The 112545-nt window shown below is 67.8% G+C and carries 107 protein-coding genes (1 of these 107 cut by a window edge); 65 read left to right on the top strand and 42 right to left on the bottom strand.

Features of this window, described 5'->3' with window-relative positions:
- A protein-coding gene (locus tag ACTJKH_RS06000; RefSeq protein ID WP_440736136.1) for a DegT/DnrJ/EryC1/StrS family aminotransferase crosses the window boundary here: on the top strand, positions 1-308 show its final stretch. Its footprint begins 826 nt before the window's first position; only the last 308 of its 1134 coding nucleotides appear in the window; the start codon falls outside the window, past its left edge; its stop codon occupies positions 306-308.
- A gap of 12 nt (positions 309-320) precedes the next feature.
- Positions 321-1349, top strand: a complete 1029-nt coding sequence (gene pseI, locus ACTJKH_RS05995; RefSeq protein WP_440736135.1) for a pseudaminic acid synthase — start codon at positions 321-323, stop codon at positions 1347-1349.
- Here pseI and ACTJKH_RS05990 read toward each other — a convergent pair.
- Positions 1327-1806 carry an N-acetyltransferase family protein gene (locus ACTJKH_RS05990; RefSeq protein WP_440736134.1) on the bottom strand — a complete coding sequence of 160 codons (480 nt, stop codon included), beginning with the start codon at positions 1804-1806 and terminating at the stop codon, positions 1327-1329. The two genes, pseI and ACTJKH_RS05990, sit on opposite strands and share 23 nt — an antisense overlap.
- Positions 1807-1846: 40 nt before the next feature.
- On the opposite strand from ACTJKH_RS05990, the gene ACTJKH_RS05985 reads away from it, so the two are divergent.
- The 4 genes from ACTJKH_RS05985 (at position 1847) to ACTJKH_RS05970 (ending at position 6200) form a co-directional block, all read left to right on the top strand.
- A complete protein-coding gene (locus tag ACTJKH_RS05985; RefSeq protein WP_440736133.1) occupies positions 1847-2557 on the top strand; it encodes a cytidylyltransferase domain-containing protein in 711 nt (236 codons plus the stop codon).
- Between the two features lie 87 nt (positions 2558-2644).
- On the top strand, positions 2645-3583 hold the full coding sequence (locus ACTJKH_RS05980; protein ID WP_440736132.1) for an ABC transporter permease: 939 nt from the start codon (positions 2645-2647) through the stop codon (positions 3581-3583).
- Positions 3580-4317 carry an ABC transporter ATP-binding protein gene (locus ACTJKH_RS05975; protein ID WP_440736131.1) on the top strand — a complete coding sequence of 246 codons (738 nt, stop codon included), beginning with the start codon at positions 3580-3582 and terminating at the stop codon, positions 4315-4317. The genes ACTJKH_RS05980 and ACTJKH_RS05975 overlap by 4 nt, the downstream gene beginning before the upstream one ends.
- Positions 4317-6200, top strand: a complete 1884-nt coding sequence (locus ACTJKH_RS05970; protein WP_440736130.1) for a DUF6541 family protein — start codon at positions 4317-4319, stop codon at positions 6198-6200. Before ACTJKH_RS05975 ends, ACTJKH_RS05970 begins: the two co-directional genes overlap by 1 nt.
- Here ACTJKH_RS05970 and ACTJKH_RS05965 read toward each other — a convergent pair.
- Positions 6184-6534 carry a DUF2304 domain-containing protein gene (locus ACTJKH_RS05965; RefSeq protein WP_440736129.1) on the bottom strand — a complete coding sequence of 117 codons (351 nt, stop codon included), beginning with the start codon at positions 6532-6534 and terminating at the stop codon, positions 6184-6186. The two genes, ACTJKH_RS05970 and ACTJKH_RS05965, sit on opposite strands and share 17 nt — an antisense overlap.
- The gene (locus ACTJKH_RS05960; RefSeq protein WP_440736128.1) at positions 6534-7229 is read right to left on the bottom strand and encodes a glycosyltransferase family 2 protein; all 696 of its coding nucleotides are present in this window, start codon (positions 7227-7229) and stop codon (positions 6534-6536) included. Before ACTJKH_RS05960 ends, ACTJKH_RS05965 begins: the two co-directional genes overlap by 1 nt.
- Positions 7230-7345: 116 nt before the next feature.
- Here ACTJKH_RS05960 and ACTJKH_RS05955 point away from each other — a divergent pair, with 116 nt between their 5' ends.
- The 10 genes from ACTJKH_RS05955 (at position 7346) to ACTJKH_RS05910 (ending at position 19833) form a co-directional block, all read left to right on the top strand.
- Entirely contained in the window at positions 7346-7957 is a 612-nt protein-coding gene (locus ACTJKH_RS05955) for a DapH/DapD/GlmU-related protein (RefSeq protein ID WP_440736127.1), read from the top strand.
- Positions 7954-9051 (top strand): DegT/DnrJ/EryC1/StrS family aminotransferase, encoded by a 1098-nt coding sequence (locus ACTJKH_RS05950; protein WP_440736126.1) that lies wholly within the window; start codon positions 7954-7956, stop codon positions 9049-9051. The genes ACTJKH_RS05955 and ACTJKH_RS05950 overlap by 4 nt, the downstream gene beginning before the upstream one ends.
- Positions 9048-10034, top strand: coding sequence for a Gfo/Idh/MocA family oxidoreductase (locus ACTJKH_RS05945; protein WP_440736152.1), 987 nt, complete (start codon positions 9048-9050; stop codon positions 10032-10034). The genes ACTJKH_RS05950 and ACTJKH_RS05945 overlap by 4 nt, the downstream gene beginning before the upstream one ends.
- 3 nt (positions 10035-10037) lie before the next feature.
- Positions 10038-11198 carry a glycosyltransferase gene (locus tag ACTJKH_RS05940; RefSeq protein WP_440736125.1) on the top strand — a complete coding sequence of 387 codons (1161 nt, stop codon included), beginning with the start codon at positions 10038-10040 and terminating at the stop codon, positions 11196-11198.
- Between the two features lie 46 nt (positions 11199-11244).
- The gene (locus tag ACTJKH_RS05935; RefSeq protein ID WP_440736124.1) at positions 11245-13026 is read left to right on the top strand and encodes an ABC transporter ATP-binding protein; all 1782 of its coding nucleotides are present in this window, start codon (positions 11245-11247) and stop codon (positions 13024-13026) included.
- Entirely contained in the window at positions 13023-14105 is a 1083-nt protein-coding gene (locus ACTJKH_RS05930; RefSeq protein ID WP_440736123.1) for a glycosyltransferase, read from the top strand. The genes ACTJKH_RS05935 and ACTJKH_RS05930 overlap by 4 nt, the downstream gene beginning before the upstream one ends.
- Positions 14102-15286, top strand: a complete 1185-nt coding sequence (locus ACTJKH_RS05925; protein WP_440736122.1) for a glycosyltransferase — start codon at positions 14102-14104, stop codon at positions 15284-15286. The genes ACTJKH_RS05930 and ACTJKH_RS05925 overlap by 4 nt, the downstream gene beginning before the upstream one ends.
- Positions 15286-16416 carry a glycosyltransferase family 1 protein gene (locus ACTJKH_RS05920; RefSeq protein WP_440736121.1) on the top strand — a complete coding sequence of 377 codons (1131 nt, stop codon included), beginning with the start codon at positions 15286-15288 and terminating at the stop codon, positions 16414-16416. The genes ACTJKH_RS05925 and ACTJKH_RS05920 overlap by 1 nt, the downstream gene beginning before the upstream one ends.
- A 344-nt stretch (positions 16417-16760) precedes the next feature.
- Positions 16761-17606 carry a glycosyltransferase gene (locus ACTJKH_RS05915; RefSeq protein WP_440736120.1) on the top strand — a complete coding sequence of 282 codons (846 nt, stop codon included), beginning with the start codon at positions 16761-16763 and terminating at the stop codon, positions 17604-17606.
- A gap of 31 nt (positions 17607-17637) precedes the next feature.
- Positions 17638-19833, top strand: a complete 2196-nt coding sequence (locus ACTJKH_RS05910; RefSeq protein ID WP_440736119.1) for a glycosyltransferase — start codon at positions 17638-17640, stop codon at positions 19831-19833.
- Positions 19834-19849: 16 nt separating this feature from the next.
- On the opposite strand, the gene ACTJKH_RS05905 is transcribed toward ACTJKH_RS05910, so the two are convergent.
- Positions 19850-21283, bottom strand: a complete 1434-nt coding sequence (locus ACTJKH_RS05905) for a hypothetical protein (protein WP_440736118.1) — start codon at positions 21281-21283, stop codon at positions 19850-19852.
- Positions 21284-21418: 135 nt separating this feature from the next.
- Here ACTJKH_RS05905 and ACTJKH_RS05900 point away from each other — a divergent pair, with 135 nt between their 5' ends.
- From ACTJKH_RS05900 to ACTJKH_RS05880, 5 genes are read left to right on the top strand one after another with little or no spacing between them, the layout of a single operon-like run.
- Positions 21419-22489, top strand: a complete 1071-nt coding sequence (locus ACTJKH_RS05900) for an acyltransferase (RefSeq protein ID WP_440736117.1) — start codon at positions 21419-21421, stop codon at positions 22487-22489.
- Between the two features lie 35 nt (positions 22490-22524).
- Positions 22525-23820 carry a nucleotide sugar dehydrogenase gene (locus tag ACTJKH_RS05895; RefSeq protein WP_440736116.1) on the top strand — a complete coding sequence of 432 codons (1296 nt, stop codon included), beginning with the start codon at positions 22525-22527 and terminating at the stop codon, positions 23818-23820.
- On the top strand, positions 23820-24956 hold the full coding sequence (gene glf, locus ACTJKH_RS05890; RefSeq protein ID WP_440736115.1) for a UDP-galactopyranose mutase: 1137 nt from the start codon (positions 23820-23822) through the stop codon (positions 24954-24956). The genes ACTJKH_RS05895 and glf overlap by 1 nt, the downstream gene beginning before the upstream one ends.
- A 10-nt stretch (positions 24957-24966) precedes the next feature.
- Positions 24967-25785 (top strand): ABC transporter permease, encoded by an 819-nt coding sequence (locus tag ACTJKH_RS05885; protein WP_440736114.1) that lies wholly within the window; start codon positions 24967-24969, stop codon positions 25783-25785.
- Entirely contained in the window at positions 25785-26519 is a 735-nt protein-coding gene (locus ACTJKH_RS05880; RefSeq protein ID WP_440736113.1) for an ABC transporter ATP-binding protein, read from the top strand. The genes ACTJKH_RS05885 and ACTJKH_RS05880 overlap by 1 nt, the downstream gene beginning before the upstream one ends.
- Before the next feature lie 83 nt (positions 26520-26602).
- Here ACTJKH_RS05880 and ACTJKH_RS05875 read toward each other — a convergent pair whose 3' ends face one another.
- Genes ACTJKH_RS05875 through ACTJKH_RS05865 form a run of 3 tightly spaced genes read right to left on the bottom strand, consistent with a single transcriptional unit; the run spans position 26603 to position 30076 of the window.
- Positions 26603-27202: a hypothetical protein gene (locus ACTJKH_RS05875; RefSeq protein ID WP_440736112.1), complete on the bottom strand. Its 600-nt coding sequence runs from the start codon at positions 27200-27202 to the stop codon at positions 26603-26605.
- Positions 27203-27206: 4 nt separating this feature from the next.
- Entirely contained in the window at positions 27207-28169 is a 963-nt protein-coding gene (locus tag ACTJKH_RS05870; protein ID WP_440736111.1) for a glycosyltransferase family 2 protein, read from the bottom strand.
- A complete protein-coding gene (locus ACTJKH_RS05865; protein WP_440736110.1) occupies positions 28166-30076 on the bottom strand; it encodes a glycosyltransferase in 1911 nt (636 codons plus the stop codon). The genes ACTJKH_RS05870 and ACTJKH_RS05865 overlap by 4 nt, the downstream gene beginning before the upstream one ends.
- A gap of 148 nt (positions 30077-30224) precedes the next feature.
- Here ACTJKH_RS05865 and galE point away from each other — a divergent pair, with 148 nt between their 5' ends.
- Positions 30225-31217 carry a UDP-glucose 4-epimerase GalE gene (galE, locus tag ACTJKH_RS05860; RefSeq protein WP_440736109.1) on the top strand — a complete coding sequence of 331 codons (993 nt, stop codon included), beginning with the start codon at positions 30225-30227 and terminating at the stop codon, positions 31215-31217.
- Here galE and ACTJKH_RS05855 read toward each other — a convergent pair.
- Complete coding sequence (locus ACTJKH_RS05855) at positions 31214-32512, bottom strand: O-antigen ligase family protein (RefSeq protein ID WP_440736108.1); 1299 nt, start codon at positions 32510-32512, stop codon at positions 31214-31216. The genes galE and ACTJKH_RS05855 overlap by 4 nt on opposite strands.
- On the bottom strand, positions 32509-33924 hold the full coding sequence (locus ACTJKH_RS05850) for an O-antigen ligase family protein (protein WP_440736107.1): 1416 nt from the start codon (positions 33922-33924) through the stop codon (positions 32509-32511). Before ACTJKH_RS05850 ends, ACTJKH_RS05855 begins: the two co-directional genes overlap by 4 nt.
- Before the next feature lie 88 nt (positions 33925-34012).
- Here ACTJKH_RS05850 and manA point away from each other — a divergent pair, with 88 nt between their 5' ends.
- The 4 genes from manA to ACTJKH_RS05830 all read left to right on the top strand — a co-directional run bounded on the left by manA (position 34013) and on the right by ACTJKH_RS05830 (position 40307).
- Complete coding sequence (gene manA, locus ACTJKH_RS05845; protein ID WP_440736106.1) at positions 34013-35155, top strand: mannose-6-phosphate isomerase, class I; 1143 nt, start codon at positions 34013-34015, stop codon at positions 35153-35155.
- Between the two features lie 157 nt (positions 35156-35312).
- The gene (locus ACTJKH_RS05840; protein ID WP_210097543.1) at positions 35313-35630 is read left to right on the top strand and encodes a WhiB family transcriptional regulator; all 318 of its coding nucleotides are present in this window, start codon (positions 35313-35315) and stop codon (positions 35628-35630) included.
- Between the two features lie 76 nt (positions 35631-35706).
- Positions 35707-38928, top strand: a complete 3222-nt coding sequence (locus tag ACTJKH_RS05835; RefSeq protein WP_440736105.1) for a glycosyltransferase — start codon at positions 35707-35709, stop codon at positions 38926-38928.
- Entirely contained in the window at positions 38925-40307 is a 1383-nt protein-coding gene (locus ACTJKH_RS05830) for a DUF5719 family protein (RefSeq protein WP_440736104.1), read from the top strand. Before ACTJKH_RS05835 ends, ACTJKH_RS05830 begins: the two co-directional genes overlap by 4 nt.
- A gap of 30 nt (positions 40308-40337) precedes the next feature.
- Here the strand turns inward: ACTJKH_RS05830 and ACTJKH_RS05825 are convergent, their stop codons facing one another.
- The gene (locus ACTJKH_RS05825; protein WP_245340764.1) at positions 40338-40763 is read right to left on the bottom strand and encodes a metallopeptidase family protein; all 426 of its coding nucleotides are present in this window, start codon (positions 40761-40763) and stop codon (positions 40338-40340) included.
- Positions 40764-40843: 80 nt separating this feature from the next.
- Here ACTJKH_RS05825 and ACTJKH_RS05820 point away from each other — a divergent pair, with 80 nt between their 5' ends.
- The 4 genes from ACTJKH_RS05820 to ACTJKH_RS05805 all read left to right on the top strand — a co-directional run bounded on the left by ACTJKH_RS05820 (position 40844) and on the right by ACTJKH_RS05805 (position 44097).
- A complete protein-coding gene (locus ACTJKH_RS05820; RefSeq protein WP_210097546.1) occupies positions 40844-41050 on the top strand; it encodes a DUF3499 family protein in 207 nt (68 codons plus the stop codon).
- Between the two features lie 76 nt (positions 41051-41126).
- Positions 41127-42086: an efflux RND transporter periplasmic adaptor subunit gene (locus tag ACTJKH_RS05815; RefSeq protein ID WP_440736103.1), complete on the top strand. Its 960-nt coding sequence runs from the start codon at positions 41127-41129 to the stop codon at positions 42084-42086.
- Positions 42083-42886 (top strand): ABC transporter ATP-binding protein, encoded by an 804-nt coding sequence (locus ACTJKH_RS05810; RefSeq protein WP_440736102.1) that lies wholly within the window; start codon positions 42083-42085, stop codon positions 42884-42886. The genes ACTJKH_RS05815 and ACTJKH_RS05810 overlap by 4 nt, the downstream gene beginning before the upstream one ends.
- Positions 42883-44097: an ABC transporter permease gene (locus ACTJKH_RS05805; RefSeq protein ID WP_440736101.1), complete on the top strand. Its 1215-nt coding sequence runs from the start codon at positions 42883-42885 to the stop codon at positions 44095-44097. Before ACTJKH_RS05810 ends, ACTJKH_RS05805 begins: the two co-directional genes overlap by 4 nt.
- 26 nt (positions 44098-44123) lie before the next feature.
- On the opposite strand, the gene ACTJKH_RS05800 is transcribed toward ACTJKH_RS05805, so the two are convergent.
- Positions 44124-44933 carry an RDD family protein gene (locus ACTJKH_RS05800; protein WP_440736100.1) on the bottom strand — a complete coding sequence of 270 codons (810 nt, stop codon included), beginning with the start codon at positions 44931-44933 and terminating at the stop codon, positions 44124-44126.
- Between the two features lie 16 nt (positions 44934-44949).
- Here ACTJKH_RS05800 and ACTJKH_RS05795 point away from each other — a divergent pair, with 16 nt between their 5' ends.
- The gene (locus ACTJKH_RS05795) at positions 44950-45942 is read left to right on the top strand and encodes a stage II sporulation protein M (RefSeq protein WP_440736151.1); all 993 of its coding nucleotides are present in this window, start codon (positions 44950-44952) and stop codon (positions 45940-45942) included.
- Between the two features lie 16 nt (positions 45943-45958).
- On the opposite strand, the gene ACTJKH_RS05790 is transcribed toward ACTJKH_RS05795, so the two are convergent.
- From ACTJKH_RS05790 to ACTJKH_RS05765, 6 genes are all read right to left on the bottom strand, one after another.
- The gene (locus tag ACTJKH_RS05790; RefSeq protein ID WP_440736099.1) at positions 45959-46735 is read right to left on the bottom strand and encodes an aquaporin; all 777 of its coding nucleotides are present in this window, start codon (positions 46733-46735) and stop codon (positions 45959-45961) included.
- Positions 46736-46755: 20 nt separating this feature from the next.
- Positions 46756-48063: a DUF58 domain-containing protein gene (locus tag ACTJKH_RS05785; RefSeq protein WP_440736098.1), complete on the bottom strand. Its 1308-nt coding sequence runs from the start codon at positions 48061-48063 to the stop codon at positions 46756-46758.
- On the bottom strand, positions 48064-48987 hold the full coding sequence (locus tag ACTJKH_RS05780; protein WP_440736150.1) for an AAA family ATPase: 924 nt from the start codon (positions 48985-48987) through the stop codon (positions 48064-48066).
- A 99-nt stretch (positions 48988-49086) separates the two neighbouring features.
- A complete protein-coding gene (locus tag ACTJKH_RS05775; RefSeq protein ID WP_440736097.1) occupies positions 49087-50280 on the bottom strand; it encodes a DUF4350 domain-containing protein in 1194 nt (397 codons plus the stop codon).
- Entirely contained in the window at positions 50277-50918 is a 642-nt protein-coding gene (locus ACTJKH_RS05770; RefSeq protein ID WP_440736096.1) for a DUF4129 domain-containing protein, read from the bottom strand. The genes ACTJKH_RS05775 and ACTJKH_RS05770 overlap by 4 nt, the downstream gene beginning before the upstream one ends.
- Positions 50915-52402, bottom strand: a complete 1488-nt coding sequence (locus tag ACTJKH_RS05765; protein ID WP_440736095.1) for a glycerophosphoryl diester phosphodiesterase membrane domain-containing protein — start codon at positions 52400-52402, stop codon at positions 50915-50917. Before ACTJKH_RS05765 ends, ACTJKH_RS05770 begins: the two co-directional genes overlap by 4 nt.
- A 95-nt stretch (positions 52403-52497) precedes the next feature.
- On the opposite strand from ACTJKH_RS05765, the gene mtrA reads away from it, so the two are divergent.
- The 5 genes from mtrA (at position 52498) to hpf (ending at position 58126) form a co-directional block, all read left to right on the top strand.
- On the top strand, positions 52498-53178 hold the full coding sequence (gene mtrA / locus ACTJKH_RS05760) for an MtrAB system response regulator MtrA (protein ID WP_210097555.1): 681 nt from the start codon (positions 52498-52500) through the stop codon (positions 53176-53178).
- A gap of 4 nt (positions 53179-53182) precedes the next feature.
- The gene (gene mtrB / locus ACTJKH_RS05755; RefSeq protein WP_440736094.1) at positions 53183-54862 is read left to right on the top strand and encodes an MtrAB system histidine kinase MtrB; all 1680 of its coding nucleotides are present in this window, start codon (positions 53183-53185) and stop codon (positions 54860-54862) included.
- A complete protein-coding gene (locus ACTJKH_RS05750; protein WP_440736093.1) occupies positions 54859-56577 on the top strand; it encodes an LpqB family beta-propeller domain-containing protein in 1719 nt (572 codons plus the stop codon). Before mtrB ends, ACTJKH_RS05750 begins: the two co-directional genes overlap by 4 nt.
- Before the next feature lie 111 nt (positions 56578-56688).
- Entirely contained in the window at positions 56689-57375 is a 687-nt protein-coding gene (locus tag ACTJKH_RS05745) for a ComF family protein (RefSeq protein ID WP_440736092.1), read from the top strand.
- 94 nt (positions 57376-57469) lie between these two features.
- A complete protein-coding gene (gene hpf, locus ACTJKH_RS05740) occupies positions 57470-58126 on the top strand; it encodes a ribosome hibernation-promoting factor, HPF/YfiA family (protein ID WP_210097559.1) in 657 nt (218 codons plus the stop codon).
- Between the two features lie 66 nt (positions 58127-58192).
- Here the strand turns inward: hpf and ACTJKH_RS05735 are convergent, their stop codons facing one another.
- Positions 58193-59533: a hypothetical protein gene (locus ACTJKH_RS05735; RefSeq protein WP_440736091.1), complete on the bottom strand. Its 1341-nt coding sequence runs from the start codon at positions 59531-59533 to the stop codon at positions 58193-58195.
- A gap of 63 nt (positions 59534-59596) precedes the next feature.
- Positions 59597-60199, bottom strand: a complete 603-nt coding sequence (locus tag ACTJKH_RS05730; protein WP_440736090.1) for a PadR family transcriptional regulator — start codon at positions 60197-60199, stop codon at positions 59597-59599.
- A gap of 163 nt (positions 60200-60362) precedes the next feature.
- Between ACTJKH_RS05730 and secA the strand changes: the two genes are divergently transcribed.
- Positions 60363-63170 (top strand): preprotein translocase subunit SecA, encoded by a 2808-nt coding sequence (gene secA / locus ACTJKH_RS05725; protein ID WP_440736089.1) that lies wholly within the window; start codon positions 60363-60365, stop codon positions 63168-63170.
- Positions 63171-63239: 69 nt separating this feature from the next.
- Positions 63240-64466, top strand: coding sequence for a pyridoxal phosphate-dependent aminotransferase (locus ACTJKH_RS05720; RefSeq protein ID WP_440736088.1), 1227 nt, complete (start codon positions 63240-63242; stop codon positions 64464-64466).
- Here the strand turns inward: ACTJKH_RS05720 and ACTJKH_RS05715 are convergent.
- Both ACTJKH_RS05715 and ACTJKH_RS05710 read right to left on the bottom strand, forming a co-directional pair.
- Positions 64390-65631 (bottom strand): AAA family ATPase, encoded by a 1242-nt coding sequence (locus ACTJKH_RS05715; RefSeq protein WP_440736087.1) that lies wholly within the window; start codon positions 65629-65631, stop codon positions 64390-64392. The genes ACTJKH_RS05720 and ACTJKH_RS05715 overlap by 77 nt on opposite strands.
- Complete coding sequence (locus ACTJKH_RS05710) at positions 65628-66251, bottom strand: hypothetical protein (RefSeq protein ID WP_440736086.1); 624 nt, start codon at positions 66249-66251, stop codon at positions 65628-65630. Before ACTJKH_RS05710 ends, ACTJKH_RS05715 begins: the two co-directional genes overlap by 4 nt.
- Before the next feature lie 97 nt (positions 66252-66348).
- On the opposite strand from ACTJKH_RS05710, the gene ACTJKH_RS05705 reads away from it, so the two are divergent.
- Positions 66349-66627 (top strand): helix-turn-helix domain-containing protein, encoded by a 279-nt coding sequence (locus ACTJKH_RS05705; RefSeq protein ID WP_210097566.1) that lies wholly within the window; start codon positions 66349-66351, stop codon positions 66625-66627.
- Here ACTJKH_RS05705 and ACTJKH_RS05700 read toward each other — a convergent pair.
- Positions 66615-67226: a hypothetical protein gene (locus ACTJKH_RS05700; RefSeq protein ID WP_440736085.1), complete on the bottom strand. Its 612-nt coding sequence runs from the start codon at positions 67224-67226 to the stop codon at positions 66615-66617. The two genes, ACTJKH_RS05705 and ACTJKH_RS05700, sit on opposite strands and share 13 nt — an antisense overlap.
- Positions 67227-67354: 128 nt before the next feature.
- Between ACTJKH_RS05700 and ACTJKH_RS05695 the strand changes: the two genes are divergently transcribed.
- Positions 67355-67741 carry an Rv3235 family protein gene (locus tag ACTJKH_RS05695; protein WP_210097568.1) on the top strand — a complete coding sequence of 129 codons (387 nt, stop codon included), beginning with the start codon at positions 67355-67357 and terminating at the stop codon, positions 67739-67741.
- A gap of 24 nt (positions 67742-67765) precedes the next feature.
- Complete coding sequence (locus ACTJKH_RS05690; protein WP_259159725.1) at positions 67766-69250, top strand: sensor histidine kinase; 1485 nt, start codon at positions 67766-67768, stop codon at positions 69248-69250.
- Positions 69251-69313: 63 nt separating this feature from the next.
- On the opposite strand, the gene ACTJKH_RS05685 is transcribed toward ACTJKH_RS05690, so the two are convergent.
- Positions 69314-69562 (bottom strand): WhiB family transcriptional regulator, encoded by a 249-nt coding sequence (locus tag ACTJKH_RS05685; RefSeq protein WP_028503730.1) that lies wholly within the window; start codon positions 69560-69562, stop codon positions 69314-69316.
- 236 nt (positions 69563-69798) lie between these two features.
- Here ACTJKH_RS05685 and ACTJKH_RS05680 point away from each other — a divergent pair, with 236 nt between their 5' ends.
- On the top strand, positions 69799-70182 hold the full coding sequence (locus ACTJKH_RS05680) for a hypothetical protein (RefSeq protein ID WP_440736084.1): 384 nt from the start codon (positions 69799-69801) through the stop codon (positions 70180-70182).
- A gap of 3 nt (positions 70183-70185) precedes the next feature.
- Here ACTJKH_RS05680 and bcp read toward each other — a convergent pair whose 3' ends face one another.
- The 3 genes from bcp to aroA are packed head-to-tail and all read right to left on the bottom strand — an operon-like array spanning position 70186 to position 73061.
- On the bottom strand, positions 70186-70659 hold the full coding sequence (gene bcp / locus ACTJKH_RS05675) for a thioredoxin-dependent thiol peroxidase (RefSeq protein ID WP_259159719.1): 474 nt from the start codon (positions 70657-70659) through the stop codon (positions 70186-70188).
- A gap of 9 nt (positions 70660-70668) precedes the next feature.
- Positions 70669-71739 (bottom strand): ribosome small subunit-dependent GTPase A, encoded by a 1071-nt coding sequence (gene rsgA, locus ACTJKH_RS05670; RefSeq protein WP_440736083.1) that lies wholly within the window; start codon positions 71737-71739, stop codon positions 70669-70671.
- Positions 71736-73061, bottom strand: coding sequence for a 3-phosphoshikimate 1-carboxyvinyltransferase (gene aroA / locus ACTJKH_RS05665; RefSeq protein ID WP_440736082.1), 1326 nt, complete (start codon positions 73059-73061; stop codon positions 71736-71738). Before aroA ends, rsgA begins: the two co-directional genes overlap by 4 nt.
- A 71-nt stretch (positions 73062-73132) precedes the next feature.
- Between aroA and ACTJKH_RS05660 the strand changes: the two genes are divergently transcribed.
- The 3 genes from ACTJKH_RS05660 to ACTJKH_RS05650 are packed head-to-tail and all read left to right on the top strand — an operon-like array spanning position 73133 to position 75381.
- A complete protein-coding gene (locus ACTJKH_RS05660; protein ID WP_440736081.1) occupies positions 73133-73795 on the top strand; it encodes a sigma-70 family RNA polymerase sigma factor in 663 nt (220 codons plus the stop codon).
- Complete coding sequence (locus ACTJKH_RS05655) at positions 73792-74037, top strand: zf-HC2 domain-containing protein (protein WP_042541911.1); 246 nt, start codon at positions 73792-73794, stop codon at positions 74035-74037. Before ACTJKH_RS05660 ends, ACTJKH_RS05655 begins: the two co-directional genes overlap by 4 nt.
- Positions 74038-74079: 42 nt before the next feature.
- The gene (locus ACTJKH_RS05650; protein WP_440736080.1) at positions 74080-75381 is read left to right on the top strand and encodes a GNAT family N-acetyltransferase; all 1302 of its coding nucleotides are present in this window, start codon (positions 74080-74082) and stop codon (positions 75379-75381) included.
- A gap of 85 nt (positions 75382-75466) precedes the next feature.
- Here ACTJKH_RS05650 and ACTJKH_RS05645 read toward each other — a convergent pair whose 3' ends face one another.
- The gene (locus ACTJKH_RS05645; RefSeq protein ID WP_440736079.1) at positions 75467-79150 is read right to left on the bottom strand and encodes a multifunctional oxoglutarate decarboxylase/oxoglutarate dehydrogenase thiamine pyrophosphate-binding subunit/dihydrolipoyllysine-residue succinyltransferase subunit; all 3684 of its coding nucleotides are present in this window, start codon (positions 79148-79150) and stop codon (positions 75467-75469) included.
- Positions 79151-79311: 161 nt separating this feature from the next.
- On the opposite strand from ACTJKH_RS05645, the gene ACTJKH_RS05640 reads away from it, so the two are divergent.
- The 3 genes from ACTJKH_RS05640 to ACTJKH_RS05630 all read left to right on the top strand — a co-directional run bounded on the left by ACTJKH_RS05640 (position 79312) and on the right by ACTJKH_RS05630 (position 83251).
- On the top strand, positions 79312-80766 hold the full coding sequence (locus tag ACTJKH_RS05640; RefSeq protein ID WP_440736078.1) for a GuaB1 family IMP dehydrogenase-related protein: 1455 nt from the start codon (positions 79312-79314) through the stop codon (positions 80764-80766).
- A gap of 110 nt (positions 80767-80876) precedes the next feature.
- The gene (locus tag ACTJKH_RS05635; RefSeq protein WP_440736077.1) at positions 80877-82193 is read left to right on the top strand and encodes a hemolysin family protein; all 1317 of its coding nucleotides are present in this window, start codon (positions 80877-80879) and stop codon (positions 82191-82193) included.
- Positions 82190-83251: a hemolysin family protein gene (locus ACTJKH_RS05630; protein WP_210097579.1), complete on the top strand. Its 1062-nt coding sequence runs from the start codon at positions 82190-82192 to the stop codon at positions 83249-83251. Before ACTJKH_RS05635 ends, ACTJKH_RS05630 begins: the two co-directional genes overlap by 4 nt.
- A gap of 69 nt (positions 83252-83320) precedes the next feature.
- Here the strand turns inward: ACTJKH_RS05630 and ACTJKH_RS05625 are convergent, their stop codons facing one another.
- The gene (locus ACTJKH_RS05625) at positions 83321-84388 is read right to left on the bottom strand and encodes an NADH:flavin oxidoreductase/NADH oxidase (protein WP_440736076.1); all 1068 of its coding nucleotides are present in this window, start codon (positions 84386-84388) and stop codon (positions 83321-83323) included.
- A 56-nt stretch (positions 84389-84444) separates the two neighbouring features.
- On the opposite strand from ACTJKH_RS05625, the gene ACTJKH_RS05620 reads away from it, so the two are divergent.
- The 5 genes from ACTJKH_RS05620 to ACTJKH_RS05600 are packed head-to-tail and all read left to right on the top strand — an operon-like array spanning position 84445 to position 88719.
- Positions 84445-85281, top strand: a complete 837-nt coding sequence (locus ACTJKH_RS05620) for an NAD(P)H-hydrate dehydratase (protein WP_440736075.1) — start codon at positions 84445-84447, stop codon at positions 85279-85281.
- On the top strand, positions 85278-86516 hold the full coding sequence (locus ACTJKH_RS05615; protein ID WP_440736074.1) for a hypothetical protein: 1239 nt from the start codon (positions 85278-85280) through the stop codon (positions 86514-86516). The genes ACTJKH_RS05620 and ACTJKH_RS05615 overlap by 4 nt, the downstream gene beginning before the upstream one ends.
- Positions 86517-86519: 3 nt before the next feature.
- A complete protein-coding gene (locus ACTJKH_RS05610; protein ID WP_440736073.1) occupies positions 86520-86852 on the top strand; it encodes a thiamine-binding protein in 333 nt (110 codons plus the stop codon).
- A 9-nt stretch (positions 86853-86861) separates the two neighbouring features.
- Positions 86862-88082 carry an MFS transporter gene (locus tag ACTJKH_RS05605; RefSeq protein WP_440736072.1) on the top strand — a complete coding sequence of 407 codons (1221 nt, stop codon included), beginning with the start codon at positions 86862-86864 and terminating at the stop codon, positions 88080-88082.
- Positions 88083-88110: 28 nt separating this feature from the next.
- Entirely contained in the window at positions 88111-88719 is a 609-nt protein-coding gene (locus ACTJKH_RS05600) for an NUDIX hydrolase (protein WP_440736071.1), read from the top strand.
- Here ACTJKH_RS05600 and metX read toward each other — a convergent pair.
- The 4 genes from metX to ACTJKH_RS05580 form a co-directional block, all read right to left on the bottom strand.
- Positions 88716-89924: a homoserine O-acetyltransferase MetX gene (metX, locus tag ACTJKH_RS05595; protein WP_440736070.1), complete on the bottom strand. Its 1209-nt coding sequence runs from the start codon at positions 89922-89924 to the stop codon at positions 88716-88718. The genes ACTJKH_RS05600 and metX overlap by 4 nt on opposite strands.
- A gap of 86 nt (positions 89925-90010) precedes the next feature.
- The gene (locus tag ACTJKH_RS05590; protein ID WP_440736069.1) at positions 90011-90949 is read right to left on the bottom strand and encodes an endonuclease/exonuclease/phosphatase family protein; all 939 of its coding nucleotides are present in this window, start codon (positions 90947-90949) and stop codon (positions 90011-90013) included.
- A 134-nt stretch (positions 90950-91083) separates the two neighbouring features.
- A complete protein-coding gene (locus tag ACTJKH_RS05585; RefSeq protein WP_440736068.1) occupies positions 91084-92406 on the bottom strand; it encodes a bifunctional o-acetylhomoserine/o-acetylserine sulfhydrylase in 1323 nt (440 codons plus the stop codon).
- A 143-nt stretch (positions 92407-92549) separates the two neighbouring features.
- On the bottom strand, positions 92550-93140 hold the full coding sequence (locus ACTJKH_RS05580; protein ID WP_440736067.1) for a TetR/AcrR family transcriptional regulator: 591 nt from the start codon (positions 93138-93140) through the stop codon (positions 92550-92552).
- 34 nt (positions 93141-93174) lie between these two features.
- Here ACTJKH_RS05580 and ACTJKH_RS05575 point away from each other — a divergent pair, with 34 nt between their 5' ends.
- Genes ACTJKH_RS05575 through ACTJKH_RS05560 form a run of 4 tightly spaced genes read left to right on the top strand, consistent with a single transcriptional unit; the run spans position 93175 to position 96261 of the window.
- On the top strand, positions 93175-94149 hold the full coding sequence (locus ACTJKH_RS05575) for a DMT family transporter (RefSeq protein WP_440736066.1): 975 nt from the start codon (positions 93175-93177) through the stop codon (positions 94147-94149).
- Positions 94143-94925: an SDR family oxidoreductase gene (locus ACTJKH_RS05570; protein ID WP_440736065.1), complete on the top strand. Its 783-nt coding sequence runs from the start codon at positions 94143-94145 to the stop codon at positions 94923-94925. Before ACTJKH_RS05575 ends, ACTJKH_RS05570 begins: the two co-directional genes overlap by 7 nt.
- A gap of 3 nt (positions 94926-94928) precedes the next feature.
- A complete protein-coding gene (locus ACTJKH_RS05565; RefSeq protein WP_440736064.1) occupies positions 94929-95639 on the top strand; it encodes a uracil-DNA glycosylase in 711 nt (236 codons plus the stop codon).
- A gap of 4 nt (positions 95640-95643) precedes the next feature.
- Positions 95644-96261: an N-acetyltransferase family protein gene (locus ACTJKH_RS05560; protein ID WP_440736063.1), complete on the top strand. Its 618-nt coding sequence runs from the start codon at positions 95644-95646 to the stop codon at positions 96259-96261.
- A 9-nt stretch (positions 96262-96270) separates the two neighbouring features.
- Here ACTJKH_RS05560 and ACTJKH_RS05555 read toward each other — a convergent pair whose 3' ends face one another.
- From ACTJKH_RS05555 to ACTJKH_RS05530, 6 genes are all read right to left on the bottom strand, one after another.
- Positions 96271-97065 (bottom strand): ABC transporter ATP-binding protein, encoded by a 795-nt coding sequence (locus ACTJKH_RS05555; RefSeq protein ID WP_440736062.1) that lies wholly within the window; start codon positions 97063-97065, stop codon positions 96271-96273.
- A complete protein-coding gene (locus tag ACTJKH_RS05550; RefSeq protein WP_440736061.1) occupies positions 97062-97853 on the bottom strand; it encodes an ATP-binding cassette domain-containing protein in 792 nt (263 codons plus the stop codon). Before ACTJKH_RS05550 ends, ACTJKH_RS05555 begins: the two co-directional genes overlap by 4 nt.
- Positions 97850-98719 (bottom strand): ABC transporter permease, encoded by an 870-nt coding sequence (locus ACTJKH_RS05545; RefSeq protein ID WP_440736060.1) that lies wholly within the window; start codon positions 98717-98719, stop codon positions 97850-97852. The genes ACTJKH_RS05550 and ACTJKH_RS05545 overlap by 4 nt, the downstream gene beginning before the upstream one ends.
- Positions 98716-99663: an ABC transporter permease gene (locus tag ACTJKH_RS05540; protein ID WP_440736059.1), complete on the bottom strand. Its 948-nt coding sequence runs from the start codon at positions 99661-99663 to the stop codon at positions 98716-98718. The genes ACTJKH_RS05545 and ACTJKH_RS05540 overlap by 4 nt, the downstream gene beginning before the upstream one ends.
- A gap of 13 nt (positions 99664-99676) precedes the next feature.
- A complete protein-coding gene (locus tag ACTJKH_RS05535) occupies positions 99677-101197 on the bottom strand; it encodes an ABC transporter substrate-binding protein (RefSeq protein ID WP_440736058.1) in 1521 nt (506 codons plus the stop codon).
- A 93-nt stretch (positions 101198-101290) separates the two neighbouring features.
- A complete protein-coding gene (locus tag ACTJKH_RS05530; protein WP_440736057.1) occupies positions 101291-102217 on the bottom strand; it encodes an alpha/beta fold hydrolase in 927 nt (308 codons plus the stop codon).
- A 171-nt stretch (positions 102218-102388) separates the two neighbouring features.
- Here ACTJKH_RS05530 and ACTJKH_RS05525 point away from each other — a divergent pair, with 171 nt between their 5' ends.
- Genes ACTJKH_RS05525 through ACTJKH_RS05515 form a run of 3 tightly spaced genes read left to right on the top strand, consistent with a single transcriptional unit; the run spans position 102389 to position 104088 of the window.
- On the top strand, positions 102389-102865 hold the full coding sequence (locus ACTJKH_RS05525; RefSeq protein WP_210097597.1) for a carboxymuconolactone decarboxylase family protein: 477 nt from the start codon (positions 102389-102391) through the stop codon (positions 102863-102865).
- Complete coding sequence (locus ACTJKH_RS05520) at positions 102862-103584, top strand: tyrosine-protein phosphatase (RefSeq protein WP_440736056.1); 723 nt, start codon at positions 102862-102864, stop codon at positions 103582-103584. The genes ACTJKH_RS05525 and ACTJKH_RS05520 overlap by 4 nt, the downstream gene beginning before the upstream one ends.
- A gap of 33 nt (positions 103585-103617) precedes the next feature.
- Positions 103618-104088 (top strand): SIP domain-containing protein, encoded by a 471-nt coding sequence (locus ACTJKH_RS05515; RefSeq protein WP_440736055.1) that lies wholly within the window; start codon positions 103618-103620, stop codon positions 104086-104088.
- On the opposite strand, the gene ACTJKH_RS05510 is transcribed toward ACTJKH_RS05515, so the two are convergent.
- From ACTJKH_RS05510 to ACTJKH_RS05495, 4 genes are all read right to left on the bottom strand, one after another.
- The gene (locus ACTJKH_RS05510; RefSeq protein ID WP_440736054.1) at positions 104046-104528 is read right to left on the bottom strand and encodes a Fe-S oxidoreductase; all 483 of its coding nucleotides are present in this window, start codon (positions 104526-104528) and stop codon (positions 104046-104048) included. The genes ACTJKH_RS05515 and ACTJKH_RS05510 overlap by 43 nt on opposite strands.
- Positions 104525-105328 carry an arginase family protein gene (locus tag ACTJKH_RS05505; protein ID WP_440736053.1) on the bottom strand — a complete coding sequence of 268 codons (804 nt, stop codon included), beginning with the start codon at positions 105326-105328 and terminating at the stop codon, positions 104525-104527. The genes ACTJKH_RS05510 and ACTJKH_RS05505 overlap by 4 nt, the downstream gene beginning before the upstream one ends.
- A 66-nt stretch (positions 105329-105394) precedes the next feature.
- Positions 105395-106138 carry a PspA/IM30 family protein gene (locus ACTJKH_RS05500; protein ID WP_053095704.1) on the bottom strand — a complete coding sequence of 248 codons (744 nt, stop codon included), beginning with the start codon at positions 106136-106138 and terminating at the stop codon, positions 105395-105397.
- 55 nt (positions 106139-106193) lie between these two features.
- A complete protein-coding gene (locus tag ACTJKH_RS05495; protein WP_440736052.1) occupies positions 106194-108239 on the bottom strand; it encodes a TPM domain-containing protein in 2046 nt (681 codons plus the stop codon).
- 122 nt (positions 108240-108361) lie between these two features.
- Between ACTJKH_RS05495 and ACTJKH_RS05490 the strand changes: the two genes are divergently transcribed.
- The 5 genes from ACTJKH_RS05490 (at position 108362) to ACTJKH_RS05470 (ending at position 112385) form a co-directional block, all read left to right on the top strand.
- The gene (locus tag ACTJKH_RS05490) at positions 108362-109201 is read left to right on the top strand and encodes a DUF3097 domain-containing protein (protein ID WP_440736051.1); all 840 of its coding nucleotides are present in this window, start codon (positions 108362-108364) and stop codon (positions 109199-109201) included.
- A gap of 43 nt (positions 109202-109244) precedes the next feature.
- On the top strand, positions 109245-109970 hold the full coding sequence (gene trmB, locus ACTJKH_RS05485) for a tRNA (guanosine(46)-N7)-methyltransferase TrmB (RefSeq protein ID WP_259159647.1): 726 nt from the start codon (positions 109245-109247) through the stop codon (positions 109968-109970).
- The gene (locus ACTJKH_RS05480; RefSeq protein WP_440736050.1) at positions 109967-110827 is read left to right on the top strand and encodes a CPBP family intramembrane glutamic endopeptidase; all 861 of its coding nucleotides are present in this window, start codon (positions 109967-109969) and stop codon (positions 110825-110827) included. Before trmB ends, ACTJKH_RS05480 begins: the two co-directional genes overlap by 4 nt.
- A gap of 26 nt (positions 110828-110853) precedes the next feature.
- The gene (locus ACTJKH_RS05475; protein WP_210097606.1) at positions 110854-111246 is read left to right on the top strand and encodes a DUF1304 domain-containing protein; all 393 of its coding nucleotides are present in this window, start codon (positions 110854-110856) and stop codon (positions 111244-111246) included.
- 62 nt (positions 111247-111308) lie between these two features.
- Positions 111309-112385 carry a DNA polymerase IV gene (locus tag ACTJKH_RS05470; protein WP_440736049.1) on the top strand — a complete coding sequence of 359 codons (1077 nt, stop codon included), beginning with the start codon at positions 111309-111311 and terminating at the stop codon, positions 112383-112385.
- Positions 112386-112545: the final 160 nt, after the last annotated feature.

Below are 112545 nucleotides of genomic sequence, written 5' to 3'. Positions count from 1 at the left end.
TCGGAGGGCTGCGGCTCCCTATCAAGCGAGACCACGTCGATCCGATGTGGCATCTCTTCCCGATCAGAGTGCAGGACGGACGCCGCCGGGAAGTCTTCGACCGGCTGCGTGCGCAGGGGATTCTCGTGCAGGTGAACTACATTCCTGTCTACTGGCACCCCTACTACGAGGACCTGGGCTACCGGCGCGGGCAGTGCCCCGTCGCCGAACGCTACTACAGCGAGGAGATCTCGCTCCCGATGTACGCGAATCTGGCTACGGACGACCAGGACCGCGTGATCGACGCTGTGCGATCGATTCTCGCCTGAGAGAGATACGAAATGACGAAGAAGAAGATCCAGGGCCCGATGATCATCGCCGAGATATCCGGCAATCACAACGGCTCCCTCGAGCGGGCGCTCGAGATCGTGCGTGCAGCGGCGGATGCGGGTGCGCATGCCGTGAAGATCCAGACGTACACGGCTGACACGATCACATTGGACGTGGATTCGCCTGCGTTCCGCGTCAGCGATGGGCACGCGCTCTGGGGATCCAGGACGTTGCATGAGCTCTACGAGGAGGCGCATACCCCGTGGGAATGGCACGAGCCGATCTTCGAGCTCGCGAAGCAGTTGGGCATGACGGCATTCAGCACTCCCTTCGATGAGACGGCGGTCGAGTTCCTCGAGGAACTCGATGTGCCGATGTATAAGATTGCCTCGCTCGAGATCGTCGACCTTCCGCTGATCGAACAGGTGAGCGCAACCGGAAAGCCCGTCGTACTGTCGGTGGGAACCGCGACGATCGGCGAGGTCGCCGCCGCCGTCGAGGCGGCACGCCGTGGGGGGTGCCAGGACCTGACACTGCTCGCCTGCACGAGTTCGTATCCGGCTGAGCCGGACGACGCGAATCTCCGGCGCATCCCGGTCATGGCCGAGATGTTCGGGGTGAAGGTGGGACTCTCGGATCACACGATGGGCGTCGGCGTCTCGATCGCCGCCACAGCGCTCGGTGCCTCCATGATCGAGAAGCACGTGACGCTGAGGCGCAGCGACGGAGGAGTGGACGCTGCGTTCTCGCTGGAGCCTGCCGAACTGCGCCTGCTGGTCGACGGATGCGATGCTGCGGCCCGCGCTCTCGGTTCGGCTCATGTGTGGGCGACCGGCGCGGAAGCGGAATCGCTACGACTTCGACCGTCTCTCTATGTGACCACAGACGTCACGGCAGGCGATCCGGTGACTGCAAGGAACGTGCGCAGCGTCCGTCCCGCGGGTGGACTGCCCCCGGTCGAACTGGCCCGAGTGATCGGACGCACATTCGCCGCGGATGCGAAACTGGGAACCGCGCTCAGCTGGGAGCTTCTGTCCTGATCGGGTGCGTGGGCCGCTTGTAGGTCAGCACACCGTCGGCGTGGTCGATCTCTGCGAATCCCGCTGATGTGAAAAGCGCTCTGCTTGCGGCGTTCTCCACGCGTACTCGAGCGATGATGTGATAATCCTGCGGGGTGGCCGTGCCGAATCTGCTGAGGCCTGCATCGAGCAGAGGGCCCGCAAGTCGCTTCCCGCGATGGCACGGAGCCACTGTCAGACTCACCTCCGCACCTGCTTCCGACTCGATGTCGAACCGTACGGTTCCGATTGCTGCGCCGTCGAGTTCGCCGATGTAGAGGACTCGGCGAGGATCGTCGATGACGCTGGTCAGCCAAGCGATATGGGCGGAGCGTGCAACCGACTCGGTACTGAGAGACGCTGCCCTCGTCGCGGGATCGTTGCGCCAATCGAGCAGCACGTCGGCGTCATCAAGGGAAACCGGACGGACAGTGATCACGGCTCCCAGCTTAGCCAGCTGCCCGGAATAGGATGGATGCATGGTGCTCGCGATCCTCCAGGCCCGGACGAGTTCACAACGCCTACCGGGCAAAGTTCTCTCGCCTGTTCTCGGCACGCCCCTCATTCTGCGCGCTCTCGAACGGATCTCGCGGTCCGCTCTGGTAGATCGGATCGTGCTCGCCACGTCCGATGACCCCTCGGACGACATGCTGGCGCTCGTGGTCTCCGAAGCGGGTTACGACGTGCATCGGGGTCCGCTCGACGACGTGCTCACGCGATTCGTGCAAGTGCTCGAGCGATTCGACGATGAGACGGTCGTCCGTCTGACCGGGGACAATGTGCTCTGTGATCCGCGGGTGATCGATGAGGTGATCGGTGCCCACCTCGAAGGGGGCGCGGACTACACGGCGAACACCCTCGAGCGGACGTTCCCGCGTGGATTGGACGTGGAGGTGTTCCGTGCCGACGTCTTGCGAGCCGTCGACCGGTCAGCGGTCGACGCCGCCGAACGGGAGCACGTCACGCTTGGCATCTATCGCAGGCCGGAGCAGTACCGCCTGCGATCCGTGACGCAGCCGATCGATCGTTCGGATCTGCGCTGGACAGTGGACCACCCGGCTGATCTCGAGTTCGCGCGAACGGTGTACTCGCACCTGCACGGCATCGACGAGACATTCGGCCAGCAGCAGGTGGTGAAACTCCTCGAGGCCCATCCTGGTCTCGCTCTGCGCGAGCAAGACCTGTCGTGACCGTGCCCGTCACCGGGGTTCAGGCGACTGCCATAGAATACAGAGGTTTGTGGCGACACCCGTCGCCGCCGACTAGTGAGTGGGCCTGTGACTGATACCCGAGATCTCTTCGCCGCCGTCCCGCGTTCCGACTTCGAAACCCCTGGCAAAAGCCGTGGGCTCATCGATGTGGTGCGCTGGCGATATCTGCTGAACCTCCTGGTGCGCACCGGCGTCACCACGAGGTATCGCAACTCCGTGCTCGGATGGACCTGGTCGTACGTGCGCCCGGCCGCGCAGTTCCTCGTGTTCTTCGTGGTCCTCGGTCTGTTCATGAACCTGGACCGCGGCATCCCGAACTATGCGGTGTACCTGTTCTCCGGGATCGTCGTGATCAACCTCTTCTCCGAGGGGTTCAAGAACGCGACGACGTCTATCGTCGGCAACGCGCCCCTTGTGCGCAAGGTGTTCCTACCTCGGCAGCTCTTCGCCGTGTCGGCTGTCATCGTCGCCTTCGTGCATTTCCTCCCGCAGGTCGGGCTGCTTCTCATCGTGTGTCTGATGCTGGGGTGGATCACGCACATCTCGATCCTCTCGATCCTCGCGATCCTGGCGGGGATGATCATCGTGATGATCTTCAGCCTGGGTCTCGGCCTCTTCTTCGGAGCGGTGAACGTGCGGTTCCGCGATGCGGAGAACATCGTCGAACTGATGCTGCTGCTCGCGACATGGGCCTCCCCGGTGCTCTATGCCTGGGTCCAGGTTCAGGACGCGGTCGTTAAGACGCTCGGCTGGCCGCAGTGGATCGTCGAGGTCTACATGCTCAACCCGATCACGCAGGGTGTCGAGCTGTTCCATTACGCGTTCTGGCGCCCGGCGACCGAAGGCATGGTGTCCGCAGCCAACTACACAGGCGGGCAGCTGATGGATCTTCCGCCGGGCCTTGCCTGGAACACCCTGTGGACATTCTTCGTCGCCGTCGCCACTCTGCTGTTCGGACAGTTCGTCTTCCGGCGCCTCGAAGGAAGGTTCGCGCAAGACCTATGAGCGACCAGACCGTGAACAAGCCGAGCATCATCATCAACGGAGTGCGCAAGCGCTTCACTCTCAACCATGCGTTCTCACTCAAGGACACGGTCGTCTCCTGGATCAAGAGACGCAAGCTCACCAGCGAGTTCGAAGCCTTGAAGGGCGTCGACGTCGTGATTGGTGAGGGCGAGTCCGTCGCTATCCTCGGTTTCAACGGATCGGGAAAGTCGACCCTGCTGAAGCTCGTCTCCGGGGTCATGGAGCCGGATGACGGCGAGGTCTTGACCCGGGGTCGAGTCGCCGGCCTGATCGAGGTCGGGGCGGGGTTCCATCCCGAGCTCTCGGGGCGTGAGAATGTGTTCCTCAACGCAGCCATCCTCGGCATGAAGAGGCACGAGATCGAAGCGCGTTACGACGAGATCGTGGCCTTCAGCGAGATCGAGCAGTTCATCGACCAGGAGGTCAAGCACTACTCCTCGGGGATGTTCATGCGTCTCGCGTTCTCGGTCGCGATCCACGTTGAGCTCGACGTGCTGCTCGTCGACGAGATCCTATCGGTCGGCGACGCGCCCTTCCGTGAGAAGTGCCGGCTCAAGTTCGAGGAGCTGATCGCCGACGGGAAGACGCTCGTCGTGGTCAGTCACGACATGGAGATGGTCCGCGAACTGTGCACGCGCGGCATCGTAATCAACAAGGGTGAAGTCGTGTACGACGGTGAGGTCGAGGGCGCCATCGCATTGGTGGACGCGTGATGTCCGGCTGGATCGAGGAAGTACCCGCGCTGATCGCGACAATGGCGATCCTCATTCTCCCGGGACTTCCCGCCGCCATGTGTCTGCGAACGAGCGCGTTGCTGCGTCTCGGCGCGTCGATCGCGCTGTCCCTGGCGATCGTCGCAACCGCGAGTGTGCTCGCCCCCTGGTTCGTGGGGTGGTCTCCAGCGCCCGTGGCGTGTGTCGCGGCAGTGGTGACGATCGTCGCGGTCGTGCTGCGCCGACTCGACAGCCGCGACGCGGCCGCCCCAGATCGGAGCCCACGAGCGATCTGGGTCGCTCTGGCAGCGGCGTTCCTGGCGTGGGCGGCAGTCGTGGCCGCGGGTATCGCCGACCCGGATCACCCGAGCCAACTGTATGACGGCTTGTTCCATCTGAACGCCGTCGAGTTCATCGTCCAGAATGCAGACGCCTCGCCTCTGCATATGACCATGGTGACGCCAGGGTCGACCTCTGGGATCTATCCCACCTTGTGGCACGCAGTCGTGGCGCTGGTCGTTCCTGTGTCCGGCAGCGTGGTCGCGGCGACGAATGTGGTGACCGTCGTGGTGATCGCGCTGGTCTGGCCTGTCGCTCTCGCGTGTCTTGCAACCGTGGTCTTCCCGACTCATCCCATGGCTGCTGTGTGGACGCCGCTCGTCGCGTTCGGTTTCAGCGTTTTCCCTCTCGGGTTCCTGACGTGGGGAGTCCTGTACCCGAACCTGCTGGGAAACGTACTGATCCCGGTGTTCCTCGCTTTCCTCGTGGGAGCGTTCCGGGCGGGAGAAGCGCCGTTCGGCAGAGCGCTCTGGATACTCGCCGCGGTCGCGGCGGGCGGCGCATCGGCCGCGGCGCATCCGTCTTCGCTGCTGGCCGGTATCGCGCTCGCCCTTCCCTTCGTGATCTGGATGATCGTTCGGCCCTGGCGGTCCGCGTCGCGGGGACGACGGGTCGTGATCGCAACGGTCATCGTCGTGTTGTGTGCGCTGATCGCATTCATCTGGATCCGTGCGAACGTGACGACCCATGAATGGCTGCCCAACGAAACCATGGGGCAAGCACTCGGTGAGATTGCGCTGCTCAGCCCCGTGGGTCGCACTGCCGGCCTGCTGCTCGGGCCGCTGGCTGCGATCGGGGCCTGGCGAGTCGTGAAAGACCGTCAGTGGTGGGTGTTGTACGCGAGCGGCGTTGCGGCCGCCTTCTATCTCGCGTCAGCGTGGTTCCCCATCCTGTCGCTGCGGAGCCTGGCCGTCGGCGTCTGGTACGACGACACCACTCGCGTCGGAGCATTGCTTGCGATCTGGGGGGTCCCCTTGGCAGGGCTCGGCGCTGCCGTCGTCGCCGGCTGGCTCCATCAGCGCTGGAGAAGCGGCGCTCACGCGAGGGCGATCACCGTCGGCGCGCTCCTCGCCGTCGCCGCCGTGAGCCACCTTCCCGCGCTCATCAACGATCTCTCCTACATGCGCAACTCCAGTTACCTCTTCACGGCACAGTCGCAGGGACTGTCCTCCGACGAGGCCGCGCTCTTCGAGGAGGTCGGTGACGATCTGGACGAGGACTCCGTTGTGCTCGGCGACCCGCTCACGGGTGCGGGACTGCTCTTCGCCTATACGGGCCACGATGTGGTCTTCCCGCATGTGACGGGGCGATACGGATCCGATGCCGAGCTGCTCGCACGTGACTTCGCCGCAGGCGGAGAGGCTGTGTGCGATGCGGTCGATCGGCTCGGCGTGACTCACGTGCTCGACTTCGGGGATCGCCAGCTTTTCGAGAACCACTGGACGACCTTCGACGGTCTGCACCACGTGGGCGATTCGCCTCTGGTGACCGAAGTCGACAATGTGGGCGATGCGACGCTCTACCGCATCACCGGTTGCGGGTAGCGCGCTCGCCGTTCTCGGCGTCGAGCAGAGCGATCTTCCTCGCCAGAAGCGTGAGCTGTCGCTGCATGGCCAGGTTCCTCCGGTACTGCGTGTACACGAACGTGAGGAACATCACGACCAAGGCGTAGAAGAGCAGGTCCGTTCCGCGGCCGACGCCGATCAGCGACGCCACCCAGGTGAGCCACTGTGGGAAGAGCACCGACAGGATCGCTGCGACGATGAACAGCATCATCAGGATGCGTCGGATCGCGAGGTGACTGTCGGCCCCTGTGCGGCGCATGACGACGAGACCCAGGGTGACGATTGCTGCGATCAGCAGCAGCTGGACCCACATCAGCGCACCACCAGGTCGACGAGGATGTTGATGGAGTTGAGCACGCTCTGCCCCTTGCCTTTGGAGTAGTCGGTGTACAGCAGCTCGACGGGATGCTCGCGCCAGGGCAGACCGGTGCGACCGAGTTCGAGAACGATCTCTGTCGCGTGCGCCATCCGATCCTGCTTGAGATCGATCTTCTCCGCTGCGTCTCGTCGGATCACGCGGAGGCCGTTATGGGCGTCCGTGAGCTTCATTCCGGTGGTGAGGTTGGTCACGCGGATCGCGGTCTTCAGTACGACCTTCTTCAGCCACCCCGGATTGGTGCGGTCGTCCAGGAAGCGGGAGCCGAAGATTATCGCCGCCCCGTGGGCCCGTGCGGTCTCGAGCATCTCCACGGCGTCTTCGACCCGGTGCTGGCCATCCGCGTCGAAGGTAACGATGTACTCGCAAGAGCCATGGGCGAGGGCATACTCGATCCCGGTCTGCAGGGCCGCTCCCTGTCCGAGATTGACGGGATGGTGGATCACGTGCGCGCCTGCGCGCTCCGCCGCTTCGGGGGAACCGTCGGTCGAGCCATCGTCGACGCAGACGATGTGCGCGAAGCGGGGCCTGAGCTTCATGATGACGTCGCCGATGACGCTCGCCTCGTTGTAGAGCGGTATGACGATCCAGGATGTGCTGTCCGGCACTGACCCGCTCGGTGTTTCACGCATGACTCCATTCTGACAGGGCGCATGGCCGCTCTCGGCCATTCATCAGGTGTGGTCGCCTCAGCCGATAGACTTTGCTGTGCGCCTGCCCCGTGGCGGCGGCGCAGGAAGCGTGTGAAGTGGCAGAGTTCTCTCGAGTTCGTATCGTCGATTCCGCGGACGTCTCGGCCGATGCGTCGATCGGCGACGGCTCCTCCATCTGGCATCTCGCTCAGGTACGCGAGAACGCGCAGCTCGGCGAGAACTGCATCGTCGGACGCGGAGCGTACATCGGCACCGGCGTCGTCATGGGCGACAACTGCAAGGTGCAGAACTATGCGCTTGTCTACGAGCCGGCGAAGCTGGGCGACGGTGTGTTCATCGGACCGGCCGTCGTTCTCACCAACGACACATACCCCCGGGCGATCAACGCCGACGGGACGATCAAGAGTGCCCATGATTGGGAGCCCGTCGGCGTGACCATCGAGCGCGGCGCGGCGATCGGAGCCCGCTCGACGTGCGTCGCCCCCGTGACCATCGGGGCCTGGGCAACTGTCGCGGCAGGTGCCGTGGTCGTCAAGGACGTCCCTGCGTACGCACTCGTCGCGGGTGTCCCCGCACGCCGCATCGGATGGGTGGGGGAGTCCGGAGTCCCGCTTGTGCGCGGAGCCGACGAGAACCTCTGGGTATGCCCGAGCACGGGCGATCGATTCTTCGAAACTGACGGAAAACTGACCAAGGAGACCGTGTGAGCGAGTTCATTCCCCCCGCGAAGCCCATCATCGGAGATGAAGAGCGCGCAGCCGTCGATCGCGTGATGCGCAGCGGCATGATCGCGCAGGGCCCCGAGGTCGCTGCCTTCGAGAAGGAGTTCTCTGAGCACTTCGTGCCCGGCCGCCCGTCGGTCGCAGTGAACTCCGGCACCGCCGGCCTTCACCTCGGGCTGCTCGCCGCGGGCATCGGCGCGGGTGACGAGGTCATCGTCCCCTCGTTCACCTTCGCCGCGACCGGAAACTCCGTCGCGCTGACAGGGGGAACCCCCGTGTTCGTCGACATCGAGCCGGAGACCTTCTCGCTCGACCCTGAGGCCGTCGCCGCAGCGATCACGCCGAAGACCAAGGGAATTCTTCCGGTGCACCTCTACGGTCACCCGGCGCGCATGCGTGAGCTCGAGGCCCTCGCCGCCGAGCGAGGGGTCGCGCTGTACGAGGACGCCGCTCAGGCGCACGGCGCAGCGCTCGACGGCCGTCCTGTCGGCTCGTTCGGCGAGTTCGCGATGTTCAGCCTCTACCCGACGAAGAACATGACCAGCGGCGAAGGCGGCATCGTCACCACGGCCACCGACGAGATCGCCCGGCGGGTGAAGCTCCTCCGCAACCAGGGCATGGAGCGCCAGTACGAGAACGAGGTCATCGGTTTCAACGCCCGCATGACCGACATCCACGCCGCGATCGGGCGAGTGCAGCTCACGAAGGTCGATGCGTGGACCAAGACCCGCCAGGCGAACGCGGAGTTCCTCGATGCGAACCTGCAGGGTGTCGTCGTCCCTCCCGTGGCTGACGGAGCCGTTCACGTGTACCACCAGTACACGATCCGAGTTCCGGAAGACCGCGACGGCTTCGTCGCGGCTCTCAAGAGCGAGTACAACGTGGGAGCGGGCGTCTACTACCCGATCCCCAACCACCGCCTGCCCTCGCTCACGCACTTCGCACCGGGACTCGATCTGCCTGAGACTGAGCGCGCAGCTCGCGAGGTCGCATCTCTTCCCGTGCACCCGTCGCTCAGCCGGAACGACCTCGAGCGCATCGTCGCGGCCGTCAACGCCGTCGCCAAGGCAGGTGCCTGATGACGCTGCGCGCAGGACTGCTCGGCGTCGGCATGATGGGGCGTCACCACGCCCGTGTGCTCCGTGAACTCGAAGGGGTCGATCTCGTCGCCATCGCGGATCCCGGCGGCGATCCCCACGGGGTTGCGGGCGAACTCCAGGTGCTGCCGAACATCGACGCGCTCATCGATGCAGGAATCGACACGGCGATCGTCGCCGTCCCGACGCAGTATCACGAAGATGCCGCACTCAAGCTCGCCAAGGCGGGCGTGCACACGCTGGTGGAGAAGCCGATCGCTCACAGCATCGAAGCCGGTCAGCGGATGGTGGACGCGTTCACCTCGGCGGGCCTGGTCGGTGCCGTGGGGCACATCGAGCGTTTCAACCCTGCTGTCCAAGAGCTGCGGCGGCGCATCGAAGCCGGAGATCTCGGTGCGGTGTATCAAGTCGTCACACGTCGCCAGGGACCGTTTCCTGCACGCATCGCGGACGTCGGAGTAGGCAAAGACCTGGCCTCGCACGACGTCGATCTGACGGCATGGGTCGTGCAGAGCGACTACGAGACGGTCTTCGCCCAGACCGCCTACAAGAGCGGTCGCGAGCATGAGGACATGATCACGATCACCGGACGCACCGGCTCAGGTGTGATCGTCAACAACATCGTCAACTGGCTCAGCCCGATGAAGGAGAGGCTGACCGTGGTGACGGGGGAGAAGGGCGCGTTCGTCGCCGATACCTCCACCGGTGACCTGACGTTCTATGCCAACGGCACTTTTCCTCTCGAATGGGAGTCAGTGTCGTCGTTCCGCGGGGTCTCCGAGGGAGACGTCACGCGCTACGCGTTCGCCAAGCGCGAGCCGCTGCGCGTCGAGCATGAGGCCTTCCGCGATGCTGTGCTCGGGCAAGAGACCGATGTCGTCACCATGGCCCAGGGACTTCGGACGCTCGCGGTTGTGGAAGCCGCGCTCGACTCCGCGCGCAATAGCGCCGTTGTCGCGCTCTAAGCGATGCATCTCACCGTCGTCAGCAGGATCTTCGCTCCCGAGCCGAGTGCCGCGTCCTTCCGGCTGCGGGCCGTCGCCAACAGCGCCTCGCACTCCGGACATGCGGTCACCGTCCTCACGAGCATGGTCCCCCGCCGGCTCCGGAAGGTCGACAGCGATCTCGGCCCGCGTGTCGAGGTACGTCGCGCACCTGTGTTGCGCGACAAGGCGGGGTATGTGCGCGGGTATCTGCAGTACATGAGCTTCGACATCCCGTTGATGTTCAGGTTGCTGGTGGGCCGGCGACCCGACGTTGTCTTGGTCGAGCCGCCACCCACCACCGGCGCCATCGTGAGACTTGCCTGTGCCATCCGTCGAGTCCCCTACGTGTATTACGCCGCGGATGTGTGGTCCGATGCCGCGAGCATGACCGGCGCCCCCTCATGGATCGTGGATGCGGTTCGTTCGATGGAGAAGTTCGCGATGAGGGGTGCACGTCGGCTCTTGTCTGTGAGTACGGGTGTGACAGAGCGTTTGGCCGAGTGGGGGCTCGGCGCGCAGTCGGTCACCGTCGGAAACGGCATCGACCTCGAGCAGTTCTGCTTCGACGGTGAAGCAGCCGACCTCGGCGAGCCCTACTTCGTCTATGCGGGGACTGCCTCGGAGGTGCACGGTGCAGTCATCTTCGTCCAGGCGTTTGAGCGCGTGCTCGCCACAAATCCTCAGGCTCGTCTGGTCTTCATCGGACAGGGCGCCGAGTGGGACGCAATCGCCGAGGTGGCGCACCGGCTGCCGACAGACAGCGTCGTGATGAAGCCGCGGATGGAGCCCGAGCAGGTCGCGATCTGGTTGCGTGGTGCTCGAGCGTCTCTGGCCTCCGTGCGCACCGGCGGTGGATATGACTTCGCCTTCCCGACCAAGATCTACGCATCTGCAGCCTGCGGCACTCCGGTGATCTACGCCGGAACAGGACCGGGCCATCGCTTCGTGCACGAATCGATCGCTGGCGATGCCGTTCCCTACGAACTCGAAGCGGTCGCCAGCGCGATGGCGAGGCACCTCGAGACCGACGTTGTCCTCGATCAGCGCCGCGCGATCGCGCGCTGGGCGGCAGAGAACGTCGACATCGACGCCGTTGCTGCCAGAGCAGTCGACGTGCTCACGTCCGAGTTGCGACCAGCGTGAAACCCGGAACAACACCAGTGATGATGCATCGGAAAGTGAGGAGCAGATGAAGCTCATATGGAGCACGCTGCGATCGATCGTGCCATTGCTGCCGCCGCGCGCACAAAGGTTCCTCTGGATGTACGTGATCGTCTCGTGCGCGCTCTCGCTGCTCGACGTGGTCGCGCTGATGATGCTCGCCGTCTCTGTCACATCGATGGTCCAGTCGTCGGACGTGACCTTGCCGGTGATCGGTACCATTACCAGCGACGGCTACGTCTGGATCATCCTCACCGTGTCGCTTCTGATCATCACGAAGTCCGCATTGGCCGTGACTCTGCAGTGGTTCGCGACCCGTCGATTCGCCACCTTCGAATTGGAGATCGGCGACCGACTCTTCGACGCCTACATCCGCGCCCCGTGGACGGAGCGCCTGAAGCGGAACACCTCGCAGTTAGTTCGCCTCGCCGATGTCGGCATCGCGAACGTCACCTCCGGCTTCCTTCTGCCGGTGCTGGGACTCCCACAGCTGTTGTGCACCTCGGCTGCGGTGATCGCCGTGCTGGTCGTGGCCGAGCCGCTGACCGCGTTGATCACGATGGTGTACCTCGGCCTGATCGCCATGATCCTGTACTTCTGGATGTCGCGAAAGTCCGTCGAAGCCGGGCGAGTGAACCGGGACTACTCGTTCAAGGTCGCGTCGCTCATGACAGACATGGTGGCGGCACTCAAAGAGATCACGCTTCGCAACATGGCTCCGGATGTGGCCAAGGTCGTACACGACAATCGCATCCACACCACGCGGGCGAGGGCCAACATCGGCTTCCTCGGCACGTTCCCTCGTTTCGTCCTCGACTCCGCGCTGATCGGCGGCTTTCTGCTCGTCGGAGGCTTCGCGATGGTCGTCGGCGGACCGGCACAGGCCATCTCGGCGGTTGCTCTCTTCGGCGTGGCTGGCTTCCGCCTCGTCCCCTCGCTGACGGGTTTCCAGGCCGTGCTCACCCAGGCGACGTCGAACGTCCCCCACGTCCGGGCGGTGATCAGCGACATCAACGCGGCGGAGGGCTACATCGCCAGGGCAGAACGGATCGGTCACGAACCTCTCGACGGCGAGCCGGAGCGACTCGTCCTCGAGAACGTCGCCTTCACCTATCCGGGCGGAGAGGTCCCCGCACTCAGCGGCGTGAACCTGAACCTGCCGATGGGGAGCACGCTCGCCCTGGTGGGGTCTTCCGGAGCCGGAAAGTCGACATTGGTCGATCTGATCCTCGGACTCCTTGAGCCGACAGAGGGATCCGTCCGTCTGGACGATCAGAATCTGCACGATGTGATGGCGGCGTGGCGATCGAAGGTGGGCTACGTCCCGCAGGACGTTGCGCTGTTCGACGGATCGATCGCGCAGAACGTGGCGCTGTCATGGACGTCGGAGCTGGATCGCGACCGCGTCGAGGATGCGCTGCGGCGCGCACAACTCTGGGAGGTCGTCGGTGCACGGCCCGGCGGCATGGATGCGAGAGTCGGCGATCGAGGCATGTCGTTGTCCGGGGGTCAGCGCCAGCGTCTCGGAATAGCGAGAGCTCTCTACAGCGACCCTCTCGTCCTCGTCCTCGATGAGGCGACGAGTGCACTGGACACGAAGACCGAGGCCGACGTCACCGATGCGATCCAGAAGCTCCGTGGCGACGTCACGCTCATCTCCGTCGCGCATCGTCTTGCGACCGTTCGCGACCACGACCAGATCTGCTTCATGCGCGACGGCGGCATCGCCGCTGTCGGCAAGTTCGACGAAGTCGTCGCGGCCGTGCCCGAGTTCGCCGTCCAAGCACGCCTTGCAGGTCTCGTGAGATGACACGGCTCCTGGATGTCGTGATCGCCGTCCATAACCCTCAGCGGCCGATCTCGCGGGCGGTTCGCTCGTTGTTGGATTCTGCGGGGTCGAACGATGTGCGTGTGACAGTGGTGTGTCACGGGGTGTCGATCGAGGCGATTCAGGACGCTGTGGGTGAGGCGGAGGGTGCTCGACTTCGATACCTCGCATTCGCTGACGGTGTTCCCAGCCCTGCGGGCCCCTTCAATTTCGGTATGCGTGCCGCCTCTGCCGAGTACGTCACCATCATGGGGTCCGATGACTATATCGAGGAGGGAGCACTCGAAGCCTGGACGAGGTATTTGCGCGCTGAGCTGCCTGACATCGCATTGGTGCCCTTGCGCCATCAGCGCGGTGAGAGACTGCTGAACCCGATGGCTCGACCGGGGCGGACTCGAGACCTCGACGCAGTGCGCGATCGACTGTTCTACCGAACCGCCCCGCTCGCGCTGATCCGACGCGAGGTGCTGGCCTCGACGGGGGCCGTCTTGGCTGAGGGACTGCGCACCGGCGATGACATCGAGATGACCGCGAGGTTGTGGACCAGCGACGTGCGCATCGATCTCATGCGCGATCTCCCCTGCTATGTGATCGGTTCCGATGCCGAAGATCGTGTCACTCTTGCCCCCATGCCGCCGTCCGAGCAGCTGGCTGCTGTCACCGACCTGCTCGGCTCCGAGTGGTGGGCGTCGCTACCGACCCGCGAGCTGATTTCGCTGGGGGTCAAGCTGCTGCGTATCCACGTGCTGGACGCTTTGCTCGCTCGCCCTGCTGTCACGGACTGGGACCCGGCTGGAATGCTCGTTGTGTCGAACGTGGTCAGACGGATTGCAGACACAGCCCCGCGCGCGTTCGCGCCGCTCTCGGTCGCGGATCGCCGGTTGCTCGACGCATCGATGACGTCGTCCTCTCCCGAAGAGCTCGTGCGCGCCATCTCTTCCCGTCGTGCGGCGTCCCGGTGGGAAGTCGTGCGCCCGACTAATCTTCTGAAGGCAGCCGACCGAGAAGCCGTTCCCGTTCGCTATCTTCATTACCTGCTGGAGAATTGGAGAAGACAATGACCGCGTCCCCACGACACGACGCCACGGTCGAGCCTGCGGGATCTGGACGGAAACCGACGCTGCTCATACTCTCGTTCTCACCGATTCGGCGCGACGCGCGAGTACTCAAGCAGGTCGAGCTGTTCGCGGAAATCTATGACGTGGTCACCTGCGGCTATGAGGAGTCGCCGTCGGAGCGCGTCGAACATGTGGAGCTACCGAGTGACGCGCGTGTCGATAACCCATACGGGCGATTCGTGTCATTGCGTCAGTACCGGCTCGCTTACTGGCGCCTGGCAGGTGTTCGCGCTGCGTGGCAAGCTCTACGCCACCGCCGTTTCGACGCGGTGATCGCGAACGACGTGCAGGCAGTACCCCTTGCGCTCCGGCTGCGGCCGAGCGGGGGAGTCCTCGCCGATCTGCACGAGTACTGGCCGCGGCTCCACGAAGAGAACCCTTCGTGGATGCGGTGGATCTCGCCGTACTACCGATGGATCTGCCGGAGGTACGTGACCAAGGCCGCGGCCGCCTCGACGGTCAGTAGCGGGCTGGCGCAAGAGTATGGCCGGGAGTTTGGCTTCCATCCTGCGCTGGTCACGAATGCCGCACCTTTCGCTTCCCTCGAGCCTTCTGATGTGTCTGAGCCGATACGCCTCGTCCACAGCGGTGCGGGGCTGCGCAACCGAGATCTCGGACTCATGATCGATGCAGTGGGAGCGAGTACGGCCAACGTGACCCTCGACCTCTACCTGACTCCCAACCACCCGGACTATCTCGACGAATTGAGGGCGAAGGCCGAGGTCACCGGCAAGGTGCAAGTCTGCGATCCTGTCCCGTACGCCGAACTCGTCGCCACCCTGAACAGCTACGACGTGGGCCTGTTCGTTCTTCCGCCCGCGAACTTCAGCTATCGGCATGCACTGCCGAACAAGTTCTTCGACTTCGTCCAAGCGCGGTTGGGAGTGATCGTCGGGCCCTCTCCCGAGCTGGAGCCCTATGTGCGCAAGCACGGCATCGGGCTGGTGACCGCGGAATCCGATGCTGCCTCCCTCGCCGCACGTATCGACTCGCTGACCGCTGAGAACGTTGCGCGGTTCAAGCGCAACGCATCATCGAGTGCTCGTCAGTTGTCGGCGGAGGAGTCGATGGGTCCGTGGAAGGAGGCCGTGGCGACCCTGGTCTCGAAGGCCGATCGTCCCTGATGCGTTCGCTCTTGATCCTCGCGTTCTCGGACATCTCGGCCGATGCTCGAGTGCGCAAGCAAGTGGAGGCCTTCGCCGGGCGATTCCACGTGACGACATGCGGCTATGGTCCGTCGCCGCAAGGTGCGGACAGGCATATCGCCCTCCCGGAGGGCACGGAGGTCTGGAGGTACTCTCGTCGGCTCCTCCTCACCCGACGGTACGCTCGTGCTTATCGTGAGAACCGGGCGATCGTCGCGGCTCGTGAGCTGCTGGAGCCCGAGAACTTCGATGTGATCATCGCGAACGATGTGGACACCGTCCCGTTGGCCTTGTCGCTCAAGCCGGCGCATGGGGTGCACGCTGATCTGCACGAGTTCGCACCATCGCAGAAGAGCGAGATGCTGCGGTGGCGACTTTTCGTCGCGCCGTTCTTCGCCTGGATCTGTCGGCGCCATGTCACGCGCGCGCGGAGCGTCACCACTGTGGCAGCGGGGATAGCGGCGGAGTATCGGCGTCGGTTCGGAATCACCGCCCAGGTGGTGACCAATGCGACGCCTCGCGCTGACCTCGTGCCGACGCCTCCGCATCAACCGCTCGCCCTCGTCCACAGTGGTGCGTGCTTCCGCAACCGACACCTCGATCTCATGCTCGACGCGGTGCAGCGGTCCACGGCCGCGCTGACCCTGGACCTCTATCTGACTCCCAACGATCCCGTCTACCTGGACGAGTTGCGGCAGCGGGCGAGTCGGACCTCGAACGTCCGGATCCATGACGCCGTCCCGTACGAGGAACTAGTCGCAACCCTGAACCAGTACGATGTGGGAGTGTTCGTGCTGCCGCCGGTGAACGCGAACTACCGGTGGGCGCTTCCGAACAAGCTGTTCGACTTCGTTCAGGCGCGACTGGGTGTGGTGATCGGTCCCAGTCCCGAGATGGCCGCGATCGTGCGCACGTACGGATTGGGAGTCGTATCCGACGACTTCTCGGCAGCATCCCTCACGCGTATCCTCGACACCATGACCGCGGCCGACGTCCACGCGTTCAAACATGCGGCCGACCACACCGCCCTGTCGCTCTCGGCAGAAGAGCAGCAGCGAATCTGGGTCGAGGCGATCGATCGGATGGTCGAGTCGGGGACTGCGTCGTGAGAAGGCTGGTTCTTCTGACGAATGAATACCCGTTCGATTACGGGGACACCGCGTTCGTGGAGCGGGAGATCGACGCGCTCGCGCAAGCCTTCGATGAGGTGCATGTCTTCAACTGCGCCCGTCGGACAACGTCCAGCGTGCGCATGCCCGCAGGCGTGACGTATCGGGGGAACCTCTATCCTTCGCGTCGACGCGAGATGCTCCTCGCTGTGCTGTCGCCGCGCCGACTGCGGATAGCGGCTCGCGCCTGGGCGCGAGAGCGTCGGTCAGGAGTCCGTTTCGCCATGTTCGGGGGGTTCGCGGCCGCATGCGCGCGGGGGATGCGCATGGCGGCGGGGCGACAGATGCGCAAATCATTTGACGATCCGGCCGAGATCACCCTGTACTCGTTCTGGGGACTCGGAGGCGGCTTGGCGGTGCCGTGGTTGGTAGATGACGCACGCCGCAGCTTCGTTCGAGTGCATCGCTACGACCTGTATGAGTTGCCCGGATACCTCCCCTTCAGGGCGCATCTCTACTCGAGCATCGACGGAGTCCTTGCGGTGTCAACTCACGCGCGTGACTACATAGCCGAGCGGCACCCGGATGCGCACATCATCGTCAGTCGGTTGGGCACCTCTGACCCGGGAAGCATCCCCGAGTCTCGGCGAGACGACCGCCCGCCCCTTGTCGTCAGCTGCTCGCACGTCATTCCTGTGAAGCGGGTGGAGCGGATCCTCGACGCGGTTTCAGCGGTCGGACAGGAGATGGATGTCCGATGGGTACACTTCGGCGGTGGGACAGACCTTCCCGAACTGACGAGCAAGGTGCGAGCCGTGGGTGTCGATGTAGATCTTCGCGGTCAGACCCCGCACGAGGAAGTCATCGAGTTCTACAGACGGGAGTACGTCGACGCGTTCATCAATCTCAGCGAGTCCGAGGGTGTTCCTGTGTCGATCATGGAAGCGATGTCGTTCAACATTCCGATCGTCGCCACCGACGTCGGCGGCACCGGGGAGATCGTCACTGCACAGGCGGGACGCTTGGTCGGTCCGAGCGCGACGACCGAGGAGGTGGCGACGACGGTGTCCGAGGTGCTGAGGCTCAGAGAGAGCTTCCGAAGCAGAGAGGTGTGGGCGCAGCGCTGTGATTCTGACCGCAACAGTCGCGCGACCGCCAGGGTGCTCCGAGGCCTCAGTGGTGCGGAGTAGGCGTTCCCGGCCCTCTGATAGCGTCGGGAGCATGCGCGTGCTCGTGGTGACGACCTGGTTTCCCAGTCCGCGCTCGCCGGGCGCAGGGTCATTCGTCGCAGATGACGTGCGACTGCTCGCCCAGTCGCATCTGGTGACAGTCCTCCATCTCATCCCTCCCGCGGATGCCGGATCAGCGCCCGAAAGCGAAGTCGTGGACGGGGTGCGAATCGTGCGGCTCAAGATGTCGCCATCGCGCCCGTGGCAGCTGGTGCAGGCATCTCGGCTGATCCGCAGAATGCTGAAGGACATGGATCTCCTGCACTCCATGGCGCTTTCCGCGGTTCTGCCGATTTCGCTGTTACGCGTGTCCGTGCCCTGGGTCCACACCGAACACTGGTCCGGTCTGCTGGCGCCCGAGTCGGTTCCGCCTCTGATGCGGGTGACACTGCCGATCACCGAACGCGGACTCGCGCGCCCGGACCGAGTCGTCGCGGTGAGCGGTGTACTCGCCGGTCGGATCGCTCAAGTGCGTTCCGACGCGGTCCAGGTCATACCCAACCACGTCTCGGTGCCGAAGCGTCTGTCGCCGGATCTGCACAGCGGACCGCACGTCCGGCTCGTCGCAGTCGGCAACCTGGTTCCCGGGAAGGGGCCGATTCTCGCCATTCAGACCCTCGCGGAACTGCGTCGACGCCGAATCGACGCCTCGCTGGACTGGGTAGGAGACGGTCCGCTCCGGGAATCGGTGCTGGTGGAAGCCGCAGGGGCGGGGGTTGGGGAGCATGTGACGTTCTCCGGGTCGGTGCCGAAGGCAAGCGTCTCCGAGCACCTGCAGCGCGCAGACGCATTCCTCCTGCCGACCGAGTCGGAGACATTCGGGATCGCGATCGCCGAAGCTCTCGTCGCGGGGACGCCCGTCGTCGTCGGCGCCCGCGGGGGCCACACCGAGTTCGTCGACGAACCGGACGGGATCCTCGTAGGGGAGCGGACGCCGCAGGCGTTCGCCGATGCGGTCGAACGTATCCTCGCACTCAACCGCGGCCGTTCGAGGAAAGAGATCGGTGCCCAGGCGCGTGAGACGTTCTCGGATGAGTCTCGCGCACGCGGATATGCATCAGCCTACGGGGCCGCCGCTGGAGTGGAGAGCGACTTCGACGGTCCCGTCGTCGATGTCATCATCGCCGTTCATCAGCTCTCGCGACCCATTCGGAGGGCGGTCGGTTCGGTTCTGCAGAACGAGGTGGCGCTTCGAGTGACCGTCGTGTGTCACAACATTGCGTCCACGGCCATCGCGGAGCGCCTCGGAGACCTCGCGGGTGACCCCAGAGTGCGTCTCCTGGAGCTGCACGATGGACTTCCCCGGCCTGCAGGCCCATTCAACGAGGGGCTCGACCATGCTGAGGGGCTCTTCACCTCGGTGATGGGCTCGGACGATGAACTCGAGCGAGGGGCCATCGACTCCTGGGTCGCGGTGGCTCGTCGCGATGGCGCTGACGTTGTGATCCCTCGGATGGCACGTGCGGGCGGCGGCGTGACACCGACGCCGCCCACCAGGCCTGCGCGATCGAGGCGGCTCGATCTGGTCAAAGATCGCCTGTCATACCGCAGTGCGCCGCTGGGACTCATCTCCCGCGAGGTTTTCGGCGAGCTCCGGTTGGACACCGCGGTGGCGACAGGCGAGGACGTCCAGTACGTGACCGCAGTCTGGGCACAGGCATCCAGGGTGTCCAGGAGCCGAGGGCCCGCCTATCTCGTCCATACGGATGCGGAGTCACGGACCTCGCTCACACCGAGGCCGGTGGAAGAGGATCTCCGCTTCGTGCACCGGCTCCTGGGTTCCACCGTATTTCGCTCGTTGACGCCGCGACAGCGTGACTCGGTGGTGACGAAGATCCTCCGAGTCAACGTCATCGGGGCGGTGCACAACCGCCGTGAATCGGAGTGGAGTCCGAAAGATCGGGCGCAGCTCGCCGCGACGATCGCTGCGCTTCGGTCTGCCTCGCCGCACGCGGAACGGCCGCTGCCGTTGGTGGACCGGCGGCTGCTCGATCTGGCGGCCCTCCCTGATTCGCCTTCCGCAGATCTCGCTCGCATGGCGCATCGGCGAACGAATCGCGCTCGGCCGGGCTCCCTTGTCGCGCGAGGAATCCGACCCACGCTGCATCGAGAAGGCGGTCTCCGGATGAGTGCCGCCTCGGTGCTCGCGGGATTCTCGCTGTCGAGACTCATGGGCCGATGGCGCTGAGATCGATTGCCGAAGCCTAGAAGCGAGCGAAGTCGAGGAACCTCGCCACGCCAGCAGGTTGCCAGACAGAATCGGCGAGCGAGCGGTCGACCCCAGTGGGTGGTCGGATGAACCCCTGTATGGCGGCAGCCACATGCGACAGCTCACGATCGATGCGGGTGGGGAAGATGTCGGTCGACGCATAGTGCTCTGCGAGGACTGAGTCCAGCACAGCCGTGTGGCATCCATACGCCAGGGCTTCGAAGAGCATCGTGCTCGAGAATCCGATGACGGCGCGGCTCTGAGACAGGGCCTCGCCCCCGTCCACCGAGAGATCGAGCGTGATACCTTCGCGCGACAGCACGGCGGCATGTCGGTGGGCAGCGGTCGCCCGTTCGACCGGATGTGGGCGCAATACGAGGTTCCAGTCGGCAGGCAGGGCTCCGCGAACCGCGAGGAGGGCACTGTCGACGAGGTCGTGCTCGAAGTTGCTCGAGACGAACATGACGTTCTGGGGGCGCTCATCCCAAGGGCGGACCTCTAGGGCAGTCCGATCGAGGGTGGGCTTGCCGATCGGCACGAACCGCCCCGGGAAGCGGATGTCTCGGCCCCAATACTCCCCGTACCCGAGGAGGGTGTCCGGCAGGCAGCGCACCATGTCGGGCTCTCGCATCGCCGCGCCGAAGTTATAGGCAGCATGACTGCTGCCGATCCATCCGTGCTGAAGTTCGGCGACCTCGACACCGCGCTCGTGAGCGAGGGCGATCTCGGTTGCTCGATTGCCGTACGCGGCCGTCTGCATGTAGACGCGTCTGGGGCATACGCGGTCGAGCAGACGACCGAACTCGTCTCGAGCGTGGCGCGCGCGGTCAGCACGGCCGAGGGCGTCCTGGATCGCCCGTTCTCTTCCGGCCGAGGTGACTCTGAAATCCACGAGGTCGAAGATCTCCCTGAGAACTCGTTCGAGGTGGTCACGGTCTTGCGGGCGAAGGGGGCGTCGTGCGGTCTTCCGGATGATCCGCTCGTTTGCGAGCGCATACGTGTATGTGGAGCGGTTGATGGGGCGCTGGTCATCGCGGCTGAGGACGTCGAGATACGCGTCCTGTGCCACGACGGAGGATGCCCCGAGGGCTTGCGAGAAGTCGTCGGCGAGCCAGTTCCGGTAGCCACCTTCGCCGCGCATCTTCGTCCATCCCGAAACCACGAAGAGATGATCCGCCTGCGGTGCGTGGCGGGTCGTGTACCGATTGGGCACTGCACGCCTCGCGGCGATCGCGGTGCGCTGGAGCGCGGAGGCGCGCTGATAGGTCGGCAGCGTGGTGCCGATGTCGGTCTCCGCGATCGCGCGTGAGAACGGCCAACGCGCAAGGGGCCAGATCGGCATCTCGAGCCCCGGGATGCGTTCGAACAGAACGTCCGGAGAGGCATCCTCCACATCGAGCAAGGCGCGCATGCCAGCGGTTTCGGTCACGGATGCTCCAGGTGTCTGAGCGCGGTTAAACCGGCGCTGCGCGAGTGTCGGCTCCCGATTCTATCCATCGAGATCCGCGGGCCCCGGCATGTGTGGAGCTGAGCTTCAGGTGGCGAGCGCCTTTATGATGAGCGGATGCCCGATCGCGTTTCTGAGCAGCACACCCGACGATGGTCGCTCGATGTTCTTCGCGTCATCTCGATAGTCGGGGTCATCGCGATCCATGTGTTCGGAAACATGGTGGGGAACGCCGATGTCTCCGGCAGCGCGCGGTGGTGGGTCGCGGTGACGATCGACCTGGGATTCGTCTGGGTCGTGCCGGTGTTCGTCATGATCAGCGGAGCCCTGCTGCTCGAACCCCGCCAGTTCCAACGCGGACCAGCTGACTTCTACAGGCGACGTTTGTTGCGGTTGGGGCCGGCCTTCGTGTTCTGGCCCCTTTTCTACGTCTTCGTGGTGCATCCGGCAGTGACCGGACAACCGGGAAACCTGCGCAGCTTCGTGCTCGGGGTCGTAGACGGGCGCAGCTACACGCACCTCTACTTTCTATGGCTCATCGTCGGACTGTACGTCGTCGCGCCTGTCTTCGCGGCATTCCTGCGCGAGGGGGGAACGCGGCGCGCGTACGTCTTCGCCGGCGCCGTCCTCGCTGTGACTGTTGCAGCCCTGATCTCGTCGAACATCCTGACAGTGGCGGGGTATGACCGCTCCTCCTCTCAGACCGCAGTGACGCAGTGGGTGCCGTACGTGGGATTCTTCCTGGCAGGGTGGGCACTGCGCGACCTCGTTCTGCGGGGGTGGAGGCTCGCGGTGGTCGGAGTCGTCACAGTCGCTGCAATCGGCCTCATCATCGTGCAGTACGGCACCCGCGGCAACTCGGCCTACCTGGATGCTCTCCTTCCGGTGAGCTACTACGGGCCAGTCGTCGCGGTCGCCGCGCTGGGCTGCTACATCACCGTGAACGGGGCTCTCGCCGGATGGCAGCCGGGGCGCGGGGCGAGCATCCTCCGCTCCCTCTCCGATGCCTCCTTCGGAGTCTTCCTCGTCCACTTCGCGGTCATGCTCGCCGTCCGCGCAATACCGGCGCTGTCGGACACGGCCACATCCCTGCCCTCCACGTTCGCCGTCTGGGCGGCCGTGACGGTGTTGTCGTTCGTGTTCGTCATACTCGCTCGAAAGGTGCCGGGTGTGCGTCGGCTGGTGTAGCGAACGCACATTTCGTGCCCCGTAGACTGGACACCATGCGTATCGCTGTCGTGGCCCTCGGAAAGATCGGGCTCCCTCTCGCCGTCCAATTCGCCTCCTCTGGTCACGATGTCATCGGCGTCGACGTCAATCAGAAGGCGGTTGACACCATCAACGCCGCACAGGAGCCCTTCCCCGGAGAGGCGCACCTGCAGGAACGCCTCGAGGAATTGATCCCCGCAGGTCGCCTGCGCGCCACCACCGACTACGCCGAGGCGATCCCCGATGCGGACGCCGTCGTGCTCGTCGCTCCCGTCTTCGTGAACGACGAGACGTGGGAGCCCGACTTCAAGTACATGGACGCAGCGACGAAGTCGCTCGCCGAGCACCTGACGCCCGGCACGCTCGTCTCCTACGAGACCACGCTGCCCGTCGGTACCACGCGCAACCGCTGGAAGCCGATGCTCGAGGAGGGATCGGGCCTGAAGGAGGGGGAGGACTTCTTCCTCGCCTACTCGCCGGAGCGCGTGCTCACCGGCCGCGTGTTCGCCGACCTCCGCAAGTACCCGAAGCTCATCGGCGCGCTCTCCGACGAGGGCAACCGTCGCGCTCGTGAGTTCTACGAAGCTGTCCTGCAGTTCGACGAGCGACCGGATCTCGCGAAGCCCAACGGCGTCTGGGACCTCGGCAGCACCGAGGCATCCGAGATGGCGAAGCTCGCCGAGACGACCTACCGCGACGTCAACATCGGTCTCGCGAACCAGTTCGGCCTCTTCGCCGCATCGCACGGCATCGACGTCTACAAGGTGATCGACGCCTGCAACTCGCAGCCGTACAGCCACATCCACCGCCCTGGCATCGCCGTCGGCGGACACTGCATCCCCGTGTACCCGCGCCTGTACCTGTCGACCGACCCCGACGCCGACATCGTTCGCGTCGCTCGTCAGCTCAACGCGTCGATGCCCGAGCGGCTCGTCGCGCAGGCCGAGGGGATCCTCGGCGACCTCAGCGGTCAGCGCGCCGTCGTGCTCGGCGCCGCCTACCGCGGCGGAGTCAAGGAGACGGCGTTCTCCGGTGTCTTCCCGACCGTGAAGGCCCTCAAGGACCGGGGCGCAGACGTCGTCGTGCACGACCCGCTCTACACCGATGAGGAGCTCCGCGGCCTCGGCTTCGAGCCCTACGAGATCGGCGGCGCGGTCGACATCGCGATCCTGCAGACCGATCACGCCGACTACAAGGAGCTCACCCCCGCGCAGCTGCCCGGGATCAAGCTCCTCGTCGACGGTCGTGCGGCGACCGATGCCGCTCTCTGGGCGGGTACCCCCCGCATCGTCGTCGGAACGGCCGCCTGATGGATCTCCTCGTCGTCGGCTCGGGCTTCTTCGGCCTCACCATCGCAGAACGGGCCGCGAACGCCGGCCGCAAGGTCACGGTCATCGACCGTCGTCACCACATCGGCGGCAACGCGTACAGCGAGGCGGAGCCGGAGACCGGGATCGAGGTGCACCGCTACGGCGCGCACCTCTTCCACACCTCCAACGCCACGGTGTGGGAGTACGTCAACCGTTTCACCTCGTTCACGAACTACGTGCACCGGGTCTACACCACTCACAAGGGCACGGTGTTCCCGATGCCGGTGAACCTCGGCACGATCAACCAGTTCTTCCAGTCGGCGTACACGCCCGACCAGGCCCGTGCCCTCGTGCGCGAGCAGGCGGGCGAGTTCGACGTGAAGTCGGCGGCGAACTTCGAGGAGAAGGGCATCGCCCTCGTCGGCCGCCCCCTGTTCGAGGCGTTCTTCCGCGACTACACGGCGAAGCAGTGGCAGACCGACCCGCAGAAGCTGTCGGGTGACATCATCAGCCGCCTGCCCGTGCGGTACACGTACGACAACCGCTACTTCAACGACACGTGGGAAGGGCTGCCGACGGACGGCTACACCGCATGGCTCGAGCGGATGGCTGATCACCCGAACATCGAGGTGAAGCTCAACGTCGACTACTTCGACGAGTCGCAGCCGCTGAACAAGAAGGCGACCGTCGGGCAGCTGCCTGTCGTGTACACCGGGCCGGTGGATCGCTACTTCGACTACAACGAGGGCTCACTGAGCTGGCGCACTCTCGACTTCGAGCAGGAAGTGCTGAACATCGGCGACTTCCAGGGCACGAGCGTGATGAACTACCCGGACATGGACGTGCCCTACACGCGCATCCACGAGTTCAAGCACTTCCACCCGGAGCGCAAGGACGTCTACGAGTCCGACAAGACGGTCATCATGCGCGAATTCTCGCGCTTCGCCAACCGTGAGGACGAGCCGTACTACCCGGTGAACACCCCGAGCGACCGTGATGGCCTGCTGGCCTACCGTGAGCTCGCGAAGGGTGAGAAGGACGTGCACTTCGGCGGCCGTCTCGGGACGTACCAGTACCTCGACATGCACATGGCGATCGGCTCGGCGCTGTCGCTGTGGAACAACTCGCTCTCGTAGACTCGACACTGTGAGTCACGCTGCTGTCGGGGCGCCCGGGACGCCCCGGCGCTATCTGCATTCCCTGTGGCTTCTGTCTGCCCGGGACCTGAAGGTCCGGTACTCGACGAGCCTCCTGGGATATGTGTGGTCGGTGCTCGATCCGCTCGTGATGAGCGCGATCTACTGGTTCGTCTTCACGCAGATCTTCCACCGCGACGTGGGCGAGGAACCGTACATCGTGTTCCTCATCAGCGCGCTGCTGCCGTGGGTGTGGTTCAACTCCTCGGTGTCCGATTTCACCCGCGCCTTCAAGAAGGACGCCAGGCTCGTCCGTTCCACCGCGATTCCCCGATCGATCTGGGTCAACCGCATCGTGCTGAGCAAGGGCATGGAGTACCTGTTCTCCCTGCCCGTTCTCGCAGCGTTCGTCGTGATCAACCTGTTCGTCGAGCAGAATCCGGATTTCCGCGTTGAGGTCGGCTGGGGCATCCTCTGGATGCCGGTGGCGATGGTCCTGCAGACCGTCCTGCTCGTCGGACTGGGCCTTCTCGTGGCGCCGTTGTGCGTGCTCTACGTCGACCTCGAGCGGACGACCGCGCTGATCCTGCGTGCGATGTTCTACGCCACCCCGATCATTTACAACGTCACAGACCTGCCCGGTATGTTCCAGACGCTCGGCGCGTTCAACCCGTTGGCGGGGATCTTCATGCTCTATCGGATGCCGTTCTTCCCCGACCAGTGGAACCACTTCACGCTGCTGGTCAGCGTCGGGATGACCCTCGCGATCCTCGCCCTCGGAATCTGGGTGTTCCGCGCGATGGAGCGATCCGTGCTGAAGGAGCTGTGATGCCGGTCGCGATCGAGGTCAAGGGACTCGGAGTGCGTTTCCGACGCAATCGTCGAGGTCAGCGCAGCTTCAAGGACCTGTTCGCCGGGGCATCCCGCCGTTCTCGACCCGGTGAGTTCTGGGCACTGCGCGACGTCTCTTTCTCGGTGGAGCAGGGTGAGTCGATCGGCGTCGTCGGTCGCAACGGACAGGGCAAGTCCACCCTGCTGCGTCTCGTCGCGAAGGTGCTGCTGTCCGACGAAGGCACCGTGACCGTCAACGGAGGGGTCGCTCCGCTGATCGAGATCACGGGAGGCTTCGTCGGCGATCTGACGGTGCGCGAGAACGTGCGACTGACCGCCGGCCTCCACGGCATGTCCCGGGACGAGGTCTCGCGCCGGTACGACGACATCATCGCCTTCGCGGAGCTCGCCGGTTTCGAGGACACCCCGTACAAGCACCTGTCGAACGGTATGAAGGTGCGTCTGGCGTTCTCGGTGGTGTCGCAGCTCGACGAGCCGATCCTTCTTGTCGACGAGGTGCTCGCAGTGGGCGACAAGGCGTTCCGCGACAAGTGCTACAAACGCATCGACGAACTGCTCTCCGAGGGTCGCACGCTGTTCTTCGTCAGTCACAACGAGCGTGACCTGCGGCGCTTCTGCACGCGCGGTCTGTATCTCGACAAGGGCGCCCTCGTGCTCGACGCGCCTATCGCCGACGTCCTCGACCGATACAACGCCGACTACAACTCATAGTCGCCCGCGCGCTGCGTCTCGAGTAGGCGGCCGCACGCCGCGCCTCGAGCTCACCTGCGATCAGCGTCCCGAGGGTCTGCGGCTCAGAGGCCGATGAGGTCGTTGAGGGACTGCAGCGCAGTGCGCGCGTCCTGCAGGGCGACAGCGCTGTCGGACCCGCCGGCGAGCGCGGTGCGCAGGTCGGTGAGCCTCTGCGAGTAGGCGATCAGCCCGTCGCTCCATGCAGCGCTGATCGATGACGGGGGAGGTGTGTCCGCCATCCGCTGAGCATCCTGCTGCAGCGTATCGACCACGGACGCCGCGTCCTGGGAGCTGGACCCGGCCACGATGTCGAGACCCTGCGCCGCATCCTGGAGGGGCGGCCCTACTCGGGTGCGGAAGGCCTCGACGGTGGGGTCGACGACCGGGGGAGCCTCGGTCTGTGCGGGTGGCTGAGGCGTCGCTTCCGTGGGTGTGGGCGACGGCGTCGGGGCGGAAGACCCCGTCGGGGACGCTGACGGCGAGGGCGTGCTGCTCGCGGCGGGATCCGGCGAGTCTCCGCGGGGGAGGAACAGGAAGAACAGCACGCCGATGATCGCGAGGGCGGCGACGGTGAGGCCGACGATCAGCCAGATACGCCCGGTGTTGCTCGGCTTGGGAGGAAGCGGTGCCCAGCGGAGCTCGGGCTGCTGCTCGTCGGTCATCGCGTCATGCCTCCAGGGGTGCCATCGGCTGCCAGGAGCGGTCGCGGCCGATCCGGCCGCCCTCCTTGAGCCCGCGGAACAGGTTGCTGGTGCCGCGTACGGTGCGCTCGACGAAGAAGAGTCGGATGATCTCCTTGGCGAATGTCATCGCCGTGCCCAGGCCGAACAGAACCGGGTTGTAGTTGTCATGCACCCGGTAGTACTGCTTGATGTAGGCCCGATTGCGCATGATGTAGAAACGGTAGGCGTTGCTCGAGGCGTTCATGTGGCGGATGCCCATGTCCCACTGCTTGATCTCGCGCGTGCGCCGGAGCACGAACTCATCCACGATGACCGCTGTGGTCTTGCGCGAGGCGAGCCAGCCGTACATCTGGTCATCCCAGTAGATGAAGAACCGGGGGTCGGGCAGTCCGATCTGCGTCACGATCGACCGGTGGATGAACATGCCCTCGAAGCATCCGCTGTTCATCTCCTTGTAGCCCGACGAGTCGAAACCGGACGGTGCGAAGGGGATGGGGATGCCCATGCGCTCGGCGATCCTGTACTGCCAGTAGAACTCGCTGCCGTCGTAGTCGTACCGGCGTCCCTGGATGCTCTTGAAGCGGGGCGCCCACTTGCCCATCTTGGCCAGACCGTCGGGGACGACCTCGACGTCGTCGTCCATCATCCAGATCCAGTCGGAGCCGAGTTCGTACGCGGTGCGCATCCCCTCGCTGAAACCTCCGGAGCCACCGGTGTTCGTCTCGAGTCGTCGGTAGACGAGATCGGTGCCCAGACGGGGTCGGAAGGACTCGACGACCTCGGTGGTGTCATCGGCCGACGCGTTGTCGATGACGACGACGTGCCCGGGCTTCGGTGACATCGAGCTGATGCTCTCGAGCAGGCCCGTCAACAGGTGCGACCTGTTGTAGGTCACGATGACGATGCTCGCCGATGCCGGATCGAATGCAGCGGGCGCCGCGCTCATGCCTTCTCCTCGAAGATCTTCTGCCAGGATGCGGGGGCCGTCAGCTCGGGGAGCGCCTCGCGGTACTGCCGCTGGAGTTCGGGCCAGCGGCGTCGCAGCTGCGCGTGCAGGCGGATGGTGTCGCGGAGCATCCGGCGGTACTTGACTCGGTCACGGGTGTAGACGTTCTTGCCTGAGCCATCCGCAGCGCTGACGAGCGCGCTGTCGAAGGAGGGGACGCGCCACCAGTGCGCGTCGTCCTTGCCGAACTCGACCTCGGGCTGAGCGATGTTCGCAGGATCCGGGCTGTGCAGCCAGTGGGCAACCAGGGTGGAGAGGGTGAACCAGCGGAGCTTGAGGCCCTTGGGACTGTCGTAATCGTTCTTCGAGAGGCGCTTGTACACCTGGCGTCCGCGTCGAGCGTGGAGCACGGTCGAAGGGTCCCGATGGACCACGGTCTCGGGGTACTCGGCCGCGAGCGCACGCGCGGCCGGCATCGAGGTGGCGAGATTCTTGCGCATGTGGCCGGGGCCGGACAGCACGTCCCTCAATGCCTGTGCGCGCAGGGCGACGGGGTAGTACTGCATCATCATGAGGTGCTTGAGGTCGACGCGGCGGCTGTGCGTCAGCAGTCGCCCTCCGCGAGGCGCGTTCGAGTGCAGCAGGCCCGCGACGATGCGATTGCGGGCGTGGAAATACGCCTGCCAGTCGATCGTGTCGTCCTTGTTGACCCACGAGACGTGCCACAGCGCGACGCCCGGCATCGACACCGTGGGGAAGCCTGCTTCACCGGCGCGGAGGCAGAACTCCGCGTCGTCCCACTTGATGAACGCGGGCAGCGACAGGCCCACCTCGCGGATCGCGTCGAGCGGGATCAGGCACATCCACCACCCGTTGTAGTCGGAGTCCATGCGCATGTGCAGCAGAGGCGACTGGCGCAGGTTGGCGACGCCGAAGTCGTGCGGCATCTTCTCCTGGTAGAGGTTGCGCCACATGAAGGGGTGCTCGTCGACCACCTCGGCCCAGCCGTGCAGCTTGGGGCGGTCGAGAAGGTCGAACATGTGCCCGCCCACGAGGACGGGAGTGGTGGCGTACCGGCCGAAGACGATCGAGCGGCGCAGGGACTCGGGCTCGAGACGCACGTCATCGTCGAGCAGCTGCACGAAGTCGCTCTCGGGGCGCTGCAGGGTCTCGTGCATCGCCCGGGCGAAACCGCCGGAGCCGCCGAGGTTGGCCTGACGGATCACCTCGAGCGTGTCACCCAGCTGCTCGGAGACCTCCGTGAAGCCGTCCTGGTCGGCGACCAGCTGAGTGCCCTGGTCGACCAGGAAGATCCGGTCGACGAACTCCAGCGCGTCGGGGGAGGAGGCGAGAGCGCGGAGCGTCTCGACGCAGTAGTCCGGCTTGTTGTATGTGGTGATGCCGAGGGATGCCTTGCCCAGGCGGGCGGGCTCCTGCTCGGTGGTCCACTCGGCCCCTTCGAGGACCGCGTGCTTCTCGTCGGCGACGATGTCGAACCAGATCCAGCCGCCGTCGCTGTACTGGGTCAGGTCGAGGTCGAACGACGTGGATGCCTCGCCCGTGACCTCCTGGGTCGCGACGCGCTGGCGGATGCCGCTGCCGTTCGAGCGGTAGACCAGCACAGTCGCCGGCCCGGTCGTCCGAACCGTCAGGCGCACCTGGCGGACGCTCGTCCAATGCTGCCAGTACGAGGCGGGGAAGGCGTTGAAGTATGTGCCGAGCGAGACCCGTCGACCCGCGACGATGCGTGCGCGGTGGCGCCCGAGGATGTTTCCCAGGTGCGCACGGTTGGAGACGCGCACGGGTTCCTCTTCGATGACGGACCAGGTCTCGGGGTCTGCATACAGCGGCAGGAGGTCGGGGTCGCGATCGAGAGGGAAGACGACGTTCTGCAGGACATGTGTCACTGGGTAATCTCCGGAGGTAGTGCGCCGACCGGCAACTCAGTAGAGCGGCCGGTGGACTCGACGAGCAGAGAGTAGCCTACCTCTCGAGACCTTCGGATATTCGGAGCGCCTGCCGGAGCGCCCCGACACGGTGGCTAAACTGACCGCGATGAAGGTACTTATCACCGGCGGCGCCGGCTATATTGGCTCGACCATCGCGACGGCGTGCATTGAAGCCGGGATCGACGTGGTAATTCTCGACGACCTCTCCACCGGGGTGCAGGCGTTCTGCGAAGGACGACGCCTTTACGTCGGTGACATCGCCGATGGTGCGACCCTCGATCGACTTCTGGGCGACCATCCCGACATCGATGCGGTCGTGCACTGCGCGGCGCGCATCGTGGTCCCTGAATCGGTCGATGACCCGCTTGGCTACTACGGCGCGAATGTGGGCAAGACGATCCTCCTGCTTCAGCGTCTGCGCGACGCCGGCATCTCGAGGATCGTCTTCAGCTCGTCTGCAGCGGTCTATGCGGGCGAGAGCGGCACCGGCGTGGACGAGTCAGGGGCTCTGGCGCCTTCGAGCCCCTACGCGATGAGCAAGGCGATGGCGGAGACGATCCTGGAGGATGCCGCGACCGCGGGCGACCTGCGCTCCATCGCACTGCGTTATTTCAATCCTGTCGGTGCGGACCCTCGGATGCGCACCGGTCCCCAAAACCCCACACCTTCTCACGTCCTGGGCAAGATCATGCAGGCGCACGCCGAGGGGCGACCGTTCTCGATCACCGGCACGGACTGGCCGACGCGTGATGGCTCCGGTGTCCGCGACTATGTGCACGTGTGGGATCTAGCCCTCGCGCACGTCGCCGCCGTCCAGAAGTTCGACGAGGTCGCCACGGCCGACACCCCTTATCGCGTGATTAACCTCGGGACAGGTGAAGGAGTGACGGTGCGTGAACTCATCAACTCCTTCGAACGAGTCACGGGCGACATGGTCCCCGTGACCGAAGGGCCGCGTCGGCCGGGCGATCAGGCCGGTGCCTTCGCGATCGTCGATCTTGCCGGAGATCTTCTCGACTGGCGAGCAGAGCGCTCGGTAGAGGACGGTGTGCGGGACGCACTCAGGTGGGTGGACAAGCGACGCGACGTCGTCGGCTAGCGCTCGCTGCGCAGCGTCGGGATCGCTCCGGTGTGCGCGGCGTCCATGCTCTCGCGCCACGACCTCGTCTGGCCCGCGCGCAGGGCGCACAGCACGAGCATGAACCAGCCGGCGCCGACGATCGTGAAGCTCTCGAACATCGACTCCACGGCGAGTGTCACCAGCATGAGCGGGGTCCATGCGTACACGACGGAACGGCGGACACTCGCGACGAGCCAGGAGCGCACGGTGGCGATGCCGCCGAACAGCAGGAAGAGCACGAGACCCGCCGTGCCGAGCTGCAGCAGGACGTCGAAGTACGCGTTGAGCGCGCTCTGGTGGTGATCGTCGAGCAGGAAGTTGATGTAGGTGAACGGGTACTCGCCTCGAGCCCAGGAACCGAACCAGCCCCAACCCTCGATCGGCTTGAGTGCGACGAAGTCGAGGATGGTGTTCCACAGCGTCGCCCTGATCGAGAAGTCGGAGCCCGCATCGAGCAGCGCGATGATCACATGGCGCAGAGCGAACGCCGCGGCTAGTGCGAGCGCGACGAGGACCCCTAGCACCCATTGCACGATCGTCCGCCGCTCCGCCGGTGCATGTCGCACGATCGCGAGGGCGGTCGCCACGACGGCGACGGCGGCCGCCAGCACGAGGACGGTCGGGGATGCGGACAGAAAGGCGAGCAGGGTCGCGAGCGCGATGGACGGCACGGCGATGCGGACGTTCAGCGACTGCGAACGCCACTCGACGACGAAGGTGATCAGGGCGATCACGGTGACGAAGCCGAGCATGTTGCGGCTGCCGAAGATTCCCTGCACCGGGCCGCCGTCGGCCAGCCGACCCTGGATGCCGAGGAAGGTGAACGGCATGTCGAGCAGGACTCCGGAGAGGATCTCGAGTCCCAGCGACACGACCAGCAGGATCCTCAGTGTGTCGCCGAGCGCGCGGACCGTCTGCAACGTGTCGCGGATGTGTCCGACGGTGATCGCCAAGAAGGCGAAACCGAAGAGCTCGATCCAGCCGAAGACGGTGTCGGTCTTGTCCGTGGTCCACACGACGCTGACGGCCGCCCAGACGAGGAACGCCAGCAGCGACGACGGGGCGATGCGCAGCAGCGAGAGCTCCTCGCGCCGCACCCACAGGATGCAGGCACCCAGCGCACAGAGAGCCGCGATGACCGTCGAGAGGGTCACGGGTGACGCCGCGCGCTCGATCGTGAACGCGGCGAAGACCGCAGTCAGGACGGCGATCGTGTAGGCGCGGGCGAACTCGGCCGACCCGAGCAGATCCGTGAGACGTCGAGTCAGCGTCACGGAACCCGCCGTGCTCTCTCGCCGCGCTCGATCACGCGTTCCCGCTCCCCGACGCCGACGAGCGGCACGGCCTTGATCTTGAAGGACAGCAGGACGAGCAGCATCCAGCCCCAGAGCATGATGGGCGTCGACTCCGTGAGGCCCTGCACGAGCAGCACGATCGTGAAGAGACTGGGCAGCAGGGTGATCGGGGAGTACGAGCGATCGGCTTTGAGATCCCAGCGGGGCCGGTCGATGGCGAAGAACCATGAACGCCAGAGGAGGCTGAGGTACGCGAGCGCCATGATGATGACACCGACGACGCCGAGCTGCAGCAGCACGTCGAGCCACATGTTGTGCGCATGGAACACGGTGATGCCGTGATCGGTGATCCACCCGTCGAAAGCGGGATCGAACGGCACCCACGGACTCGAGAACCCGTTGCCGAAGATCGGATGCTGCGACGCGCGCTCGAGCACCTTGTCCCAGATCTTGTCGGACCGGCCGGTGAGGTCGGCGCTGCGGCCGAGCAGCGCGAAGAGCGGCTCACGCAGGAGCCACACGAGGGCACCCACGACCACCGCGCCGCCGATGAACACGACGTAGAGGCGCGTGCGTCCGCCCGGGGTCTTCGTCCGACGCATCAGCAGCGCGACGACGAGCACCACAGCTGCGGCCGCCGCGCACGCGTATGCGGTCGCCGAGCCCGCACGCAACAAAAAGTATGCGGCGAGCAGTGTCCACAACGCGAGCGTCGTACGCCAGCGAACGCGAGCGGCGAACAGCACGCCGAACGTGATGATCGCGAAGAGGCAGATGATGGCCAACAGGTTCGAGTTGCCCACGATGCCCTGGATGCGGCCGCCGTCGAGCAGATTGCCGCGCACCCAGTACCAGTGGGCGTTCGCCTCGCCCTCGGGGCGGACGAAGAAGTTCGGCAGGATCGGCGCATGGACCACGAGGGCCACCCAGAGCTCCATCGCCAGGGACAGGCCGAGGATCCACTTGAAGGCGGAGGCGAGCGCGCGCACGATCTCGTGCCATGTGAGCACATGCACGATGAAGAGGGCGTTCACGGTCACCGTGGCGAGCAGTACCCAGGTGACGATCGTGGCTCCGGGCCATTGCGACCATGCGATCGAGATCAGCGCGAGCACCGTGTACCCGGTCGCCGCCCAGGGGAGCCGTCGCCAGGCGAAGGCATTCGGGCGCTTGCGGGCGATCATCGGAACGCCGATCGCAAGGGTGGACAGCAGGAACGCGACGAGGGTGATCGCGGCGCCGATCTCGCCCAGGAGGTTGTACACCGCCGAGTGGGCGAAGGTCGCGAACAGCACGAGGATGATGTACCCGCGCAACAGAAGATGCCCCGTCGACTCGCGCTCGGGCGCTGTGGGCGGGGCGGCCACCGGATGCTTCGTGTAGTGCGCCATCGCGTTCAGGCTACCGCGCGCAGCGCGCACCGCACCTGAGCGCGAGGCGCTCGTCACGACGACTCTCCGCTACCAATACTCTGGACTCATGCTGCTCAGCCTCTCCAATGTGCCCCGCGACTACGCCTGGGGATCGCCGACGCTCCTCGCCGACCTCGAAGGTCGCAGCCCTGCGGGTGGCCCGGAGGCGGAGGTCTGGTTCGGAGATCATCCCGGTGACCCCAGCGATGTGCAGGGCGGCGGGACACTGGATGCCGTCACGGACGGAACCCTTCCCTACCTGCTCAAGCTCCTCGCTGCGGCGTCGCCACTGTCCATCCAGGTGCACCCCACGATCGAGCAGGCCAGGGCCGGCTGGGCTCGAGAATCGTCCCTCGACGCCGACGACCCGACTCGCAACTACCGTGACGACAACCACAAGCCCGAGCTGATCGTCGCGCTGAGCGAGCGATTCGAGTCGCTCAGCGGGCTGCGCCCGGTTCCCGACACCCTGCGCCTGCTGGCTGCGCTCGGCGGCAGCACCGGCGTCACCGAGCTGACGACGCGGCTGACTGCGTCGGGCGACGTCCTCCGTGCGACGATCGGCTGGCTGCTCTCGGGCGAGGCGCAGGCCGAGGTCGACGATGTCGTTGCTTCGGTGCGTGCGACTGCGCAGTCGGATGCGGGGGAGTGGGCGACCACGCTGCGTGCCGTCTCCGCGATCGCGGACGCGTACCCGGGTGACCCCGGCGTCGTCGTCGCGCTCCTGATGAACCATGTGGTGCTGCGCCGCGGTGAGGCGGTCTTCCTGCGTGCGGGGTTGCTGCACGCCTACATCTCGGGCCTCGGGGTCGAGATCATGGCCGCGAGCGACAACGTCCTCCGCGGCGGACTGACGCCCAAGCGCATCGACGTGCCCGAGCTGCTCTCGATCCTCGACACCACGACGGGTGAGGTGCCGGTGCTGCGGCCGTCCACGGCCGGAGCGGTCACGGAGTACGAGGTTCCGGTCACAGACTTCGCGCTGAAGCGTGTCGCTCTGACGGGCGGTCATGTCGACGTCGATGTCAGCGGACCCACGATGGTGCTCGTGACGGCCGGTCGCGTCGAGGTCGGCGGGACGAGCGGCGACGCGAGGCCCGTGCCTGTGGGCACAGCGGCTTTCGCTACGGCGGACGAGGTGCGGCTCACACTCTCGGGCGAGGGTGAGGCGTTCGTCGCATCGCCCGGCCCGTCATCCTCGGAGGCCTGACCTCTCGCGGCGTGCGCGACACGCCGTGCGAGCCTCAAGAACCTTCAAGACCTGATTGAGGGTTTACCATCCGCGACTTGACCGATGGGAATGACACGGGTGTAATTAGTTGAGCACGGCCCGCCGAGGGGGCGGAATTTAGGGGTTGGAGAGCGAGATGACGGGTTACCGTTCAGACGTACCGGAGAACTGGTTCGTCGATCCGATCAACCTCGGTGTTCCCGGGGTCCGGAAGGTCGAGGCCGACGACGACAACGCTCTCGCCTGGCAGAGCGACGCGTTGTGCTCCCAGACCGACCCCGAGGCCTTCTTCCCCGAGAAGGGCGGATCGACCCGTGATGCCAAGCGCATCTGCACGTCCTGCGATGTGCGCGGCGAGTGCCTCGAATACGCGCTCAACAACGATGAGCGCTTCGGCATCTGGGGCGGCCTCTCGGAACGCGAGCGCCGCAAGCTCAAGCGCCAGGCCAGCTGACCTCGTTCACAGCTTCGCGGCCACGCCGCGAGCGGTGGCCGGTGGAATACCGCACCGCGCATAGGCTGACCAGGTCATGCCAGCCCGAGTTCACGCAATCATCGTCGCGCGCCCCGGTTCTTCCGCCCGCGCTCAGCTGCTCCGCACTCTGGACGCGCTGCGTTCCCAGACCACACCACCCGCCGCGATCACGCTGGTGATGTGCGGCGACGCCGCGTCGGTTCGTGAGAGCGAGACGGTCGGCGCCGCGGTGGAGGGGATCATCCAGGCGCGGGCGCACACCTCTTTCGCAGATGCGATCGAGCTGGCGCGACCGAGGATCGCAGAGGGCAGCGCCGTGTGGCTGCTGGCCCAGGACACCGCCCCGCATCGGCGGGCCCTCGAGCGGCTCGTGGGCACGCTCGAGCGGTCACCGTCCGCCGCGATCGTCGCCCCGAAGCTCGTACACACCGACAACGACCGTGAGATCGTCTCGCTCGGTGTGACCATGACCGCCCTCGGACGCTCGGTCGAGCTGGCGTCGGGGGAACTCGATCAGGGGCAGCACGACGGCGGCGACGATGTGCTCGGGGCTGACATCCGAGGCATGCTGATCCGGGCCGAGGTCCGCGACGCGCTCCGGCCGGATCCGGCATTGGCCGGCGCGGATCAGGGGCTCGATCTCGGAGTCCGGGCGCGGCTCGGCGGCGGTCGCGTCGTCCTCGCGCCGTCTGCTCGGATCTCGGTGTCGCCGGACGGCCCCGCCGCTCTTCCGGCCGGCCGCAGTCGAAGGGCGTTCGTCACCAGGCTCGCCCAGCTGCACCGACGCCTCGCTTACGCTCCCGCGATCGCAGTGCCCCTGCACTGGCTGACTCTGCTGCCGCTCGCGCTCTGGCGATCGGTGACGCATCTGATCGGCAAGCGCCCGGAAGCCGTCGCGCCGGAGTGGGGTGCGGCGGTGACCGCGATGTTCCGCTTCGGTGCCATCGCGCGCTCGCGTCAGAGCATCCGCGCCTTCCGCACGTCGAGCTGGTCGAGCATCTCCCCGCTCAGGGTGAGTCGGCAGGACCTGCATCGGAGGCTCGACGATGGCCACGGCAGTGAGGGAGGCGCCGTCAGCGAGCTGCGGTTCTTCTCCGGCGGCGGAGCCTGGGCGGTGCTCGCAGCCCTGGTCGTGAGTATCGCCACATTCACCACGATCCTCGCCTGGCCGGTGCTCGGAGGCGGCGCGCTGCTTCCGTTGCGCACCACTGTCGCAGCGCTGTGGAGCGACGCCGCGTGGGGGCTCCGCGGTCTCGGTGCAGACGTCATCGGACCCGCTGACCCCTTCGCGGCCGTCATCGCGGTCCTCGGATCCCTGTGGCCCGCTGCGCCGTCGTTCGCGCTGGTGCTGCTGTGGATCCTCGCGCTGCCCCTGGCCGTGCTGGGCGGATGGTTCGCCGCGACGCGTGTGACGGATCGGGCGGGCCTGCGCATCTTCGCAGGGATCGTCTGGGCGCTCGCACCCACGTTCCTCACCGCCCTGGTGGACGGGCGACCCACCGGGGTCCTCGTGCACCTCCTGCTGCCGTGGCTGTTCCATGCCGCCGTCGTCGCCCATCGTTCCTGGGGCGCTGCCGGAGCGGCATCCCTGCTCTTCGCGGCCGTCACCGCCTGCGCACCCTCCCTCGCTCCCGCGCTCCTGCTCCTGTGGGTCGTGGCGCTCGGCATCACTCTCGCCGGCGCCCGCATCCGCGGAGCCGTCCGTCTGCTCTGGGTGCCGGTGCCCGCCGCGATGCTCTTCGCGCCGCTGGTGCTCTGGCAGCTGACCCACGGCAGCCTCATCGCCGTGCTGGCCGATCCCGGATCCGTCTGGGCGGGCCCGTCGGCAGCGGCGGACGCGGCTGGCCGGCTTGCACTCGCCTCCGGATTCCCCACCGAGGGGATGGCCGGCTGGGCGTCGCTGCTCGGAGCGGAGCTCGCCCCGTGGGCCGGTGTGCTGCTGGCGCCGCTCGCGCTGCTGGCTCTCGTCTCATCGGTCGCTCCGCGCTGGCGCGCCGGGATCACCCTCCTGGTCGTCGCTCTCTCCGGGCTCGCGACGGCGTTCCTCGCGGTCGGCATCACCGTCTCCTTCGCCGAGGGGGTGCCCGTCGCGATCTGGCCGGGTGCGGGGCTGAGCCTTGCGTGGATCGGAGTGACGGGCGCCGCCCTGGTGACGCTCGACACGGCGCTGACGATGCCGCGGGTGCGCGTGCTCAGCGCCGCGGTCGCCGGCCTGGCGGTCTCGGTGTGCGCGGTTCCCGCGCTCGCAGCCTTCCACTACTCCGATGCGTCCGCGCTCCGAGACGGTCCGGTGTCGACTCTGCCCGCGTACGTGGCTGCGCAAGCGGGCGACGACCGGCCCATCGGGACGCTCGTCCTCACGCCGCAGAACGACGGCGGGCTCGCGACCGAGGTCGCCTGGGGTGGCAGCGAGACCCTGGGCGCACAGACCACGATGCTCTCCACGGCGACCGAACTCCATGGCACCGATCTGACGACCCTGGCGGTCGACCTGCTCTCGGCGCGTGACTTCGACGCGGCGGGCGAGCTGGGAGACGAAGGCATCGCCTATGTGCTGCTCGCCAAGGTGTCGGATGACGAGTCCGAGCGAGCTCGGATGCTGCGCACGGAGGCAGTGACGTCACTCGACCAGCGTGCGGGCTTCGTGCAGGCAGGGAAGACCGATCGCGGTGTGCTCTACCGGCTCGAAGCCGAGGCATCGCCGCGTGCCGATCTCTCGGCCTCGCAGCAGGCGACAGCGCGGCTCGCGATCACTCTGCAGCTCGTGCTGGTCTTCGCCGCCCTGCTGCTGTCGGTCCCGACGCGCGCATCCAGGCGTGCCGCCCGCGCGAAGTCCCGCATCGTGGGGCGCGCCGCGGATGAGCCGCTCGTGCTGTCGCGGCACCCGGAGGATCGCGACGACCATGATCACCCGGAAGCGCCATCCGGGGCGGTATCGCCGGCCATCGAGACGACGGAGCGCGGGGCCGACGAGGCGGTGACGGAGGCTCCGGAGGAATCGACGGCTGCCGAGGTCGCGCCGGATGCAGGACTCGATTCCGAACCCGCGGGCGAGTCCGAACCGGCAGGGGAGTCCGAACCCGCGGGCGAGTCCGACCCCGCCTTCGATTCTGATCACTCCGTCGCGTCGTCCGATGACGACGTGCCGCCGACTGACGGCGCTGAACCTCAGCCGGCCGCGAATGAGGCAGCGGAGCACGATGCCCCGCCGGCGGCCGAGAGCGAGCAGTCGACAGCAGACGTATCCCGAGACGAAGACGAGGAGGAACGACGATGAGCACGAACCGAGCATTCCGAGTCGCCGCCACGGGCGCGCGAGTACTGACCGGAACCGTCGTCGCCGCCGCATGTGTGGTCGGAGTCGTGGTCGCCATCGCCTCGCCGTGGCCCACCGTCGCTCACGAGCCCGCGCAGGCTCAGGTCACGCCTCTTCCCGGAGACACCGTGCTCGTGTGCAACGGGGACTTCCGGGCGATCGGCCGGAATCCGTCCGCGTCGCTCGAGATGGTGTCGGCCGCGACCCCGAAGCTGACCGTCGACGGATCGTCCGGACGCCCCGAGTCCGACGCACTCCCGGCGAAGGACCTCGCCGACGGCGGATCCGCGCAGCGTCTGGTCGGAGTCGTCGAGGGGCGGGAGGCACCGCGCATCGGCGCGACCGAGTCGATCGCCCTCGACGAAGACGACCTGTTCGGACTCGCGGCTGCCCCCTGCCGTCCGGCCAGCATCGAGTCGTGGCTCGTCGGTGGCACGGTGGAGACCGGAACCGAAGATCTGATCGTCCTCACGAATCCCGGCGTCGTACCCTCGACGGTGACGCTGGGTCTCTACGGCTCTGTCCGAGCCTCGAGCACGGTCATCGTCCCCGCGGAGTCGCAGGTCGCGCTCCCGCTCACCTCGATCGCCGCGGGGTCGGACTACCCCGTCGTGAAGGTCACGGCGACGGGGTCGCCGGTGCGAGCCGTGCTGCAGTCCTCCCTCACGCGGACGCTCGATCCTGCGGGCGTCGACCTGCAGGACGCCGTGGCGGCGCCCCAGAAGCATCCCGTGCTGCCCGGCATCCGGGTTTTCGAGAACGACGGGGACAATTCCGACATGGCCGTCGTCCGATTGCTCTCTCCGGGCGCCGACGCGCAAGCCGTCGTCACACTCAGCGAGGTCGGGTCGTCCGCGACGGCCGCTGAACTGACGGTGCCGCTCGCCGCCGATGAGCCCACCGAGCTGTCGCTCTCGACGCTGCCGCCGGGGGAGTACATGGCGCGCATCGAGTCAGACGCACCCGTGCTGTCGGCGGTCCGACAACAGGACGGTGAAGGGCCCGAGACCGATTTCGCCTGGGTGCTGCCCGCGCCCGACGTGGAGGACGAGGTCTACGTCGCGGTTCCTGCGGGTCCTGCTCCTCGACTCGTGTTCGTGAACAGCGAGGAGTCCGACGCCTCCGTGAAGGTGCAGCCCGTCGGCGGAGGAGATCCCATCGAGGTCACGGTGCCGGCAGGGTCCTCGACGACGGTCACGGTGAAATCCCGCACGGTCTACTCGATGACGACATCCGGGCCGATCCATGCATCGGTGACGATGACGGCGTCGGGTGCGCTCGCCGTCTGGCCGGTATGGCCCGCGGTCGGAGCCCAGCAGAGCATCACCGTCTATCCCTGACGAGACCATACGACCGCTGCGGGCTCGACCTCAGTGGTCGTGCCCGCCGAGGTCCCAGGGCTCACGACCGACGTACTCTGCTGCGGCGCGGAAGACCGCGCTCTCGATCGCCATCCGCCGGTGGGATCCGTCGTCGTGACCGGGCGGGAGCAACCGCTCGATCGGCAGGCGGAAGAGCACGATCCGCTGCTTCTCATGGTCGAGATGCCAGCGGGGCACCTCGTCGGTCGCCTCGAACGCGGGCATCGCCCCGATCTCGAATCGCACGTCCTGCAGCTCCGGCCAGGTGCCGCGGAGGAACTCCACAGCTGTGCCGACGGTGAGGTCGAACCGATCGATGCGACCGTCGAGCGGTGCCAGCGGAGGGCGAACGACCTCGCTGCGTCCGAGACGCCCGTGTCGTCCGTGCCTGGCTCCGCGACGTGGCGCGGCGGAGGTGCGGGGGCGACGGGGCATAGCGAAAGTCTAGGCCGAGTCTGCGCGGTCGGGCGGCGCGGCATCCGCTCGTCTTCCGAACGGGGCGTAGCCTGACGGGGATGGACGGAAGACTCTGCTCGAAGGTCGGCTGCGCGCGAGAAGCCGTGGCGACGCTCACCTATGACTACGGCGACCAGATGGCGGCGCTGGGCCCGCTCGGCATCGCCAACCACCCGCACGCACACGATCTGTGCGCGGCGCACGCGGACCGGCTCTCGGTACCGGCCGGCTGGCTGGTCGTGCGGCACGAGGCGCTGCGCGCCTGATCTGACCGGAACAGCGGCGCGGACACGCCGCTCTTCGCCCCGGACGGTTCGCGCTTCCGGGCTACGCTGACCGCGGATGCGCCAGGGCGGCGCCGCCGGAAAGGCAGCCGTGATCGTCTGGCGACGCTGGATCTTCCCCCTTCTGCTCGTGCTCGTGTTCGGAGCGTGTGCAGCGGCTCTCGTGAAGATCGCGTTCTTCCCCGATCGCACCGAGGCGGTCGTCAGCCCGGAGGCATCGATCACGGATCCGATCGTCACGGTCGAGCGAGGCTCCGTCGTGAACGCCCTCTCGCTCAGCGGCAATGTCGCCCGAGACGATGCGTTCCCGGTGCGCACGGAGATCAACGGCACCGTGCTCGCCGTGCATGTGGCGGAGGGCGCGACCGTCACCGCGGGACAGAAGCTGTTCACGATCAGGCAGGACGAGCCGAGGAAGGACATCGACGTCGTCGCGCCCGAAGCCGGCGACGTCTCGGAGATCGCCCTCGTGAAGGGGCAGATGACCTCGGCAGGGACGGAGACCTACACGCTGACCCCGGCGCGCTATCACCTGCTCGCGACCGTGGAGCCGGTGCAGCTGTATCGACTGGTGAACGCACCCGCAGAAGCATCCGTGAGCATCACCGGAGGACCCGCGCCGTTCTCCTGCACCGGTGTACGAGTGCAGGTGAGCGCGGAGGGGACGGCGAGCGTGCGGTGCGCCGTCCCCGCCGATCAGGTCGTGTTCGCCGGTCTGCCCGCGACCATCGACCTCGCACTCGGGCAGGTCGACGACGCGCTGGTCGTGCCGGTCACGGCCGTTCAGGGTGGCGCGGGCACCGGAAACGTCTGGGTGGATGCCGGTGACGGTGCCGATCCCGAAGAGAGAGCGGTGACGCTCGGGGTGAACGACGGTGCCATGGTCGAGGTCGTCTCCGGACTCGAAGAGGGCGAGTCGATCAGACAGTTCGTGCCCGGCTTCGTCGCTCCGGTCGAGGAGGTCTGCTACGAGATCGAACCCGGTGTCGAGCAGTGCGACAGCGGGACCAGCTGGTGACCCTCGTCGCACTGACGGACGTCACGAAGAGCGTGCGTCTGCCGAACGACTCCCGGCTGGAGATCCTGCGGGGGATCACGCTGGAAGTGAGCTCCGGCGACCACGTCTCGATCGTCGGCAGATCGGGGTCGGGCAAGTCGACGCTGCTCAACATCCTCGGAATGCTCGACGCACCCACAAGCGGTTCCGTCGCGTTCGAGGGGCGCGAGGTGCGGCGGATGCGTTCGGGGCGGCTCGACCGCCTGCGAGGAGACAACGTCGGTTTCGTGTTCCAGCAGTTCAACCTGCTGCCCGGGCGCACCGCGCTCGACAACGTCATGATGCCGCTCGGGCACGCCAGGGGCCGACTCTTCTGGAACCGGCGCCGGATCGCGGCCGACATGCTTGAGCGCGTCGGACTCGGCCATCGGATCGAGCAGATCGCCGATCGGCTCTCCGGCGGCGAGCAGCAGCGGGTCGCGATCGCCAGAGCGCTCGTGCGCAGCCCCGTGCTGATCCTCGCCGATGAGCCGACCGGTGCCCTCGACATCGACACCGGAGCATCCGTGATGTCCCTCCTGGATGAGGTCGCCACCGAGACCTCGGCGGCGCTGGTGACCATCACCCATGATCTGCACGTCGCGGCTCGCGCCCGTCGCCACTACCGGCTCGACGGTGGAATCCTCGAGACCGCCGACCTCAGTCGTGCCTTCGAAGCCTCGACTCTCGCGGCGGCGGTCCCGTCCACTTCGGCTGTCCCGTACGCATCCGCGCCCGCTGTCTCCGCGGCGCCGCGGACCCGTCGGGGGGCCGCGTCGTGACCGGCATCCTCGGCGCTCTCGCGGACGCCTGGGCGGAGATCCGCGTTCACAAGCTGCGCGTGCTGCTCAGCCTGATCGGGATCGCCGTGTCGGTGGCGGCGCTCACCGGTGTGGTCGCACTCTCGGAGTATCAGCGTCAGTTCCAGACGGAGCAGTCCGACCGATTCGGTGGACGCGCAGCGACCCTGGTCGTGGGTATCGCCACCGAGGACGGGACGCCGGTCGACCCCGATGCCTTCGATGAGCGGTTCACCCGGGCCGCCGAACGGTTCGGTTTCAGCCATACGGCCAGGATCGCGCAGGGCATGGTGGTGCCCGTGCAGCTTCCTGACGGCATCGTCGACGTCAACTCCCGACTGATCGATCCGCTCTACTCCCAGATCCACCGTGAGCAGCTGCTCGAAGGCAGATGGCTGCGGGACGACGATGTCGAGGCGCTGTCGCCACCCGTCGTGATCACGGAGGCGTTGTGGGATCGCATCGGTCGGGTGCCGCTTCCGCAGCATCCGACGCTCACCCTCGCGGGTCCCGCGGGAGGGACGTATCAGGTGGTGGGAGTGGTGCCTCGCCTGGGCCTCGGTGACGAGGAGCTTCGCGTCGACATCCTCTACGACGCCTATCGCGCGCGCGTCGACGCACTGCCGGAGGGAGCGTGGCCGCAGTACGAGATCTGGCTCGACACGGCGGAGGTCGACGAGATCGCCCCTGTGCTCGCCATGGATCTGCGCGCGGGTCTCCCGGAAGGTCAGATCGTCTCGGTCAGCCGCTCCGACTGGGCGGCGCAGCCCGGTGCCCTGGACGCACAGGCGACCTTCGAGATGGTGACGGGCGGGATCGCCGCGGTGATCCTCGCGCTCGGTGCGCTGAGCCTCATCAACATCCAGTTGGTCGCGATGCGGCAGCGTGTGCGGGAGATCGGAGTGCGTCGCGCATTCGGGGCGACCTCGGGGCGGGTGTTCTTCTCGGTTCTGCTCGAGAGCCTCGTCGCCACGACCGTCGCAGGGCTCGTCGGCATCGCGATCGTCGTGGCGGTGCTGCGCTCGGACTGGGTCGTGACCTCGTTGTTCTCCGGGATCCAGGACATCCCGCCGTTCCCCATGCGCGCCGCTTTCGTCGGCCTCGCCGCCTCGATCGTGGTGGGCGCAGTCGCCGGCTTCATCCCCGCTCTCGTCGCGCTGCGGGTGAAGGTGATCGACGCGATCCGGTTCTGACGTGCATCTCGCGATGCGCGACAGGATCAGACGCCGACGCGGCGGCCGGTGAGCTTCTCGGCTCGGCGGTCGGCGATCTGCAGAGCTCGGCGCTCCCGTTCGCGGCGGAGCACGGTGATCCCGACGAGTACCGCCTCCGCCGGCGCTGCCGGGATCGGGGAGACGAAGGGGGCGGCCTCGGCGAGGAGGTCCTGTGCGACTCTCGCTCGCGCAGCCGGGACCATCCGCGGTGCGCTCTGCAGGAACTGCGAGATGCGCCGTGCGAGACGATCGGGCAGGCGGGCCACATCGGCGATCTGAGCCCATCCCGCGAGCATCGGCGGAAGCACGGGCACCGAGGGGATCAGCTTGGGTGTGCGAACCCGCTGGCTGTAGGTGCCGGCGACCATGTCGCCGAGTCGCTGGGATCGGGAGCTGAAGGCACCGGCGAGCACGGCGACGCTGCCGAGCGTCATGTAGATCTCGAGAACGCCGAGCAGCGCGCGGATGAACGCGTGCCGGAAGCCTGTCGCCCCGCCGTCGATGCGCACGATGCGTCCGCCCACGGCGAGCTTGCCGAGGCTGCGACCCTTGAGCGCGACCTCCATCGTGATGGGGAGAACGACGAAGCTGACCACGATCGACGCGATGAGGGCGATCCTGTCGGTCGCGTCGTCGAGGAGCCCGATATCCCAGAGCCAGATCCGCAGGAAGATCGTGAGGAGGAAGACCCCGAGACCGACCAGGAGATCGATGATCGCTCCTGCGGCTCTCAGCACGAAGCCCACCGGCTGCACATCGATCGCGACGGCTTCGCCGGAGAGCACCTCGTCGGATGCGTCGAGCTGGGCAGACATGAGTACAGTAAATCAGGTGGATGCCGATGCGCTGACAGATGCACGCCGCGCCGAGTGGGAGCGGCTGGAGCAGCTGAGCCGTGCGCGGCTGGACGGTGCGGGCGTCGACGAGCTGATCGTGCGCTACCGGGCGGCTTCGGCCGATCTGGCCGAACTCAAGACGTCGGTCGGAGAATCCCCTCAGGGGGCGTACCTGTCGACGATCCTCGTCCGGTCACGGCTGCGGCTCACAGGGGCATCCGACAGCATCCTCACTCAGACCGCGCGCTTCTTCTCTCGCCAGCTGCCCGCCGCGCTCTATCGCCTGCGGTGGACGACGCTCGTGGTCGCCGTCTCGTTCATCGCGATCGTCGTCGGCACCGCGGCATGGATCTCCTCCGATCCGGCACTTCTCGCGACGCTCGGGCCTCCCGATCTGCTCGAACAGTATGCGGACGAGAGCTTCACGGGTTACTACACGGAGAACCCTGCGGCCGTCTTCATGGGGATGGTCTGGTGGAACAACGCCTGGATCGCGCTGCAGTGCGTTCTCTTCGGCATCACCGGACTGTGGCCCGTCAACGTCCTCGTGCAGAACGCCATGGGACTAGGGGTCTCCGGAGCAGTGATGGCGGCGCATGACAAGGTCGATGTGATGATCCTGTACATCCTTCCGCACGGTCTGCTCGAGATGACATCGATCTTCGTCGCCGCGGCCGGCGGACTGCACCTGTTCTGGTCGTGGGTGGCTCCGGGGCACCGCTCTCGAGGCGAGTCTCTCGCTACCGAGGGGCGAGCGCTCGCGACCGTGGCGATCGGACTCGTGTTCTCGCTGTTCCTCGCGGGACTGATCGAGGGCTTCATCACCGGATGGTCGTTGCCCTGGCCCGTGAAGATCGGCATCGGCGTCGCAGCCCTCGCCGCATTCCTGATCTACATGCTCGTGATCGGCGGCCGTGCACACCGTCTGGGCGAGACCGGCGATCTCGTCGAGTACGAAGCCGGTACGCCGAGACTCCTCGCGGGCTGACACCCCGCGGGATCTCTCAGGTACCGGGTTCCTCTCTCTCCGACACGTCGAAGAGGGCCCGGTAGGCGAGGCCGGCCAGGAGGGCGCCGATCATCGGGAAGACGAGGAAGACCCACAGCTGTGCGAGTGCTTCGGTGCTCCCGTACACGGCGGTGGCGATCGATCGAGCGGGATTGACCGAGGCGAAGTCGATCGGCAGCAGCACCAGATGGATCAGCGCCAGGGTGACGCCGGTCACGAGTCCGCCCAGAGGCGTGCCGCGCGCAGGATGCGTGACCCCCAGGAAGACGAAGATGAGGAGCGCGGCGAAGAGCGCCTCGCCGATGATCGCCGCTCCCATGCCGAAACCGCCTGGTGAGGAGGCTCCGAACCCGTTGCTGGCGAAGCCCGCGGTGCGTTGGGCCTCGAGCCAGCCGTCCGGACCGAACAGGCCGATCAGGAAGATCAGCGTCGATGCGATCGTCGCGCCGATGCACTGGGCGGCGATGTAGGAGGGCACATCTCGCCACGGCATCCGTCCGGCCGCCGCCGCGCCGAGCGTCACGGCCGGATTGAAGTGGCCGCCGGAGATCGGGCCGAACGCGTACACCGCGGCGACGAGTGCCAGTCCGGCCGCGAGCGAGATGCCGACGAAGCCGATGCCCTCTCCGCTCGCATCGGTGCCCTCGCCGAATCGGGAGGCGAAAAGCGCGGCGCCCACGATCGCGATCACGAGGATCGTCGTCCCGAAGGCCTCGGCGGTGAGCCGTGCGGTCATCGTGGCGGCGGGAAGTCTCGTGCGTGTCGGGCTCATGCCGTCGTCCTTCGACCCTGTCACAGCCGTCCTGCGGCTTTCAGCTCGAGGTATCGATCGGCGATCCGTGGGGGAAGGCTCTCGGGGTCGGCGGCGATCGCCTCGCCCCCGGCTCGTCGCACGGCATCCGCCACGTTCTCGGCGTCTCGCATGGTGCGTTCGGCCGCTGCGGCGAGGTAGACCTCCTCGCGCGAACCGCGTCGCTGCGTCAGATCGGCGATGCCTTCGTCCGTCACGGATCCGACGAGGATCGACGTCGCACGTGAGGCATCGGGGAAGGCGCCGAGGAAGCCCCGTGCCGACTCCGCGGCATCCTGAGCGGTGAGGACGACGATCAGTGCGGGGCGGGTCGTGAGAGTGCGCACCGCGGCGAACGCTCCCGGCCAGTCGGTGTCGACGAGGCGTGCGTGCACCGGGGCCATCGCATCCGTCAGCGCGGGGAGGAGCGCAGTGCCCTCGACTCCGGTGACCCGAGCCCGCACCACGCGGTCGAACATGAGCAGATGCACGTGGTCTCCCGCACGCGCGGCCAGCGCGGCGAGCAGCAGCGTCGCCTCGAGGGCGGCGTCCACCCTGGTCCCGTCGCCCACGCGGGCTGCGGCGGTGCGCCCGGTGTCGATGATGATCACCACATGGCGATCGCGCTCGGGACGCCAGGTCCGCAGCATCGTGGTGCCGGCGCGGGCCGTCGCCCGCCAGTCGATCGAACGCACGTCGTCGCCGCGCACGTACTCACGGAGCGAATCGAACTCGGTGCCCTGGCCGCGCACCTGGATGCTGGTGTTCCCATCGAGTTCGCGCAGCCGAGCGAGCCGGGACGGAAGGTGTTTTCGCGATGAGAACGCCGGGAGCACGCGGATCGTGCCCCGGACGCTGTGACGAGCCTGGCGTCCGGCGAGGCCGAGCGGCCCCCGTGAACGGATCATCACGAACTCGCTCGAGAGCTCGCCGCGTCGTCGGGGGAGCAGCGGGATCGAGACACGACGCCGCTCTCCCGGCGGCACGCTGAGGGGAAGACGGTCCGTGCCGGCACCGGCCGTCGGCTGCCAGGCATCGCGGATCAGCGCGTGCAGAGTGCGGGAGCCCTGGTTCTGCAGTGCGACGCTCACCGGAACGAGCTCGCCGAGCCGAGTGCGGGTCGGGACACGCCTGGTCACGATCACGGAGCGCGGACTCGGTGCGAGCAGCACGTCCAGCGCCACCAGGAGGATGCACAGAGCGACCCAGATGCCGAGCGCGGCGTAGGGCGAGAAGTCAGCGAGCCCTGCGAGCACGACCGGAACCACGCCGACGGCGACGGCGAGGGTGAGGCGGCCGGTGACGAACACCTAGATCGGCACCCTGGTCTGCTGCACCACGGAGGTGAGCACGGCGTCGGCGGACACGCCCTCCATCTGCGCATCCGGCCGCAGCTGCAGACGGTGGCGCCAGACCGGCACCAGCATGGTCTGCACATGGTCGGGAGTGACGGCGGACGACGCGTTCAGCCAGGCCCACGCCTTCGCCGCGGCGAGCAGGCCGGTGGAGGCGCGGGGGCTCGCTCCGAGCTCGACCGAAGGAGACTGCCTCGTGGCCCGCGCGAGGTCGACCACGTAGCCGAGCACATCGTCGGTGACCTCGACGCGTCCGGCGGCGTCCTGGGCGGCTCGGATCTCATCGGCCGTGACCGCCGCCTCGACGCCGGTGAGCTCGCGCGGCGAGAACCCCGACGCGTGCTTGCGGAGCACCGACACCTCGGCGTCCCGCTCAGGCATCCCGACGACCAGCTTCATCAGGAAGCGGTCGAGCTGCGCCTCGGGCAGCGAGTACGTGCCCTCGTGCTCGATGGGGTTCTGCGTTGCGGCGACCAGGAACGGATCGGGGAGCGGGCGGCTGACGCCGTCGGCCGACACCTGACGCTCCTCCATGGCCTCCAGCAGTGCCGCCTGCGTCTTCGGAGGAGTGCGGTTGATCTCATCGGCGAGCAGGATGTTGGTGAACACGGGGCCCGCGCGGAAGTCGAACTCCCCGGTGCGCGCGTCATAGACGAGCGACCCCGTCACATCGCCGGGCATGAGGTCGGGGGTGAACTGCACCCGCTTCGTGTCGAGACCGAGGGCGCGGGCGAACGACCGCACGACAAGCGTCTTGGCGACGCCCGGAACGCCCTCGAGCAGCACATGACCGCGGGCGAGCAGCGACACGAGCAGTCCCGTCACCGTTCCCGCCTGGCCGACGACGGCCTTGTCGACCTCGGTGCGTACCCGGTGCATGGCCTGACGCAGCTGCGCGTCGTCGAAGTTCTCAGCGGTCACGTGGTGTCCTCGGCTTCCGTTCGGAGGTATGGGCGGTGATTCTCAGCGGTGCACGGGTCATTCGGGTCTCCGGCCGATCGAGCTGGACGCATCGACGGCGGTCTCCAGCTCCTGCAGGCGGCGGGCCATCTCGATCAGCGCGGGATCGTCGGTCGGCGCCGGTCCGGAGAGCAGGGCATGCAGGGAACCGCGGGGGATGCGGAGGTGATCGGCCGCCGCATCCGCGATCTCTTCGGGGGTCGCGTTCACGGCGAGGCCGAGTCGGCGAGCGAGCCTGCGCCTGCTCCCGTCGACGATCGCTTCGCCGGCGTGCGCCGCGTCGCCGGATTTCGCGGTGAGGCGGGCGCGACCGTTCATGGTCTCGGAGGCGCGCACCGTCACCGGAAGCGTCTCGGCGACCAGCGGCCCGAAGCGCTGGCCGCGCCACAGCGCCGCGGCGAGTCCGGCGATCATCAGCAGCAGGATGGCCGGGGTCACCCAGCCGGGGGTGAGCGAGCCCAGCGTGTCGGGCGTCTTTCCCTCGATGTCCGTGTCGGCGAAGCTGGGCACGTACCAGACCACACGATCGGCCTGACCGAGGAGAGCGATACCGAGTGCGGCGTTCCCGTCTTCGGCGAGGTAGGCATTGCTGAACAGGCGTGCGCCCTCGACGACGCTCGTGCTGGTGCCCGAGTCCTCGTCCACGAGGACTGCGGCGGCATCGTCGGTTCCGAAGCATCCCTCGACGCCGTCACCCGGAGCGAACAGACGATCGGGGCGAATCGTGCCGACGTCCGCGAACTCCGGAACGCTGCAGTCGGCCTCCACAGGAGCGGCGTCCGCCGGGGCGTTGTCGCCGATGTTCAGAAGAGTGAGGAGGTGAGTGCTGCTCGAGAGGAAGACGACCCGGTCTGCCGGATCGATCAGCTCACGGATCGCCTCGTCGGAGAGCGTGTACGGGTTCGCCAGCACGAGTGTGGCGTCGTCGTCGATCGCCGCACGCGCTTCGGTCCGCGAACGGAACACCTCCACCTCGATGCCCTGATCGGCGAGGAGCCGGGCGAGCGCCATCGATCCTGAATCTCCGACGCTCTCGGGGTCGAGCGCACCACGCTGGTCAGGCATCCGCACACCGACCTGTATCGCCACGAACACCCCGCCGAGAACGAGCAGCACGACCACGGCCCAGCCGATCAGTGACCGCAGGCGCCGACGGTGCGTGGGGCGTTCGGCGGTCGACGCCCTGGGCGCGTCGTTCTCGAGCAGCGTCACGCGGTCACCGACTCGGGTCGGAGAGCGCTGAGGCGGTCATCGGTGGCGGCGATCTCGGCATAGCGTTCCGCCGTCGCGGGGTGCCGCAGATAGCGCACGTCGTCGAAGGAGACGGCGGCGTTGCGCACAGGCGACGTCTCCGTCGGGAACACGGCGGAGACTTCGCGAGCGATCGCCTGCGCGGTGGCACCGGGGGAGGGGTCGATGAGGTCGCGTTCCAGCAGGCCTCTCGCGAGGGCGCGGAATCTCAGGATCGTGGCGTCGTCCCAGTCTCCGGCACGAGCGCTGCGCTCGGCGTCGGCACGCAGCTGCACGGCAGAGCGGTCGTCGTCCGCGCCGAGGAGGTCGCCGCGCGGCCTCCTGATCGCCTGAGAGCGGCGGGGGCGTCCCCAGATGATGAGCGCCGCGATCAGAGCGCCCACCACGATGAGACTCACGACGATGAGCGCCGACGGCCCGACATTCGCTCCGTTGTCGGAATCGAAGAGGTCGGCGAGGAAGCGTCCGATGTCGCGCGCGATCAGGTCGAACCAGGTCGGTTTCGCATCGGCGTAGCGAGGATCGGCGAGTTCCTGCTCGGCCCAGCGTCTCGCCTCGTCTCCGTCAGGGATGCGCACATCGTCGAGGGGACGGATCATGCCGCCCCTTCGCCGCCCGACCCGGGGGCCGCCCAGGTCGAGTCCGTCGGTCGCTCGGGTGCGGGGTTCGGAGACGAAGTAGTCTGCGGAGGCGTCTGACCCGCTGCCGGGGGCGCCGGAGGGGTCGAGGGCGCGGGAGCGTAGGGCGGCAACGGGGGTGCCTGATGCTGGTCGAGGTACGGTTGTGCGGGACTCTGCGGTTGCGCGGGATAGGGGTATTGGGGCTGTGCGTACTGCGGCTGTCCCGCGTGGGGCTGTCCGGGGTACTGCTGTCCCGCGTAGGGCTGTCCCGCGTACGGCGGCTCCGCCTGGTACTGCGGCGCCGGGTACTGCTGATACGCGGCGTACGGCGGTGTCGGGTAGCCCGCGGGCGTCATCATCGCCCACTCGGGGACCTGCTTGGGCGGAGGCGCGCTCGTCACGGCGCGCTCGGGATCGACGACGAACGGATCCCCCAGCTGCTCGTCGGTCCAGCCGAGGTCCCTGCGCTCCACGTGGCGGATGAGTGACTGATCGAGGCCCTCGTAGCGCATCCGGCTGTCGAGGTAGACGAGGGTTCCCGCGGTGCTCTGCACCACCAGGGTGACTGCCTGGAGGACGAGCAGGAGAATCTGGGGCGCGAGCAGGGCGAAGACGAATCCCATGATCGTGGCGGTGTCGGCCGAGCCCGTCGGCGCGATCACCGTGCCGAGCATCGAGCTCACCAGGGAGACGGGCAGGTTCACCAGCTGCATCGCGACGCCCATGATCGCGCCGATCAGGAAGGTGACGCCCCAGGCGATCCAGAACCGGCCTCGGGTGAGGCGCCACGAGCGCACGAGCGCGTCGCGGAACTTCGCCCGCTCGAGGACGAGGATCGACGGGACCAGGAGGAGCTTCGTCGTCAACCACACCGTGAGCGGGATGGTGGCGAGGATGAGCACCGCCACGAGGATCACGATGCCGCCGATGGCCTCCGCAGACCCTCCGAGCCCGCCCGCGATGAAGCCCGCGATGATCAGGAAGAGGACGACGATCACGCCGAAGATGAAGATGACCGAGAGCGAGGCGAACGCGGCGAGGCGCCAGAACGACGGGATCATCTTCCGCCACAGCGTCCCCAGGGTCGCCTTGACGCCGATCGCCGCGAAACCGACCTCGGCCGCGACCACTCCCTGCATGAGAGCGGTGAAGGCGACCGAGGCGAGGCCCACGGCGAGGCCCGCCACGATGTTCATCGCGATGGTGCCGGCGAACACCGCTTCGAAGTCGGGGGAGGACGGGGTCAGGGACTCGAGCCGTGTGAAGGTCGTGAAGAACACGAAGCCCATGACGGCCGCGCTGAGCACCACCACAGCGAGCTGGATCACGACCCCGAAGCCGAACAGGACCTTGGGGTTGTGTCGCAGCGCCGCGAAGGATCTGCCCAACATCATGCCGAAGGTCAGCGGATGCAAAGGGATGATACCCTTCTTCGGGGCAGGGGTCCACGTCTGGCCGCTCACCGGCACTCCCTCCGTCGTGCGCTCCCATCGTGTCACAACACCCGTTGGCGCGCAGACATGGGGTCAGTGGTACTGAGTGCCATAAGGTAACAGTTATGACCTCACGCATTCTTGTGGTCGACGACGACACCGCGCTCGCCGAGATGATCGGCATCGTGCTGCGCACGGAGGGCTTCGAGCCCGTGTTCTGCGCCGACGGTGCGCGGGCTGTCGAGGAGTGGCGCACGCAGCGACCCGACCTCGTGCTGCTCGACCTGATGCTGCCCGGCATGGACGGAATCGAGATCTGCACGCGGATCCGTGCGGAATCCGGCGTCCCCGTCATCATGCTCACGGCGCGCAGCGACACCGCAGACGTGGTGCGCGGACTCGAGGTGGGCGCAGACGACTACATCGTCAAGCCGTTCAACCCCAAGGAACTCGTCGCCCGCATCCGCACTCGTCTGCGCCCGGCGCCGCAGACTCTGGGGGAGCAGTTGCGCGTGGGCGATCTCACCGTCGACGTCGATGCGCACGAGGTGCGCCGAGGGACGGCCCCGATCGCCCTGACGCCGCTGGAGTTCCAGCTGCTCGTCGCCCTCGCGTCGAAGCCGCAGCAGGTGTTCTCCCGTGAGATGCTCCTCGAACAGGTGTGGGGATACCACTACAAGGCCGACACGCGCCTCGTGAACGTGCACGTGCAGCGGCTTCGGGCGAAGGTCGAGCTCGACCCTGACAATCCCAAGATCGTCATGACGGTGCGTGGCGTCGGCTACCGTGCCGGGAGCCCGGGCTAGTCCCATGGCCGCGACCACAGCGACCACCACGGCGGTCGCTGTCATCCGCGACTGGCGCGGTTGGCCCACCGTCACGCGAGCGCTCTGGCGGCGATCCCTGCGTTTCAGGACGCTGACGATCACGCTCCTGCTCACCTCTACAGCGATCCTCATCACGTGCGTGACGATGGCGCTCATCATCCAGAACGATCTGTTCGAATCGCGCAAGAAGGAAGCGCTCGAAGACGCGGCTCGTTCCGTGAACCAGGCGCAGACGACCCTCGACGCCACCGCGCTCGGCGACGACCCTGCAGCGCTGCGGGAGCTGTGGGAGAGCGTGCAGGAGGACCTCGGTCGCAACTCCACCGCCGACGGGCTGGCCGGCTTCCGCATCAACGTGGATGAGGAGGCTGTGTCGCTGAGCGGCTTCACCGCCGGTCTGAGCGCGAACAACATCAGCCCTGCCCTGCGCACTCGGGTCGTCAAGTTCGACGACTGGCAGTCGTGGCAGTCCGCCTCGCTGGACGTCGACGGCCGCGCAGTGCCCGGGATCATCGTGGGGCAGCAGTTGCAAGTCCCGGAAGCAGGACCCTTCGAGGTCTACTTCGCCTACGACCTCGCCAACGCCGACAACACCCTCACGTTCGTGCAGCGCACGCTGTGGATCGCGGGCATCGGCCTCGTCGCGATCGTCGCCGCGATCTCGTTCGTCGTGCTGCGCACCGTGTCGACCCCTATCGTCGAGGCCGCGGAGACCAGCGCGCGTCTCGCCAGCGGCGATCTCGGCGTGCGCATCGACGTGCACGGGGAAGACGAGATCGCGACTCTCGGGCGGTCCTTCAACGCGATGGCCGACAGCATCGAGTCCCAGATCAAGGAGCTCGGCGAGCTCTCACTGGTGCAGCAGCGGTTCGTCTCGGACGTGTCGCACGAACTCAGGACGCCGCTCACGACGATCCGGCTCGCCGCCGACATGCTGAACGATCAGCGCGAGGAGTTCGATCCGACGACCGCACGCACCACCGAGCTCCTGCACACGCAGGTGCAGCGATTCGAGACACTGCTGTCGGATCTGCTCGAGATCAGCCGGTACGACGCGGGATCCGTACAGCTGGAGCTCGAAGCCACGAGCCTCGCGCATCTCGCCGAGGACATCATCGAGCAGATGCAGCCGCTCGCGGACGGGCGAGGCAGCGAGTTGCGCCTCGTCGCGCCCGGCGGGTACTCGCCGGTCGAGATGGACCCGCGTCGGGTGCGACGGGTGCTGCGCAACCTGATCGGGAACGCGATCGAGCACGGTGAGGGGCGGCCCATCGTGGTGACGGTGGACAGCAATCAGCACGCCGTCGCCGCGGGGGTCCGCGACTTCGGACTCGGGATGGACCCGGCGGATGCCGAGCGTGTGTTCGACCGGTTCTGGCGCGCCGATCCGTCGCGTCAGCGCACGATCGGGGGGACAGGACTCGGTCTCTCCATCGCGCTCGGCGACGCGACACTGCACGGGGGGACCCTCGGAGTGTGGTCGCAGCTCGGCGTCGGCACGAACTTCGTGCTCACCCTGCCGCGTCGGGGCGACGCAGCCGACGGTCCCTCGCCGATTCCGCTGGAGCCGCAGGAGCCGATGAGCGAGATCGGTGACGCCACGCAGCCGATCCAGCTCGCCGATCTCCCCGCCGACCTCTTCGACAGAGGGAGCATCGAATGATGACTCGGACTCGCCGTGCGCTGCGCGGAATCGCCGTCGTCACCGCCGCCCTGCTCCTGACGGCATGCACCGGTCTCCCGACGACGGGCGACCCGCAACCGGGGCTCGCGCTCGGAGCCTCGCCCGAAGACCCGGACTTCCTGCCCGTGGCGTCCGATCCGATCGACGGGGCAGGGCCTGCGGCGATCGTCGAGGGCTTCATGGAGGCGGCGATCACACCGGCCGACAACTGGGACACCGCGCGCAAGTTCCTCACTCCCGAACTCGCCGCATCGTGGCGTCCGAACACCGGGGTGTCGATCGACGTCAGCGCGGTGACGCGCTCGTTCACCTCGAGCGTCGAAGACGACTCCGAAGCGAGTGACGGCGACACCGCCGACGTGCGCGTCCGATTCGATCAGGTGGCGAGCGTCGACGCGACCGGGGCGTACTCCGAGGCGTTCGGGGCGTCGAATTCGGCGTTCGTCGTGGTTCGCACCGACGGCCAGTGGCGCATCACCGAGGCTCCTGACGGCGTCGTGATCGACGAGTCGCGGTTCGCGCGCGTCTACGACGACTACGCGCTGCAGTACTACGACCAGACCTGGGAGAGGCTCGTTCCCGATGTTCGCTGGTTCCCGAGGCGGGCGACGGTCGCGACGACGATCGCCCAGTCACTGATCGGCGGGGCGCCGAGCCCGTGGCTCGATCCCGCCGTGCAGAGCGCCTTCCCTCAGGGGGTCCAGCTCGCGCGGGACGCCGTGCCGATCGACGCGGATCAGGTCGCGGACGTCGCGCTCAACCGCGCCGCTCTGGGTCTTGATCCGAAGACGCTCGCACGCATGCGCACGCAGCTGCAGGAGACCCTCGCGGCGGCCGGCGTGCAGGTCGATCAGGTGCGTTTCAGCGTCGACGGACGCACGCTCGACGCGGGCGTCGTCAAACTCGTGGAGGACCCGGCGGACCCCGGCAGTCTCGTGCTCAAGGGCGGCGAGTTCGGCTCCCTGGTCGGCAGCGAGATCACTCCCATCCCCGGCGTGACCGAAGACATCCTCTCGGCGACGCAGTCGATCACCGCGATCGATGTCGCGATCGACGGCTCGAATGCAGCCGTCCAGCTGGCGGACGGACACGTGTATCTCACGGGGGACGACGGGTTCAACGAGCTCGATGGCAGGGCGTCGCTGATACGTCCGTCCATGGACCCTTATGGATTCACCTGGTCCGTACCGTCGAACGCTCCCAAAGCGCTGCAGGCGATCGGCAGTGACGTCGCGCCCCTCGGGATCGCGGGCGCCTGGCCGGACGCCTCCGCCATCTCGGCACTTCGTGTCTCGGCGGACGGCGCGCGCGTCGCGGCTGTCGTCGTGGTCGGCGGAGAACGCTGGGTGGTGGTCTCCTCGGTCATCCGCGACGACGCGGGTGCGCCGACCGAGCTCGGCCCCGCAGAGCCGCTGACCCAGCTGGAGGGCGGCGTCAGCGGTCTGGTGTGGCTCGGTGGCGATCGGCTGGGTCTGCTGCTGGATCTGAGCGATCGGATGGTCCTCACCCAGATCGTCGGAGGGCCGGGCACATCCGAGGTGGCTCCGACCGGCGCTGTGTCGATCGCCGGCTCCCGCTCCGCCTCGGGGCTGCGTGTGCTCGGTGCCGAAGGAGCGGTGTTCGCGCGGAGCGGGTCGGCATGGAGCGAGTCGACGGACGGTGTCTCCGTGCTGGCGACACGGGCGGGGCACTGACCGCCTCACCCTTCCTGCACGGTCCACGCGCACGGTCACGTCACGCACAGAAGCGTGCCGTGGAGCTTGATGCGGCGGCGCGGTGTCGAGGCGCTGAGCAAGGATCGACGGATGTCTTCGACGTCGTCGCTCGTCACCATCGGTCAGGAGATCCTGGCTCTGCTGCTCGCGGCGACCTGTGCGGGCTGCGGCCGACCTGAGACCGTGCTCTGCGCCTCATGCAGGGGCAGGCTCCGACCGGAGCCGGTCGAGGCGAGCACCCCGGCGGGACTGCGGGTGGTCGCTGCGATGTCCTTCGACGACGTGGCGGGAAGGTGCATCCGAGCGCTCAAAGACGAAGGTCAGACCCTGCTCGCCCGCCCGCTGGGGGCTGCTCTCCGAGAGGCGCTGAGTGTCGCTCTCGGGGGCGAGGACGACGATCCGGTGCGTGTGGTTCCGATTCCGACGTCCACGAGCGCTTTCCGCAGACGGGGGTTCCGCGTACCGGAGATCCTGATCAGACGTGCGGGCTTCATTCCTCAGCGGATGCTGGTGGTGCGTCGTCGCGGACTCGATCAGCGCGGGCTCGACGCGGCGCGCAGGGCGGCGAACGTGCGGGGGACCATGCGGACGCGATTCATCGGTCGCGGTGAGCCGGTGGTCCTCGTGGACGACGTGGTGACCACGGGCGCGACGTTCGACGAGGCGGCGCGCGTGCTCCGCGACGCGGGCTTCCGCGTCATCGCGGCGGTCGCGCTCGCCGCCACCCCACGTCACAGTGAACGGAATGCGAACGCATCGGGGACACGCAGGAAATGACCCGTGACATCCGCGGTCAGGCGGACTACCGTGGGGGGTCACAAGGCGACCACGGTCCGCCCTTGGCCGGGAGGACCGGGACAAGGAGGCAGCAATGGAAACGAGCATCGTTGGCGTCGGGGTGGGTATCACTGACCGATTCCGCACCGTTGTCGAAGAGAAGATCGCCAAGATCCAGACGTTCGCATCCCGTGCGCAGCGACTGGACGTCAAGGTCACCCACCGGGTGTACCGGAACGGGCACGTGCCCGATGAGACGGTCGAGCTGACGCTGATCAGCAAGGGGCCCGTCGTCCGTGCGGAGGCCACCGACGGCGACAAGTTCGTCGCCCTCGACCTCGCGGTCGACAAGATGGCCGAACAGCTGCGCAGGGCCAAGGAGAAGCGAGTCGACGGACGACAGCATCCCCGCGGAGCGCACTTCGAGAAGGAGAGCGGGGCGCTGGAGGGCATCGACGTCCAGCCGGCATCCGTCGACGTGCTTCGCGCCGTCGCGACCGGGGCCGTGCCGATCCAGAACGATGAGGACGAGGTCTACTCGCCGGTCGTCATCCGCACGAAGAACTTCGGCGCCGAATGGATGACCGTCGAAGAAGCGGTCGACCGCATGGAGCTCGTCGGTCACGACTTCTTCCTGTTCGTCGACGTGCGCACCGACCACCCGAGTGTGGTCTACCGCCGCAAGGGCTGGGACTACGGCGTGATCGCACTCGAGACGGCGGCTCCGCCCTCCGAAGCGCTCGCGTCCTGAGGCTGACACGCAGAACGGCCCGACTCCGGAAGGAGTCGGGCCGTTCTCGCGTCCGCGCTGTGCGGGTCAGTCGAAGATCCCGTCCAGGATGCTTCCGATCACGAGTCCTCCGAGGATGCCGGAGGCGATGTCGCCTCCGCCTCCGCGTCGGCCGCCTCCGCTCCAGCCGCCGCCGCCCCAGCCGTCGCCTCCGCCGCCCCACCCCTGATCCTGCGGGCGGGACGAGTCGATGTCGCGCTGTGCGAGCTGCAGGGCCTCGGCGGCGAGGTGCGCGACACGGCGAGCGCTGGCGAGCGCCTCGTCGCGCGTCTCCTCGGCGGGCAGCAGGTCGGACAGATCCACGCGCAGGCGCTCGGCCTCCGCGAGCCGGGTGCGTGCGTCGGCGCCGATCCACCCGCGGTGTCCTGCGATGAGTCCGCGAGCGACGCCCAGCTGGCGATCCGCGTCGTCGATGGCGTGCTGGACCTGCTGGATGCTGGGCAGGGGGTGCTCGGCGCGATGACGTGCTGTGGCGATGGCATCGTCGAGGGCTGTGTTCGCCCCGCGAAGCTGAGAGAGCTCGGCGAAGGGGTCGCCGGGTGTTCCTGCGGGGGAGAGGGCGCTCAGCGCGTCCTGCAGCGCTGACACCGCGGCTGCCACCGCCGGCACCTGCGGTGCGGTGCGCGCGGCGATCAGGTCGCTCCTCGAATCCGCCACCACCTCGGCGAGCGTCGACTCGGCACGGAGCGCCTCGATCTCGAAGTCCTCGACCGCGTCGAGCAGGGCGGACGCGCGGCGGGTGGCCTCGGTCGCCGTCTCGAGGGCGAGGTTCGCCTCCTCGTTCTGCTTCGCCGCGCGACGACGCTCGGAGACGGCGGCGCCATGCGTGGCGAAGGCGATGAGCTGTTCCGCTTCGGCGGCGCTGGCCGTGATCTGGTGCATCGCAGAATCGGCGTACCGCGAAGAGAGACGCGCGACGGTCTCATTCGTCTGCGGGATCCGTGTGCTCAGCTCCGCGGCATCCGCGCGGACCTGCGCGATCACCTCGGGCGCCCGGCGGACCTTGGAGATCGATGTCGCGAGGTCGGAGGTCTTCTCGTCGAGCAGATCCTGTGCCCAGTCGCAGAGCTGCACGATGCGAGCGTTGCGCGTGCGCAGCTCCTCGGCGGTGTCGGGGATCTCGTCGTGGTTGAGCTGGTGCATCTGGAAGGCCTCACGCAGATGGGTGCGTACGGCGCTCAGTGCCTTCTTCAGGTCGCTGGTGAGCTGCTCTCCGAGCTCCGCCTCGGCGAACGCCAGCTCATCGGAGGTGCTTCTGATGCGCTCGTCGGCTGCGACGAGCGACTGCTCGGCACGCCGTGCGAGATCGGCATCCTGTGCGGCCAGTTCTTCCTGTTCGCGCTTGCGTCTGCCCCATATTCCAGCCATAGGACCGATCCTAGTTTCCCGAGCGAGAGTGCTGGCTGTGCATCCGCTCCAGGCGAACGTCGATCAGGCGAGGGCAGCGACGGACGGACGCGCCGGCCGTCCGCGCTTGGGGCGGTCGGCCGTCAGCTCGAGCGCGACCGCGTGCTCCGGATGCTCGGCGAGGCGGTCCTGCACATGGTCGAGCCAGCGCAGCTCGGCATCGGCCGCGAAGATCATCGAATCGACGACGAGCGACCAGGCGAGGCCTTCAGGCGTGTCGTCCTCCCGCGAATCTCTGGCGTCGCGGAGGGTCCCGAGATGACGTCGAGAGGCCACGCGCTGTGTTGCGACCACATCCGCGGCATCCGCGCCGGGAAGGGTCGCCGCGACGGCCAGCTTGATCGCGAGCTCGTCCCTGGTCGCCAGACCCCGCTCCACAGGGGCTGCGAGCCAGCGGTCGACCTCCGTCATCCCGGCCTCGGTGATCTCCCAGTAGACGTGCCCCTGCGCGTCGGCGTCGCCACGGTCCACGAGCCCGTCTCGTTCGAGGCGCTCGAGAGTGTTGTAGATCTGCCCGACGTTGAGCGGCCACACGGAGCCCGTCCGGCGGTCGAACTCATGGCGAAGCTGGTGTCCGTAGCACGGTCCCTGCGCGAGGATCGCGAGCAGACTCTGTCGAACCGACATGTGAGACCTCCCGGGTCGTGGATCAATATATACATACTCGGAAACAGGATGCGGGCGCGGCATGCAGACGACGTGCAGGTCACGGACCGGTAACATGACAACGTATGCCTGGTGCGCGCCCGACACGTGGCGCCCCGGACCCATCGACAGGGAGATGACATCTGTGGCCAATCCTCTTGAGAAGCTGCTGCGCGCCGGTGAAGGGCGGGTCATCCGTCGCCTGAATCAGGTGGTGAAGGCCGTGAACGCACTGGAAGAGGACATCTCCAAGCTCACGGACGACGAGCTGCGCAACGAGACCGTCGAGCTGCGTGAGCGTTTCGCCAAGGGGGAGTCGCTCGATCAGCTGATGCCCGAGGCGTTCGCCGCCGTCCGCGAGGCTGCGAAGCGCACCCTGGGCATGCGGGCGTACGACGTCCAGATCATGGGTGGCGCGGCGCTCCACCTCGGCAACATCGCCGAGATGAAGACCGGTGAGGGCAAGACCCTCGTGGCGACCTTCCCCGCCTACCTCAACGCGATCGCCGGCGAAGGCGTGCACGTCATCACCGTCAACGACTTCCTCGCGAGCTACCAGGCCGAGCTCATGGGCCGCGTCTACCGCGCGCTCGGAATGACGACCGGGATCATCGTGTCCGGGCAGACTCCTGCCGTGCGGCGCGAGCAGTACGCGTCGGACATCACCTACGGCACCAACAACGAGTTCGGCTTCGACTACCTCCGCGACAACATGGCATGGCGCAAGGAGGATCTCGTCCAGCGCGAGCACTACTTCGCGATCGTCGACGAGGTCGACTCCATCCTCATCGACGAGGCCCGCACGCCGCTCATCATCTCCGGCCCCTCGTCGGGTGAGGCCAACCGCTGGTTCGCCGAGTTCGCGAAGATCGCCCGCACCCTCGAGGCCGGTGTGGACTACGAGGTCGACGAGAAGAAGCGCACGGTGGGAGTCCTCGAGCCGGGCATCGAGAAGGTCGAGGACTACCTCGGCATCGACAACCTCTACGAGTCGGCCAACACCCCGCTGATCTCGTTCCTCAACAACTCGATCAAGGCGCTCGCGCTCTTCAAGAAGGACACCGACTACGTCGTCATGAACGACGAGGTCATGATCGTCGACGAGCACACCGGTCGGATCCTCGTGGGACGCCGCTACAACGAGGGCATCCACCAGGCCATCGAGGCGAAGGAGGCCGTGCCGGTCAAGGCCGAGAACCAGACTCTCGCCACCGTCACGCTCCAGAACTACTTCCGGCTGTACGACAAGCTCGCCGGCATGACCGGTACCGCCGAAACCGAGGCGGCCGAGTTCATGTCGACCTACAAGCTCGGCGTGATCCCGATCCCGACGAACCGCCCCATGGTCCGCAAGGACCAGTCCGACCTCGTCTACAAGAACGAGACGGCGAAGTTCGCGCAGGTCGTCGAGGACATCGCCGAGCGCCACTCGAACGGACAGCCTGTGCTCGTCGGAACCGTCAGCGTCGAGAAGAGCGAGTACCTCTCGCGCCTCCTCGCCAAGAAGGGTGTCAAGCACGAGGTCCTCAACGCGAAGAACCACGCGCGTGAGGCGGAGATCGTGGCCCGCGCGGGCCGCCTGGGCGCCGTCACGGTCGCCACGAACATGGCCGGCCGAGGCACCGACATCATGCTCGGAGGTAACGCCGAGTTCCTCGCCGTGCAGGAGCTCAAGGGCAAGGGGCTCGATCCCGTCGAGACTCCCGAAGAGTATGAGGTCGCCTGGGACGAGACCTACGAGTCGATGAAGGCCGTGGTGACCGAAGAGGCCGAGAAGGTCATCGAGGCCGGTGGACTGTACGTCCTCGGAACCGAGCGCCACGAATCGCGTCGAATCGACAACCAGCTGCGCGGTCGATCCGGACGTCAGGGCGACCCCGGCGAGAGCCGCTTCTACCTGAGCCTGACCGACGACCTGATGCGTCTGTTCCAGTCCGGCGCCGCAGAGGCGATCCTCTCGCGCACCAACTTCCCCGACGACGTGCCGATCGAATCGGGGCTCGTCTCGCGCGCCATCCGCAGCGCGCAGTCGCAGGTCGAGTCCCGCAACGCGGAGATGCGCAAGAACGTCCTCAAGTACGACGACGTCCTGAACCGTCAGCGCGAGGCGATCTACGCCGACCGTCGTCACATCCTTCAGGGCGATGACATCGCCGACCGTGTGCAGCACTTCATCGAAGACGCGATCAGCGGCGTGGTCCGCGACCACACGGGTGAGGGTCACAATGAGAGCTGGGACTTCGACGCGCTCTGGACCGAGCTCAAGACGCTCTACCCGGTGAGCGTGACGATCGACGAGGTCGTCTCCGAGGCTGCGGACCGCAAGGGCGGCATCACGGCCGACGGGCTGACCCGCGAGCTCCTCTCCGACGCCAAGATCGCCTATGAGACCCGTGAGGAGTCCCTCGGAGACGCGGCCACCCGTGAGCTCGAGCGCCGGGTGGTGCTCCAGGTGCTCGACCGCCGCTGGCGCGATCACCTCTACGAGATGGACTACCTGAAGGACGGCATCGGCCTGCGGGCCATGGCACAGCGCGACCCGCTCATCGAGTACCAGCGTGAGGGCTACGCGATGTTCCAGTCGATGATGGGGCAGATCAAGGAGGAGTCCGTCGGATACCTCTACAACCTCGAGGTCGAGGTCCGTCGCGCGGGAGATTCGCAGACCGCCGAGGTCGAGGCCAAGGGCCTGGCCGACGGCGGCGGCGAACAGCGCCTCGAGTACTCGGCGGCGAACGACGCGGGCGAGGTCGAGGTCCGCAACGATCGCGGTCAGGTGCAGCAGGCGGCGACCGAGAAGCTGCGCCAGGCTGCCGCTGCTCGCCAGGCGCCGGCCGAGGCTGCCGAGCCCGAGCAGGCCGCTCGCGGTGCGTTCGGTCAGCGCACCGAGGCGCCGGCGCCGGCAGCGGGCAACCGCGAACAGCGCCGCGCTCAGGGCAAGAAGAAGAAGTAGGCGCGATGCGTCGCGAGGGGCCGGATCCGGTGGATCCGGCCCCTCTTTCTGTCGCTGTAGGCTTGCTCAATGACACCAACGCGCCACTTCGACCAGTCGTCGAAGCTCAAGAACGTCCTGTACGAGATCCGTGGAAACACGCTCGTCGAGGCGGCGCGGCTTGAGGCCGAGGGACACCGCATCCTCAAGCTCAACACGGGGAATCCGGCGATCTTCGGTTTCGAGGCGCCGCACCAGATCGTGCACGACATGCTCGCAGCGCTTCCGACCGCACACGGGTACAGCGACAGCAAGGGCATCATCTCGGCTCGCCGTGCTGTCGTCAGCCGCTACGAGGAGATCGAGGGATTCCCCCGTTTCGGCCCGGAGGACGTCTTCCTCGGGAACGGCGTCTCCGAGCTCATCACGATGACGATGCAGGCGCTCCTCGACGAGGGAGACGAGGTGCTGATCCCGGCACCGGACTACCCGCTGTGGACCGCGATGACGAGTCTCGCCGACGGCACCCCCGTGCACTACCTCTGCGACGAGGAGAACGGCTGGCAGCCCGACCTCGAGGACATCCGCTCGAAGATCACTCCGCGGACCAAGGCTCTCGTCATCATCAACCCCAACAACCCGACGGGTGTCGTGTACTCGCGCGAGATCCTCGAGGGGATGGTGCAGATCGCGCGCGAGAACCAGCTGCTGCTCCTCTCCGACGAGATCTACGACCGCATCCTGTTCGACGGGGCCGTCCACATCCCGACCGCGACCCTGGCGCCCGACCTCCTGTGCCTGACCTTCAACGGACTCTCCAAGACGTATCGTGTCGCCGGCTACCGTTCCGGCTGGCTCGTGATTACCGGCCCGCAGTCGCATGCGAAGGGGTTCCTCGAGGGGATCAATCTGCTCGCGTCGACGCGGCTGTGCCCCAACGTGCCGGCTCAATACGCGGTGCAGGCCGCGCTCGGCGGTGTGCAGTCGATCGACTCGCTCATCGCGCCGACCGGCCGGCTGCACGAGCAGCGCGACATCGCGTGGGAGGGGCTCGAGTCGATTCCCGGTGTGTCCTGCGTCAAGCCGGAAGGCGCCCTCTACGCGTTCCCGCGCCTCGACCCGAACGTCCACGAGATCCGCGACGACGCCAAGCTCGTCTACGATCTCCTCGTGTCGGAGCACATCCTGCTCGTGCAGGGGACCGGCTTCAACTGGCCGACCCCGGATCACCTGAGGCTCGTCACGCTTCCCGAGCCGCGCGTGCTCGCAGAAGCCGTCGAGCGCCTCGGGAACTTCCTCTCGAGCTATCGGCAGTAGCCACAGCCGTGCCCTCCGGGGTGTAGGCGGAGACGAGGCGACGCACCGCTGCGACCAGGGCCGACCGCGGCGTGAGATCGGCCATCGGCCGGGCATGCAGCAGGGCGGCGTCGGCTGCGCGCTGATCGAACGGCAGGAAGGTGACTTCGGTGATGCCGGCGAAGCGTTCGAGTGTTCGTCGGATCTGTCCCCGGGCGTCGATGCCGAGCGGCCCTGGACGGACGCGGTTCACCACGATGTGGCTCGACGTCGTGCCGATGAGGCGGCGAAGCTCGGCATGATCCCGGATGAAGCGGCTGATCCCGACCGGATCCGCGGATGCGACGGCCACGATCGCATCCGCCTCCTGCAGCGCGGTGACGGTGGCCGCGTGTCTGCGTGGGCCCGTGATGTCGTACGTGGCCTCGTCGTCGGCATCGAATGCGCCTGACACGTCGACCACGGTCTCCTCGGCCCAGGTACGGCACGCCGTGAGTGCGGAACGCAGACGATCCGCAGAGAGTTCCGGCCACCGACCGGGACGGTTGATTCCCCCGAGCACGTCGATCTCGCCCGCACTCGTCTCGAGCACGCTCGCCAGACGGGTCAGTTCGGCGGAGTCGAGGGCGCCGAGCTCCGCACGTCGGCAGGCTGCGGCGATCCCGGGTGCGTCGTCGCTGAGCCCCAGCAGCAGCGCGAGCGACGGCGCCACGGTGTCCGCATCGACCAGAGCCGTACGGCGCCCTGTTCTGGCGAGTTCGACAGCGAGCTGGATCGCGATCGTGGAGCGTCCGGGGGAGCCGGCCGGGCCCCAGACAGCGGTGACCCGATGCGGGGCCTTCGGCGCGGGAACGATGGCCTCGGGAACATCGGCGATCAGCGCGCGAGCGACCGCCCAGCCGCTCGCATCCGCGGGAAGCGGTGCGGCGAGGCCGTAACGCCCCAGCAGTCGGCTGTCGCCGTCGCCGAGGGGAACGATCCGCACCGCCGCCCTGTCGCACGCTGCGATGAACTCGGGTGTCATCACGCGGCGGCTGACGGCGACGATCACGGCATCGATGTCTGCAGGCAGCGGGAGGACACCACCCGGCGGAGCGATCGCGGCCACGTGGACGCCCTCGGTCTCGAGCTCATCAGCCAGGGCAGAGGCTCGTCCCGGTGGCAGCGCCAGCACCACGGAGGTCATGGGGTGGATCCGACCGGCACGATCGACAGCACGGAGCCACCGGTGATGGCCGCGAGCACCTCGGCGACCTCGGCCCGGTCGATGACGACCTCGACCGACGTGCTGCCGGCGGCGAGCATCGCGTCGGTCGTGATGACCGACGCGATGCTCGCATCGGCCACGAGGATTCGGGGCGCGTCGAGGGTGCCCTCGTCGTCGTCCAGCGGCGGTGCATGCCACAGCTCGACGACCGTGCCTGCGTCGACGTCTGCGGGTATCCCGGTACTGCTCTCCACGACGATCGTCGTCGTCCGGCTGTCGTCCGCATCCTCTGTCGAGGAGCCGGCCATCAGCTCGCCTGACGCGACGGTGCGCGACGCCACGAGTCCGGGGCGGAGGTCCTGCGGGGCGAGATAGCGATCTGCGATGGTGCCGAGACCGACGTCGATGACACGGAAGTCTCCGGAGACGAGAGCCTCGCCTCTGACGATCGTACGGGTCGCCTGGAGCACAGGAGTGGTCGCCCCCGACGCGGTGACGACGGCCCAGACGCCGCCGATCGAGAGCACGACCAGCACGATGCCGATGAGGAAGCGGACGTCGCCCCAGAAGGCGCGCCGAGTACGGGCGAACTTGTTCATTGCGACATGGTCACAGATATCGCTCAGCACGCTCGAGACTTATCCACAGCACGCGCGAGGTGCGGGTGTGTCAGTGCGGTGGGGGGAGAATGGGACGATGCCTGACTCGTCCTCGACCGCACCGCGCTTCCTTGCGCCGTCGCAGGTGGCCGAGCTGCTCAGCATCGAGGTGGATGAGGTCATCGAGCTCGTCTATCAGGGGCGTCTTCGAGGGTCGAAGCTCGGTTCTCCTGCGAGGTGGCGCATCGAGGAATCGAGCCTCTCGGAGTACCTCGACGAACAGTCCGAAGAGGCCAGGCGGATCGCACTCTGGCACCAGGCGAACGAGGCGAGCTTCCCGGAGGTGTGGGGAACCTCGCGCCGTCAGGGCATCTGATCGCCCACGGTCTGGACCGATGTCACGGCCGCGAACGGGATGATCCGGAAGCCGCGAACGGCTGAGGCTGTTCTCGCATCGCCCGGGTCGTGCAGCGCCAGATCGAGATGATCGGCACCTGCGCGATCGACCGTCCCGTGGAAGTCGGATCCGTCGATGCTGACGACCCTGACGGGTACGCGCCGACGTCCGAGGTCACGGAGGACGAACCCCAGCGACATCCGCTCGCGGAGGACGGGCGCCGACGCCTCCGAGTCCTCGAGGCTGGCGAGCAGCAGACCGTGGTCGATGCTGAGGCCCCGCACGGCATGCAGGGGCAGGATCCGTGTGGATCGTCGGGCGGAGGCTTCCTCTGTCTCGATCATGGCCGCCGCGACCCAATCGGAACCCAGCGAGTGCAGCCGCGCCCGGATGTGCATGCCCCCGGGGAGATCTATGGTCGCGGGAGCGGCCGAGGCACACAGGATTCGGAGCCGGCTGCGCAGCTCGAGGCGCGAGACGCGCAGCCGCTCCGACTCCGCGTCCAGCGCCGCGCGCTCGCTTTCCCACTCCGAGGCCAGCTGGCCCTCGAGGTCTTCGAACAGTCGATCCCAGTGCACGCGCCCCACCGTAAATGATGTGGACAGCACCATGTACGAGTTATCCACATAGATCACGAAACCGAGCTGGACGGCCTTCTGGTGCGTGCTCTACTGGGCGCAGTCTTCCCCGATGGAGAGTGCCACAGATGACGCTTCACGAGTACTTCGCCGCGCAACCGACGCCCCGCGCCGAGCTGCCCGATCCGCAACCGCTGCTGCGGAGCCTGACGCAGGGCGTGCTCGAAGTGCTCGCGGGGATCAGAGAAGTCGATCAGCTAGCCCGCTGGTTCAACGAGGATGCTTACCGGAGTCTGGTGACGCGGGCGAACCTGTCGGCGAGGGCGCGCAGCGCGAGGGGGGTCTCGCCTGCGCGCCCGACATTCGAGATACTCTCCATCCGAGTGACCGAGCCCGTCGACGGCAAGGTCGAGGCCGTCGTCGTCGTCGCCGGTCCCGGGCGGACGCGAGCGGTCGCGATCCGTCTCGAGGGCCTGGACCGTCGTTGGCGAGCGACGTCGCTGGCGGTTCTCTGAGCCGACTCGCTCTAGGCTGGTGATGTGTCAACCCTCAGCGATCTCGCCCATGCCCAGGGCCTTCTGACCGACAACGATGTGGAGTGGCTGCATCGCCTCGCCGGTGACGGCCAGCTCCTGGCCGATCTCGCATCGGCGGACATCGTGGTCTGGCTCCAGACCGACGACGGCTCGTTCGTCGCCGTGGCGCATGCGCGGCCGAGCGGTGCGGCGACACTGTTCTACCGTGACATCGTCGGCGAGCGAGTGCGTCCGCAGTGGCGCACGCAGGTGCAGGGCGCGTTCGACTCCGCCGACATCGTGGACTCGTCCTCGCCCGATTGGTTCGAGGAGACTCCGACGCGAGTCCGGGCCGTGCCCATCGTCAACGAGAGACACGGTGGCGACCGCCAGGCGACGGTCATCGGGGTGGTCACCCGGCACACGAACCTCGGAGAGGCGCGGACGCCGTCCCGACAGCAGATCACCTTCGACGAGTGCGCGAACGACATCTTCCGGATGATCGCCGACGGCAGCTTCCCCGACCCCGCTGCTCCGACATCGCCCCGTCGCGGCGCTCCGCGGGCATCCGACGGACTCATCCGCATCGACGTCGACGGCATCACCACCTTCGCGAGTCCGAACGCACTCTCCGCTTTCAACCGCATGGGGTTCGACGACGAACTCGAGGGTGAATCGCTCGCCGAGGTGACCACACGTCTCGTCCCGCCTTCCCGCCAGGTCGACGAGTCTCTGCCGGTGGTCGTGACCGGACGGGCGCCGTGGCGCACGGACATCGAGGCGCGCGGCGTCACGGTGTCGTTGCGTGCGATCCCGTTGAAAGACCACGGAACGCGGATCGGTGCCATCCTGCTGTGCCGTGATGTGTCGGAGCTCCGCCACCAGGAGCAGGAGCTCATCACCAAGGATGCGACGATCCGCGAGATCCACCATCGTGTGAAGAACAACCTGCAGACGGTGGCGTCGCTGTTGCGCATCCAAGCGCGACGCACGCATTCGGATGAAGCCCGTGAGGCGCTGACCCAGGCGATGAGACGTGTCGATTCCATCGCCGTCGTGCACGACACGCTCGCCCAGGGGCTCACGCAGAAGGTCGACTTCGACGAGGTCTTCCACCGTGTGCTGAAACTCGTGGCGGAGGTCGCCTCGGCGCCGAACACCCGAGCACGCACTCAGTCGACCGGTCGCTTCGGCGTGCTGCCGAGCGAGTACGCGACGCCGCTCGCCCTGGCGCTCACGGAGGTCGTCACCAACGCGGTCGAGCACGGGCTCGCGGGTCAGGAGGGGATGGTCACGATCGACGCCGCGCGCACCGAGGAGAACCTCCGGGTCACGGTGCGCGACACCGGAAGCGGGCTGCCCGAGGGGCGGATCGGTCAGGGACTCGGCACGCAGATCATCAGGACTCTCATCCAGGGCGAGCTCAGCGGCTCCATCGAGTGGCGGGGGGCCGAGGGCGAGGGCACGGAGGTCGTCATCGACATCCCGCTTCGCTGGCTCACGAAATAGCGACCGCCGATCGGATACGACGAGGCTGCCCGAGACGTCGTCTCGGGCCGCCTCGTCGTATGCTCAGGAAGCGCGGCGGGCGCGCGCGGCGCGGCGCTTGAGTGCGCGGCGCTCGTCTTCGGAGAGGCCGCCCCACACGCCCGAGTCCTGGCTGGACTCGAGGGCGTACTGCAGGCAGATCTCGGTCACCGTGCAGGTGGCGCAAACGGTCTTCGCCTTCTCGATCTGGTCGACGGCCGGGCCGGTGTTCCCTACGGGGAAGAACAGCTCGGGATCGACAGTCAAGCAGGCGGCCTTGTCGCGCCAGTCCATGGGGGCTCCTCGGTGTGGATTTTCGTGCATCATCGCAACGCGACGACTCGGATTTCGGGTGCAGATCGGGTTCAGCTACCCTGTATGAGATACGGACGGATGCCCGCATTCTGTGATGCGGGCGTTGAGCCCGCCCCACGCCGCTGTGGGAGCACATGACGCTGTCTATTCTGTTACATGAAACCGGCGAAATCAAGGGTTTCGCCGCTTCTCATTCGATTCTCAGGAGACACATCGTGCGCTCACCCGGCCTCGCCCTGGCAGCTGCGGCAGTCCTCTCAATCGAGGGGGCTGCGCTCCTCGTGTTCGCTCTGATCGAGGTCTTCGGCCTCGGGGCAGGCGATGCGTCCTCGCTGCCGACAGCGCTCGCCCTCATCGTCCTGACGCTGATCGGAGCCGTCGCACTCGTGGCCGTCGCGATCGGCACCAGGTCAGGACGGTCTTGGGCCCGTTCCGGTGGCGTGGTCTTCCAGGTGCTCGCGATCGCCATCGCCCTGGCTTCGCTCACGATCCAGCCGATCGCATGGGCGTTCACGTTCGGGGTCGGGCTCCCGGCGCTGCTCGGCTTCGTCCTGCTGATCGCGAGCACTCGCGCGGAGAACGAACGCCCCGCGGAGTGACGCTCAGGCGTCGATGCCGAGCAGTCTGCGCAGACGTGCGACGTGGCCGGTGGCCTTGACGTTGTACTGGGCGAGCGTGATCGATCCCGACTCGTCGAGCACGAAGGTCGAGCGAAGCACGCCCTCGACCTTCTTCCCGTAGTTCATCTTCTCGCCCCACGCACCGTAGGCCGTGTGCACAGCGTGATCGGGGTCGCTGAGGAGCGTGAAGGTCAGGCCGTCGCGTTCACGGAACTTCGCGAGCGTGGCGGGCTCGTCGCGGGAGATCCCGATCACCCGGTAGCCGGCGCCCTGCAACGACGAGATGCTGTCGCGGAAGTCGCACGCCTGAGTCGTGCAGCCCGGCGTCATGGCGGCGGGGTAGAAGTAGAGCACGGTCTTCTGCCCGCGCAGATCCTCGAGACGGACGGAGGAACCGTCCTGGTCGAGCAGGGTGAAGTCGGGGGCAGCGGTTCCGGGTTCGAGGCGCACAGTCACGGCTCCAGCCTAGCGGCCGGACGCCTGCTCGGCCTTGTCGGCGAAGGTCTGGAGGAGTCGCTGCAACGAGTCCAGACGCGCCCGTCCGGTCTCGTTCAGCTCTCCGCGCTCGGCGGCTTCGATGAGAGCGCAATCGGGGGCGTCCGCCAGGTGCGTGCACCCGCGCGGGCATTCCTCCGCGATGATCGCGAGCTCGGTGAACGCGGCGAGGATGTTCGCCGGGTCGACATGACCGAGGCCGAAGGAGCGCACCCCGGGGGTGTCGATCACCCACCCGTTGCCGGCCTCACCGACGTACCGCAGGGAGACCGTGGACGACGAGGTGTGACGCCCGCGTCCGGTCACCTGGTTGACGTGTCCTGTCGCCCGCAGAGCGCTCGGCACGAGCGCGTTGACGAGGGTCGACTTGCCCACCCCGGAGTGTCCGACGAACACCGTCGAATGGCCGACGAGCGCTGCGCCGATCTCCTCGACGGGCATCTCCTCCTGGGCGCTCGTGAAGACGCGCAGATCGAGGCCGTCGAAGTGGGAGAGGAACGCGGTCGGGTCGGCGAGGTCGGTCTTGGTGACGACGAGGAGGGGGCGGATGCCGGCATCCAGCGCGGCGACGAGGTAGCGGTCGACGAGCCTGGCTCGTGGCTCGGGATCGGCGGCCGCGACCACCACCAGCATCTGATCGGCGTTCGCCACGATGACGCGCTCGACCTGGTCCGTGTCGTCCGCGCTGCGTCGCAGCAGCGACGTGCGATCGGCGATCCCGATGATCCGCCCGAGGGTGCCGTCATCACCCGACGTGTCGCCGACGACCTTCGCCTGATCGCCGGTGACGATGGGGTTGCGTCGCAGCTCGCGCGCTCGCGCGGCGGTGATCATGCGCTCGTCGGGGGTGTCCTCGTCGAGCAGCACCGAGTACCGGCCACGGTCGACGCCGAGCACACGCCCGATCTGCGCGTCGTCGTGCGCGGGCCGTCGCTTGGTGCGCGGACGGTTCGCCTTCGGGTTCGGACGCGTGCGGATGTTGCTCTCGTCATACTCCTCGAAGTCGTCGTCGAGGTCATCGGAGTCGTCGAGCCAGCTCACGCGGATGCGCCTCGCAGCATTCGCTCCCAGAGGAGGGTGAACTCGGGCAGGGTCTTCGACGTCGTGCCGATGTCATCGATCTCGACTCCGGGGACGCGCAGACCGATGAGCGCACCCGTCGTCGCCATCCGGTGATCGTGATGAGCGGCCCAGCCGCCGCCGTGCAGCGTCCGCGGGATGATGCGGAGTCCGTCGGAGAGCTCCTCTGCCTCTCCGCCCAGCGCGCGGATGTTCCCGATCAGGGCTGCGATCCGGTCTGTCTCATGCAAGCGGATGTGTCCGATGCCGCGGATGGTCGTGGGGCCGGAGGCGAAGGCCGCGAGCCCGACGAGCGTGGGGGTCAGCTCGCTCGCCGCGGACAGGTCGATGTCGAGACCATGGATCTCGGTTCCGGCCTTGACCGTGAGCGTGCCGCTGTGACGGCCGACGTGCGCCCCCATCGCCTGCAGGATCTCGGGGAGGAGAGCGCCCGGCTGCGTGGAATGCACCGGCCAGCCGGGGACGGACACCGAGCCTCCGGTCACCAGTGCGGCGGCGAGGAACGGGGCGGCGTTGGAGAGATCGGGTTCGATCGCGATCTCCTTCGCGCGCGGCACGCCCGCCTCGACGAGCCATTCGCCGGTCGCCGGGCGTTCGATGCGGATGCCGCGACGGCTGAGCGCCTCGATGGTCATGTCGATGTGGGGGAGGCTCGGCAGATGATCACCGGTGTGCACGAGGTGCAGTCCGACATCGAACCGAGGTGCGGCGAGCAGCAGCCCGGACACGAACTGACTCGACGCCGAGGCGTCGATCTCGACGCGCCCGCCCCGGATCCGCCCGTGGCCTCGCACGGTGAAGGGCAGCGCCCACGTTCCTTCGTCGTCGATGTCGACTCCGAGGTCTCGGAGCGCACTGATGAGCCCGCCCATCGGCCGATGCAGAGCCGTCTCGTGAGCGGTGAGATGGACATCGTGCTGGGCGAGGCCTGCGAGGGGGGCGATGAAGCGCATCACCGTGCCGGCCTGACCGCAGTCGACCGTCGTACCGCCGGTGAGCTTCGCGGGCGTGATGACGAGGTCCGGCCCGAACTCCCCGCTCGCCTCGACCTCTTCGATCCCGACGCCCAGCGCGCGCAGGGCCTCGACCATCCGGCGGGAGTCATCCGAGTGCAGCGGGGCGATCAGACGGCCGGGGCCGTCGGCGATCGCGGCGATGATGAGTTCGCGATTCGTCAGGGATTTCGACCCGGGTATGGTCACCGTCGCATGGACGGAATCGGCGGTGAACGGCGCGACATAGACGCCCTGGACAGGGGAGGGGGAATACCTGTTGGCGCTCATCGGTTCCCACCTTAGTAAACGCGAGTGTCCGCCCCGATCGAATGGCGGGTACTCGTCGAGAAGGAGAGAGCATGCTCGCAACGCTGGAACGCGAGTCCGTGGACCTCAGCGGCCTAGACTGGCCGGTGATGGATGACACGGCACCCGCAGAAACGGTCAGCGACCCTCGGCGCGAATTCGAGGAGCAGGCGATCCCTTTCATGGATCAGCTCTACGCCGCGGCCATGCGCATGACCAGGAACCCCGCCGATGCGGCGGATCTCGTTCAGGAGACGTTCGTGAAGGCGTACGGCTCGTGGGCGACGTTCTCGCAGGGCACGAACCTCAAGGCGTGGCTCTACCGGATCCTCACCAACACCTACATCAACATCTATCGCAAGAAGCAGCGCGAGCCGTTCCAGGGCACGATCGACGAGCTCGAGGACTGGCAGCTGGGCGGTGCGGAATCCACCACCGCGTCGCACGGCCGGTCGGCTGAGGCCGAGGCGATCGACCACATGCCGGCATCCGTCGTCAAAGACGCGCTGCAGGCCGTGCCGGAGGACTTCCGGTTGGCGGTGTACCTCGCCGATGTCGAGGGCTTCGCCTACCAGGAGATCGCGGACATCATGAAGACGCCCATCGGCACCGTGATGAGCCGCCTGCATCGAGGCAGGCGGATGCTGCGGGAGCTGCTGGCTGACTACGCCGCGGAGCGGGGAATCTCTGCGGCCGACCCGAGGAGCAGGAAATGACCGACTGCGGCTGCGACAAGGCCCGCAAGGATCTCGAGGAGTACCTCCGCAACGAGGTCTGCAACACCGAGCACACCGAGATCCGCGAGCATCTCGAGAACTGCCCGTCCTGCAGGGATGAGGCGCTCGTGGCGACGACACTGACCGAGGTCGTGGCTCGCGCGTGCAAGGAGACCGCTCCGGAGGAGCTGCGCGACCAGGTGTTCGCCCGTCTGCGCGAGGTTCAGGCCGCCCAGCACTGAGGGCGGCCCTCCCGGACCGACGGCTGCCCGTAGGGTGGTTGCATGACGGTCATCGACTCACGCGACATCCCTGCCGACCCCGAATCAACCGAGCGTCTCGCTGCGGGATCGCTGACCTACCGCGTCGTCGACGGGTCGGATGCCACGCGGGCCGAGCTCTTCCAGCGCGCGACCACCCGAGGATTCCTCGGCGCCGAGCCGTCGACGGAGGAGCTGGCATTCGGTCAGCAGACCTTCGATGCCCGTCGGAACACGGGTGTCTACGAGACACCTGCAGCCGACACGATGCCGGTCGCGACCATCGACTCCTGGGTGACCCCGGTGACCCTTCCCGGTGGGAGAGAGCTGCCGATGTGGGCGATCAGCGGTGTCACCGTCTCGGCCACGCATCGCCGCCGAGGCATCGCCAGGGCGCTCCTCGAGGGCGAGCTGAGGTCAGCGGTCTCCGCCGGTGTTCCGATCGCGGGTCTCACCGTCTCCGAAGCCACGATCTACGGCAGGTACGGCTTCGGTTCGGCGCTGCCCATGGCGAAGTTCACCGTGGACACGCGCCGCGCCGGATGGGCGGGGCCCTCGGTCGACGGGCGTGTGGAGTACGTCGATCGGGACACGCTCGCCGCGGCACTCGACACGGTCCACGACCGCGCGCGGAGCGCACGGTCGGGGCAGATCCCCGGGTGGCCGTCGCGCTGGACCGGTATCGCGGGGCTCGCACCGGGCAACACGGACGGTGCCAAGGTGCGCGGCGTCCGCTTCCTCGATCGAGAGGGCGAGGTCAGGGGAGCGATGGCCTTCGCGCTCCAGGACAGCAGCGGATCCTTCCGCTTCGCCCTCGATGTGCGGCTGCTGGTCGCGGAGACGCCGGAGGCGACCGGCGCGCTCTGGCGGTTCGCTCTGCAGCACGACCTCGTCGATCAGGTCACCGCCGACCTCCGTCCGCTCGACGATGCTCTTCCGTGGCTCGTGCGCGATCCCCGCGGGGTGACGCAGACCGTTCACGATCACGGCTGGCTTCGCATCCTCGACATCCCGACCGCGCTCGCCGCGAGGACCTACTCGGCGCCGCTCGACGTGGTCATCCGCGTGAGCGACCCGCTCGGGTTCACGGCGGGTGACTGGCGTCTGCGCCTGGATGCGCAGAGCGAGCCGCGCGTCGAGGCGGTCGAGGGCGCCGACGTGGATGCCGAGCTCGACATCTCGGCGCTCTCGATCCTTTACGCCGGCGGAGTCCGTGCGGCCTCGCTGCACGGAGCCGGACGGATCGTCGCCGACAGGAACGTCGTCGAGGCTCTCGACCGTGCGTTCGTCGCGTTCCCCGCGCCGGCGCTCGACATCTGGTACTGACGCCGCCGGCCGATCGGCATCCGCCCTCGACACGCGAAGGGAGCCTCGACGATCGTCGAGGCTCCCTTGTGCGTGGTGGTGTCGCTCAGCCCAGGGTGAGGGCGTCGCGGAGCAGCTTCGCCTGCTCGGCCGCGTGCACCTTCGACGAGCCCGTCGCCGGTGACGCGGACGCGGGACGCGAGACCGGGTGGAAGGAGCGGTCGCCGGGGACGTCAGCGAAGGCGAGTGCGAGGAACGGCCAGGCACCCTGGTTCTCCGGCTCCTCCTGGACCCACCGCAACTCGGCGTTCGGGTAGGAGTCGGTGATCGCCTTCAGTCCGTCGATCGGCGTCGGGTACAGCTGCTCGAGGCGCACGAGGGCGATCTCGGGGTTCGGGTTCTTCTCGAGCTCGGCCCGCAGATCCCAGTGGACCTTGCCGGAGTGCACGAGCACGCGCTTCACCGCGTTGCGGTCGAGGTCTCTGCTGTCATCGAGCACGGGCTCGAAGCGACCCTGCGTGAAGGCCTCGACCGGGCTCGTCGCACCGCGCAGACGCAGCATCGCCTTCGGGGTGAAGACGATCAGCGGCTTGCGCGGACGGGCGTAGGCCTGACGGCGCAGCAGGTGGAAGTACGATGCCGGCGTCGACGGACGCGCGACGATCATGTTCTCCTGCGCGCACATCTGAAGGAAGCGCTCGATGCGCGAGGACGAGTGGTCCGGTCCCTGACCCTCGTAGCCGTGGGGAAGGAGCAGAGTGACGCTGGACTGCTGTCCCCACTTCTGCTCGGCCGCCGAGATGTACTCGTCGATGACCGACTGTGCGCCGTTCACGAAGTCACCGAACTGGGCTTCCCACAGCACGAGCGCCTCTGGCGCCTCGACCGAGTATCCGTACTCGAAGCCGAGTGCCGCGTACTCGCTCAGCAGCGAGTCGTAGACGAAGAAGCGCCCCTGGGACTCCGACAGGTTGGACAGCGGCAGCCACTCCTGCCCGTTCGCGCGGTCGTGCAGGGTCGCGTGACGCTGCACGAACGTGCCGCGGCGCGAGTCCTGCCCTGCGAGCCTCACGGGTGTTCCCTCGACGAGGAGCGATCCGAAGGCGAGCAGCTCGCCGAAGCCCCAGTCGATGTTGCCGTTGCGGCTCATGTCGAGACGCTTCTCGAGCTGCTGCTGCAGCTTGGGATGCACCGTGAAGCCCTCGGGCTTGTTGACGAACGCGTCGCCGATGAGCTGGATGACCTCGTTCGAGACCCCGGTGATCTCCGGAGCACCGACCTGCTCGTCGACGGGAGGCAGCTCCTGAGCGACCGGCGTCGCGCCGGTCTCGGCGGCGTGCGTCTCCGCGAACGCGATCTCCAGACGGTTCTGGAAGTCGGCCTTCGCCTCGTCGTACTCCTCTTCGGTGATGTCGCCACGACCGACGAGCGACTCGGTGTACAGCTTGCGCACCGACCGCTTGGCCTGGATCAGATCGGTCATCAGCGGCTGCGTCATCGAGGGGTCATCGCCCTCGTTGTGCCCGCGGCGGCGGTAGCAGACGAGGTCGATCACGACATCACGATGGAAGCGCTCGCGGTACTCGAAGGCGAGCTGAGCGACGTGGATGACGGCCTCGGGGTCGTCTCCGTTCACGTGGAAGACCGGTGCCTGGATCGTCTTCGCCACATCCGTGGAGTACACGGAGGTGCGCGAGTCGTTCGGCAGCGTCGTGAATCCGACCTGGTTGTTGACGACGATGTGGATTGTGCCACCCGTGCGATAGCCGCGAAGCTGCGACATCTGCAGAGTCTCGACGACCACTCCCTGTCCGGCGAACGCGGCATCGCCGTGCACGAGGATCGGCAGCCACGTGAAGGTGCCGATGGGCTTGCGGTCCTGCTTGGCGCGGACGATGCCCTCGAGCACGCCGTCGACCGTCTCGAGGTGAGACGGGTTGGCCGCGAGGTAGACGGGCAGCTCGGACTCGTCGTCGGCGATGAAGGTGCCCTCGGTGCCGAGGTGGTACTTCACATCGCCCGACCCGCGCTGGTTGCCGGGCGTCTGCGTGCCCTCGAACTCCTGGAACACGTGGCCGTAGGTCTTGCCGGCGATGTTGGTCAGGACGTTCAGCCTGCCGCGGTGCGCCATGCCGATCGCCGCGCCCTCGAGCCCCGATGTGGCCGCGCCCTGGAGGATCTCGTCGAGCAGGGGGACGAGCGACTCGCCGCCCTCGAGCGAGAACCGCTTCTGGCCGACGAACTTCGTCTGCAGGAAGGTCTCGAACGCCTCGGCCTCGTTGAGCTTGCGGAGGACACGCAACTGCTCGTCGTGTCCGGGCTTCTGGTACTTGACCTCGACCTTCTCCTGGAACCACCGGCGCTGCTCGGGATCCTGGATGTGCATGTACTCGATGCCGACCGTGCGGCAGTACGAGTCGCGCAGGACACCGAGGATGTCACGGAGCTTCGCGATGCGACGGCCGCCGAATCCACCCGTCACGAACTCGCGATCGAGGTCCCAGAAGGTGAGCCCGTGGCTCTCGATCTCGAGGTCGGGGTGCGAACGCTGGACGTACTCGAGCGGGTCGATGTCGGCCATCAGGTGGCCCCGCACGCGGAACGAGTTGATGAGCTCCTGCACGCGCGACTGCTTGTCGACGCGCTCGGCGAGGTCGACCGCGATGTCGGGGTTCCAGCGGATGGGTGCGTAGGGGATGCGCAGTGCGGCGAAGATGTCGTCGTAGAACCCGCGCTGCCCGATGAGCAGCTCGTGCACCTTCTTGAGGAACTCCCCGGAGCCCGCACCCTGGATGACACGGTGGTCGTAGGTGCTGGTCAGGGTGATCGTCTTGCCGATCGCGAGCTCGTTGAGCGTGCGCTCGCTGGCGCCCTGGAACTCGGCCGGGTACTCGAGCGCGCCGGCGCCGATGATGCAGCCCTGGCCCTTCATGAGGCGAGGCACGGAGTGCACGGTGCCGATGCCACCGGGGTTGGTCAGCGAGACCGTCGTGCCCTGGAAATCGGCCGCGGTGAGCTTGTTGTTGCGAGCGCGGGTGACCAGGTCTTCGTAGGCGACGAGGTACTCGCTGAACGACATCGTGTCGGCGCGCTTGATGCTGGGGACCATCAGCGCGCGGGTGCCGTCGGGCTTGGGGAGGTCGATCGCGATGCCCAGGTTCACGTGTGCGGGCGCGACGACCGAGGGCTTGCCGTCGATCTCGGCGTAGAAGACGTTCTGGCTGCGGAACTCGTCGAGGGTGCGGATGAGCGCCCACCCGATCAGGTGCGTGAAGCTGATCTTCCCGCCGCGGGTACGCGCCATGTGATTGTTGATGACGATGCGGTTGTCGATCATCAGCTTGGCCGGAACCGTGCGCACACTCGTCGCCGTCGGGACGGTCAGCGACTCGTCCATGTTCGCGGCGAGAGTCTTCGGCAGTCCGCGGAGCGGCGTGACCTTGTCTTCCTCGACAGGCTCGGCGGGCTCCGGGGATTCGGGCTTGGGGGCGGGCTTGGGAGCCTGCGCGGGGATGGGCGCGGCCGCGGCCGGCTTCGTCGTCGTGCGGGCGACGGGCTGCGTGCCGATCACGGGGATGGGCGCGGTCACGGGGTGCGCAGGCTGCTCGACCGCGGATGCGGGAGTCGCCGTGCCGGTCGCGGCATCGGACTGGTACTTCTCGAGGATCGGCCACCATTCCTTGTCGACGGAATCGCGGTTCACCTTGAACTGCTCGTAGAGCTCTTCCACGAGCCAGGAATTGGCTCCGAACCCCCCGTCGCCCCCGACGCCGGTCACCTGGTTCGACACGCTCGATCGCCCTCTTTCATCGCTGAATCTCACATGTGCACACCGCGACGCAGGATGCGTTTCGGGTCCGCACACTCTCGACTGACAAGCCTAACCTGTTTCGCCATGCGAATCGTCGAAGCCATGCGCCCGGATCGTCGCGATCTGAGTACCGTGGGGGTATGGAGTTCTCCGGTGAGTCGCCCACAGTCGATCTGACCTATTCCGACGTGTTCCTGGTTCCGCGCCGTTCGGCGGTGACGAGCCGCCTGCAGGTCGATCTCGCCCCGCAGGACGGCACGCCGGCGACGCTTCCGCTGGTGGCATCCAACATGAACTCGGTCACGGGTCCTCGGCTCGCCGCGGTGCTCGCGCGCCGCGGGGGACTCGGGGTGCTGCCGCAGGACATGCCGCTGCAGGCTCTCGACGCCGCGATCCGCGACGTCAAGAGCCAGCCGGTGCTGTGGGACACGCCGCTCGTGCTCCCGCCTGAGGCGTCGGTGTCGGACGCGCTGCGGCTGATGCCGCCGACCGCCGGACACGGGATCGTCGTCGCGTCGGGCGCGGCCCCGCACCACGTGGATCGGATCCTCGGAGTCCTCCCGGCGACGCGGCTCGCGACGGCGCTGCCGGATGCGCAGCTGGGCGACCTCGTGCACACCGGGACGCCCTCGCTCGACGCGGACGACATCGGATCCGAGCGCCACGCTTTCGATGTGATCACCGATGCGGGCGTCGAGATGGTGCCGATCGCCCACCACGGGCACCTCGTCGGCACGCTCAGCGCGCGCAGCGCTCTGCGCTCGACGCTGTATCGACCGGCGGTCGACGGCGACGGTCGTCTCGCCGTCGCCGCAGCGGTGGGGATCAACGGCGATGTGGCGTCGAAGGCGCAGGCGCTCGCCGCCGCCGGCGTCGACGTGCTCGTGGTCGACACCGCGCACGGCCACCAGGAGGGGATGCTCCGCGCACTGAGCGCCGTGTCCGAGCTGAACCTCGGCATTCCGATCGTCGCGGGCAACATCGTGACCGCCGACGGGGTCAGGGATCTGGTCGAGGCCGGAGCCTCCATCCTGAAGGTCGGTGTCGGCCCCGGCGCGATGTGCACGACGCGCATGATGACGGCCGTCGGACGCCCGCAGTTCTCCGCCGTGCTCGAGACGGCCGAGGCCGCGCACGAACTCGGGGCGCATGTCTGGGCGGACGGGGGAGTGCGCTACCCGCGTGATGTCGCACTCGCGCTCGCGGCGGGCGCGGCATCCGTCATGGTCGGCTCCTGGTTCGCCGGGACGATCGAGGCTCCGGGCGAGCTGCAGAGCGACGAGGAAGGGCGGATCTACAAGGAGTCGTGGGGAATGGCCTCCACCAAGGCCGTGCAGGAGCGCTTCGGGCGTCTTGACGCCTACGAGCGTGCGCGCAAGGAGCTGTTCGCCGAGGGGATCTCGTCATCGAAGATCTATCTCGATCCGCTGAGGCCCGGCCTCGAGGACCTGCTCGACATGATCACCTCAGGGGTACGGTCGTCGTTCACGTACGCCGGCGCCGCGTCGGTTCCCGAGTTCCACGACCGCGCGCTGGTCGGGTTGCAGTCCGCCGCGGGCTACGAAGAGGGCAAGGCCCTCCCGGTCAGCTGGTAGCCGCCCGGCCCTTTCGCGGGATCCCGTAGAATCGTGCTCACCATGGACGACCCTCCCAGTTGTAGTACATCGCCCCACTGCCCGCCCCTCGCCCGCGAGGGGACTCGTTGATGGATTACATCCTGCTGGGCGTGGGGCTGCTGCTCACTGTCGGCACCGGACTGTTCGTCGCGAGCGAGTTCGCTCTGGTCAATCTCGACCGTGCCGACCTCGAGGCCCGCCAGGCGCGGGGAGAATCCCGTCTGTCACTGACGATCAGCGCGCTCAAGCACACGTCGACCCATCTGTCGTCGGCGCAGCTGGGCATCACCCTGACCACGCTTCTCACCGGCTACACGATGGAGCCGGCGCTGTCGAACCTGCTCCGTCCGACGCTCGTCGCCTGGAGCATCCCCGAGGCCGCGGTCGGCCCCATCGCCACGATCGTCGCGATGCTGGTCGCCACCGTGCTGTCGATGATCCTCGGTGAGCTCGTCCCCAAGAACTTCGCCCTGGCGCTGCCCCTCGCGACCGCGAAGCTCGTGATCCCCTTCCAGGTCGCCTTCACGACGATCTTCAAGCCCGCGGTGGTCGTGCTCAACGGGAGCGCGAACGGGGTGCTGCGGGGCATGGGGATCGAGCCGAAGGAAGAGCTCTCCGGTGCCCGCAGCGCCGAGGAGCTGTCGTCGCTGGTCCGCCGCTCCGCGAGCGCCGGCCTCCTCGAGGCCGACACCGCGAGCCTTCTCGACCGCACCCTCACGTTCTCGCGCCTGACGGCTGCCGACGTGATGACCGCTCGACCGAGCATGCACGCGCTCGCCGCAGGCGACTCGGCCGACGACGTCATCCAGCTCGCACGCCGGACGGGCCACAGCCGTTTCCCGGTCTACGACGACGATCTCGACGACATCACCGGCGTCGTGCACCTGAAGGCGGCGATCTCGGTTCCCCGCGATCGTCGCGCCGAGGTGCCGGTGGGCGCGATCTCGACCGATCCGCTCCGCGTTCCCGAGACCGTCCACGTGGATGCCCTGATCTCCGAGCTCCGAGCACGCGGCTATCAGCTGGCGGTCGTCGTCGACGAGTACGGCGGCACGGCCGGACTCGTGACCCTCGAGGACCTGGTCGAAGAGCTCGTCGGGGAGGTCTCCGACGAGCACGACCGCACCAGGGCGGGCGTCGTCCGCGGGCGTGACGGCATCATGTTCCCGGGCGAGCTGCGTCCGGACGAACTGCGACACCGTGCCGGTGTCGTGGTCCCCGAGGGGGACGTCTACGACACCGTCGGGGGCTATGTCATGAGCGTGCTCGAGCGCGTGCCGTCGGTCGGCGACGAGGTCGCCCTCGACACCGGGAAGCTCCAGGTCGTGCGCATGGACGGGCGGCGCGTCGACCGCATCCGGTATGTCCCGAGTCCCGGCGACGCAGGAGAGGCGGCCACCCGATGAACGACTGGGGAGGACTGGCCTGGCTGGTCGTACTGCTCGTGGCGAACGCCTTCTTCGTCGGCGCCGAGTTCGCGGTGATCTCGGCACGCCGCTCTCAGATCGAGCCGAAGGCCGATCGAGGATCGCGCAGCGCGAAGACCGCGCTCTACGCGATGGAGCACGCGACCCTGATGCTCGCGACCTCGCAGCTCGGCATCACGATCTGCTCGCTGTTGATCCTGAACGTCTCGGAACCGGCGATCCACCACCTGCTCGCCGTGCCGCTGCACGCGATCGGCTGGTCGGACGGCGTGGTCGACGCCGTGTCGTTCACGATCGCGCTGCTGATCGTGTCGTTCCTGCACGTCGTGTTCGGCGAGATGGTGCCGAAGAACCTCGCGTTCTCGATCCCGGATCGCGCCGTGCTGATCCTCGCGCCGCCGCTCGTGCTGGTGTCGAAGATCTTCATGCCGGTGATCTGGGTGCTCAACGCCGCCGCGAACGGGGTGCTGCGGCTGTTCCGGGTCGAGCCGAAGAACGAGGCGGCCTCGACGTTCACCCTCGACGAGGTGGCGACGATCGTGGATCAGTCGCGCCGGGAGGGCGTGCTCACCGACACGGCGGGCACGGTCGCGGCTGCCGTCGAGTTCACCGACAAGAAGGCCAGCGACGTGGCCGTCCCGCTGAGCGATCTCGTGACGCTGCCGCAGTCGACCACCCCGGACGACATCGAGAAGGCGGTCGCCCGCTACGGTTTCTCGCGCTACGTGATCGTCGACGGCGACGACGTGCCCGTCGGGTACGTCCACCTCAAGGACATCCTGCGGGCCTCGGACGGCCCGGATGCCGCCTCGAAGCTCGTCGAACCGCTGCCGTCGAAGCGCATCCATCACATGGTGCCCGTGCAGGAGGACACCGATCTGGAGGATGCTCTCGCGGTGATGCGTCGCGCGGGCCGGCACCTGGCGAAGGTCAGGGATTCCCATGGCCGCACCACGGCCGTGCTCTTCCTCGAGGACATCCTCGAGGAGCTGGTCGGAGAGGTGCAGGACGCGACTCGTCGCATCCGCGGCCACTAGCCCCCGCATCGCGACGAAGCCCTCCGGTCCCGTGCGGATCGGAGGGCTTCGTCGTCTGATCGGAGCGGGTCAGCGCCAGTGCGCGCGCTCGTACTGCGGCGGCCAGGCGACGTCGGCACCGAGCTCGTGGGCCGCTCGGAGGGCGAAGTGCGGATCGCGCAGCCACTCACGGCCGGCGAAGATCGCGTCCGCGGCGCCGTCGGCGAGCACCTGCTCGGCCTGCTCGGCGGCGGTGATCAGGCCGACCGCCGAGACCGGGATGCGCCCGCCCTGACGGACCGTCTCGGCGAGCGGCACCTGGTACCCGGGGAACACGCTGATCTGCTGGTGAGCGACCAGACCACCACTGGAGACGTCGATCAGGTCGGCACCGCGCTCGGACGCCCACTCCGCGACGGTCGCCGCCTCGTCGGGCGTGAAGCCGCCCTCGGCATGGTCGGTCGCGGAGATGCGCACGAACAGCGGCACGCCGTCGCCCGCGGCGCCGCGCACGGCATCCACCACGCGCAGAAGCAGGCGAGCCCTGTTCTCGAGGGATCCGCCGTATTCGTCGTCGCGCAGGTTCGACAGCGGCGACAGGAACTGGTGCAGCAGGTACCCGTGCGCGCCGTGGAGTTCGAGCACGTCGAAGCCTGCGTCCAATGCCCGTCGGGCCGCGGCCGCGAAGCCGTCGATCACGGCCTCGATTCCCTCCGAGTCCAGCGCGACAGGGGAGGAGAACCCTTCGAACGCGACCGCGGATGGTGCGGTCGTGGTCCAGCCGCCCTCGGCCTCGGGCACCGAACCGCGTGCATCCGCCCACGGCCACCACGTGGAGGCCTTGCGCCCGGCGTGCGCGAGCTGGATTCCTGCGGCCGCGCCGCGCGCGTGGATCGCCTCGACGATCGGCTTCCATGCATCGCGCTGCTCGTCGTTCCACAGTCCGACGTCTCGGGGTGAGATACGGCCCTCGGGCACCACAGCGGTCGCCTCGGCGACGATCAGCCCGGCGCCGCCGGAGGCGAACTGGGCGAGGTGGGTATGGTGCCACTCCTGCACGACGCCCTCGACCGCGCTGTACATGCACATGGGCGACACCCAGAGACGGTTTCGGAAAGTGACGGATCGGATGCTCAGGGGGGAGAAGAGAATACTCACCCTTCGACGCTACTGCGCGGCGGGGGTGGGGCGGGTCGTCGCACTAACGTGGAGTCATGTCCGAAGTGCGCGAATGGTCCCGCGAAGATGTCGCGACGTTGCTGCGGGTCCCCGGACCTGCGGATGACAAGTACTCGCGCGGTGTCGTCGGACTGCGCACCGGATCGTCGGCCTACCCCGGCGCCGCGGTGCTGGGCGTGGAGGCTGCGTGGCGTGCAGGTGCGGGTTTCGTGCGGTACATCGGTGAGGGTCGGGCGGCGGATGCCGTGATCGCACGGCGCCCCGAGACCGTCGTCAGCCCGCACGTGGCGGGTGCCCGTGTCGGGGCATGGGTCATCGGATCGGGGACCGAGGCGGGGAAGCGCACGGCGGACGAAGAGCGTGAGTTGCGGGGAATCCTCGACGGTGCGGTTCCGGTCGTCGTGGATGCTGGCGCGCTGGATATGGCACGGGGCAGCCGGGCGCCGCTGCTGCTGACACCGCACGGACGGGAGTTCGCTCGACTCCAGGCGCAGATCGGGTCGGCACCGGGCGACGACCGTGCGCGCGCGGCGGCCGAGGCAGCGGCCCGACTCTCCGCGGTCGTACTGCTCAAGGGGGCCCGGACGCTGATCGCGCACCCGGACGGCTCGGTGATCCGGGTCGACGCCGGCACCGGATGGTTGGCGACGGCCGGAACCGGTGACGTGCTCGGCGGTGTGCTCGGAACGCTGCTCGCCGCGAATCCCGACGCATCGATCGCGGAGGTCGCTGCGACGGGAGCATGGCTGCACGGGCACGCGGGCCGCATCGCGGCCGGGATCGGTGCGGACGGTGGCGCGCACGGGCATCCGATCGTCGCGCTCGATGTCGCGCAGGCGCTTCCCCGCGCGATCGCGGACGTCCTCGCGTGAGCCGCAACCGGACGCTGCGCACGCTGGCGCTCTGGTGCGCCTTCCTGCTCGTCCATGTGCTCGTCGCGGTGGCGGGGTGGCTGTACCCGAGCCAGCCGATGGGCGATGTCGTGCTGGTCTACGAGCCCTGGTCGTCGGCAGCACTCTCCGGCGGACCCATCGTGGGCGTCACCGAGACGTGGGTCTACCCGCAGCTCGCGCTGGTGCCGATGCTGCTCGCGAAGATCCTGTCGGTGCCTCTGATCGCGGCGATGGGCATCTCTGACGCGTATCTGATCGCCTGGGCCGTGCTCGTCATCGTCCTCGATGCGATCGCGTTCTCGGTGCTGATCGGTCGGTCGCCCTCGCAGCCGCGACGGGCGGCTGCCTGGTTCTGGATCGCCGCCCTCCTGCTGCTCGGCCCGATCGCCCTGTACCGGATCGATGCGATCACCGTGCCGATCGCGGTGGTCGCAGGACTCTGGGTGACCCGTCGACCGGCCGTCGCCGCGGCGCTGCTCACGATCGGCGCCTGGATCAAGATCTGGCCCGGTGCTCTGCTTCTCGCGGCGGTCGTCGCCGCGAGAAGCCGGATGCGGATCCTGCTCACGGCCGCGGCGGTGACGGCGAGCATCATCGCGCTCCTGTTCCTGTTCGGTGCCGATGTCGAGATCTTCGGATTCCTGACCGAGCAGACCGGACGCGGCCTGCAGATCGAGGCGGTCGCGGCGACCCCGTTCCTGTGGCTCGCGGCGGTCGGTTCCGCGCGCATCGAGTACAGCTTCGAGATCCTCACGTTCCAGATCGCCGCGGACGGAGCGGATGCGGTCGGCGCCGTGCTCACCCCGCTCATGGCGGTTCTCGTGATCGTCATCACCGTCATCGGTGCGCTCAAGGCGACGAGGGGAGCAGCGTTCCCGCGCCTGTTCCCGCCGCTCGCGCTCTCACTCGTCGCCACTCTGATCGTCCTGAACAAGGTCGGTTCGCCGCAGTTCCAGACGTGGCTGATCGCGCCGGTGATCCTCTGGCTGGTCCTGGACCGCACGAGGGCCACGGCGCCCGCGCTGATCGTCCTCGCGCTCTGCGCACTCACCTGCCTCGTCTATCCGTTGAACTACGACGCGCTGCTGCGAGCGGAGATCCTCCCGGTCGCGATCCTCACCCTGCGCAACGTCCTGCTCGTCGTGGCGCTCGTCGTCGGCATCCGTGCCCTCGTCCGAGTGCCCGCACACCGACCCTCAACGAACCGGGAGTAACCCATGCTGATCGCCTTCTCCGTCGCCCCCAGCGGCACCCCCTCCGACGGATCGGAGCCCGCCGACGCCTCGGTGCACGACGCGGTGGCCGCGGCCGTGCGCGTCGTGCGCGAGTCCGGTCTGGCGCACCGCACGACCAGCATGTTCACCGAGATCGAGGGACCGGACTGGGACACGGTGATGGACGTCGTCAAGCGTGCGACCGAGGCCGTGATGCCGTTCGGCTCACGGGTGTCGCTCGTGCTCAAGGCCGACATCCGCCCCGGCTACTCCGGCGAGCTCGACGCCAAGATCGACCGGCTCGAAGCGGCGATCGAAGGCTCAGACACCCCGTAGACTCGACGGGTGAATCCCTCGACTGAATCGAGGGGTGCGGCGAAGTGGGCGCTCCTCTCCCTCGCCATCGGCAGCTTCGGCATCGGCATGACCGAGTTCGTCGTCATGGGCCTGCTGCCCAACATCGCAGGCGAGCTGCTGCCCACGCTCTGGGCCAGCAGCCCCGAAGACGCTCTGAGTCAGGCCGGATGGCTGATCTCGCTCTACGCGCTCGGCGTCGTGGTCGGTGCGCCGACCATCGCGGGCTTCGTCGCGCGTTACCCGCGGCACCGTGTGATGATCGGCCTCGCGGTGGCGCTCACGGTCTTCAACGCGCTCACGGTGTTCCTGCCGACCTTCGAGCTCGTCGGCGCCTCGCGGTTCCTCGCGGGACTGCCGCACGGCGCCTATTTCGGAATCGGGGCGCTCGTCGCCGCCGAGGTCATGGGGCCCGGCAACCGCGCGAAGGGTGTCGCGTTCATCCTCACGGGTCTCACGGTGGCGAACGTCGTCGGTGTGCCCCTCGGGACCTTCCTCGGCCAGTTGTGGGGGTGGCGGGCGGCCTTCGCCGTCGTCGCCCTCGTGTTCGCGCTGGCGACGGTCTGCATCATCTTCTTCGTCCCGGAGCACCCGGGGTCGCCGGGGCGGACCATGCGCGAGGAGCTCGGCGTCTTCCGCATCCCCCAGGTCTGGTTCACGCTCGGCGTCGGCGCGATCGGCTTCGGCGGATTCTTCGCGGTCTACAGCTACATCGCACCCCTGGTGACCGACGTCGCCGGTTCGCCCGAATGGGCCGTGCCGATCATCCTCGTGCTGATGGGGCTGGGCATGACAGCCGGAAACCTCGTCGGCGGTCACCTCGCCGACATCGACCTCCGCAGGACCCTGCTCTGGGGACTCGCCGCGATGGCCGTCGTCTTCGCGCTCCTCGCGCTGCTCGCGTTCTGGATCGTCACCCTCGCCCTGCTCGTGTTCGTGGTCGGCTTCGTCTCCTCGGTCCTGTCGCCGACCATCCAGACGCGCCTCATGGACGTCGCCGGAGACAACCAGTCGATCGCGGCGGCCATGAACCACTCGGCGCTCAACATCGGCAACAGCCTCGGCGCGTTCCTCGGTGGCATCGTGATCGCCGGCGGCTGGGGCTTCACGGCTCCCTCGTGGACCGGAGCGGCGCTCGCCGTCGCGGGACTGCTGATCGCCCTGCTCTCGTATCGGGCGGAGGCCCGCACGCCGGCCTTCGCCTCGGCGTGACCTGCCGCCTCGGTCGTAGAGTGAGGGTGTGACCGCCCCAGACGACCTCCCCGTCGCAGGGACGGCCGTGCTGTTGCGTGAGGGTGCCGACGGTGTCGAGGTGCTGCTGATGCGGCGACCCGACCGAGGATCCTTCCCTGGGGCCTGGGTCTTCCCCGGCGGCAGGATCGAACCGGGCGATCGCGTCGACGGAGCGCCGGAGCAGGACGACGCTCGCCGTGCCGCCGTCCGCGAGACCCTCGAAGAGGTCGGCCTGGTCGTCACCGATCCGGTGGTGCTGTCGCGATGGCAGCCGCCGGTCGAGGCGCCCGTCCGCATCAGGACCTGGTTCTTCCTCGCGAGCGCCCCTCGTGGGGCGATGCGGTTCTCGACCGATGAGGTCGTCGACGCGACGTGGATCGCCCCGTCCGAGGCGCTGCAACGGCACGCCATGGGGGAGTGGGCGCTGTTCCCGCCCACCTGGATGACGCTTCGCGAACTCGTCCGCTTCGAGAGCGTCGAGTCGGCTCTCGCCTCCGGCGGTGCAGCGCGGCACTTCTCGACGAGGATCGTCGAGACCGACCAGGGCATCGCCTACGACTGGGACGATCTGCGCCTGGAGACGTACTCGCGGCCGTGGAGGTTGCGCGAGACCTAGATCGCGAGCAGACGGCGCAGGTGCCCGCCCACGGCCTCGGTCTCGATGAGGAAGCCGTCGTGCCCGAAGTCGCTGGTCAGGACGACCGCCTCGGTGCCGTCGAGCGTGTTCGGGATGCTCCGCGCGATGCGGTGCTGACCCTCGACGGGGAACAGCCGGTCGCTGTCGATCCCGAGCACGAGAGTGGTGGCGGTCACGGTGCGCAGGGCCTCTTCGACGCCGCCCCGGTCGCGACCGACGTCGTGCGAGTTCATCGCCTCGACGACGGTGATGTAGCTGTTCGCATCGAATCGACGGGTGAACTTGTTGCCGTGGAAGTCGAGGTACGACTCGACGGCGAAGCGCCCGCCGTGCCCGAGAGGAGACACCCCGGACTGCCATGAGCGCTGGAACCGCTGATTGAGCTCGATGGGGCTGCGATAGTTCAGCAGCGCCATGCGGCGGGCGAGCGCGAGGCCGCGGTGAGGCCCGTCGCCGTCGGCGAGGTCATAGTACTCGCCGCCCTGGAACCGCGGATCCATGCGGATGGTCTCGAGCTGAACCGTGTTGAGTGCGATCTGATCGGCGGTGGTGACCGGGGGAGAGGAGAGCACCGCCAGCCGTTCGACGCGCTCGGGGTGTGAGACCGCCCACTCGAGCGCGTGCATCCCACCCATCGAGCCGCCGATGACGGCCGCCCAGACGTCGATGCCGAGAGCGTCGGCGAGCCGCACCTGGGCCGCGACCTGATCGCGGATGGTGAGGTAAGGGAACCGCGATGCCCACTCGTATCCGGATGGCGCGATGCTCGCGGGCCCGGTGGAGCCCTGGCATCCACCCAGCATGTTCGGCGCGATGACGAACCACCGGTCGGTGTCGACCGGTGCGCCCGGTCCGACGATGTCGTCCCACCAGCCTGCCGTGGGGTGCCCCGCCTCGGCCGTGCCGCGCACATGGCTGTCGCCGGTGAGGGCATGCAGAACGAGGATGGCGTTGTCACGCGCCGGGTTCAGCTCGCCCCAGGTCTCGTAGGCGAGGCGGATGCCGGGGAGCTCCGCGCCGCTCTCGGTGCGGAACGGGCCGGACGAGGCGAACTGCCGCCCGCCTGCGGGGTCGCCGTCGCGCCAGGCTCCGGTCGCCGGTGGTCGCGCGCGGAGCAGACGCACGTCGGCCTCCGTCACGGGCGCCGAGGGCACCGTGTCTTCCGAGGTCGTCTGCCAGTCCATGCTCCCATTCTCGCCCGGTGCGCGATCGGTCGGACGAACGTTACGGTTCCCGGGTGTGCCGGGTGGCGCGTCGTGGCGTGGAGGCCTCAGCGGGCGAGGGTCGTGACGGTCGCGAGATGATCGCTGTTTCCGGCCCGTGCCGTGGTCGACTCGAGCACTGTCAGCCCTCGTACGAAGACATGATCGATACGGGCGAGAGGCAGAGCGGCGGGCCAGGTGAGACCGAGAGTGCCATCGGTCGGTCTGACCCAGTCGAGCCGCGAGCGGACGGCGCTGAGCGCGGGGTCGGCGGACGCAGCATTGAAATCGCCCACGACAACGATCGACTCCGCAGAGTCTGAGGCGACGGCGTCGGCGATGCCGGAGAGCATCGTGTCTCGCTCCTGCTGCACACCCGGACGTACGGACGCGGCGTGCATGACATAGACGGCGACGTCGCCGTCCGGGGCGTTCACGACGACACGCAAGGCGCGTTTCCAGTCGAGCCCGAGAGTCAGCGCCTGGGCATCCACGATCGGATAGCGGCTCCAGACGGCGACCGTTCCGATCGCGTACGAGTGCGGATAAGCGGCGGCGAGGGTCTCGCGTGCGGCCTCGAGGCTGTCGCCGTCGAGCTCGGTCAGGGCGATCACGTCGGCGGACATGTCGGCGAGCTCGGCCGCCGAGGCGGCCGCTCCACCCGAGTGCGCTCGGACGTTCTGGCTGACGATCTCGAGCGGCGTGCTCGGGGCGGGAGCACCCGCGGCGAAACCGGGAGCGGACGGCAGCATCGCGAGCGCCCAGACGAGGATGGGTGCGAGGAGAACCAGAGTGACGCGGCGTGCCAGAACCAGGGCCAAGGCGACGAGGATGGCGAAAGCGAGCCCCCACCACGGCAGCACCGCCGCCGCAGCGGTTCCGACGATGCCCGGGACCCAGATGCAGACGACCAGGACGAGGATCACCACGCCGACGCCGGCGATCGCACGTCCCGCACGCGTGGACGATCGTCGACGCGGGGTCGGTGTCGTGGTGACGTCGATCATGGGCTCCTCCGGGCAGACCTCCCATTCTCGATGCAGCGTCTGTGCGCCAGCCGTGCGGCCCCGACTCGGAAAGACCGGGAGCTCTCGCCGGCTGTGAACGCGGAAGTGNCACTTCCGCTCGTCCGCAGCGCGGATCAGGCGCGAGCGGCCTCCGACACGCGGCGAGCCGCGGCGAGAGCCTCGTCGAGGTCTGCCTTCAGGTCGTCGATGTTCTCGATGCCGACCGACAGGCGCACGAGACCCGGCGTGACGCCGGCGGTGAGCTGCTGCTCGGGCGTGAGCTGTGCGTGTGTGGTCGAAGCCGGGTGGATCACGAGCGAGCGCACGTCACCGATGTTGGCGAGGTGGCTGAACAGCGACAGGCTGTTGACGAACTCACGACCGGCCTCCACGCCGCCCTTCAGTTCGAACGACAGCACGGCGCCGACGCCCTTGGGGGCGTACTGGTTGGCCTTGGCGTACCAGGGCGAGGAGGGCAGTCCGGAGTAGTTGACCGAGGCGACGTCATCGCGGCTGTCGAGCCACTCGGCGATCTCCTGGGCGTTCTGCACGTGACGCTCGATGCGCAGCGACAGCGTCTCGATGCCCTGGATGAGGTTCCAGGCACTCTGCGGTGCGATGGCCGAACCCAGGTCGCGGAGCAGCTGCACGCGAGCCTTGATGATGTACGCGAGCGGGTCTCCGACGGCCGCGGTGTAGCTGGCGCCGTGGTACGAGGGGTCGGGCTCGGTGAGACCGGGGAACCGCTCGACGTTCTTCGACCACTCGAACGTGCCGCCGTCGATGATCGCGCCGCCGATCGTGGTGCCGTGGCCGCCGAGGAACTTGGTGACGGAGTGCACGACGACGTCGGCACCGTGCTCGAACGGGCGGATCAGATACGGGGTCGCGATCGTGTTGTCGACGATCAGCGGCACGCCGCCCTCGTGGGCCACGTCGGCGACCGTGCGGATGTCGAGGATGTTGATCTGCGGGTTGCCGATGGTCTCGGCGAAGAAGAGCTTCGTGTTGGGGCGGACGGCGCGGCGCCACTCTTCGGGGTCGTCCTGGTTCTCGACGAACGTGACCTCGATGCCGAGCTTCGCGAGCGTGTACTTGAACAGGTTGTACGTGCCGCCGTAGATCGAGCTCGACGACACGATGTGGTCGCCCGCCTGAGCGATGTTGAGCACCGCGAACGTCGACGCTGCCTGGCCGCTGGAGAGGACGAGGGCGCCGGTGCCCCCCTCGAGCGCTGCGAGGCGCTGCTCCAGGACATCCTGGGTCGGGTTCTGGATGCGGGTGTAGATGTTGCCGAACTCGGCCAGCGCGAAGAGGTTCGCCGCGTGGTCCGCGCTGTCGAACACGTAGGACGTGGTCTGGTAGATCGGCGTGGCGCGGGCCTTGGTCACGGGGTCGGGAGCAGCGCCGGAGTGGATCTGCTTGGTCTCGAAACGCCAGGTCTCGGGTGCGGACATGTGTTCCCCCTGGAACTGTTGGAAGGTCGATTCGACTGTTGTCGTTGCAAGCGACAGTACGGAACATCGGCGTCTGTCAACAGCGAGTGGGAAATGTGACGTAATGAACTCGGCCCGGCGTCAGGGCAGAGCCGGTCGGCCGTTCAGTCCTGCGTCAGCAGCGCAGCCGCCCAGGTGCGCGCGATCGCGAACGGCTCGGCGAACGTCGCCATGCCCACCGTGACGATCGCGCCCTCGTACAGCAGCATCATCGCCTGCGCCGTCGCGCGGGGATCCCGCATGCCGGCCTCGGCGCAGAGCTCCTCGAACACCTCGAGCAGCCAGATCTTCTGGCGGGAGACCTCGGGGAACACCGGGTGGTCGTCGTTGCCCTCGCCGATCTCGGCACGGGCGTTGATCGCGCTGCATCCTTTGGGGCTGTTCTCGTCCGACCACGAGATCGCGGCATCGAAGATCGCGAGTACGCGGTCCGGTCCAGGCTCGGGTACCCGCGCGAGCTCTGCTGCCACGTGGGCGCGCCACCGCGCGTCTCGGTGCTGCAGGTAGGAGACCACGAGAGCCTCCTTCGACCCGAACCGGTCGTAGAGGGTCTTCTTGGTGACTCCGGCGGCCTCGGCGATCGTGTCGACGCCTACGGCATGGATGCCTCGCTCGTAGAACAGCTTCGAGGCGGCGTCGAGGACGCGCCGTCCTCCCGGTGTGAGGGGGACGAGTTCCGGAACGCGCTGCGTCATGCCCTCGACTATACCAGTCTGTATAGTCGAGGGCATGGGTAAACAGATCGGTCTACTTCGCGTCATGGTGACGGTCGCCGCCTCGGTGGCCTTCGTCGTGACCTGGAGCTCGGGCTTCATCATCCCGGCGTTCGCCACCGTCGACGTGTCACCGCTCACGCTCCTCGTCTGGCGCTTCGTGCCGCTCGCCGTGATCCTCGTCGCCGTCGTCCTGCTCACCGGCGCGGGCAGGGGAGTGAGCGTTCGTGACCTGCGCACTCAGGCATCGATCGGAGTCTTCGCGCAGTTCGGATACTGCGTCGCCGTGTACGGCGCCGTCGCCGCGGGCATCGCGACGGGGACGGTCGCACTGATCGACGCCGTGCAGCCGCTCGTCGTGGCCGTGCTCGTCGGTCCGGTGCTCGGTCTGCGCGTGCGAGGTGCCCAGTGGGTGGGACTGGGGGTCGGTGCGATCGGCGTGCTGCTCGTCGTGCGCTCGCAGTTCGGGTCGTCCGCGGCGCCTCCCGTCGCCTACCTGCTGCCGGCCGTCGCGATGGCATGCCTGATCGTCGGCACGCTCCTGCAGCGCAGATCGACCGTCGAGACCGGCGTGCTCCTGACCCTCACCGTCCACGTCACGGTGACCGCGGTGCTGCTGCTCGTCATCGCCGGGGTCGCGGGAGTCCTGGCCCCGCCGTCGTCGGCGTCGTTCTGGCTTGCGGTCGTGTTGACCGCTGTGTTCCCGACCCTGGCGGCATACGGCCTCTACTGGTGGCTCCTGCGCCGGGTGGGCATCACCGCCCTGCAGGCGCTGCTGTTCCTGATCGCGCCGGCGACCTCTCTCGCCGGCGGCCTCCTGCTGGGAGAGCCGCTCACCGTCGTCACGGTCGTCGGATTCCTCCTCTGCGCCGTCGGCGTCGCCGTCGTCCTCGTCGGCGAGGCGGGGAGAGACGATGATGACCGGAAATCACGACCCGAGGGCGTGCACCCGCGATCCCGGCCGGAACATCGTACGGTGGAGACATGGTGAACAGGCGTGCAGTGGTGACCGGTGCGAGCTCGGGAATCGGGGAGGCGACGGTGCGCGCTCTGCGCGCCCGCGGCTGGGGAGTCGTCGGTGTCGCGAGACGCGCGTCGCGTCTCGCCGCCCTCTCGGAGGAGACCGGTGCGTCGACGATCGCCTGTGATCTGACCGATCCGGATGCCGTGGCAGCGCTGGTCGGAGAACTCGAGGCCTCGGGTCCCGTGCACGCGCTCGTGCAGGTCGCCGGCGGAGCACGTGGCACCGACCGTGTCGAGAACGCCTCCACGGATGACTGGCAGTGGATGTACGACGCGAACGTACTGGCGAGCCAGCGCCTCGTCGCCGGACTCCTGCCGTTGCTCCGTCGCGCCGCCGCTGCGGACGGGCATGCCGACACGGTGTTCGTGACGTCGACCGCCGCTCAGGTCGCCTACGCCGGCGGCGGCGGGTACAACGCCGCCAAGGCCGCGCAGTCGATGCTCGTGCACGCGCTGCGGCTCGAGCTGAACGGCGAGCCGATCCGCGTCGCCGAGATCGCTCCGGGGATGGTGCACACCGAGGAGTTCACGCTCAACCGGCTGGGTGGAGATGCGGTCGCCGCCGAGGCGGTGTACTCGGGCGTCGAAGCTCCTCTGCGCGCGGAGGACGTCGCAGATGTCATCGCCTACGCACTCGATGCCCCGGGCCATGTGAACCTCGATCTCATCACGATGCGCCCCGTCGCGCAGTCCGCGAACCACCTTCTCGCGCGGGGTCCGCTGCGGGTGCGCCCGATCGACTGATCGATGGCTGCACGGACGCTCGCCGAACTCGCATCCGACGGTCTGATCGATGCGGAGTGGGCCGAGGCCCTCTCGCCGGCTCAGGAGATCATCACGGCACTGGGTGAGCGTCTCCGCGAGGAGCAGGCTGCGGGGCGCGGCTACCTGCCCGCGGGTGATCACGTGCTCCGTGCGTTCCAGCGTCCGATGTCGGACGTCAAGGTGCTCATCACCGGTCAGGATCCGTACCCCACCCCCGGGCACCCGATCGGACTGTCCTTCGCGGTCGATCGCGAGGTTCGGCCGCTGCCTCGGAGCCTCGGCAACATCTACAGGGAGCTCGACAGCGACCTCGGCATCCCTCCTGCCCCGCACGGCGATCTCACCGCGTGGAGCGACCAGGGTGTGCTGCTGCTGAACAGGGTGCTCACGGTGCGCCCCGGCGAAGCGGGGTCGCACCGCCGCTGGGGGTGGGAGCAGGTGACCGAGCTCGCGATCACGGCGCTGGTCGCTCGTGATCGACCGCTCGTGGCGATCCTGTGGGGCAAGGACGCCGCGAGTCTCGAGCCGCTGCTCGAGGACACGCCCGTGATCGCATCGGCGCACCCTTCTCCGCTCTCCGCGCGCCGGGGTTTCTTCGGCTCGCGACCGTTCTCGCGGGCGAACGAGTTGCTCGAGGCTCTGGGCTCGACCCCGGTCGACTGGCGCGTCGACGGCGAGCCCCCTCTAAGCTGATCGCATGCAGTTCGAGCCCGGTGATCGCCGCCGTGTGCTGCCGCGCCATCTTCGCCCGCAGCAGCAACCAGAGGTGTTCTCGTACTCGATCCGCCCCGCGCGCGCCGGAGACCTTCCGTATGTGCGAGAGATCTACAACCACTTCGTGAGCAACTCGGTCGTCACGCTCGATGAGCGGCGCAGCAGCATCCCGTACTGGCGAGAGAAGTTCGCCCTGCTGAACAGGCTCGGTCTGCCCTTCCTCGTCGCGGTCTCACCGACCGGCGTCGTGATCGGCTACGCGCTCGCTCAGCCGTGGGCGGGCAAGAACGCGTACAAGTACACGGTCGAGGACTCGATCTATCTGGGGCCGGGGGCCGGCGGCAAAGGCCTCGGGGCCGCGCTGCTGCAGGCGCTGATCGATGCGTGCGAGCAGCTCGGCATCCGAGAGATGGTCGCCGTGATCAGCGACACCAAGGCGGATGCCTCCATCCGGCTGCACGCGAAGCTCGGCTTCATCGAGGCCGGGCGCATGGGGCGCGTCGGTCACAAGTTCGGCCGTGACCTCGGCACCGTCTACATGAGACGCGCGCTGCGTCCGAGCCGGCGACGCAGGCTCTTCAGCACCGGCTCGGCGCGCTGACCGCCGGAGTCACTCCGGGGGAGCCGGGATGACCGGGATCGCGGCCAGCAACGCCTTCGTGTAGTCCTGTGTCGGGCGCAGCAGCACGTCGTCGGTGGAGCCCCGCTCGACGATGCTCCCGTCCTTCATCACGACCACCGTGTCGCAGAGGTTCTGCACGACGCCGATGTCGTGGGAGACCAGCACGAGGGTCAGGTCGGCGGTGCGTCGCAGTTCGATCAGGAGGTCGAGGATCTGCGCGCGCACCGTGACATCGAGGGCGGAGAGCGGCTCGTCGCCGATGAGGATGCGCGGCCCGTGCACGATCGCCCTCGCCAGGGCGATGCGCTGCCGCTGGCCGCCGGAGAACTCGTGGGGATAGCGATCGGCCATCTCCGGCTCGAGCCCCACTCTATCGAGCACTGCGTGCACCCGGGTGCGGTGATCGCCGTCGATGCCGAGCGCCCAGAGCGGCTCGCGGATGATCTGTCCCGCGGTCATCCGCGGATCGAGCGACGCATACGGGTCCTGGAAGACGAGACCGGTCTGTCGGCGCAGCCAGTGCAGGGACCTCGCCGATTCCGTGGCATCCACCGTCCTGCCGTCGACCGTGACCGTTCCGGCCGTCGGACGGTCGAGTCCGAGCAGCAACCGGATGAGGGTGGACTTGCCCGATCCCGATTCTCCGATGATTCCGACGGACGAACCTTCGACGATGTCGAGATCGGTGGGGGCGAGGGCGGTCTGGGTGCGGGTGCGCTCGAACGCCGACCGCTTCGGGATCACGAAGTCCCGGGTCAGTGATCGTGCCTCGATCAGGCTCACCGCGCTCCTCCCTCGGGGCGCCAGAGGGTCGCGGTCGCGTCGCGGAGGAGGCCCTGTGTGACCGAGGACTGCGGAGCGCTCAGCAGCGTGCTCACCGGCGCCGCCTCGACGACGTGCCCGTCTTCGAGCACGACGCCCTGAGTGGCGACCTGCGCGAGCACAGCGAGATCATGCGTGATGAACACCAGCGACATGCCCTGCTCCTCGACGAGTCGCAGCAGCAGCGAGAGGATCTCCGCCTGGATGGTGACGTCGAGAGCGGTGGTCGGCTCATCCGCGATGAGGAGGCGGGGGCGGCAGGCGAGAGCCATCGCGATCGCCACACGCTGGCGCTGTCCGCCGGAGAGCTGATGCGGATACCGGTCGACGATCGACTCCGGGTCGGGCAGGCGCACGCGAGCGGCTTCCTGGACGGCGCGTTCGCGGGCTTCGCGTCGGCCGATGCCCTCGTGGATGCGGATCGACTCGGCGATCTGACGGCCGACGGTGCGGATGGGGTTCAGCGCCGTCCGCGGCTCCTGGAACACGATCCCGATCTCGTCGCCGCGCAGTCGTGCGAGCTCCCGGTCGGGCATCCCGATCAGCTCGGTGCCCTTCCACCGGATGCTTCCGCTCGCGACGGCTCCGTCGGGAAGCAGACCGAGCACGGCGAGCGCGGTGAGCGACTTTCCGGACCCCGATTCGCCGATCAGACCGACTCTGGCGCCGTCGGGCACCTCGAATGAGATGCCGTCGACGACGGGACGTCCGTCGATCCGGACGACGAGGTTCTCGACGACGAGACTCATGCGACCACCGCCGGGGTGTGGATCTCCGCTGCCCGATGCCGGAGCGTCGGGTCGGTGGCCTCGCGCAGGCCGTCTCCGAGGAGGTTGAGCGCGAGCACCGTGAGCGTGATGGCGAGACCCGGCCAGATGACCGAGAGCGGATGCACGCCGATGTAGCGCTGCAGATCGGCCAGGAGCAGCCCCCAGCTGGGCTCGGTGACGGAGGCGCCGAAGCCGAGGTACGAGAGTCCTGCCTCGGCGAGCACGGCGACGGCCATCGACCACGACAGCTGCACGATGAACACGGGTGCGACGTTGGGGAGCAGATGACGCACGAGGCTCTGCGAGGTCGTGAGTCCCGACGCCCGAGCGGCGAGCACGAAGTCGCTCTGCTGCACTCGCCGCAGCTCGGGGCGGGTGACGCGCGCGATGTTCACGCCGAAGCCGATTCCCACCGACCAGATCACGACCCAGAGGGAGCCGCCCCACACGGAGGAGATCATCATGGCGATCAGGAGCACCGGGAACGCGATCAGGATGTCGACGAGCACGGCGACGGTCTCACGGAGCCAGCGGGCGGTCAGCGCGCCGAGGGCTGCGAGGGCGATGCCGACGAGAGTCGCGATGATCCCGGCGCCGAGGCTCACGAACACCGTGGTCCGCGCACCGGCCATGAGGAGGCTGAGGATGTCGCGTCCGGTGTCGTCGGTGCCCAGCAGATGCGGCCAGCTGGGAACCGCCCAGCGGTTGCGCACATCGGATGCCTGCGGGTCGAACGGCGTCCAGAACAGCGCGAGGAGAGCGGTGACGGCGATGATCGCGACGACGATCAGGCCGAAACGACCCGTGCCGGTGCGCCACAGTCGCGGGAGCCAACCGGACATCATGCCTCTCTCTGTCGGGGATCGATCGCCCGATGGATCAGGTCGACCACGAAGCCGACGACGAGCACGAAACCGGTGAGCACCAGCAGCTCGCTCTGCACCTTGATCAGGTCGCGCGTCCCGACATCGGCCACCAGCATCCGGCCGATGCCCGGGAGCGTGAAGAGCTGCTCGATGACGACGGATCCCACGATGATCCCGGCGACCTGGAGTCCGAGGACGGTGATGATCGACAGGCCCACCGCGGGGATGCCGTGCGAGATGAGCGCGCGCGTGCGCGTGAGGCCCTTGGCCGCAGCCGTGCGCACGAAGTCCTGACCGGCGGCCTGGAGAGTGGCGCTTCGCACGAAACGCATGAGCATGGCGCCCTCGACGATGCCGATCGTGAGTGCAGGGAGGAGCAGTGACTCGATCGCCTTGCCTGGCGTGCTCCATCCGGTGCGGGGGAACCCTTGAGGGGGGAGCCATCCGAGCCAGACGGAGAAGACGACGATGAGCATCATGCCCGCCCAGACCACCGGCACGGCCGCCAGAGCCTGTGCGCCGACGCTGAGGGCCGTGCCGCCGCGACCGCCGCGCCGCACCGCGGCGAGGATCCCGAAGGGGACGGCGATGAGCACGGCGATGAGCAGGGACATGATCCCGAGTGGCACGGTCACCTGCGCCTTGAGTGCCAGCTCCTCGCCGACCGACGCGCCGGAGAGCAGGGACGTGCCGAGGTCGCCGCGGAAGATGCCGCCGATCCATTCGACGTACTGCGTGGGGAGCGGACGGTTGAGTCCCAGGGATTCACGCAGCGCCTCGACCTCGGCGGGGGAGGCCTGGGTGCCGGCGATGAGCTGCGCGACGTCTCCGGGGAACACCCGGAGCGTGAGGAAGATCAGCGCGCTCGACACGAGGAGCCCTGCGATGAGCAGGGCTCCTCGGACGAGCGCATAGCGGATCACGACGCGGGTGTCGTCACTTCTCGGTGGAGACGGTCACGCCCGCGAGGTTGATGCGCGAGTTGATCGAGTCCTCCGGGAAGCCGGAGACGAGCGGGCTCACCGCCGTGATCGTCGCACCGTTGTAGAGCCAGTCGGCGGCGTGGTCCTCGGAGACGATGCGCGCGGCCTTCGCCAGCAACTCGGCCGACTTGTCGGGGTCGACCTCGGCGAGTGCGTCGGCGTAGAGGCTCTGCACCTCGGCGTTGTCGTAGCCGAAGTAGTAGTCGGGGTTCGCGAAGTTGCCGAAGTCACGGGGCTCGACGTGCAGCACGAAGCTCAGGTCGTAGTCGTGGTTCGTGTAGACGTCCTCGAGCCAGGTGGGGAACTCGACCGAGTCGACGTCGAGCGTGACGCCCACCTTCTGGAAGTCGGAGATCAGGACCTTCGGAACCGTGGTCCCGTAGAAGTTCGGGATCGTGAGCGTGAGCTCCAGATCCTCCTGGCCCGCCTCCTCGAGCAGCTGCTTCGCCTTCTCCGGGTCGTACGAGACCACGTCCGAGAGGTCCTCGTAACCGGGATCGAGTTCCGGGATCGGGCCGTAGAGAGTGGACCCGGCACCGACAGCCTCGACGAGAGCCTCGTGGTCGATCGCCAGACGCAGCGCCTCGCGCACCTTGACGTCGTCGAGCGGTGCCTTGGCGTTGTTGAACGCCAGCGTCGCCTTGTCCGTCGTGCGCCCCGTGGTGAGGGTGAAGTCGCCGGAGTCCTCGAGCTGTGGCGCGAGGTTCGGGTCGACTGCGGTCAGGACCTGGACTCCGCCGTCGAGTGCCGTGTTCACACCCGCCGTGAAGTCGGGGATGTACTGGAACTCGACCTCGGCGACGCCTGCGGGGTCACCCCAGTACGCCTCGTTGCGGGCGAAGGTGATCGTGCTGCCCTTGTTCCAGCGGGTCAGCGTGAACGGGCCGGTGCCGTTCTCGGCGGTCTTGAGATCGGTCGTGTCACCCGTCTGGAACACGAGTCCCGCAGGACCGGTGAGCGAGAAGAGGAAGTTCTGGTTCGGCTCGCTGAGCACGATCTGCACGGTCGTCGCGTCCGGGGCCGTGATCGAGGCCACCGATGCGAACTCGGCGTTGCCCTGAAGGGTGGCGTCCGTGCGGACGGCTTCGTACGAGGCGACGACGTCGGCGGACGTCAGTGCGGTTCCGCTGTGGAACGTGATCCCGTCGTTCAGCGTGAACGTGTAGGTGAGCCCGTCGTCGGACACCTCGTAGTCGGAGGCGAGGCGAGGCTCGATCTCGTTGTCCTGCGAGCGGCTCACGAGGCCCTCGTAGATGTTGTCGATGAGGATCTGCTCGAGAGCTGCGCCGCTCGTGTGGCGGATGTCGAGGTTGGTCGGCTCGAGCACGAGTCCCACCTGGAGCGTCGCGTCCGGATCCGGCTCGCCGACCGGCGCCGTCGTCTCCGGTTGGGCCGTGCCGGTGCAGGCGGTGAGGATGACGGCGCTCGCCGCGATCGCGGAGATCAGCGCGAGTCGTCGCGTACGTCGGAACATGGGTGGTTTCCTCTCGGTGCGGCAGGTGCTGTGTGCCGGTGGTTCGAGCCTAGGGATGTGTCCGGGCAGTGAGGCGGAATGTGGAACGGGGCGTCACATTCCGGCTGTGGGGACGCGGGAGGCGATCAGAGCGGCCAGCTCCGCCGGAGCGGTCTCCTGCACGTTGTGGGTCGCCGTGATCGCGACCACGCGCGCCTCGGGGAGGCGGCGAGCGAAATCTTCCGCATCCGCCGCGCTCACGAATCCGTCGATCGCCCTGACCAGGGTGACCGGGGCGGACGCGCGCTCGAGATCATCCCAGCCGCTCGTGTTCAGAGCAGAGGGCGCCGAGGCTTCTCCGGCGTCGTGAGCTGCGAGCGCCTGCGCGGCGAGATGGGCGAAGTGGTGCTTCCACTCGATGCGCCCGTCCTGGCGCACGCGGGTGTTCAGGAACACGCCCCGTTCCGTGTCGGGGCGTGAACCGCCGAAGCCCAGTGCGATCGCCCGATCGACCAGTTCGTCGCGGGTCGCGAAATCGGTGGGTCCCGCGTAGAACTCGCGCAGCGCCGCGGGGCCCGCCGATGTGTCGATTCCCGGCGTGATGTCCACGACGATCAGCTCGGCGACGAGATCCGGTCGTGCGGCGGCCAGCGCGGCCCCGGTGAGCCCACCGAGCGACTGTCCGATGACCAGCTGCGGTGCATCCGTCCAGGCGTCGAGCGCCGCGGCGACGTCGAGGGCGAGGGTGCGCGGGGTGTAGTCGGCGTCGTCGCGCCACGACGAGTCGCCGTGGCCGGCGAGGTCGATCACGAGCACGGGCTGGTGCAGGGCGAGCACGGTCGTGTCCCAGGTGTGCGCGTTGAGTCCCGCGCCGTGCAGAAGAGTGATGCGCGGCGACCCGTCGCCGAAACGGAGCGCGCTCACCTGACGCCCGTCGGTGAGCGACAGGGTCAATCGCTCGACGGGAGGAACGGGGACGCCCAGCGCCTCTGCCTGTGCGGGAAGATAGCTGAACTCGCTGATGTCGATCGCCACCTGCATATTCTGCTCTGGTTTGCCCGCACTCGGGAAATGAGAGAGCAATGAGTCAAGTGATTGCGATTGATTACCTGGCGTTACGTTGATCAAGGTCGCATGTGAGTTGTCTTTCTGCATTTCAGGTGTGCGTCTCGCACGGGCCACGATTCCCGTACGTCGGAATATCATTGGGGTATGAGCGAGACGCGAGTGCACCTCTCCAAGACCGAGCCCGCCGCCTATCAGGCCCTCGACGCGTTCGCCCGCACGGTCGGTGAGATCTGTGCCGCGAACGGCATCGACGATCGGCTCAAGGAGATCGTGATGATCCACTGCTCCCAGCTCAACGGGTGCAGCTTCTGCACGAGGCTTCACGTGGACCGGGCGCTCAAAGCGGGGATCGACACCGACACCCTGATGCAGATCGCGACATGGCGGGAGAGCGACGTGTTCAGCGAGCGTGAGGTGGCCGCGCTGGAGCTCGCCGAGGCGTTCACGTTCATCTCGGAGGAGGGGATCTCCGACGACGTCTACAACCGCGTCGGCACCGTGTTCACCGAGAAGGAGTACGCGGCCCTGAGCTGGGCGTGCGTCTCGATCAACGCGTTCAACCGCGTCGTCATCGCCGGTCGATACCCGGTTCCGCCGCGCACCCCGCAGGCGCAGGCATGACGGCCGTCGACATCGAGGGCGTGAACAACGTCCGTGACGTCGGCGGGATGCCTGCGGCCGGTGGCCGCATCCGCTCCGGCATCCTCCTGAGGTCGGGTCAGCTCTCGGGAGCGAGCGCGGCCGGCGCCGAAGCGCTGAGTCGACGCGTCGCGCATATCGTCGATCTGCGCGACGGAGAGGAGGTGTCGGCGGAACCCACCGAGATCGCGGGCCCGGACACCACGCATCTCCCGCTGTTCCTCGGATCCGTCCGCTCGTTCTTCGAGACGGACACGAGTCTGGAAGACCTCTACCTGCACCTTCTCGAGGAGAGCGGTGAGCGGCTCGTCGCGGCCATCCGCGTCATCGCCGCGGGGGAGCCCACCCTCGTGCACTGCACGGTCGGCAAGGACCGTACCGGTGTGACCGTGGCGCTCGCGCTCGCCGCGGTGGGCGCCGACCGCGAGGCGATCATCGAGGACTACGCCCTCACCGAGTCGCAGCTTCCTCCTGAGCGGTCGCAGCGCATCGCCGCCTACCTGCGGTCCCAGCATCCGGAGGCGGTGCATGCCGTGGCTCTGGCGACGCAGTCGCCGGCGCCGGTCATGAGGGCACTGCTCGACGACGTCGACGCCCGCTGGGGATCTGCGGCCGGTTACCTCCGCGCGAACGGCATGACCGATTCCGAGCTCGAGGCGCTTCGTGACGCTCTCGTGGAACCGATCGTCGACCAAGGTTAGGCAACCCTTCACCTGGTGTACCATGGAAGCATCATGGAGACCTTCCTCGAGACCCGCAGCACGCGCGCAGAGCGCCGCGCCGCGCGTCGTCGCGCACACCACCTGGTGACGGCTGACGAGCACTCGCTCGCCGAACTCGAGGTCTTCCTCGCGACTCTGCCGCTGTGCGCATCCGGTCGGATCTTCATCGAGGTCCCTGAGACCGCCGACATCGGCGTCATCGATGCTCCCGGCCGCATGACCGTGACCTGGCTCGCCCGCGGTGAGCGTTCCGGCGCTCCCGGCACCGGTCGCGCGTGCGCACCCGGGCAGGCGCTCGCCCGCGCGACGTGCGCCTGGGCAGACGAGATGCTCTGCGACGACGAGTACGAGACGCACGTCACGCTGCTGGGCGGATACCTCGGTACCGCCGACATCGTCGAGCACCTCACCGGCGTGCTCGAGATCCAGCCCGCACAGATCTACGCGCCGGAGCGCTTCGGGCTTCTTCCCTCCGAGCGCTGAGTCGCGCTCGCCCGGCGCACATAGTTGCCGTCTTCCAGACCCGCCTCGATCTCGAAGCGGTTGTGGAGCGGGTCCCGTCCGGCGAAGAAGTACAGCACCGGCAGCAGGATGCCGTAGCGGAGCCACTGCGCTTTGTGCACGGCTTCGTGGCGCAGCACGGCATCGCTCGGTCGTGCATCACCGGTCAGGAAGCATCCGCCGACGCACACGCCGCCCCGGTTGAACGTCCAGTTCGGCATACCGCGGAAGACCCAGAGGCCGGCCCGCCGCTCGACCGGACCCGTGCTCCACAGTGATCCCCACGCCCAGCCGACCATCGTGCCCCACCAGTACCCGACGCGACTGATCGGCGAGCGCAGCAGGAACGACGGGATGCGGCGGTCGAATCGGCGGCCGCGCTCGAGCGCACGCTCGGCCGCCGGACGCCAGTCCTCGGTCATGCGACTGCTCCGACGAGGCGCAGCAGCGCTCCGAGATCCTCGACCGCGTCGGCCGGAGTGCGAGGGGCGAAGCCGGCGATGGTCGCTCCGGCCAGCGGAACGCGTGTCCTGAGCGCACGCACCGCCGCGCTCAGCGCCGCGGGAGAAAGGCCGAACGGCGAGGGGGAGGAGACGCCGGCGATCTCGGCGGGATCCAGCACATCGACGTCGATGTGCACCCAGACGCGGCTCGCGCCTGTGGCTTCGACGGCGTCGGCGAGGGAATCGACGTCATCGAGGTCGTTCACCGAGAGCTGTACGAGGTCGTCGAGTGCGGCGACCTCGGCATCGTCGAGGTCGCGCATGCCGACGGTGATGACGCGGTCCCGCGGGATGCCGGGGGCCAACGCGAGCTGTGGTTCTCCTTCGCCGAGTACGGCTCGCAGCGACATGCCGGAGAACGCACCGGACGGCGACGTCTCGGGGGTGTTCATGTCGGCATGCGCGTCGCACCACACGACGGCGAGATCGTCGGTGCCGCCGGGCAGTGCGGCGAGGGCAGCGACCGTGACGCTGCAGTCCCCTCCCACCAACACCGTGTCGGCCGTCATGGCCTCGTGGACGAGCTCGCGCGTGCGCAGAAGGGCGCTGAGTCGGCGCACGCCTGTGCCGAGTGACTCGCCGGCTTCGACGGGCACATCGAGCACGGTGGTCGACGCACGCGGAAGATCACCCGCGATCGCCGACGCGCCGTCGACGAGGAGCATCGCGCGCGGTGCAGGGGAGCCCTGCCACTGCGGGACGACGAGGAATCGCACCATGGGTGCCTCCAGCTATGAAAGAGCGGATGCCCCGGACGCACGGGTCCGGGGCATCCGCGAGATGTGTCAGGAACCTTCGATGGCCTGACGGGGGGCAGAGCCGCCCGCCTTCAGCTCGGCGAGACGTGCCTCGACCTCGGTGAGCTCCCCGAGGTCCTCGAGGCTCTCGAACTGGGCGTCGAGGCTGGATGCTGCGAGCTCGATCTTGCCCTGAGCGAGAGCCTCCTGGCGGCGGACCTTGTCTTCGAAGCGGCCCAGCTCGCTGGTCGGGTCGAGGACGTTGATCGACGAGACCGCGTCCTGCACCTTGGTCTGCGCCTCGGCGACCTTGGCGCGGGCGAGCAGCTCGCTGCGCTTGTTCTTGAGCTCGCCGAGCTTGTCCTTCATGCCGTTGAGGCCGGACTTGAGCTTGTCGACGATCTCGGTCTGAGCGGCGATCTGCGGCTCGGCGCCGGTGGCCTCGCGCTCGGCGCTGATCTGGCGCTGCAGCGCGATCTTGGCGAGGTTGTCGAACTTGTCGGCATCCGCGGCGTCGCCGGTCGAGCGCATCTCGTCAGCCTTGCGGCTGGCTGCGAGCGCCTTGTTGCCCCACTCGGTGGCCGCCTGGACGTCTTCTTCGTGGTCGCGCTCGAGGAGACGCAGGTTGCCGATGGTCTCGGCGATCGCCGACTCGGCGTCGGCGATGCTGTTCGTGTAATCGCGGACGAGCTGATCGATCATCTTCTGCGGGTCTTCCGCAGAGTCCAGGAGCGAGTTGATGTTCGCGCGGACGAGGGTCGAGATACGTCCGAAGATGGACTGCTTGGTCATGCGTGGTTCCTTTCAGAGGGTCGGACTCGATGTCTGGGGTCGTGGTGTGTGCGGTTCAGAAGCGTCGTCCTCCCGAACGGCCGCTGCGGCCGCTGGAACGGCTCCCGCCGCCTCCGCCGAAACCGGAACTGCGGAATCCGCCGCCACCGCTGGATCGCCAGCTGCTGCTCCGAGAGGAGCCGCCGCCTCCGCCGCCGCCCGACAGGAGGCCGCCGATGATGCCGCCGAGGATGTCGCCGCCGAGGCCGGAGGAGCCTCCTGAGTTGCCGCCGCCGAAGACGCCGCCGCCGCCCCAGCCGGTGTTCTCGTAACGGCTCGGGTTCATCGCCTCGACGTCGGCCTGCGCGGACGAGGTCGCCTGCCTGGCGAGGTCGAGCGCGCGCCCGGCCTCGGTGAGCGCGGCCTCGGGGTTCGAGGAGCGGAGGTCGAGCGCCTGGGTGAGGGCTGCCTCGGCCTGCGAGAGCCGGGTGCGCGCCGTGGAGCCGACCGTTCCTCGGCGGGTCTCGATGTACTCACGCGCCGCTCGGATCTCGGAACTCGCCTGCGCGAGCGTCTGCTCGAGCATCTGCTGCGCACGCCTGGACCGTTCGAGGGCCTGCGTTCCCTGCGCGATCGCGGCATCGATCTGCGCGTTCGCTGCGGTCAGCGCCTCGAGGACTCGATGCGGGCTGCGCGATGATCCGGTCAGATTCGCCTGCGCCTGCTGCAGCTGCTGCGCCGTTCCTGCGGCGACCACGGAGATGGCCCCGGCGGAGTCGGGAAGCTGCTGCGCGGCGGCGATGTCGCCCTGAAGCTCTGCGACCAGCGCCTGAGCCTGGGATTCGATGGTCGCCAGTTCCGTGCCCAGCGCCGTGATCGCCTGGACGAGCTGGGTCGCCTGCGCCACGGACTGCTCGGCCGTGCGGATCGCGAACGCCGCTTCACCGGAGCGCCCTGCCGCGATCGCGTCTGCGGCCGCGGCGAGCGATCGGTCGGCGAGCGCCGCGCGCTCCTGCGCCTGAGCGGGGTTGTCGACGACTGTCGCGAGTGCCGCCTGATCGTAGGTGGCGGACAGCGCAGCGAGCGATTGCGCCGCACCCGCGAGCACCGGGTCGAGCGTCGCCCGCTCGCCACGGACGCGCTCGAGCTCCTGCGGAGCGTTCTGCTCGAGCTTGCGCAGTGCATCGAACGCCTCGGTGTTGTCGTCGAGGACGTCGTCGATCTCGTCGCAGATCCGGATGATGCGGATGTGCCAGGCGCGGCGGTCGTGGACCGTGTCCTCGATCTCGTCGTCGAGCTTCTGCTTGAGGTCGAAGGCCTCCGACATCTTCGCCTTGGCGGTCTCGACGGCACCGCTGAACTCTGCGGTGGCGGCTTCGCCGAACTGCGCCACGGCGAAACCGAGCTCCTCGCGACTCGACGTGATCGCGTCGTCCGCCTGCACGAGCGCGGCGCCCGCCTGCGTCTGCACCTGCTCGTCGGTCAGGGTCGAGAACGGGTCGTTCGGGTCGGGCTTCTCGGGCATCGCACCTCGCCGGCGGATCTCGGCGTTGCGCCGGGAGCGGCGGATCAGCGCGACGATCAGCCACACGATCAGACCGAGAGCGATGATCCCCGCGACGATGAGCGTCGCGCGGAGTGCGCCGGCCCCACCGTCGCCCTGGATCTCGTCGGCCGCGAGGACGATCGCGCCCTCCCAGTCGTTCTGAGCGGCCAGACTCTGGATCTTCTCTTCGACGTCGTCGAGCTTGCTGTCGCTGAGCGGGCCGTCGGAGGCTGCGGAGATGTAGTAGCTGCGGCCCTCGACCGCGATGGCGAGCAGGTACTGCTCGGAGCCGAGGTTGTTGTTCTGAGCCACCGTGTCTGCCCACTCGACGTTGTCGGTGGGAGAGGTGAAGTCGTCGACGAGGACCACGAAGAGGTCTGCGGAGGAGTTGTCGCTGAGGGTCTGCAGCCTCGCCTCGACCGCATCCTCCTGGTCGGGCGACAGCACACCCGCCTCATCGGTGACGTAGCCGGAGTCGAGGGTGAGCGGATCGGTCGCGGATGCCGCAGAAGCGGAGAAGACTCCGGCCGCCGCGGCCGCCGTCAGTGCGGCCAGCGCCAGCCACCGTGTCTTCATCGTGTTCCCTCCGACCGGCAGCCGAGCCCCATGGCACGAGTCTATGCACACACGCCGACACGCGACAGCATCCGAGCGGCGATAGCCGTTCGCCCTCAGCGGAGACACATACGCTGGAGGGCATGGACGACAGGTACGGATCGGATGTGCTCGCGGCGGGATGGCGGGAGCGCGCGGCGAAGCCGGTGCCGCAGGTGCCGGCCGAGCTCGACCTCGTCGTCGAGGTCGCGGACGACGGCTACTGCGGTGCTGTCACGCGTGTGCAGGGCGGCAACGTCGAACTCGAGGATCGACTCGGCCGCAAGCGGCTCTTCCCGCTCGGCGGCGGATTCCTCATCGACGGATCGCCGGTGCGCCTCACCGTCCCCGCCCCGAAGGAGCAGGGGACGCGGCGTACGGCATCCGGATCCTTCGTGGTCGCCGACCAGCGTGCGCGGACCGCTCTGCCGAGTCGCATCCTCGTCGAGGGCAAGCACGATGCCGAGCTCGTCGAGAAGGTGTGGGGAGCGGATCTGCGTGTCGAGGGCGTGGTCGTCGAGTTCCTGCAGGGCGTGGATCTGCTCGATGAGCTGCTCGCGGCGGAGCCGCCGAGCGACTCCCGTCGATACGGCGTCCTCGTCGACCATCTGGTGCCAGGCTCGAAGGAGTCGCGCATCGCCGACGCCGTCGCGCGCGGCCCTCATGGCAGGCATGTGCGCATCGTCGGGCATCCGTTCGTCGACGTCTGGCAGTGCGTGACGCCGCGGGCGCTGGGGATCGCGAAGTGGCCGGAGATCCCGCGGGGGACCGACTGGAAGACCGGCATCTGCCGGGCGTTCGGCTGGCCGTACGAGACGCAGGGCGACACGGGCCGCGCCTGGCAGCACATCCTGTCGAAGGTGCACACATATCGCGATCTCGAACCGGCGCTGCTGGGCAGGGTTGAAGAGCTCATCGACTTCGTGACCGCCCCCGCCGCCTGATCCACGGTCCGTGGCGCCGGGCGTCGCCGACTACCCTGGAATCATGCCCGAACCCCGCACCTTCCGCGACGAACCGGTCTCGTTCGTACGCCGCAGCGGCCGGATGTCGGACGCGCAGGAACGCGCCTTCGACGAGCTCGGCCCGCACTACCTCCTCGACGTGCCACGCGACGTCGCGTGGACGTCGGTGCATCCCGAGGCCCGCCTGGACCCGAGCGCCGAGTACGGCCGTGACGCCGATCTCTACGTCGAGATCGGCTCGGGACAGGGGCATGCCATCGTCGCGGCGGCCTCCTCTCGACCCGACGACGACTTCCTCGCCGTCGAGGTGTTCCGAGCAGGGCTCGCCCGCACGATGCTCGACGCCGACCGAGAGGGCGCGCGCAACGTCCGCGTCGTCGAGGCGAACGCACCCGAGGTGCTCTCGTCGTACCTGCCCGAGGCCGCGGCAGCCGAGGTCTGGATCTTCTTCCCCGACCCGTGGCACAAGAAGAAGCACACCAAGCGCCGGCTCGTGCGCCAGGGGTTCGGCGAGACCGCCGCACGGGCTCTTCGCGACGGGGGACTGCTGCGTCTCGCTACGGACTGGGAGGACTACGCGCTGCAGATGCGCGAGGTCCTCGACGCCGACCCCCTGTTCGAGCGAGCCTTCGACGGCGAGTGGGCCGAGCGGTTCGACGGACGGGTGATGACCGCCTTCGAACGCAAGGGGATCGCCAAGGGGCGCGACATCCGCGACCTCGTGTATCGGCGGAAGTCGCGCGCGTGACCGACGCGCAGCGCACCTCGACGAGCTGGCCCGCCGTCGCTCCTGCGCTGCTGGTCTGCGCCGCCGCGCCGGCGTTCTTCGTCGTGCAGACCGCATGGCTCGGATGGGTGCTGCTCGCGCTGGGCATCGGGGGAGCCTGGCTCGTCGAACGCGGACGCCCGGGCGCGGCCGATCAGGCCGTGAGCGCCGGAGAGCGTCAGCCATCGCTCACCCGCGACCTCTCCCTGATCGCGCTGGGCATGCTCATCGTGAGCGTCATCCCGCTCGCAGCCGAGCTCGACAACATCGCGATGCTGCGCTTCACGATCGCTCTCGGCGGCGCGGTCGCGGTGCCCTACGTCGTGTCGCGCTTCGTGTTCCGTGACCGTGCGATCAGCTTTCCGTGGCGCACGCACCGGCGGTGGGGCCGTCTGCAGTGGGGCTGGCTGTTCGCCGTGCTGGTGCTCGGCTGGCTGATCCTGCCGTTCTACTTCATCTCGAGCGGCGTGTATCAGAACTGGCCGGTCGTGGACACGCCCGACCTCATCGCCCGGCTCTTCGTCGGGGTCGGCGCGGTCGGGATCTGGGATGAGCTGTTCTTCATCTGCACGGTCTTCGCCCTGCTGCGCCGTCACTTCCCCGATGCGCTCGCGAACGTGCTGCAGATGATCGTGTTCGTCTCGTTCCTGTGGGAACTCGGCTACCGCGAGTGGGGCCCGCTGCTGACGATCCCGTTCGCGTTGCTCCAGGGATTCATCTTTGTGAGGACGCATTCGCTCGCCTACGTCGTGACGGTGCACCTGCTCTTCGACGCCGTGGTCTTCGCGGTGCTCGTGCATGCCCACAATCCGGGGCTGCTGCCGATCTTCCTGCTCTGAGTGCCCGCGGTCGATACGATCGACTCATGCTCATCGTCGGACTCGTCCTCGCCGCGGCCGCTGCCGCCTTCCACGTCTTCATCTTCGCGCTCGAGTCGTTGAAGTGGACCGAGCCCGAGACGAGGAAGATCTTCGGCGTCGCCAGCGAGGCGGATGCCGTGACCATGAAGGCCCTCGCGTTCAACCAGGGCTTCTACAACCTGTTCCTGGCGCTCACCGCGTTGCTCGGTGTCGGCTTCGTGATCATCGGATTCACGACGGTCGGGCTCACGCTGGTGTTCGCGGGCACAGGCATGATGCTGGCCGCTGCTCTCGTGCTCGTGCTCTCCGACCCGTCGAAGCTCCGCGCGGCCGCGATGCAGGGCACGCTGCCGCTGCTCGCCGTGATCGCGACGGCCGTCGGCGTCGCGATCGGCTGACCTCAGCCTTCTGCTCGTCGACACGGGGTGACAATCCGGTCGACAGCGACCACACTCGGTGCATGGCCTCCTGGGTGCTGCACGTCGACATGGATCAGTTCATCGCCGCGGTCGAGGTGCTGCGCAGGCCCGAGCTCGCCGGCCTCCCGGTGATCGTCGGCGGGCGCGGAGATCCCACGGAGCGAGCGGTCGTCTCGACCGCCTCCTACGAGGCGCGCGCGTTCGGCATCGGGTCGGGCATGCCGTTGAAGATCGCGGCTCGCAAGGCTCCCGAGGATGCCGTCTTCCTCCCCGTCGATCACGAGGCGTACGAAGCGGCCTCCGCCGAGGTCATGTCGGCGCTGCGCGCCCTTCCCGATGTGGTGCTGGAGGTCATCGGCTGGGACGAATGCTTCCTCGGGGTCGACACCGACGAGCCGGAGACCGTGGCACGCTCGGCTCAGGCCGCCGTGCTCGAGGCGACAGGGCTCCACTGCTCGGTGGGAATCGGCGACAACAGAGTGCGCGCGAAGATCGCCACCGAGTTCGGCAAACCTCGCGGCGTGTTCCGCCTGACCGCCGAGAGCTGGTTCGAGGTGATGGGCGACAGGCCGACGCGTGATCTCTGGGGAGTCGGGCCGAAGGTGCAGAAGAGGCTCGCCGCCCTCGGCATCCGTTCGGTGCGAGAGCTCGCGGATGCCGACGAGGATCTGCTCGTCTCCGAGTTCGGTCCGCGGATGGGCGTCTGGTACCACGGACTCGGCTCGGGGCTCGGGCCGACCGCGGTCGATCCGACTCCGTGGGTGGCGCGCAGTCACAGCCGCGAGACGACGTTTCCGCAGAACCTCACCACGGCGACGCAGGTGGAGGCCGCGCTCGCGGAGCTCGCCGGTCACGCCTTCGACGACTGCGCGGCCGAGGGGCGGGCGGTCGTGCGGGTGCATCTCAAGGTGCGGTATGCGCCGTTCGAGACGAAGACCTTCGGACGCAAGCTGGCGGCACCGACCACAGACCGCGACGATGTGATCGACGCAGCCCTCGCCCTCGGATCCACGATCGATCAGCAGCGAGAGGTCAGGCTCCTCGGCGTGCGGGCCGAGATGACGATGCCCGAGAGCGATGAGTCCGTGGAGCGGACGCCGGTCAGGGGGAGGATCTGACTCGAGTTCTCAGCCGGATCATCAGTGGATGACCGCAGCGATCGCGCTCACCTCGATCAGAGCGCCCGGCACGCCGAGCCCGGCGACGAGAGCGGCGGTGATGCGGGCGTTCTGGACCGCTCGGAGTTACTGCACCTGCGGGTCGTGAGGACTGTCGGGG

The organism is Microbacterium sp. 22215 (genome assembly GCF_052045655.1).
Lineage (GTDB): Bacteria > Actinomycetota > Actinomycetes > Actinomycetales > Microbacteriaceae > Microbacterium > Microbacterium phyllosphaerae.
The sequence above is the reverse complement of the archived record's forward strand: the minus strand, read 5'-3'. Positions and strand labels throughout refer to the sequence as shown.

Excerpts from the sequence above, each read along its gene's own strand:
- aroA (WP_440736082.1), bottom strand. The coding sequence starts at position 73,061 with ATGAGCGCCAACAGGTATTCCCCCTCCCCTGTCCAGGGCGTCTATGTC.
- mtrA (WP_210097555.1), top strand. The coding sequence starts at position 52,498 with ATGACCTCACGCATTCTTGTGGTCGACGACGACACCGCGCTCGCCGAG.
- ACTJKH_RS05505 (WP_440736053.1), bottom strand. The coding sequence starts at position 105,328 with ATGGTGCGATTCCTCGTCGTCCCGCAGTGGCAGGGCTCCCCTGCACCG.
- ACTJKH_RS05580 (WP_440736067.1), bottom strand. The coding sequence starts at position 93,140 with ATGACGCAGCGCGTTCCGGAACTCGTCCCCCTCACACCGGGAGGACGG.
- ACTJKH_RS05780 (WP_440736150.1), bottom strand. The coding sequence starts at position 48,987 with ATGCACCGGGTACGCACCGAGGTCGACAAGGCCGTCGTCGGCCAGGCG.
- ACTJKH_RS05525 (WP_210097597.1), top strand. The coding sequence starts at position 102,389 with ATGAGCGAGACGCGAGTGCACCTCTCCAAGACCGAGCCCGCCGCCTAT.
- ACTJKH_RS05880 (WP_440736113.1), top strand. The coding sequence starts at position 25,785 with ATGCCGGTCGCGATCGAGGTCAAGGGACTCGGAGTGCGTTTCCGACGC.
- ACTJKH_RS05520 (WP_440736056.1), top strand. The coding sequence starts at position 102,862 with ATGACGGCCGTCGACATCGAGGGCGTGAACAACGTCCGTGACGTCGGC.
- ACTJKH_RS05900 (WP_440736117.1), top strand. The coding sequence starts at position 21,419 with ATGCCCGATCGCGTTTCTGAGCAGCACACCCGACGATGGTCGCTCGAT.
- ACTJKH_RS05705 (WP_210097566.1), top strand. The coding sequence starts at position 66,349 with ATGCCTGACTCGTCCTCGACCGCACCGCGCTTCCTTGCGCCGTCGCAG.
- hpf (WP_210097559.1), top strand. The coding sequence starts at position 57,470 with ATGGAAACGAGCATCGTTGGCGTCGGGGTGGGTATCACTGACCGATTC.
- ACTJKH_RS05655 (WP_042541911.1), top strand. The coding sequence starts at position 73,792 with ATGACCGACTGCGGCTGCGACAAGGCCCGCAAGGATCTCGAGGAGTAC.
- ACTJKH_RS05585 (WP_440736068.1), bottom strand. The coding sequence starts at position 92,406 with ATGTCCGCACCCGAGACCTGGCGTTTCGAGACCAAGCAGATCCACTCC.
- ACTJKH_RS05620 (WP_440736075.1), top strand. The coding sequence starts at position 84,445 with ATGTCCGAAGTGCGCGAATGGTCCCGCGAAGATGTCGCGACGTTGCTG.
- ACTJKH_RS05965 (WP_440736129.1), bottom strand. The coding sequence starts at position 6,534 with ATGTGGGTCCAGCTGCTGCTGATCGCAGCAATCGTCACCCTGGGTCTC.
- ACTJKH_RS05790 (WP_440736099.1), bottom strand. The coding sequence starts at position 46,735 with ATGAGCCCGACACGCACGAGACTTCCCGCCGCCACGATGACCGCACGG.
- ACTJKH_RS05510 (WP_440736054.1), bottom strand. The coding sequence starts at position 104,528 with ATGACCGAGGACTGGCGTCCGGCGGCCGAGCGTGCGCTCGAGCGCGGC.
- ACTJKH_RS05640 (WP_440736078.1), top strand. The coding sequence starts at position 79,312 with ATGGAGTTCTCCGGTGAGTCGCCCACAGTCGATCTGACCTATTCCGAC.
- ACTJKH_RS05565 (WP_440736064.1), top strand. The coding sequence starts at position 94,929 with ATGGCTGCACGGACGCTCGCCGAACTCGCATCCGACGGTCTGATCGAT.
- ACTJKH_RS05695 (WP_210097568.1), top strand. The coding sequence starts at position 67,355 with ATGACGCTTCACGAGTACTTCGCCGCGCAACCGACGCCCCGCGCCGAG.
- galE (WP_440736109.1), top strand. The coding sequence starts at position 30,225 with ATGAAGGTACTTATCACCGGCGGCGCCGGCTATATTGGCTCGACCATC.
- ACTJKH_RS05635 (WP_440736077.1), top strand. The coding sequence starts at position 80,877 with ATGGATTACATCCTGCTGGGCGTGGGGCTGCTGCTCACTGTCGGCACC.
- ACTJKH_RS05710 (WP_440736086.1), bottom strand. The coding sequence starts at position 66,251 with ATGAACAAGTTCGCCCGTACTCGGCGCGCCTTCTGGGGCGACGTCCGC.
- ACTJKH_RS05800 (WP_440736100.1), bottom strand. The coding sequence starts at position 44,933 with ATGTCTGCCCAGCTCGACGCATCCGACGAGGTGCTCTCCGGCGAAGCC.
- ACTJKH_RS05660 (WP_440736081.1), top strand. The coding sequence starts at position 73,133 with ATGCTCGCAACGCTGGAACGCGAGTCCGTGGACCTCAGCGGCCTAGAC.
- ACTJKH_RS05495 (WP_440736052.1), bottom strand. The coding sequence starts at position 108,239 with ATGAAGACACGGTGGCTGGCGCTGGCCGCACTGACGGCGGCCGCGGCG.
- ACTJKH_RS05535 (WP_440736058.1), bottom strand. The coding sequence starts at position 101,197 with ATGTTCCGACGTACGCGACGACTCGCGCTGATCTCCGCGATCGCGGCG.
- ACTJKH_RS05490 (WP_440736051.1), top strand. The coding sequence starts at position 108,362 with ATGGACGACAGGTACGGATCGGATGTGCTCGCGGCGGGATGGCGGGAG.
- ACTJKH_RS05685 (WP_028503730.1), bottom strand. The coding sequence starts at position 69,562 with ATGGACTGGCGCGACAAGGCCGCCTGCTTGACTGTCGATCCCGAGCTG.
- ACTJKH_RS05550 (WP_440736061.1), bottom strand. The coding sequence starts at position 97,853 with ATGAGTCTCGTCGTCGAGAACCTCGTCGTCCGGATCGACGGACGTCCC.
- ACTJKH_RS05720 (WP_440736088.1), top strand. The coding sequence starts at position 63,240 with ATGACACCAACGCGCCACTTCGACCAGTCGTCGAAGCTCAAGAACGTC.
- glf (WP_440736115.1), top strand. The coding sequence starts at position 23,820 with ATGGATCTCCTCGTCGTCGGCTCGGGCTTCTTCGGCCTCACCATCGCA.
- ACTJKH_RS05815 (WP_440736103.1), top strand. The coding sequence starts at position 41,127 with ATGCGCCAGGGCGGCGCCGCCGGAAAGGCAGCCGTGATCGTCTGGCGA.
- mtrB (WP_440736094.1), top strand. The coding sequence starts at position 53,183 with ATGGCCGCGACCACAGCGACCACCACGGCGGTCGCTGTCATCCGCGAC.
- ACTJKH_RS05870 (WP_440736111.1), bottom strand. The coding sequence starts at position 28,169 with ATGAGCGCGGCGCCCGCTGCATTCGATCCGGCATCGGCGAGCATCGTC.
- ACTJKH_RS05830 (WP_440736104.1), top strand. The coding sequence starts at position 38,925 with ATGAGCACGAACCGAGCATTCCGAGTCGCCGCCACGGGCGCGCGAGTA.
- ACTJKH_RS05875 (WP_440736112.1), bottom strand. The coding sequence starts at position 27,202 with ATGACCGACGAGCAGCAGCCCGAGCTCCGCTGGGCACCGCTTCCTCCC.
- ACTJKH_RS05920 (WP_440736121.1), top strand. The coding sequence starts at position 15,286 with ATGCGTTCGCTCTTGATCCTCGCGTTCTCGGACATCTCGGCCGATGCT.
- ACTJKH_RS05590 (WP_440736069.1), bottom strand. The coding sequence starts at position 90,949 with ATGATCGACGTCACCACGACACCGACCCCGCGTCGACGATCGTCCACG.
- ACTJKH_RS05745 (WP_440736092.1), top strand. The coding sequence starts at position 56,689 with ATGTCTTCGACGTCGTCGCTCGTCACCATCGGTCAGGAGATCCTGGCT.
- ACTJKH_RS05475 (WP_210097606.1), top strand. The coding sequence starts at position 110,854 with ATGCTCATCGTCGGACTCGTCCTCGCCGCGGCCGCTGCCGCCTTCCAC.
- ACTJKH_RS05935 (WP_440736124.1), top strand. The coding sequence starts at position 11,245 with ATGAAGCTCATATGGAGCACGCTGCGATCGATCGTGCCATTGCTGCCG.
- ACTJKH_RS05910 (WP_440736119.1), top strand. The coding sequence starts at position 17,638 with ATGCGCGTGCTCGTGGTGACGACCTGGTTTCCCAGTCCGCGCTCGCCG.
- metX (WP_440736070.1), bottom strand. The coding sequence starts at position 89,924 with ATGGACTGGCAGACGACCTCGGAAGACACGGTGCCCTCGGCGCCCGTG.
- ACTJKH_RS05610 (WP_440736073.1), top strand. The coding sequence starts at position 86,520 with ATGCTGATCGCCTTCTCCGTCGCCCCCAGCGGCACCCCCTCCGACGGA.
- ACTJKH_RS05500 (WP_053095704.1), bottom strand. The coding sequence starts at position 106,138 with ATGACCAAGCAGTCCATCTTCGGACGTATCTCGACCCTCGTCCGCGCG.
- ACTJKH_RS05975 (WP_440736131.1), top strand. The coding sequence starts at position 3,580 with ATGAGCGACCAGACCGTGAACAAGCCGAGCATCATCATCAACGGAGTG.
- ACTJKH_RS05925 (WP_440736122.1), top strand. The coding sequence starts at position 14,102 with ATGACCGCGTCCCCACGACACGACGCCACGGTCGAGCCTGCGGGATCT.
- ACTJKH_RS05985 (WP_440736133.1), top strand. The coding sequence starts at position 1,847 with ATGGTGCTCGCGATCCTCCAGGCCCGGACGAGTTCACAACGCCTACCG.
- ACTJKH_RS05850 (WP_440736107.1), bottom strand. The coding sequence starts at position 33,924 with ATGGCGCACTACACGAAGCATCCGGTGGCCGCCCCGCCCACAGCGCCC.
- ACTJKH_RS05770 (WP_440736096.1), bottom strand. The coding sequence starts at position 50,918 with ATGATCCGTCCCCTCGACGATGTGCGCATCCCTGACGGAGACGAGGCG.
- ACTJKH_RS05515 (WP_440736055.1), top strand. The coding sequence starts at position 103,618 with ATGGAGACCTTCCTCGAGACCCGCAGCACGCGCGCAGAGCGCCGCGCC.
- ACTJKH_RS05570 (WP_440736065.1), top strand. The coding sequence starts at position 94,143 with ATGGTGAACAGGCGTGCAGTGGTGACCGGTGCGAGCTCGGGAATCGGG.
- ACTJKH_RS05545 (WP_440736060.1), bottom strand. The coding sequence starts at position 98,719 with ATGATGTCCGGTTGGCTCCCGCGACTGTGGCGCACCGGCACGGGTCGT.
- ACTJKH_RS05650 (WP_440736080.1), top strand. The coding sequence starts at position 74,080 with ATGACGGTCATCGACTCACGCGACATCCCTGCCGACCCCGAATCAACC.
- ACTJKH_RS05915 (WP_440736120.1), top strand. The coding sequence starts at position 16,761 with ATGCGCAAATCATTTGACGATCCGGCCGAGATCACCCTGTACTCGTTC.
- ACTJKH_RS05930 (WP_440736123.1), top strand. The coding sequence starts at position 13,023 with ATGACACGGCTCCTGGATGTCGTGATCGCCGTCCATAACCCTCAGCGG.
- ACTJKH_RS05960 (WP_440736128.1), bottom strand. The coding sequence starts at position 7,229 with ATGCGTGAAACACCGAGCGGGTCAGTGCCGGACAGCACATCCTGGATC.
- ACTJKH_RS05470 (WP_440736049.1), top strand. The coding sequence starts at position 111,309 with ATGGCCTCCTGGGTGCTGCACGTCGACATGGATCAGTTCATCGCCGCG.
- ACTJKH_RS05835 (WP_440736105.1), top strand. The coding sequence starts at position 35,707 with ATGCCAGCCCGAGTTCACGCAATCATCGTCGCGCGCCCCGGTTCTTCC.
- ACTJKH_RS05735 (WP_440736091.1), bottom strand. The coding sequence starts at position 59,533 with ATGGCTGGAATATGGGGCAGACGCAAGCGCGAACAGGAAGAACTGGCC.
- pseI (WP_440736135.1), top strand. The coding sequence starts at position 321 with ATGACGAAGAAGAAGATCCAGGGCCCGATGATCATCGCCGAGATATCC.
- ACTJKH_RS05825 (WP_245340764.1), bottom strand. The coding sequence starts at position 40,763 with ATGCCCCGTCGCCCCCGCACCTCCGCCGCGCCACGTCGCGGAGCCAGG.
- ACTJKH_RS05970 (WP_440736130.1), top strand. The coding sequence starts at position 4,317 with ATGTCCGGCTGGATCGAGGAAGTACCCGCGCTGATCGCGACAATGGCG.
- ACTJKH_RS05575 (WP_440736066.1), top strand. The coding sequence starts at position 93,175 with ATGGGTAAACAGATCGGTCTACTTCGCGTCATGGTGACGGTCGCCGCC.
- ACTJKH_RS05840 (WP_210097543.1), top strand. The coding sequence starts at position 35,313 with ATGACGGGTTACCGTTCAGACGTACCGGAGAACTGGTTCGTCGATCCG.
- ACTJKH_RS05730 (WP_440736090.1), bottom strand. The coding sequence starts at position 60,199 with ATGTCGGTTCGACAGAGTCTGCTCGCGATCCTCGCGCAGGGACCGTGC.
- ACTJKH_RS05560 (WP_440736063.1), top strand. The coding sequence starts at position 95,644 with ATGCAGTTCGAGCCCGGTGATCGCCGCCGTGTGCTGCCGCGCCATCTT.
- trmB (WP_259159647.1), top strand. The coding sequence starts at position 109,245 with ATGCCCGAACCCCGCACCTTCCGCGACGAACCGGTCTCGTTCGTACGC.
- ACTJKH_RS05750 (WP_440736093.1), top strand. The coding sequence starts at position 54,859 with ATGATGACTCGGACTCGCCGTGCGCTGCGCGGAATCGCCGTCGTCACC.
- ACTJKH_RS05630 (WP_210097579.1), top strand. The coding sequence starts at position 82,190 with ATGAACGACTGGGGAGGACTGGCCTGGCTGGTCGTACTGCTCGTGGCG.
- ACTJKH_RS05530 (WP_440736057.1), bottom strand. The coding sequence starts at position 102,217 with ATGCAGGTGGCGATCGACATCAGCGAGTTCAGCTATCTTCCCGCACAG.
- ACTJKH_RS05940 (WP_440736125.1), top strand. The coding sequence starts at position 10,038 with ATGCATCTCACCGTCGTCAGCAGGATCTTCGCTCCCGAGCCGAGTGCC.
- ACTJKH_RS05715 (WP_440736087.1), bottom strand. The coding sequence starts at position 65,631 with ATGACCTCCGTGGTGCTGGCGCTGCCACCGGGACGAGCCTCTGCCCTG.
- ACTJKH_RS05820 (WP_210097546.1), top strand. The coding sequence starts at position 40,844 with ATGGACGGAAGACTCTGCTCGAAGGTCGGCTGCGCGCGAGAAGCCGTG.
- manA (WP_440736106.1), top strand. The coding sequence starts at position 34,013 with ATGCTGCTCAGCCTCTCCAATGTGCCCCGCGACTACGCCTGGGGATCG.
- ACTJKH_RS05895 (WP_440736116.1), top strand. The coding sequence starts at position 22,525 with ATGCGTATCGCTGTCGTGGCCCTCGGAAAGATCGGGCTCCCTCTCGCC.